The 85,668-nt window shown below is 67.4% G+C and carries 76 protein-coding genes, 2 tRNA genes and 1 riboswitch (1 of these 79 running past the window's edge); of the genes, 23 read left to right on the top strand and 55 right to left on the bottom strand.

Features of this window, described 5'->3' with window-relative positions; translation table 11 throughout:
* The 6 genes from J2T23_RS05290 to J2T23_RS05265 form a co-directional block, all read left to right on the top strand.
* Window positions 1-330 (top strand): transketolase-like TK C-terminal-containing protein (locus tag J2T23_RS05290; RefSeq protein WP_442439567.1); only part of this gene is annotated, 330 nt, incomplete at its 5' end.
* Between the two features lie 184 nt (window positions 331-514).
* Entirely contained in the window at window positions 515-1,759 is a 1,245-nt protein-coding gene (locus tag J2T23_RS05285; RefSeq protein ID WP_141160167.1) for a PucR family transcriptional regulator, read from the top strand.
* 88 nt (window positions 1,760-1,847) lie between these two features.
* The gene (locus tag J2T23_RS05280) at window positions 1,848-2,777 is read left to right on the top strand and encodes an ACP S-malonyltransferase (protein ID WP_307357749.1); all 930 of its coding nucleotides are present in this window, start codon (window positions 1,848-1,850) and stop codon (window positions 2,775-2,777) included.
* The gene (locus J2T23_RS05275; protein ID WP_141181754.1) at window positions 2,774-3,835 is read left to right on the top strand and encodes a beta-ketoacyl-ACP synthase III; all 1,062 of its coding nucleotides are present in this window, start codon (window positions 2,774-2,776) and stop codon (window positions 3,833-3,835) included. The genes J2T23_RS05280 and J2T23_RS05275 overlap by 4 nt, the downstream gene beginning before the upstream one ends.
* A gap of 77 nt (window positions 3,836-3,912) precedes the next feature.
* Window positions 3,913-4,158, top strand: a complete 246-nt coding sequence (locus tag J2T23_RS05270) for an acyl carrier protein (RefSeq protein ID WP_009359314.1) — start codon at window positions 3,913-3,915, stop codon at window positions 4,156-4,158.
* 175 nt (window positions 4,159-4,333) lie between these two features.
* Window positions 4,334-5,569: a beta-ketoacyl-[acyl-carrier-protein] synthase family protein gene (locus J2T23_RS05265; RefSeq protein ID WP_141181755.1), complete on the top strand. Its 1,236-nt coding sequence runs from the start codon at window positions 4,334-4,336 to the stop codon at window positions 5,567-5,569.
* A 120-nt stretch (window positions 5,570-5,689) separates the two neighbouring features.
* Here the strand turns inward: J2T23_RS05265 and J2T23_RS05260 are convergent, their stop codons facing one another.
* The 17 genes from J2T23_RS05260 to J2T23_RS05180 all read right to left on the bottom strand — a co-directional run bounded on the left by J2T23_RS05260 (window position 5,690) and on the right by J2T23_RS05180 (window position 19,045).
* Window positions 5,690-6,193: a DUF3145 domain-containing protein gene (locus J2T23_RS05260; protein ID WP_141160163.1), complete on the bottom strand. Its 504-nt coding sequence runs from the start codon at window positions 6,191-6,193 to the stop codon at window positions 5,690-5,692.
* Between the two features lie 240 nt (window positions 6,194-6,433).
* Complete coding sequence (locus J2T23_RS05255; RefSeq protein ID WP_370871396.1) at window positions 6,434-7,321, bottom strand: tyrosine recombinase XerC; 888 nt, start codon at window positions 7,319-7,321, stop codon at window positions 6,434-6,436.
* An 85-nt stretch (window positions 7,322-7,406) separates the two neighbouring features.
* Window positions 7,407-8,585: a DNA-processing protein DprA gene (dprA, locus tag J2T23_RS05250; protein WP_307357774.1), complete on the bottom strand. Its 1,179-nt coding sequence runs from the start codon at window positions 8,583-8,585 to the stop codon at window positions 7,407-7,409.
* Window positions 8,586-8,658: 73 nt separating this feature from the next.
* Window positions 8,659-10,203: a YifB family Mg chelatase-like AAA ATPase gene (locus J2T23_RS05245; RefSeq protein ID WP_307357744.1), complete on the bottom strand. Its 1,545-nt coding sequence runs from the start codon at window positions 10,201-10,203 to the stop codon at window positions 8,659-8,661.
* Complete coding sequence (locus J2T23_RS05240; RefSeq protein WP_141181757.1) at window positions 10,203-10,559, bottom strand: YraN family protein; 357 nt, start codon at window positions 10,557-10,559, stop codon at window positions 10,203-10,205. Before J2T23_RS05240 ends, J2T23_RS05245 begins: the two co-directional genes overlap by 1 nt.
* Before the next feature lie 108 nt (window positions 10,560-10,667).
* On the bottom strand, window positions 10,668-10,994 hold the full coding sequence (locus J2T23_RS05235; protein WP_056335405.1) for a DUF2469 domain-containing protein: 327 nt from the start codon (window positions 10,992-10,994) through the stop codon (window positions 10,668-10,670).
* Between the two features lie 48 nt (window positions 10,995-11,042).
* Window positions 11,043-11,828: a ribonuclease HII gene (gene rnhB / locus J2T23_RS05230; protein WP_307357741.1), complete on the bottom strand. Its 786-nt coding sequence runs from the start codon at window positions 11,826-11,828 to the stop codon at window positions 11,043-11,045.
* A 2-nt stretch (window positions 11,829-11,830) separates the two neighbouring features.
* On the bottom strand, window positions 11,831-12,661 hold the full coding sequence (lepB, locus tag J2T23_RS05225) for a signal peptidase I (RefSeq protein WP_141160159.1): 831 nt from the start codon (window positions 12,659-12,661) through the stop codon (window positions 11,831-11,833).
* Complete coding sequence (gene lepB / locus J2T23_RS05220) at window positions 12,662-13,339, bottom strand: signal peptidase I (protein ID WP_307357738.1); 678 nt, start codon at window positions 13,337-13,339, stop codon at window positions 12,662-12,664.
* Window positions 13,340-13,420: 81 nt separating this feature from the next.
* Complete coding sequence (gene rplS, locus J2T23_RS05215) at window positions 13,421-13,780, bottom strand: 50S ribosomal protein L19 (protein WP_141160157.1); 360 nt, start codon at window positions 13,778-13,780, stop codon at window positions 13,421-13,423.
* A gap of 257 nt (window positions 13,781-14,037) precedes the next feature.
* Window positions 14,038-14,850 carry a tRNA (guanosine(37)-N1)-methyltransferase TrmD gene (trmD, locus tag J2T23_RS05210; RefSeq protein WP_141160156.1) on the bottom strand — a complete coding sequence of 271 codons (813 nt, stop codon included), beginning with the start codon at window positions 14,848-14,850 and terminating at the stop codon, window positions 14,038-14,040.
* Window positions 14,851-15,396: a ribosome maturation factor RimM gene (rimM, locus tag J2T23_RS05205; RefSeq protein WP_307357736.1), complete on the bottom strand. Its 546-nt coding sequence runs from the start codon at window positions 15,394-15,396 to the stop codon at window positions 14,851-14,853.
* 114 nt (window positions 15,397-15,510) lie between these two features.
* Complete coding sequence (locus J2T23_RS05200) at window positions 15,511-15,753, bottom strand: RNA-binding protein (protein ID WP_013601399.1); 243 nt, start codon at window positions 15,751-15,753, stop codon at window positions 15,511-15,513.
* Between the two features lies 1 nt (window position 15,754).
* Window positions 15,755-16,177, bottom strand: coding sequence for a 30S ribosomal protein S16 (gene rpsP, locus J2T23_RS05195; RefSeq protein ID WP_018768286.1), 423 nt, complete (start codon window positions 16,175-16,177; stop codon window positions 15,755-15,757).
* A gap of 218 nt (window positions 16,178-16,395) precedes the next feature.
* Window positions 16,396-16,842 (bottom strand): hypothetical protein, encoded by a 447-nt coding sequence (locus J2T23_RS05190; protein ID WP_141181760.1) that lies wholly within the window; start codon window positions 16,840-16,842, stop codon window positions 16,396-16,398.
* Between the two features lie 142 nt (window positions 16,843-16,984).
* The gene (locus J2T23_RS05185) at window positions 16,985-17,860 is read right to left on the bottom strand and encodes a VOC family protein (RefSeq protein WP_307357734.1); all 876 of its coding nucleotides are present in this window, start codon (window positions 17,858-17,860) and stop codon (window positions 16,985-16,987) included.
* Window positions 17,861-17,962: 102 nt separating this feature from the next.
* The gene (locus J2T23_RS05180; RefSeq protein ID WP_307357731.1) at window positions 17,963-19,045 is read right to left on the bottom strand and encodes an amidohydrolase family protein; all 1,083 of its coding nucleotides are present in this window, start codon (window positions 19,043-19,045) and stop codon (window positions 17,963-17,965) included.
* Window positions 19,046-19,122: 77 nt separating this feature from the next.
* A riboswitch (TPP riboswitch) is annotated at window positions 19,123-19,230 on the top strand.
* Between J2T23_RS05180 and thiC the strand changes: the two genes are divergently transcribed.
* On the top strand, window positions 19,226-21,052 hold the full coding sequence (gene thiC, locus J2T23_RS05175; protein ID WP_370871393.1) for a phosphomethylpyrimidine synthase ThiC: 1,827 nt from the start codon (window positions 19,226-19,228) through the stop codon (window positions 21,050-21,052). It overlaps the preceding riboswitch by 5 nt.
* On the opposite strand, the gene J2T23_RS05170 is transcribed toward thiC, so the two are convergent.
* Together J2T23_RS05170 and ffh are read right to left on the bottom strand one after the other, a co-directional pair.
* On the bottom strand, window positions 21,049-21,783 hold the full coding sequence (locus J2T23_RS05170) for an alpha/beta fold hydrolase (protein ID WP_307357729.1): 735 nt from the start codon (window positions 21,781-21,783) through the stop codon (window positions 21,049-21,051). The two genes, thiC and J2T23_RS05170, sit on opposite strands and share 4 nt — an antisense overlap.
* A 103-nt stretch (window positions 21,784-21,886) precedes the next feature.
* Window positions 21,887-23,470, bottom strand: a complete 1,584-nt coding sequence (ffh, locus tag J2T23_RS05165; RefSeq protein WP_141160150.1) for a signal recognition particle protein — start codon at window positions 23,468-23,470, stop codon at window positions 21,887-21,889.
* A gap of 84 nt (window positions 23,471-23,554) precedes the next feature.
* On the opposite strand from ffh, the gene J2T23_RS05160 reads away from it, so the two are divergent.
* Window positions 23,555-24,955 (top strand): glucose-6-phosphate dehydrogenase, encoded by a 1,401-nt coding sequence (locus J2T23_RS05160; RefSeq protein ID WP_307357727.1) that lies wholly within the window; start codon window positions 23,555-23,557, stop codon window positions 24,953-24,955.
* A 94-nt stretch (window positions 24,956-25,049) separates the two neighbouring features.
* Here the strand turns inward: J2T23_RS05160 and J2T23_RS05155 are convergent, their stop codons facing one another.
* On the bottom strand, window positions 25,050-25,388 hold the full coding sequence (locus tag J2T23_RS05155) for a P-II family nitrogen regulator (RefSeq protein ID WP_141160148.1): 339 nt from the start codon (window positions 25,386-25,388) through the stop codon (window positions 25,050-25,052).
* On the bottom strand, window positions 25,385-26,746 hold the full coding sequence (locus J2T23_RS05150) for an ammonium transporter (protein ID WP_141160147.1): 1,362 nt from the start codon (window positions 26,744-26,746) through the stop codon (window positions 25,385-25,387). Before J2T23_RS05150 ends, J2T23_RS05155 begins: the two co-directional genes overlap by 4 nt.
* 226 nt (window positions 26,747-26,972) lie before the next feature.
* Here J2T23_RS05150 and J2T23_RS05145 point away from each other — a divergent pair, with 226 nt between their 5' ends.
* Window positions 26,973-28,214, top strand: a complete 1,242-nt coding sequence (locus J2T23_RS05145; protein ID WP_307357723.1) for an MFS transporter — start codon at window positions 26,973-26,975, stop codon at window positions 28,212-28,214.
* A 9-nt stretch (window positions 28,215-28,223) separates the two neighbouring features.
* Here the strand turns inward: J2T23_RS05145 and ftsY are convergent, their stop codons facing one another.
* Together ftsY and smc are read right to left on the bottom strand one after the other, a co-directional pair.
* On the bottom strand, window positions 28,224-29,429 hold the full coding sequence (ftsY, locus tag J2T23_RS05140) for a signal recognition particle-docking protein FtsY (protein WP_141181767.1): 1,206 nt from the start codon (window positions 29,427-29,429) through the stop codon (window positions 28,224-28,226).
* A 115-nt stretch (window positions 29,430-29,544) separates the two neighbouring features.
* On the bottom strand, window positions 29,545-33,132 hold the full coding sequence (gene smc / locus J2T23_RS05135) for a chromosome segregation protein SMC (RefSeq protein ID WP_307357721.1): 3,588 nt from the start codon (window positions 33,130-33,132) through the stop codon (window positions 29,545-29,547).
* 229 nt (window positions 33,133-33,361) lie between these two features.
* Here smc and J2T23_RS05130 point away from each other — a divergent pair, with 229 nt between their 5' ends.
* From J2T23_RS05130 to J2T23_RS05120, 3 genes are read left to right on the top strand one after another with little or no spacing between them, the layout of a single operon-like run.
* The gene (locus J2T23_RS05130) at window positions 33,362-34,384 is read left to right on the top strand and encodes a 3-oxoacyl-ACP synthase III (RefSeq protein ID WP_246839664.1); all 1,023 of its coding nucleotides are present in this window, start codon (window positions 33,362-33,364) and stop codon (window positions 34,382-34,384) included.
* A complete protein-coding gene (locus tag J2T23_RS05125) occupies window positions 34,378-37,038 on the top strand; it encodes an alpha/beta fold hydrolase (RefSeq protein ID WP_307357717.1) in 2,661 nt (886 codons plus the stop codon). The genes J2T23_RS05130 and J2T23_RS05125 overlap by 7 nt, the downstream gene beginning before the upstream one ends.
* The gene (locus J2T23_RS05120; RefSeq protein ID WP_141181769.1) at window positions 37,035-38,006 is read left to right on the top strand and encodes an NAD-dependent epimerase/dehydratase family protein; all 972 of its coding nucleotides are present in this window, start codon (window positions 37,035-37,037) and stop codon (window positions 38,004-38,006) included. The genes J2T23_RS05125 and J2T23_RS05120 overlap by 4 nt, the downstream gene beginning before the upstream one ends.
* A gap of 24 nt (window positions 38,007-38,030) precedes the next feature.
* Here J2T23_RS05120 and mutM read toward each other — a convergent pair whose 3' ends face one another.
* The 5 genes from mutM to coaD all read right to left on the bottom strand — a co-directional run bounded on the left by mutM (window position 38,031) and on the right by coaD (window position 41,140).
* Window positions 38,031-38,996, bottom strand: a complete 966-nt coding sequence (gene mutM / locus J2T23_RS05115) for a bifunctional DNA-formamidopyrimidine glycosylase/DNA-(apurinic or apyrimidinic site) lyase (protein ID WP_141181770.1) — start codon at window positions 38,994-38,996, stop codon at window positions 38,031-38,033.
* Window positions 38,997-39,002: 6 nt separating this feature from the next.
* Window positions 39,003-39,731, bottom strand: coding sequence for a ribonuclease III (rnc, locus tag J2T23_RS05110; RefSeq protein ID WP_307357713.1), 729 nt, complete (start codon window positions 39,729-39,731; stop codon window positions 39,003-39,005).
* Between the two features lie 21 nt (window positions 39,732-39,752).
* A complete protein-coding gene (gene rpmF / locus J2T23_RS05105) occupies window positions 39,753-39,956 on the bottom strand; it encodes a 50S ribosomal protein L32 (RefSeq protein ID WP_009356569.1) in 204 nt (67 codons plus the stop codon).
* Window positions 39,957-39,992: 36 nt separating this feature from the next.
* The gene (locus tag J2T23_RS05100; RefSeq protein ID WP_141161550.1) at window positions 39,993-40,517 is read right to left on the bottom strand and encodes a YceD family protein; all 525 of its coding nucleotides are present in this window, start codon (window positions 40,515-40,517) and stop codon (window positions 39,993-39,995) included.
* Between the two features lie 122 nt (window positions 40,518-40,639).
* Window positions 40,640-41,140: a pantetheine-phosphate adenylyltransferase gene (coaD, locus tag J2T23_RS05095; protein WP_141181772.1), complete on the bottom strand. Its 501-nt coding sequence runs from the start codon at window positions 41,138-41,140 to the stop codon at window positions 40,640-40,642.
* A 43-nt stretch (window positions 41,141-41,183) separates the two neighbouring features.
* Between coaD and J2T23_RS05090 the strand changes: the two genes are divergently transcribed.
* Window positions 41,184-42,413 (top strand): aminotransferase class I/II-fold pyridoxal phosphate-dependent enzyme, encoded by a 1,230-nt coding sequence (locus J2T23_RS05090; RefSeq protein ID WP_307357711.1) that lies wholly within the window; start codon window positions 41,184-41,186, stop codon window positions 42,411-42,413.
* Window positions 42,413-43,195: a spermidine synthase gene (locus J2T23_RS05085; protein ID WP_168223149.1), complete on the top strand. Its 783-nt coding sequence runs from the start codon at window positions 42,413-42,415 to the stop codon at window positions 43,193-43,195. Before J2T23_RS05090 ends, J2T23_RS05085 begins: the two co-directional genes overlap by 1 nt.
* 10 nt (window positions 43,196-43,205) lie before the next feature.
* Here the strand turns inward: J2T23_RS05085 and rsmD are convergent, their stop codons facing one another.
* The 4 genes from rsmD to thiL are packed head-to-tail and all read right to left on the bottom strand — an operon-like array spanning window position 43,206 to window position 48,175.
* Window positions 43,206-43,820: a 16S rRNA (guanine(966)-N(2))-methyltransferase RsmD gene (rsmD, locus tag J2T23_RS05080; protein ID WP_141160137.1), complete on the bottom strand. Its 615-nt coding sequence runs from the start codon at window positions 43,818-43,820 to the stop codon at window positions 43,206-43,208.
* A 39-nt stretch (window positions 43,821-43,859) separates the two neighbouring features.
* Window positions 43,860-46,130 carry an ATP-dependent DNA helicase RecG gene (locus J2T23_RS05075; RefSeq protein WP_307357706.1) on the bottom strand — a complete coding sequence of 757 codons (2,271 nt, stop codon included), beginning with the start codon at window positions 46,128-46,130 and terminating at the stop codon, window positions 43,860-43,862.
* A complete protein-coding gene (locus tag J2T23_RS05070) occupies window positions 46,120-47,106 on the bottom strand; it encodes a DAK2 domain-containing protein (RefSeq protein WP_141183379.1) in 987 nt (328 codons plus the stop codon). Before J2T23_RS05070 ends, J2T23_RS05075 begins: the two co-directional genes overlap by 11 nt.
* 22 nt (window positions 47,107-47,128) lie before the next feature.
* Window positions 47,129-48,175, bottom strand: coding sequence for a thiamine-phosphate kinase (gene thiL, locus J2T23_RS05065; protein ID WP_307357705.1), 1,047 nt, complete (start codon window positions 48,173-48,175; stop codon window positions 47,129-47,131).
* Window positions 48,176-48,244: 69 nt separating this feature from the next.
* Between thiL and J2T23_RS05060 the strand changes: the two genes are divergently transcribed.
* Complete coding sequence (locus tag J2T23_RS05060) at window positions 48,245-48,748, top strand: DUF3515 domain-containing protein (RefSeq protein ID WP_307357703.1); 504 nt, start codon at window positions 48,245-48,247, stop codon at window positions 48,746-48,748.
* A gap of 102 nt (window positions 48,749-48,850) precedes the next feature.
* Here the strand turns inward: J2T23_RS05060 and J2T23_RS05055 are convergent, their stop codons facing one another.
* The 6 genes from J2T23_RS05055 to leuC form a co-directional block, all read right to left on the bottom strand.
* A complete protein-coding gene (locus tag J2T23_RS05055; RefSeq protein ID WP_141160133.1) occupies window positions 48,851-49,996 on the bottom strand; it encodes a D-alanine--D-alanine ligase family protein in 1,146 nt (381 codons plus the stop codon).
* A gap of 2 nt (window positions 49,997-49,998) precedes the next feature.
* Window positions 49,999-51,048: an NAD(P)H-dependent glycerol-3-phosphate dehydrogenase gene (locus J2T23_RS05050; RefSeq protein WP_307357701.1), complete on the bottom strand. Its 1,050-nt coding sequence runs from the start codon at window positions 51,046-51,048 to the stop codon at window positions 49,999-50,001.
* Window positions 51,045-51,815: a lysophospholipid acyltransferase family protein gene (locus J2T23_RS05045; RefSeq protein WP_141160131.1), complete on the bottom strand. Its 771-nt coding sequence runs from the start codon at window positions 51,813-51,815 to the stop codon at window positions 51,045-51,047. The genes J2T23_RS05050 and J2T23_RS05045 overlap by 4 nt, the downstream gene beginning before the upstream one ends.
* Window positions 51,816-51,824: 9 nt before the next feature.
* Entirely contained in the window at window positions 51,825-53,150 is a 1,326-nt protein-coding gene (gene murA / locus J2T23_RS05040) for a UDP-N-acetylglucosamine 1-carboxyvinyltransferase (RefSeq protein WP_141160130.1), read from the bottom strand.
* Window positions 53,151-53,308: 158 nt separating this feature from the next.
* Entirely contained in the window at window positions 53,309-53,911 is a 603-nt protein-coding gene (gene leuD, locus J2T23_RS05035; RefSeq protein ID WP_141160129.1) for a 3-isopropylmalate dehydratase small subunit, read from the bottom strand.
* Window positions 53,912-53,920: 9 nt separating this feature from the next.
* Window positions 53,921-55,375: a 3-isopropylmalate dehydratase large subunit gene (leuC, locus tag J2T23_RS05030; protein WP_141181782.1), complete on the bottom strand. Its 1,455-nt coding sequence runs from the start codon at window positions 55,373-55,375 to the stop codon at window positions 53,921-53,923.
* Window positions 55,376-55,488: 113 nt separating this feature from the next.
* Between leuC and J2T23_RS05025 the strand changes: the two genes are divergently transcribed.
* Window positions 55,489-56,208 (top strand): IclR family transcriptional regulator, encoded by a 720-nt coding sequence (locus tag J2T23_RS05025; RefSeq protein ID WP_009356552.1) that lies wholly within the window; start codon window positions 55,489-55,491, stop codon window positions 56,206-56,208.
* Between the two features lie 43 nt (window positions 56,209-56,251).
* A complete protein-coding gene (locus J2T23_RS05020; RefSeq protein ID WP_307357697.1) occupies window positions 56,252-56,797 on the top strand; it encodes a DUF1697 domain-containing protein in 546 nt (181 codons plus the stop codon).
* Window positions 56,798-56,818: 21 nt separating this feature from the next.
* Here the strand turns inward: J2T23_RS05020 and J2T23_RS05015 are convergent, their stop codons facing one another.
* The 4 genes from J2T23_RS05015 to J2T23_RS05000 all read right to left on the bottom strand — a co-directional run bounded on the left by J2T23_RS05015 (window position 56,819) and on the right by J2T23_RS05000 (window position 60,612).
* On the bottom strand, window positions 56,819-58,435 hold the full coding sequence (locus J2T23_RS05015; protein ID WP_307357695.1) for a GTPase: 1,617 nt from the start codon (window positions 58,433-58,435) through the stop codon (window positions 56,819-56,821).
* The gene (locus J2T23_RS05010; protein WP_307357693.1) at window positions 58,432-60,201 is read right to left on the bottom strand and encodes a dynamin family protein; all 1,770 of its coding nucleotides are present in this window, start codon (window positions 60,199-60,201) and stop codon (window positions 58,432-58,434) included. The genes J2T23_RS05015 and J2T23_RS05010 overlap by 4 nt, the downstream gene beginning before the upstream one ends.
* Before the next feature lie 135 nt (window positions 60,202-60,336).
* Window positions 60,337-60,412: transfer RNA gene (locus tag J2T23_RS05005), tRNA-Glu, on the bottom strand.
* A 128-nt stretch (window positions 60,413-60,540) separates the two neighbouring features.
* Window positions 60,541-60,612, bottom strand: a tRNA-Gln gene (locus J2T23_RS05000).
* A gap of 311 nt (window positions 60,613-60,923) precedes the next feature.
* On the opposite strand from J2T23_RS05000, the gene J2T23_RS04995 reads away from it, so the two are divergent.
* Entirely contained in the window at window positions 60,924-62,480 is a 1,557-nt protein-coding gene (locus J2T23_RS04995; protein WP_307357691.1) for a hypothetical protein, read from the top strand.
* Between the two features lie 79 nt (window positions 62,481-62,559).
* Here J2T23_RS04995 and J2T23_RS04990 read toward each other — a convergent pair whose 3' ends face one another.
* The 4 genes from J2T23_RS04990 to J2T23_RS04975 are packed head-to-tail and all read right to left on the bottom strand — an operon-like array spanning window position 62,560 to window position 66,477.
* Entirely contained in the window at window positions 62,560-63,297 is a 738-nt protein-coding gene (locus J2T23_RS04990) for an HAD family hydrolase (RefSeq protein ID WP_141181786.1), read from the bottom strand.
* A complete protein-coding gene (gene gltX / locus J2T23_RS04985) occupies window positions 63,297-64,811 on the bottom strand; it encodes a glutamate--tRNA ligase (protein WP_307357686.1) in 1,515 nt (504 codons plus the stop codon). The genes J2T23_RS04990 and gltX overlap by 1 nt, the downstream gene beginning before the upstream one ends.
* 57 nt (window positions 64,812-64,868) lie before the next feature.
* Window positions 64,869-65,645: a fumarylacetoacetate hydrolase family protein gene (locus J2T23_RS04980; protein ID WP_056335278.1), complete on the bottom strand. Its 777-nt coding sequence runs from the start codon at window positions 65,643-65,645 to the stop codon at window positions 64,869-64,871.
* A 10-nt stretch (window positions 65,646-65,655) separates the two neighbouring features.
* Window positions 65,656-66,477, bottom strand: a complete 822-nt coding sequence (locus J2T23_RS04975) for an MBL fold metallo-hydrolase (RefSeq protein WP_307357684.1) — start codon at window positions 66,475-66,477, stop codon at window positions 65,656-65,658.
* Window positions 66,478-66,609: 132 nt separating this feature from the next.
* On the opposite strand from J2T23_RS04975, the gene J2T23_RS04970 reads away from it, so the two are divergent.
* Entirely contained in the window at window positions 66,610-67,203 is a 594-nt protein-coding gene (locus J2T23_RS04970; protein ID WP_307357682.1) for a hypothetical protein, read from the top strand.
* An 81-nt stretch (window positions 67,204-67,284) separates the two neighbouring features.
* Here J2T23_RS04970 and J2T23_RS04965 read toward each other — a convergent pair whose 3' ends face one another.
* Window positions 67,285-68,397 carry a branched-chain amino acid aminotransferase gene (locus tag J2T23_RS04965; RefSeq protein WP_141181789.1) on the bottom strand — a complete coding sequence of 371 codons (1,113 nt, stop codon included), beginning with the start codon at window positions 68,395-68,397 and terminating at the stop codon, window positions 67,285-67,287.
* A 104-nt stretch (window positions 68,398-68,501) separates the two neighbouring features.
* Window positions 68,502-69,554: a 3-isopropylmalate dehydrogenase gene (locus J2T23_RS04960; RefSeq protein ID WP_307357679.1), complete on the bottom strand. Its 1,053-nt coding sequence runs from the start codon at window positions 69,552-69,554 to the stop codon at window positions 68,502-68,504.
* Window positions 69,555-69,704: 150 nt separating this feature from the next.
* Between J2T23_RS04960 and J2T23_RS04955 the strand changes: the two genes are divergently transcribed.
* The 4 genes from J2T23_RS04955 (at window position 69,705) to J2T23_RS04940 (ending at window position 75,038) form a co-directional block, all read left to right on the top strand.
* Window positions 69,705-70,895, top strand: coding sequence for a sensor histidine kinase (locus J2T23_RS04955; RefSeq protein WP_307357677.1), 1,191 nt, complete (start codon window positions 69,705-69,707; stop codon window positions 70,893-70,895).
* Between the two features lie 2 nt (window positions 70,896-70,897).
* Complete coding sequence (locus tag J2T23_RS04950) at window positions 70,898-71,626, top strand: response regulator (RefSeq protein WP_307357675.1); 729 nt, start codon at window positions 70,898-70,900, stop codon at window positions 71,624-71,626.
* Between the two features lie 101 nt (window positions 71,627-71,727).
* Complete coding sequence (locus tag J2T23_RS04945; RefSeq protein ID WP_307357673.1) at window positions 71,728-72,504, top strand: ABC transporter ATP-binding protein; 777 nt, start codon at window positions 71,728-71,730, stop codon at window positions 72,502-72,504.
* Window positions 72,505-72,506: 2 nt separating this feature from the next.
* Window positions 72,507-75,038 carry an FtsX-like permease family protein gene (locus tag J2T23_RS04940; protein WP_307357671.1) on the top strand — a complete coding sequence of 844 codons (2,532 nt, stop codon included), beginning with the start codon at window positions 72,507-72,509 and terminating at the stop codon, window positions 75,036-75,038.
* Between the two features lie 88 nt (window positions 75,039-75,126).
* Here the strand turns inward: J2T23_RS04940 and metG are convergent, their stop codons facing one another.
* The 7 genes from metG to J2T23_RS04905 all read right to left on the bottom strand — a co-directional run.
* Window positions 75,127-76,686 (bottom strand): methionine--tRNA ligase, encoded by a 1,560-nt coding sequence (gene metG, locus J2T23_RS04935; protein ID WP_307357669.1) that lies wholly within the window; start codon window positions 76,684-76,686, stop codon window positions 75,127-75,129.
* 36 nt (window positions 76,687-76,722) lie between these two features.
* Window positions 76,723-77,478, bottom strand: coding sequence for an ABC transporter ATP-binding protein (locus J2T23_RS04930; protein WP_141160114.1), 756 nt, complete (start codon window positions 77,476-77,478; stop codon window positions 76,723-76,725).
* Entirely contained in the window at window positions 77,475-80,273 is a 2,799-nt protein-coding gene (locus J2T23_RS04925) for an ABC transporter permease (protein WP_307357667.1), read from the bottom strand. The genes J2T23_RS04930 and J2T23_RS04925 overlap by 4 nt, the downstream gene beginning before the upstream one ends.
* Before the next feature lie 216 nt (window positions 80,274-80,489).
* Window positions 80,490-82,079 carry a phosphoglycerate dehydrogenase gene (serA, locus tag J2T23_RS04920; protein ID WP_141160112.1) on the bottom strand — a complete coding sequence of 530 codons (1,590 nt, stop codon included), beginning with the start codon at window positions 82,077-82,079 and terminating at the stop codon, window positions 80,490-80,492.
* Window positions 82,080-82,203: 124 nt separating this feature from the next.
* Entirely contained in the window at window positions 82,204-83,229 is a 1,026-nt protein-coding gene (ilvC, locus tag J2T23_RS04915) for a ketol-acid reductoisomerase (protein WP_141160111.1), read from the bottom strand.
* A gap of 84 nt (window positions 83,230-83,313) precedes the next feature.
* Window positions 83,314-83,826, bottom strand: coding sequence for an acetolactate synthase small subunit (gene ilvN / locus J2T23_RS04910; RefSeq protein WP_141160110.1), 513 nt, complete (start codon window positions 83,824-83,826; stop codon window positions 83,314-83,316).
* Between the two features lie 2 nt (window positions 83,827-83,828).
* A protein-coding gene (locus J2T23_RS04905) for an acetolactate synthase large subunit (RefSeq protein WP_141160109.1) crosses the window boundary here: on the bottom strand, window positions 83,829-85,668 show its 3' portion. Its footprint extends 68 nt past the window's final position; only the last 1,840 of its 1,908 coding nucleotides appear in the window; the start codon falls outside the window, past its right edge — the gene reads right to left on this strand; the stop codon is at window positions 83,829-83,831.

Here is an 85,668-nt window from a genome sequence, read left to right as displayed (position 1 = left end):
CGCGTCCCCTTCGTCACCCAGCAACTCGAAGGCGCCACCGGCCCCATCGTCGCCGTCTCGGACTACATGAAAGCCGTCCCCGACCAGATCCGGCAGTTCGTCCCCAACGAATTCGCCACCCTCGGCGCCGACGGCTTCGGCTTCTCCGACACCCGCGCAGCAGCCCGCCGCTACTTCAAGAACGACACCCACTCCATCGTGGTCCGTGCCCTTGAAATGCTGGCACGCCGCGGCGAGGTGGATGTTGACGCCCCGGTCAAGGCAATCGAGAAGTACAAGCTGCTCAACGTCAATGCCGGCACCACCGGCAACGCCGGAGGCGAAGCCTAGCCTTCCGGCTGGACGGATCCAGCAGTGAACCACGACGGCGGCCCTCACCCCACAAGGTGAGGGCCGCCGTCGTTCTGTCCCGGGCGGACCAGCCGTGGGGCGGCGGGCGCTGTGACGCAGGGCAAGGCGCGTTGTAGCCTTCGCACAAATGGAGCTTGCGCGGCGGTGGCCGTATGCTCAGAGAATGCCAGCACCAGCCAGCCAGTCCTCGAAGCGGAAACCCTCGCCGCCGAAGGTCACGCCGGAGAAGTCCGAAACCCTTAAGCAGCTCCGCGCCAACGTGGGCCAACTGTCCACCACCACCATGCGCAAGCTTGAGCAGTCGCTGCCCTGGTACAGCCGGCTCAGCGCCGACGAGAGATCGGCGCTGGGCATGGTGGCCCAGAACGGGATCGCGGCATTCGTCACCTGGTATGAGCGTCCAAGCTCTCCGTCGTGGATCCTGACGGATGTGTTTGGGACGGCGCCCACTGAACTGACCCGCTCCATCAGCCTGCAGAAGGCCTTGCAGCTGATCAGGATCGTGGTGGAGGTGGTCGAAGACCAGGTGCCCGTCATTGCACCCGAGGCCGACCAGCCGTCCCTGCGGGAGGCCGTGCTGCGCTATTCGCGGGAAGTCGCTTTCGCTGCCGCGGACGTCTACGCGCGGGCCGCAGAGTCCCGCGGCTCGTGGGACACCCGGCTGGAAGCTTTGATTGTGGATGCCATTCTGCGCGGCGAGAACACCGATGCCCTGCGCTCCCGCATTGCGGCGCTGGGCTGGAAGGCACAGGAGCGCTTCACGGTGATGGTGGGCAATTCGCCGTCGGAACCAAGCGCCAGCTATGTCAGCGAGCTACGGCGGATGGCGGGCCGTTACGCCGAGGACGCGCTGGTGGGAATCCAGGGCGACCGGCTGATCCTTATCCTTGGCGGGGTGCAGGACCGCGAGACCGCTTACGTGAAGCTGAGCGACATGTTCGCCCCGGGGCCGGTGGTCTACGGACCCGAGGCCAGTTCACTGCTGGAGGCCAGCGGCTCTGCCCAGTCCGCGTTTGCCGGCCTGACGGCGGCGCGGGCGTGGCCGTCAGCGCCGCGTCCGGTGGCCGCGGACGACCTGCTGCCCGAGCGGGTGATTTCCGGGGATGACGCCGCCCGGCGTTCCCTGGTGAAGAACATCTACCGGCCGCTCCTGGCTGCCTCCAACGGCCTGGTCGAAACGCTGGGAACCTACCTGGAGCTGGGCCATTCACTGGAGGCCACCGCCCGGGAACTCTTCGTCCACGCCAACACAGTGCGCTACCGGTTGAAGCGGGTCTGCGACGTCACCGGGTGGGACCCGTTGCTCCCAAGAGAGGCCTTCGTGCTGCAGGCGGCACTGGTGGTGGGCCGTCTTTCAGCGCCGCCGAAGGCCGCCACGGAACGCCAGCCGTCCAGGAACCAGGCCTGAGGCATTGTAGACTTCCTACAATCTGACCCCGTGAGCTTGGTGCGGAGAAACACCGCTGGATCACACAGTAATTTGGAAAGCTGGTTACGTGCTTGCAATAGTCTGCCCTGGACAGGGCTCACAGACCCCGGGTTTTCTTGCCCCCTGGCTGGAACTTCCCTCGGTGGCAGGCCAGCTGGCCTCCCTGAGTGACATCGCAGGCATCGACCTGATAGCCCATGGCACCACCTCCGACGAGGAAACCATCAAGGACACTGCCGTGGCGCAGCCCCTGATCGTTGCTGCCGGGCTTGTCGCCGCGGCCTCCCTCTTCGATGTGGAGCTCAATTCCCTTCCTGTCATCCTTGCCGGCCACTCGGTAGGCGAGATCACCGCAGCAGCCCTGGCCGGCGTGCTGACCGAAGCGGAAGCCATGACGTTCGTGCGGGAGCGTGCCAACAGCATGGCGGCAGCGGCAGCCGTCACCCCCACCGGCATGAGCGCTCTGGTGGGCGGTGACCCCGCCGAGGTCCTGGCCGCCATCGAGGCATCCGGGGCTTCCCCTGCCAACGTCAACGGCGCCGGCCAGACGGTGGCGGCGGGCACCTTCGACCAGTTGAAGGCCCTTGCCGAGAACCCACCCGCCAAGGCCCGGGTTATTCCGCTCAAGGTGGCCGGAGCATTCCACACCAGCCACATGTCGCCCGCTGTTGATGCGCTCAAGGCGCTGGCGCCGACGTTGAACCCGGTGGCCCCCAAGGTGCCCCTGCTGTCGAATTACGACGGCGGCGAAGTCACCGACGGTGGCGCCGCCGTCGAAAGCCTGATCGCCCAGGTGTCCCGCCCCGTCCGCTGGGACCTGTGCATGGAAACCATGGTGAAGCGGGGCGTCACCGGCCTGATCGAACTGGCGCCCGCCGGTACCCTGGCAGGCCTTGCCAAGCGCGGCATGCCCGGCGTCAAGACCGTTGCTGTCAAAACCCCCGATGACCTGTCCGCCGCACTGGCGCTCTTCGCAGAACTGGAGGGCAACGCATGAGCGTTCCCACGCTGAAACAGGCTCCCATCCAGGAGCACACCCGCATCCTCGGCCTCGGCGCTTACCGGCCGGACGTCATCGTCACCAACGAGGACGTGTGCCAGTGGATCGATTCCTCGGACGAGTGGATCCGCCAGCGCACCGGGATCGTCACCCGCCACCGCGCTCCTGCCGACGTCAGTGTGATCGATATGGCCGAAGGCGCTGCCCGCGAAGCCATGGCCAAGGCAGGCATTGAAGCCTCGGAACTCGGCGCTGTCATTGTCTCCACGGTCACCCACCCGTACGCCACTCCCTCAGCCGCGGCCAGCCTGGCTGACCGCATCGGTGCCACGCCCGCGCCCGCCTTCGATATCTCCGCGGCCTGCGCCGGTTACTGCTACGGCATTGCCCAGGCCGATGCCCTGGTCCGGTCCGGCACCGCTAAGTATGTGCTGGTGGTGGGCGCCGAGAAGCTGTCCGACGTCATCGACAACCGGGAGCGCACCATCTCCTTCCTCCTCGGTGACGGCGCCGGCGCCGTCGTCGTGGGTCCTTCCGACACCCCCGGCATCGCTCCGTCCGTGTGGGGCTCGGACGGCAGCAGGTGGGATGCCATCGGCATGACCCGCTCACTGCTGGACGTCCGCGACCTGGGCCTGGCAGCCCGGCAGTCCGACTCCACGGGCGACCTCGCGCTGCTGGAGGAAGCCCAGGAGCTGTACCCCACCCTCCGCCAGGACGGACAGACGGTGTTCCGATGGGCAGTGTGGGAAATGGCCAAGGTTGCCCAGCAGGCACTCGATGCCGCCGGCATCCAGGCTGAAGACCTGGTTGCCTTTATCCCGCACCAGGCCAACATGCGCATCATCGACGAGATGGTGAAGAAGCTGAAGCTGCCCGAGACCGTTACAGTGGCACGGGACATTGCCGAGGCCGGCAACACGTCGGCTGCCTCCATCCCGCTGGCAACCCACCGGCTCCTTCAGGAGAACCCCGGACTGAGCGGCGGGCTGGCCCTGCAGATCGGTTTCGGAGCCGGACTGGTCTTCGGCGCACAGGTAATTGTCCTTCCCTAGATACGCCCAAGGGTCGCATCCGCGGCCCGGACCGTTTCCGGCAGCCCCTGCCGGCAATACAAGAAAAGGAGCCACCAATGGCTAGCAACGAAGAGATCCTGGCCGGCTTGGCTGAAATCGTCAATGAAGAAACCGGCCTGGCCCCGGAGGCCGTCGAGCTGGACAAGTCCTTCACCGAGGACCTGGACATCGACTCCATCTCCATGATGACCATCGTGGTCAACGCCGAGGAAAAGTTCGGCGTGCGCATCCCGGACGAAGAGGTCAAGAACCTCAAGACCGTCGGCGACGCCGTCAGCTTCATCGCCGGAGCCCAGGCCTAACACCAGGCTTTTCGCCGTCTCACGGCTTGGCAGGGCTGCCGGTCCGGAATGACCGGACCGGCAGCCCGCCGTTTTTATCCGGCGCAGAACCCCGACCGGGACTGGCCGATCATCAATATGTGCGGGACCCTGCGACAGGTGCAGGCGGATTCCCCACCGACGAAAGAGTGATCCCATGACGCGCAAAGTAGTCATTACCGGTCTGGGTGCCACCACGCCCATCGGCGGCGATGTACCCACGATGTGGAACAACGCCCTCAAAGGGGTCTCCGGTGCCCGCACCCTTGAGGACGACTGGGTCGCCAAGTACGAGCTCCCCGTCCACTTCGCCGCACGCTGCAGCACCCCTGCGCTGGACGTTCTCAGCCGTGTCGAAGCAAAGCGGATGGACCCGTCCACCCAGTTCGGCGTCATCGCCGCTCGCGAAGCCTGGGCCGATTCGGGCATCACCGAATTCGACCAGGACCGGCTGGCTGTCGCGTTTGCCACCGGCATCGGTGGCGTCTGGACGCTTCTTGATGCCTGGGACACGCTGAAGGAAAAGGGCCCGCGCCGGGTCCTGCCCATGACAGTGCCCATGCTGATGCCCAACGGTGTTGCCGCGGCCGTCAGCCTGGACCTCGGTGCCCGCGCCGGCGCGCACACACCCGTCTCCGCCTGCGCTTCCGGTACGGAAGCCATGCACCTGGGCCTGGAACTCATCCGCTCCGGCAAGGCGGACGTGGTGATGTGCGGTGGGGCAGAAGCAGCCATCCACCCCATGCCGCTGGCGGCCTTCGCGTCCATGCAGGCGCTCTCCCGCCGGAACGATGATCCCCAGGGCGCTTCCCGCCCCTACGACACCGCACGTGACGGCTTCGTCATGGGTGAAGGGGCCGGCGCCCTGGTCCTGGAGGCCGAAGAGCACGCCCTGGCCCGCGGCGCACGCATCTACGCTGAACTGGCCGGCACGTCCGTGACCGCCGACGCCTACCACATCACCGCCCCGGACCCCGAAGGTCTCGGTGCCACCCGTGCACTCAAGGCTGCCATGTTTGACGGCCGCATCCAGGCTGAAGACGTGGTGCACGTCAATGCGCATGCCACCTCCACCCCCGTTGGCGACAAGCCCGAGTACACGGCCCTGCGTGCTGCGCTGGGCACCCACGTGGACAACGTGGCCGTCTCGGCCACCAAGTCGCAGATGGGCCACCTCCTGGGTGCTTCCGGCGCGGTCGAGGCGGTCCTGACCGTGCTGGCCGTCCACGAGCGCAAGGCACCGGTGACCATCAACCTTGAGAACCAGGATCCTGAGATCCCGCTCGACGTTGTCACCTCCGCCCGTGACCTGCCTGCCGGCAGCATCGTGGCGCTGAGCAACTCGTTTGGTTTCGGCGGACACAACGCCGTGGTGGCCATCCGCAGCGTCTAGCCATGTCCGGGCAGTCAGCCCGGAAACCCAAGGGAGGCCCCGCCAACAGGCGGGGCCTCCCTTTTTGTTGCTATGGAAGTGTTGCGGGGGACAGGCCACCGCGGGGACGGACGACGGCGGTCAGCCCACCTGGTGGAGCCAGCGCACCGGGGCGCCCTCGGCAGCGTGGCGGAACGGTTCGAGTTCCTCGTCCCAGGCCTCCCCGAGGGCGAGGGAGAGTTCGTGGTAGACGGCGGCCGGGTCTCCGGCGCCGGACTCGTACGCGTAGCGGATCCGGTCCTCGGACACCATGATGTTGCCGTGGACGTCCGTGACGGCATGGAAAATCCCCAGCTCCGGCGTGTGCGACCATCGGCCGCCGTCCACGCCCTGGCTTGGCTCCTCCGTGACCTCATAGCGAAGGTGCGCCCAGCCTCGGAGGCAGGACGCCAGTTTGGCTCCCGTGCCGGGGTTTCCGGTCCAGGACAACTCGGCCCGGAACATGCCGGGGGCGGCAGGCTGCGGGGTCCACTCAAGGTCCGTCCGCTTGTCCACGACGGCGCCAACCGCCCACTCAACGTGGGGGCACAGCGCCGTAGGGGCCGAGTGAACGAACAGCACACCGCGGGTCATTGCAACAGACATTCCATCCTCCATAGCTATAGGTACGTCTTCCCCAACGACCTCTGCCTGGATGGAACTGCCGTGCACTGCTCTGCGGTGGTGGTTCCTTGTGCATATTTAGATGTATCGAATAAAGCCGCGTCCGGACTTGCCGTGCAGCGCGAAGCTCAGGGAGCTTCAAGCCGCACTTGAAAGTTGCCGGACGTGACTCTTATTGTGCCGCACCCCGCAAAATTACGCCAGTGCGATTAGCCACACCGCTCAGGCCCTGGGATGCGCCTGCTGATAGCTCTTTCGAAGGCGGTCCACCGAGACATGGGTATAGATCTGGGTGGTGGCCAGGCTGCTGTGGCCCAGGATCTCCTGCACCGCCCGAAGATCCGCGCCCCCGTCCAGCAGATGCGTGGCGGCGGAGTGGCGCAGCGCGTGGGGCCCGGAAGCGGCAGTGTCCCCCAGCGCCTCGAAGAGGGTGTTGACCAAGGCACGGACCCGGCGCTGGTCAACACGTCCACCGCGCGCCCCGAGGAAAAGGGCGGGTCCGCTGCCGTCCTTTACAAGGATCGGGCGCCCCCGGCGGAGCCAGTCGTCAACGGCCACGGCGGCCGGAACCCCGAAAGGGACGGTGCGTTCCTTGTTGCCTTTGCCGACCACCCGGAGCGTCCGGCGGTCCGGGTCAAGGTCGTCGACGTCGAGGCCGGCAAGTTCCCCCACCCGGATACCCGTGGCGTAGAGGAGTTCCACCATGGCCCGGTTCCTCACGGCAAGCGGTCCGCCGTCCGCGGCCTGCGCCTCAAGTCCCTCCAGGATGCGGGTGAGCTGCGAGGCCTGCAGCACGCCCGGAAGGGATCCTTCCCGTTTAGGTGCCTTCAGGCGAAGGGCGGGGTCGACGTCGATGACTTCTTCCCTGAGCGCCCAGGCCGTGAACACCCGGGCCGTGGCGGAACGGCGCGCCAGGGTGGCCCGGGACGCGCCGGCTGAGCTCTGGGTCCCAAGCCAGCGGCGGAAAGTGCCCAGTTCAAGGTCCTTCAGTCCTGCCACGCCTTCCGATGCCGCGTGGGCGAGGAGGCTATGCAGGTCGCCCAGGTAAGCCCGCTTGGTGTGCTCCGAGACTGCGCGCTCCCCCGACAGATAGCCGGCGAACGCGTCCATTGCCTTCCCGAGTTCCACGGGCAGTTGTTCATGTTCCACTCCTCTACTTTCCCAGCTGCATGTGCTGCCCGGCGTGCTGACACGGTTACCCTTTGCCGCGTTTCCAGCCACCCCGCTCCGCCACGGCCAATCCCAGCAACCCCAGCCTGCCAAGTCCTGCCCGGACGGAATCCTGCCCCAGTCCGGCCACGACCGAAAGCTTTTCCACCGACGTGGTGGAGCGAAGCGGCAGCGCATCCAGCAGGATCAGGTCCTCCAGGGTCAGCCCGTCCTGGACTGCCGCTTCTGAAGCCCGTTGCTCAGGCAGTCCTGTTCCGCTCGGCGAGGCGAGCTCGGCCACTTCCGCCGCATCGGTGACGCAGACTGCCCCTCCGTCCCGGAGAAGCCGGTGGCACCCGGCGGAGTTGGCGCTGTGGACAGACCCGGGGACAGCGCCGACGGCGCGGCCCAGCGTCTCAGCGTGGTGTGCCGTGTTGAGGGCGCCCGACCGCCAGCGCGCTTCCACCACTACTGTCACCGCGGACAGGGCAGCTATCAGCCGGTTCCGCTGCAGGAAGCGGTAGCGGGTCGGGGCGGATCCCGGTGGTACCTCTGCCAGGACTGCGCCCTGGTTGGCGACAGCCCGCAGCAGGTCTTCGTTTCCGGAAGGATAGAACCTGTCCACTCCCCCGGCCATGACAGCGATGGTAGGCACGGCTGCGGATCCGCCGGCAAGGGCAGCCCGGTGCGCATGGGCGTCAATTCCGTAAGCGCCGCCGGAAACAATCGTATAGCCGCGCTGCGCCAGGGAGTAGGCGAGGTCTCCGGTGACCGCTGCCCCATAGCTGGTGCTGTCCCGGGACCCCACGAGGGCGATGGACTTCTCCAGTGCAGGCAGCGGCTGTTCCTGCCCGCGCCACCACAGGCAGATAGGTTCTTGGATTCCAAGGTCCGCAAGCTGGGCAGGCCACAGCTCATCGCCGGGAATGATGACGCGTCCGCCCAGCCTGGCCATGGTGGCCAGGTCGCGTTCGGGGGCGAGGTCGGGGATCCGCGGCTGCCAACGCCTTAGAGCTGCTGCCAGTCCGGCCCAGCTGCCGGCCGATCCGCTGTCTGCCAGGAGTGCCGTGATGTCGCGCTCCAGGTCAGGGCCGGCCGCCACCCGACCTGTGGCGATCCGCAGTGCCTCCGTCGCCCCAGCAAGCTGCACCAGGGCCAGGCCCGCCGCATCCTGCGGTTCCATCAGCCGTGAGAGGGCGGCCCGCGCCAGCCGTTCCGTTTCCATGTCCCGCGTCTTTTCCACGGCCCGTTCCTTTTCCACCCGCAGTTCCATTAGTCCGTTCCGTTCTGGCCAGCTGTCATGCCGCGGCCGCCGTGGCCTGCCGGAGGCCCAGCGCCTGCCCGATGTCGTTGGTGTCGGGCGCGTCGCGGCGCCCCAGGTCCGCAAGGGTCCAGGCGAGCCGAAGGACGCGGTCGTACCCGCGGGCAGTCAGGACTCCGCGCTCAAGCGACTGGTCCAGGATGCGCGTTGCTGCGGAAGCGAGGCGCAGGTCCCCGCGCAGGATCCGTCCGGGCACCTGTGAGTTCGTCTCGAGGCCAAAGCGCTGAAGGCGTTCAGCCTGCCGGGAACGGGCCTCCCGTACCCGGCCCGCCACGGACGCGGTGTCCTCTTCGGCGCCGGATTGACCGAAATCTGTCAACGAAACCCGCTCCACCTGGAGTTGGATGTCCACCCGGTCCAGCAGGGGCCCGGACATCCTGGCGAGGTAACGTCGGCGCATCACGGGAGTGCAGGTACAGTCCAGCCCTTTGCCCGAGGCCTTGCCGCACGGGCACGGGTTGGCCGCAAGCACGAGCTGGAAGCGGGCCGGGTACGCCGCGGTCCCGGCAGAGCGGTGTATCACCAGTTCCCCGCTTTCCAGGGGCTGGCGCAGGGCATCCAGGACCCGCCGTTCGTATTCCGGTGCCTCGTCAAGGAAGAGCACGCCCCGGTGCGCACGGGAAGCCGCGCCCGGCCGGGGCAGCCCCGACCCGCCGCCGATGATGGCTGCAGCGGTTGCAGAGTGGTGCGGGTTCTCGAAGGGCGGCCGCCTCAGGAGCCGCACCGTGGAGGAGGGCAGGCCGCAAAGCGAATGGATGGCGGTGACCTCCATCGACTCATGGTCGCCGAGGTCGGGCAACAGGCCCGGAAGCCGTTCCGCCAGCATCGTCTTTCCGGCCCCCGGCGGCCCGGTGAGCAGCAGATGGTGGGCACCCGCGGCCGCGACCTCCAGGGCCCGCCGGGCGTCGCCCTGGCCGGAGACGTCCGCCATGTCCGGACACGGGCCGGGAAGGGCCCCGCCGTCACCGGATTCCCCGGAATCGTCAGGCTCGAAGTCCAGGGCAAGTTCCTGCGGATCGGCGCCAAAGTCGAGGGCGAGCCTGGCCAGCGTGCGGTAGCCCCGTACCGTCGCGCCCGGGACAAGGGAGGCCTCGGCCAGGTTGGCGTGGGCCACGACGACCTCGGGGTAGCCGGCCCGCACGGCTGCCATGACCGCCGGCAGGATTCCCCTTACCGGCCGGAGCCTGCCGTCGAGCCCCAGCTCGGCGATGAAGACGGTGTTCCCGGTGGGCTTGATGTCGTTCGCGGCCCGCAGGACGGCCATAGTAACGGCGAGGTCGAACCCGGATCCGCGCTTGGGCAGCGAGGCCGGAATGAGGTTGGCGGTGATCTTCCGGCGGCTGAGCGGAATCCCGGAGTTCTTCGCCGCAGACCGGATCCGCTCCTTGGCCTCGTTCAGCGACGCATCCGGCAATCCCAGGATGACAAATGCCGGGAGGGTCTGGCCGATGTCCGCCTCAACCTCAACCATGTAGCCGTTCAGGCCCACGAGGGCCACTGAGTAGGTCCGTCCCAAGGCCATCACCCCACCCCCTTGAGGTGCTCCACCAGGGGTTCCCCGCCGCCGTCGTCCAGGACCGCGACGACGTCCACGCGCCGCAGCGGCATCCGCAGCTCGCGGTCACGGCACCATGCGGCACCCAGCCGGTGCAGCCGCGCAAGCTTTTCCGGGCCCACCGCCTCGAACGGGTGGCCGTAGTCCAGGGAGCGGCGCGTTTTGACTTCGGCGATGACCAGCGCATCACCGTCCAGGGCAACGATGTCGATCTCACCCCCGGGGCACCGCCAGTTCCGCTCCAGCACCAGCATGCCCAGCGCTTCGAGATAACCCACGGCGAGGTCTTCGCCGCGCCGGCCCAACAGGTCTTTGGATTTCATGTCCACCTCCGCAACCAGCCTGGCGGCGGACGCAGGCCGAAAACAGACGGCCCCTGTCCTATGTGGACAGGGGCCGGTGTGGAGGGAAGGTTGGGCTGCAGCCGGTGCCTAGTTTCCCAGGTCCACATCCTTGGGCAGCGCGAGCTCCTCGTTGCGGGGCAGCTCCTCGACGTTGACGTCCTTGAAGGTCAGCACCCTGACGCTCTTCACGAAGCGGGCGGAACGGTAGACGTCCCAGACCCAGGCGTCCTGGAGGGTCAGGTCGAAGTAGACCTCGCCGTCGGCGCTGCGGGCCTGGAGGTCCACGTGGTTGGCCAGGTAGAAGCGCCGCTCGGTCTCGACAACGTAGCTGAACAAACCGACGACGTCGCGGTACTCACGGTAGAGCTGAAGCTCCATGTCGGTTTCATAGTTCTCAAGATCTTCGGCACTCATGCTTCCATCTTGCACCATCTCCGGCGCCCCCGGCGCCGGAGGCCGCTGTCAGTCCCGGTCCGGTGCGTCCACGTTGGAACCCGCTGCGTCCTGGAGTTCGCCGCCCAGGAGGCGCCAGCTCACCCGGTGGTAGGGCGTCGGCCCGGCTGCGCGGAGGACGGACCGGTGGGCTGCCGTGGCGTAGCCCTTGTTGATGTCCCAGCCGTAATCCGGGTATTCGGTGTGCAGGTGGCGCATCATCCGGTCCCGCTCCACCTTCGCGATGACGCTCGCGGCGGCCACGCTGAGGCACTGCATGTCGGCTTTGACCTTGGTATGCACCGGGGCCTCGCAGGCGGCCTCCACGACGGGCTGGTCGAAAAGGGACAGCTGGTCTGCGGGTGAGAGCCAGTTGTGACTTCCATCCAGCAGCACAGCTTCCGGGACAACGCCCGCGGCGATGATGCTGCCCCAGGCACGGGTTCCGGCAAGCCGTAGGGCGGCGATGATGCCGAGTGAATCGATCTCCCCGGCGGTGGCGTGCCCCACCGCGGAGGCCACGCTCCAGCGCCGCACCAGAGGATCGAGCCGTTCCCGCTCGGCCGGGCTCAGCAGCTTGCTGTCGCGCACCCCGGCGAGCGGCTTTTGGCGCTCAAGATCCACGACGGCGATTCCCACGCTCACGGGTCCTGCAAGCGCTCCCCGGCCCACCTCGTCAACGCCGGCCAGGAACCGGATTCCCTGGGCTTTGAAGGTGCGCTCATGCCGCAGCGTTGGCGCCTTGGTTCCCCTGGCGGCAGCCTTGCGGGCCGGACGCGCTGGGGTGGCTGGGGAAGCCTGTACCGCGGAGGACATGGTCAGCGGGCCGCCGGAACGCTCTTGAAGACGTCCGGGTAGTTGTCCAGCGTCTTGATCCTGTTCAGCGGCCATGCAATCACGGCAGCCTTGCCCTCGAGGTCCTTGAGGTCGACGAATCCGCCGTCGGTCTCCATGTGCGCGCGGGAGTCTGCGGAGTGGTTCCGGTTATCACCCATCACCCACACCTTGCCCTCCGGGACGGTGACATCGAAGTTGCGGACCTGCGGGACTTCGGCGGGGTTGATGTACGTCTCGTCGATGGCAGTGCCGTTGATGGTCAGTTTACCGCCGGTGTCGCAGCAGACCACGTGGTCGCCCGGCAGTCCGATGACCCGCTTGACGAGGTGCTGCTCAGAGTTGTCCGGCAGGAGCCCCACGAACGTCAGTCCGTCCTGGACCCAGGTGAAGGGGCCCTGTGCCTTGGCCGGGGCCGGCGGCAACCATCCCTTGGTGTCACGGAAGACGACGACGTCGCCGCGGCTCAGGGCAAAAGGCTCGGGAACCAGGAGGTTGACGAAGATCCTGTCGTCGACGTCCAGGGTGTTCACCATTGATTCGGACGGGATGAAGAAGGCGCGGAAGAGGAAGGTCTTGATAAGGAAAGACAGCACCACCGCGATGACAACCACGGTGGCAATTTCCTTCAGCCAGCCCAGGAAGGGATTCCCGGCGGACTTGCCGGCGGCTTTGGACCCCAACCTACTCCGCCTGCTGGCGGGAGCTTCCGGCCCAGTGCCTTCGCCCGGCTCGGAAGAAGAAGCTGGAACGGCCGGTTCCTCGGAAGCGCCGTCATGGCGCGGTTCAGGGTTCCGCGCTTGGTTCTCGGGCATTTACCGTCCGTTCTCTGTTGTGGGCCCCGGTGCAGGCGGCCGTGCTACTGGGGCAAATCTATCAAGCGGCCAGAGGATCTGGACCGGCCTGCCGATCACCCGGTCAAGTGGAACGAGTCCGCCTCCCGGAGCACCGAGCAGGCTGCGTGAATCGGCGGAAACAGAACGGTGGTCCCCCATCAACCACAGCCTGCCCTCGGGGACCACCGTATTGAACTTCTGCGTGCTCGGCGCATCCCCGGGGAAGACATAGGGCTCATCCAGTGCTGTCCCGTTGACCGCGACTTTCCCTCCGGCATCACAGCAGACCACGGTGTCACCGGGAAGGCCGATCACGCGTTTGACGTAGGTAGTGTCGCTGCCGGCCAGCCCGCCCCATTGCATCGCGGATGCAATGGCATCCACCAAAGGGCCTTTGCCGCTGTTCAGGGGCGCAAAACTCCCGCGCCCGTCGAAGACGACAACGTCGCCATGCCGGATAGGTTCGGTTTGGAAATCGGTGCGGGAGACAAGGATCCGGTCGCCGCCTTCCAGGAGCGGTTCCATGGACTCCGAGGGAATGAAATAGACATCGAGCCACAAGGACCTGACCAAACCGCTGATGGCGATGGCAAGGATCAGCGCCGGAAAGACGAAACGCCAGCCCATTCTGCGGGGCTGGCGTTTTGTCTGGTGCATGGTCCGTATCCTGGCGCTGGTGCATTGCTCCGGCGCTTGCCGGGTACGGCCGCGCTCCAGCTGGCAGTAAGTCCGGAAGACTTACTTTGCGGTGCTGAAGTCGCGCTTTTCCTTGATCTTGGCAGCCTTGCCGCGCAGCGCACGCATGTAGTACAGCTTGGCGCGGCGGACGTCACCCTTGGTGACAACCTCGATCTTTTCGATGATCGGGGAGTGCACCGGGAAGGTACGCTCCACACCGACACCGAAGGAAACCTTGCGGACCGTGAAGGTTTCGCGAACGCCGTCACCCTGGCGGCCCAGGACGAAGCCCTGGAAGACCTGGACACGGGTGTTCTTGCCTTCGATGATGTTCACGTGCACCTTGAGGGTGTCGCCCGCGCGGAACTGCGGAACATCGTTGCGCAGCGAGGCTGCGTCGAGGGAATCGAGAATATGCATGATTGCACTCCTGGTGAACGCCACAGGTCATTCACTTTGGGTCACGGCGGGCAAGTCCGGCTGCTGGAAAGCAGGCCGGGGGCTCACCGCCGAAGTAAAGTCCCGGCTGCTTCAAGGGTTGAGGGAGCCGGTTGTCGGGCTGTTGGCCGCGCTACCCCCTGTGGCAGGTGCGGACCCAGCAGACACAAGGGTTAATTTTGCCACAGCGGCAGGGTTACGCCAATTCGGGCGGAGTTAGTCCCGGCGTTCCGCCGCCGCTAGCCCGACTGTGCAGCTGCCGTGCCGGGGCGGCGGACAAGCCTGCCGTCCACGACGTCGTAGCCCAGGTTGTGCAGTTCGGTGCGGTCCGCGCGCGGGAGGCTGCCGGCGTCGAACCCTTCGAGCAGGTCCGGACGGCGCTCCGCCGTCCGGCGGTACTGTTCGTGGCGGCGCCACTGTGCGATCCGGCCGTGGTTGCCGCTGAGGAGCACCGGGGGCACTTCGCGCTCCCGCCAGACGGAGGGCTTGGTGTAGACCGGGTATTCCAGCAGCCCGTCGGAGTGTGATTCCTCCACCAGCGACTCGGGATTTCCCACCACCCCCGGCAGCAGGCGGCCAATGGCCTCCACCATGGCCAGGACCGCCACTTCCCCACCGTTCAGGACGTAGTCGCCGAGGCTAACGGGCCGGACCGTGAAGTGCTCCTGCGCCCATTCGATGACCCGCTCATCGATGCCCTCATACCGCCCGCACGCAAACGCCAGGTGCTGCTCCTCGGCCAACTCGTAAGCGAGGGCCTGGGTGAACCGCTCCCCCGCCGGCGAAGGAACAATCAACACGGGCTTGCGGTCCCCATCCGGGTGCCCCTCGGCTACGGCTGAAAGTGCCTGCGCCCAGGGCTCGGGCTTCATGACCATCCCGGCGCCGCCGCCGTATGGGGTGTCATCGACGGAACGGTGCTTGTCCGTGGTGAAGCTGCGCAGGTCATGGACATGCAGGTCCAGGATGCCGTCCTGGCGGGCCTTGCCGATCAGCGAGAGTTCAAGCGGGGCGAGGTATTCGGGGAAGATGCTGACGACGTCGATCCGCATCTAGGCGTTGCCTTCCGCTTCCGGGGCGGCGGCTTCGTCCGAGTTGATGCCGAAGAGGCCGTCCGGCGGGGTGAGGAGAATGAAGCCTTCATCGATGTTCACCTCAGGGACGATCTGTTCCACGAACGGAATGAGGATCTCGTCGCCACCCGGGGTGGTCACCACCAGCAGGTCCTGGACCGGCATGGTGTTGAGGGCTGTCACCTTGCCCACCACCCGGGACTCGACCCGTGCTTCCAGGCCGACCAGTTCGTGCTCATACCAGCCTTCGTCGTCGTCCTCGTCCAGCTCTTCGGTTTCGATGAAGAGCTTGGCGCCGCGGAGCGTCTCGGCTTGGTTACGGTCCGCCACTTCTTCAAAACCGAGCAGCAGGATGTCCTTGTTCCAGCGCGCGCTGCTCACAGTCAGCGGGCCGGACGCTGAAGGCTCCACCACGAACTCCGTTCCGGGGACAAACCTGTCTTCCGGGGCGTCCGTAAGCACCTGGACGGTGACCTCCCCGCGAATGCCGTGCGGCTTGCCAATCCGTGCCACCTGAAGCTGCATCTGTTCCTCTGTTCCGGGTTGTGGTGGTGCTGGTGAAGCTTTGTGCTGGGAAAGAACTCCGGCCCCTCCACCTGGTGGTGAAGGGGCCGGAGCAAACTGGATATTGCCGAGCGCTCAGCGGCGGCGGTCGGTGTCGACGACGTCGACCCTTACCGGTTCGCCGCCGGCCAGTGCTGCCACCACGGTGCGCAGTGCGCGTGCCGTGCGGCCCTGGCGGCCGATCACCCGTCCGAGGTCGTCCTGGTGAACGCGCACCTCGAGGGTGTCCCCGCGGCGGTTGCTCTTTGAACTGACCTTGACGTCGTCCGGGGAATCAACGATCCCGCGGACCAGGTGCTCCAGCGCTTCTGCCAGCAATCTACTCAGCCTCGGTGGTCTCAGCTTCGGCGTCGGCCGGGGCCTCGGCAGCGTCAGACTTGGAGGCCTTCTTGGTGATGGCTTCCGGGATGATGACCGAGCCCTTCTCCGGAGCAACGAAAGCTTCCTTCGCGACCTTGGTCTTGAGGGTGCCTTCCTGGCCCGGCAGGCCCTTGAACTTCTGCCAGTCACCGGTGATCTTCAGGATCGCGGCAACCTGCTCGGACGGCTGGGCGCCGACGGACAGCCAGTACTGGGCACGCTCGGAGTTAACCTCGATGAACGAGGGCTCTTCGGTGGGGTGGTACTTGCCGATCTCCTCGATGGCGCGGCCATCACGCTTGGTGCGTGAGTCCGCAACGACGATGCGGTAGTACGGGGCGCGCATCTTGCCGAAGCGCTTAAGGCGAATCTTTACGGCCACTTTTGTGGTCACTCCTGTTTCAGAAAAAGGGGTGAACCCGGCTTTCTGCACCCGTGGGGCGGGCCGTACTTGCGGGCTCGAAGGACAGGATCCGGACGCGGAGAGAGGGGCCACGCAGATCGAGTACCTGTTTATTGTGCCAGATGAACGCCGTTATTTCGACTTGGCGCAGCCGCCGGTGACTTAGCGGGAGGGTTTCCCGGGCGCGGCCGGGAGGGTCAGGCGGACCAGACGTAGAGTCCAGTCCGCTCCGAATCATTGATTCCGGCGGCGAGCGCCGCGAGCTGCTGCACATACGTCCGCGCCTGGGCGGCCCCGAACGGCATGTCCTCCTGGGCGGCCCACTGTTCGGCGACGTCGTCCAGGACGTTGCCCTCGCCTTCGGTTTCGTAAGTGAGAAGGTCCGCCAGGGCGCGGACCATGGCCGGCGGAACGGCGAGGAGGGAGTCGCTGGCGACGTCCACCATCGTCAGCTCGTAGTCGGCTCCGCCGGCATGGACGGCCGTCCCGGCAAGATCGCCAAGCTGCTCCAGTTCAAAATCGCTGATTCCCTCAATCCGGACCGCAGCAGTGTCCCCCGCGGAGGCGCTGCGGCCTTCATCAAGGAGGCCGGCATGTTTCAGCGCGGCGTCATGGGTGGCGACAAAGATCTCGGTGAAGCCCATGGCTCGTGTCCTTCTTCCGTTGGCGGAACTGCGCGCCGGACACTTCCTGCCGCCCGGCCGTACGGAATCAGCCTAGTAGCTGCGGGGCCGCCCTCGCACGCCGGACCAGCCTCCCGCGGAGTGGCGCAGGAGGCCGCAGCGGTCAGCGGACGGCGACGCGGATACGGTTGCGCCACGGATCCTCGAACCGAAGCTCCCAGCCGGTGTGGTGGGCCGGCACCCCGGCAACCTTGAGGCGGTCGGTCAGCGCTCCGACGTCGTCCCCGGACGGAACCTCGATGAGCACCTCGCCAAGCCCAAGGGTGTCCTTGCGCGGACCGGCGCCGCGGCTGTTCCAGACGTTCATGGCCATGTGGTGGTGGTAGCGGCCTGCGGAAACGAACAGTGCCTGCCCGTGCCAGCCTGCGGTCTTTTCGAACCCCAGGGTGCCCACGTAGAAATCCCGGGCGGTCTGCACATCGCCAACCTGGAGGTGGACGTGTCCCACGCCGGCGGCCGTTTGCCGCTGTCCCTCCAGGGACTCTTCGGTGAGGTACTGCTCGAGGTAGCGCTGCGGCGGGAGCGCCAGGCTGTCCATGACTACGTCCGTCCCGTTCCAGGACCAGTTGCTGCGGGGACGGTCCCAGTACAGTTCGATGCCGTTGCCCTCGGGGTCGGTGAAGTAGAAGGCTTCGCTGACCAGGTGGTCGGCACTGCCGGTGAAGGCCCGCGGCTCGTACTGCGCGGCAGTGGCGACGGTGGCGGCGAGGGAAGCCTGGTCCTCGAAGAGGAGCGCGGTGTGGAACAGGCCCGCCTCTCCCCTGCCGGGAAGGTGCAGTCCGGGAGCCGGCGCAAGGTGGACCAACGGCCGGCCCAGGCGGCCAAGGTAGAGCCCGCCGTCCTGTTCGGCGACCACCTCAAGGCCCAGTGCGCACTGGTAGTAGTCGGTCATGACCTTCATGTCGCCCACCTTGAGCATCACGGTGCCCATGGCGAGGTCGGCAGGAAGAAGATCCTGGCTGCTGGCTGATGCGGTCATTGAAGGCTCCTAGCATTGGCGGCCGTCCCATTGGCGGCCTCTCACACGTTAAAATTACTTGAAGCTTCAATTTATTCCAAGTCCTCCGTGAGCCGTATTTTGTCAGCGAATAATCCGCCCGCCCAGCACCACGTGCTCCAGGGCCGTAATGGTCTCCGGTGCCGCCCGCGGGTCTTCCCGGCATACAACGACGTCGGCGCGGGCACCCTCCTCCATCCCGTCCGCTCCCAGCCACGCACGGGCTGCCCAGCAGGCGGCGTCCAGGGCCGCCTCCATGGGCAGGCCGGCGCCGTGCAGGGCGAGGATTTCGTCCGTGATCCTGCCGTGCCGTATCACGCTGCCGGCATCGGTACCGGCAAAGATGCGTACACCCGCGGCATGGGCTTGCGCCACCCGCTCCATCCTGCCTTCCCAGAGGGCGCGCATGTGGGCGGCATAACGCGGGAACTTGGGCTCCGCCTGCGCAGCAATGTCGGGGAAGGTGGCGATATTGATGAGCGTGGGCACGATCGGTACGCCCTGCTCCACGAACCGGGGCACGTGGCGGGGAAGGAGCCCGGTAGCGTGCTCGACGCAGTCGATGCCCGCGTCCAGCACCTGGTCCAGGGTATCTTCGGCGAAGCAGTGCGCTGTTACCCGGGCACCTTCGTCGTGTGCCGCCTGGACGGCATCGCGTACGACGGCGGCAGGAAAGGACGGCGACAGGTCGCCGGCGCTCCGGTCAATCCAGTCCCCCACGAGCTTGACCCAGCCGTCGCCGTCGCGCGCCTGCTTCCGGACGGCCTCCACGAGGCCCTCGGGTTCCACTTCCTCGGCGAAGCCCCGCAGGTAGCGGCGCGTCCGGGCAATATGGCGCCCGGCCCGGATCAGCACCGGGAAGTCCACTCCGCCCTGCATCCAGCGGGTATCTGCCGGCGAGCCCGCGTCCCGGACCAGCAGGGTTCCCGCGCTAAGGTCCGCCTCCGCCTGGTCCCTGGCCGCCGCGGGCTCGACCGGACCAGTGGCCCCAAGCCCAATGTGGCAGTGGGCGTCCACGAAGCCCGGCAGCACCCAGCCATCCAAAACCCGGTCCGGAGCAGCCGCCGGCCGGCTGAACGTAAGCCTGCCGTCCACGGACCAGAGCCCGTGCCGCACCGTGTCCGGTGCAGTCAGGACGGGGCCGCGGAAGTGGATGATGCCTGCCATGGGGCTCCTTTCGATGCCCGGCCAGGCTAGCACCGCAATTATGACAAGGCCGCTCCAGGCGCCTGTGGTAGCTTCGTTCCTGACCACACGGGTGCCCTTGCAGGGGCTGAGATCGGGCTGACGCAGCCTGCGACCGTTGAACCTGTCCGGGTAATGCCGGCGAAGGAAGTGAGTATTCCCTTGAGTACGCAAAACACCCAATTGAACCCTGCCCTCCAGCCGTCTGACAGGGTGCCCGGTGGCGCGTCAATGCCGCCGGAAACCCAGTCGTTGAAGTCGCATTCCCTCGCCTACCTCGCGGATGAGGCGTCCGGGATCCGGGTACCGGTGACGGAAATTGCCCTTGAGCCGTCCCCCAACGGCCAGCCGAACGCACCGTTCCGGACGTACCGGACGGCGGGGCCGGGAAGCGACCCCGTCCGCGGCCTGGAGCCTTTCCGCGCGGAGTGGATCGTGGCGCGCGGAGACACCGAGGCCTACAGCGGCAGGGAACGCAACCTGCTGGACGACGGCCGCTCGGCCGTCCGCCGCGGAGCCGCCTCCGCGGAGTGGAAGGGCGCGCAGCCCGTGCCCCGCCGCGCCGTCGACGGCCGGACGGTGACGCAGATGCACTATGCCCGGCAGGGCGTCATCACGCAGGAAATGCGGTTCGTGGCGCTGCGCGAGAACTGCGATGTGGAACTGGTGCGCAGCGAAGTGGCTGCCGGCCGCGCCATCATTCCCAACAACATCAACCATCCGGAATCCGAGCCCATGATCATCGGCAAGGCCTTCCTGGTGAAGATCAACGCGAACATCGGCAACTCGGCCGTGACGAGTTCGATCGCCGAGGAAGTGGACAAGCTGCAGTGGGCAACCCAGTGGGGCGCGGACACCGTCATGGACTTGTCCACCGGCGATGACATCCACACCACGCGGGAGTGGATCATCCGCAACTCCCCGGTGCCCATTGGAACCGTCCCCATCTACCAGGCCTTGGAAAAGGTCAACGGCGAGGCCAACGCCCTGACCTGGGAAATCTTCCGGGACACCGTGATCGAACAGTGCGAACAGGGTGTGGACTACATGACCATCCACGCGGGCGTGCTGCTCCGCTATGTCCCGCTCACCGCCAACCGCGTCACCGGTATTGTCTCGCGGGGCGGCTCCATCATGGCGGGCTGGTGCCTGGCCCACCACCAGGAGAACTTCCTGTACACGCACTTCGACGAGCTGTGCGGAATCTTCGCCAAATACGACGTCGCCTTCTCGCTGGGCGACGGCCTCCGCCCCGGTTCGACGGCGGACGCCAACGACGCCGCGCAGTTCGCTGAGCTGGACACCCTCGCCGAACTGACGCAGCGGGCCTGGGAGTACGACGTGCAGGTGATGGTGGAGGGGCCGGGCCATGTTCCCTTCCACCTGGTCCGCGAGAACGTGGAGCGGCAGCAGGAGCTGTGCAAGGGTGCGCCCTTCTATACCCTGGGGCCCCTGGTGACGGATGTGGCGCCCGGGTATGACCACATCACCTCGGCCATTGGCGCCACCGAGATCGCCCGGTACGGCACAGCCATGCTCTGCTACGTCACGCCGAAGGAACACCTGGGCCTGCCCAACAAGGACGACGTGAAAACGGGCGTGATCACGTACAAGATCGCAGCGCACGCCGCGGACCTGGCCAAGGGCCACCCCGGGGCGCATGAGCGCGATGACGCGCTGTCCAAGGCGAGATTCGAATTCCGCTGGCGGGACCAGTTCGCGCTGTCCCTGGACCCCGTGACCGCGGAGTCGTTCCACGATGAGACGCTACCGGCCGAACCGGCCAAGACGGCGCACTTTTGCTCCATGTGCGGTCCGAAGTTCTGCTCCATGCGGATCAGCCAGGACATCCGGGACGAATATGGCTCAGCGGACGCGCAGGCGGCGCTGGCGTACCTGGCCTCCGGCATGCGGGGGAAGAGCGAGGAGTTCCTGGCAGCCGGCGGCAAGGTCTACCTGCCGGAGCTGCGGGTCCCCGCTGACGGCTAGGACGCCCGGGCTGGCTGGCTCCTGCCGACCCCGCTGATGAACTGGCGGATGGCCCGGTCCCCGTCCCGGGAGTCCTGGGGCCGGTGCCCGCCCGCGGCAACGCGGTGCAGGGCGCCGGTCTCCCGGAGGTAGCCGGCAATTTCCTCGTAGAGCGGCTCCCAGCCACCAGTCAGGACCAAGGTGGGGACGCCGGGAACAATATGCAACGGCGCTTCCCAGGAAGGCTCCTGGAGCCGCAGCCGCCGCGCGGACCGCTTCTCCTCGGTGGTGGCAGGCTGCTGCAGGTCGGTGGCGTAGATCCGGCGGACAAACTCGCGCTGGAAGTCGTCATCGCTGAGCTGGCGGCGGACGTCGAACAGTGGCTGCATCAGGCGGATGTGGGCGGCCGTGGCCGGCAGTTCCGCCGTCAGGGACAGGCAGGCGGGCTCCACCAGGGTCAGGGAAAAGACGAGGTCCGGGCGTTCGACGGCGGCCATCATGGCGGCGATTGCCCCCTGGGCGTGCGCAACGACGTGTCCGCCGGCAGCGCCACGGCCGTCGTCGCCCAGGGACCGCAGGATGATCGCGGTATCTTCCGTGAACGACGATTCCACCGGCTCCGCGGCGGCATCGTAGCCGTGCCGGCGGAGGAACAGGGCGTCATAGGACAGCGCCATGCCGTGCTGGCGCGGCCATGCGGCGGCACCGAAACTTCCGGCGCCGTGCACGAAAACTACCCTCTGCTTGAACATGTCCCAACCCTATTCCACGCTGCCGACATCCCCACGAAAAAGCGCCAGGTGTCGTCTTGAGCGGTCAAAACGGCACCTGGCGCTTCCTGATGCTGGGAAACTCCTACTTGCCCAGGAACTTGTCGAAGCCCTTGGGGAGGTTCAGCGAGGACGGGTCGAAGTCGCCGCCCTGCTGGCCGAACGCGGCGCCGGTGGGGAGCGCCTTGGCGGCGTTGGCACGGCGGGCTTCCGCGTCCTTGCGCTCCTGTGCGGCCTTGGCGGGGTTGCCGGATTTTGCCTTCTTCTTGGGTGCGTTCTTTGCGTTCTTCCGCGCGCCGCCCCCGGCTCCGGGAAGGCCGGGCATCCCTGGCATCCCCGGCATGCCGCCCTGGGCCATCTTCTTCATCATCTTTTGGGCCTGGGCGAAGCGCTCCAGCAGGCCGTTGACCTCCGACACATGTACGCCGGAACCACGGGCAATACGGGCCCTACGCGAGCCGTTGATGATCTTGGGCGCAAGCCGCTCGTGCGGGGTCATGGACCGGACGATCGCTTCGACGCGGTCGATTTCCCGCTCGTCGAACTGCTCCAGCTGCTGCCGGATGTTCTGGGCGCCCGGCATCATCATGAGCATCTTCTTCATGGAGCCCATGTTGCGGATCTGCTGCATCTGGGCCAGGAAGTCCTCGAGGGTGAAGTCTTCCTGGTCGGCGAACTTCTTCGCCATCCGGGCAGCTTCGTCCTTGTCCCACGCTTTTTCGGCCTGTTCGATGAGCGTGAGGATGTCGCCCATGTCCAGGATGCGCGAGGCCATCCGGTCCGGGTGGAAGAGCTCGAAGTCGTCCAGGCCTTCACCGGTGGAGGCGAACATGACCGGCTTGCCGGTGACCGACGCAACGGACAGCGCGGCACCACCCCGGGCATCGCCGTCGAGCTTGGACAGCACGATGCCCGTGAAGTTCACGCCTTCATCGAACGCGAGCGCCGTGTTGACGGCGTCCTGGCCAATCATCGAGTCGATCACGAACAACACTTCGTTCGGGACAATGGCGCGGCGGATCTGGCGGGCCTGCTCCATCATCCCGGCGTCCACGCCAAGGCGGCCGGCGGTGTCAACGATCACGACGTCGTGCAGCTTCTGGCGTGCTTCCTCCACGCCGGCGCGGGCGACGGCGACCGGATCACCGGCGGGCTGGTCCAGTTCCGTGGAGGTGGCTCCGGGGTGCGGGGCGAAGACCGGCACGTTGGCGCGCTGGCCTACCACCTGGAGCTGGGTGACGGCGTTAGGGCGCTGGAGGTCGCAGGCCACCAGCATGGGGCTGTGGCCCTGGGCCTTCAGCCATTTGGACAGCTTGCCGGCCAGGGTGGTCTTGCCCGCGCCCTGGAGGCCGGCGAGCATGATGACGGTGGGGCCGTTCTTTGCCAGCCGAATCCGCCGGGTTTCACCGCCGAGGATCTCCACGAGTTCCTCGTTGACGATCTTGACGATCTGCTGGCTGGGGTTCAGCGCGCCTGAGACTTCGGCGCCCAGTGCGCGTTCGCGGACGCGCCCGGTGAACTCGCGGACCACCGGAACGGCGACGTCAGCGTCCAGAAGGGCACGGCGGATCTCCCGGACGGTGGCATCAACATCGGCCTCCGTAAGGCGGCCCTTGCCGCGGAGATTCTTGAAGGTTGCTGTCAACCGGTCAGAGAGTGAATTGAACACGCGCCGTGAACTTCTTTCAGGAGATGATCGGGACTCGACTACCTAGGGTATCAAGTCAGGCACGGTAGATGGCATGCTGGCCAAATGACGAGCCAAACGACTGTGAAGACCTTGCTCATCCTCGGCGCCTCGGGCGACCTCACCGGCAGGCTCCTCCTGCCGGGCCTGGCCCGCCTTGTTGCGGCCGGCCGTGCGGAAGGCTTGGCCCTGGTGGGCGCCGGCTCGGATCCGTGGACGCCGGAACAGTGGCGCGGGCGGGTGGAGTCATCCTTCGCCGCTGCTGCCGGCGCGGCAGGTGATGCCGGCAAGGAAGCCCTGGAGTCGATGCGGAAGGAAACGGCCTACCACCAGGTGGACGTGACGGAGAAGGGCGCCCTCGCAGCCCTGCTCGCCGGGCTGCAAGGGCCGGTGGCGGTCTACTTTGCCCTTCCGCCGCGTATCAGCCAGCTGGCCTGCGAGACACTCCAGCCGGAAGAGGTTCCGGAAGGCACCCGGCTGGTCATGGAGAAGCCGTTCGGTTCCAGTGAGGAGTCGGCCCGCTCGCTGAACCGGACCCTTGGCCGCCTGGTACCGGAGGACCACATCCACCGGGTGGACCATTTCCTGGGCAAGGCCACGGTCCTGAACATCCTGGGCCTGCGGTTCGCCAACAACTTCCTGGAACCCGTGTGGAACCGGCAGCATGTGGAAAAGGTGGAGATCTTCTTTGACGAAGACCTGGCGCTGGAAGGCCGTGCGCGCTACTACGACGGTGCCGGCGCCCTCCGCGACATGATCCAGAGCCACCTCCTGCAGGTCATGGCCATCATGGCGATCGAGCCTCCGGCCACCATCGGCGAGCGCGATCTTCGCGATGCGGTCTCCGCCGTCCTCCGCGCCGGCAGCGTCAAGGATCCCGTCACTGATTCCCGGCGGGCCCGCTACACGGCGGGTTCGGTGGCGGGAAAGCAGGTGCCCGACTACACCGCGGAGGACGGGGTGGATGCCGGCCGGGGAACTGAGACACTGGCCGAGATCGAGGTGGGAATCGACAACTGGCGCTGGCGGGGCGTTCCCTTCATCCTGCGCTCCGGCAAGGCCCTCGGGGACAAGCGCAAGGAAGCGGTGGTCACGTTCCTCCCGGTGCCCCACCTCCCGAAGGGGTTTACCGGCGTGGACTCCCCCAACCAGCTGCGGATCGGCTTTGGTCCGGACACGCTGGAGTTCGACGTCGACGTCAACGGACCCGGGAACATCTTCAGCCTGGGCCGGGTCACCCTGGAAGCGGAACTGAGCGCCTCGGACCTCCTGCCCTACGGTGAAGTGCTGGAGGGTGTCCTGGCCGGCGACCCGCTGCTGTCCGTCCGGAGCGACACGGCAGAGGACTGCTGGCGGATTGTTGAGCCGGTGCTTAGGGCGTGGGAACAGAACAGCGTCCCGTTGGAGGAGTACGACGCCGGCTCGGCCGGGCCGGCGTCGTGGCCCACCAACCGGCAGAAGGACTGAGCCCCGACGACAGGCAGGACGGGCGGGAACTTTTCGGTTCCCGCCCGTCCTGCATCAGTCTTCAGTTGTCCCCGGAGGGGCCGTGGTGTGCGCCTTAGATGGCAGCCACTCCGCGTTCCCCGGTCCGGACCCGCACCGCTTCATGCACGTCCATGGTCCAGACCTTGCCGTCCCCGGCCCGGCCGGTGTTCGAACTGGCAATGATCACGTCCAGGATGTCATCGGCCTGCTCGTCCGTGGCCAGGACTTCCACCCGGATCTTGGGCAGGAGGTCCACGTTGTATTCCGCTCCGCGGTAGACCTCGGTGTAGCCGCGCTGCCGGCCGTAGCCGCTGGCTGCGCTGACGGTCAGGCCCTGGACCCCATAGGCTTCCAGCCCTTCCCGGATTGCATCGAGCTTTTCCGGCCTGACGATTGCAGTGATCAGTTTCATGCCCCCACGCTTTCCTTACCTGTTGCCGGCTGTGCCTTTTGCGCACCGGATGATGACGGGACCGCCTCGGGGGACTCGCCCTGGCCCTTGCCGGTGATCATGTCGTGCAGCGGCTGGAAGCTTCCGCCGTGGCCGCTGAGGCCGAACTCGTAGGCGGTTTCGGCGTGCAGGCTGAGGTCCACACCCACCGTTTCCTGTTCCTGCGAGACCCGGAAGCCCATGGTCTTGTGGATGGCCAGCGCAATGATGGCCGTCAGGACCGCTGAGTAGGCGATGGCGATGCCGGCTGCCGCGAGCTGCGCCCACAGCTGGGTGAGTCCGCCGCCGTAGAAGAGGCCGCCGCCGGCACCGTCGGTGGGCAGTGCGATGAAGCCCAGGGACACGGTGCCGATGATGCCCGAGACCAGGTGAACGCCGACGACGTCCAGGGAGTCGTCGAAGCCCCAGCGGAACTTCAGGCCGACGGCAAGGGCGGAGGCCACACCGGCGACCACGCCGAGGCCGAGGGCACCGACGGGGCTGACATTGGCGCAGGCCGGGGTGATGGCCACAAGGCCTGCCACGACGCCGGAAGCGGCACCGAGGGAGGTGGGGTGTCCGTCGCGGATGCGCTCGGTCACCAACCAGCCGAGCATGGCTGCTGCCGGGGCTGCGAGGGTGTTGATCCAGATCAGGCCGCCCTGCTCGGCAGTGGTTGCCGCACCGCCGTTGAAGCCGAACCAGCCGAACCACAGGATGGCCGCGCCGAGCATGACGAACGGAATGTTGTGCGGGCGGTGGTTGGGGTCCTTGCCGAAGCCCTTGCGGTTGCCGATGATCAGGACCAGGATCAGTGCCGCCACACCTGCGTTGATGTGGACCACGGTGCCGCCGGCGAAGTCGATGGCGGGGCCCAGGGCCTTGCCGATCGCGCCTTCGGGACCGAACAGGCCGCCGCCCCACACCATGTAGGCAAGCGGGCAGTACACCAGCGTGACCCACACGGGAACGAAGACCGACCACGCGCCGAACTTGGCGCGGTCGGCGATGGCGCCGCTGATCAGTGCCACGGTGATGATGGCGAAGGTGGCCGCGTAGCCGACCTTGATCAGGCCGTCAGGGGTGGTGATTCCCTCCAGGCCGAACGTGGCGAACGGGTTGCCCACGATCTCCATGAACCCTTCCCCGGAGCTCATGGAGGCGCCCCACAGCACCCAGACGACGCCCACCATGCCGATGGAGATGAAGCTCATCATCATCATGTTCAGGGCTGCCTTGGCGCGGGTCATGCCGCCGTAGAAAAATGCCAGACCGGGCGTCATGAACAGCACCAGGGCTGCCGCTACCATGACCCAAACGTGACCTGCGGTAAGTTCCATGGTGCACGTCCTCTCTCATCGAATCTTGCGGAGTACTCCGCCTGCCAACGCCTTTTTGCGTCCTGTAATGAGTTTGTCGGCGGCGTGTTTCGCCCGCGGAGGATTTAGATTGCCGGCCTGTTACATCAACCTCTAGGAAGTAAATGGTGCATATCCGCCTTGTTACGGTTATGTTTCCGCACCCGCGCAGCCATCCGGCTCCCGTTCCAGCAAGGACTCCCGCACCATGACGGCACCACCCCGCCCCAGCCGCGCCACTTCGAGGTTTTTGGCCCGGCTGAGGCCGCAGCGGGAGAAACTCCCCCGCGACATCAAGGTGATGCTGGCCGCGGCGTTCCTTATCGCCCTCGGCTTCGGGCTTGTTGCGCCCGTATTGCCGCAGTTCGCAACAACCTTCGGAGTGGGGAACACGGAAGCCGCGGTGATTGTGGCCATTTTCGCCTTCATGCGGCTGGCCTTTGCTCCTGCCGGCGGTGCCCTGATCGGCAAGCGCGGCGAACGGCCCATCTATGTTGCCGGGCTGCTGATCGTGGCGTTGTCCACCGCGGCGTGCGCCTTTGCGCAGGACTACTGGCAGTTGCTGCTGTTCCGCGGGCTCGGCGGGGCCGGATCCGTGATGTTCACGGTGGCATCAATGGCGCTGGTGGTCCGGCTGGCGCCGCCCCAGAGCCGGGGCAGGGTGTCGGGAGCCTACGCCTCGGCCTTCCTGATCGGCAATGTGTGCGGCCCTATTGTGGGTGGCCTGCTGGCGGGGCTGGGCCTGCGGGTCCCGTTCCTTGCCTACGCCGCCGCTCTGCTGGTGGCCGCATTCGTGGTCCAGACGCAGCTGAGCCACCAGCGCCGGGGAGGCGGGGAGATACAACACCGTGCCCCTGACATGCGGTTTGGCGAGGCCCTGGCTGCCGGAACCTACCGGTCCGCCCTCATGTCCAGCTTCGCGAACGGCTGGGCAACGTTCGGTGTGCGGATGGCAACGGTGCCGTTGTTCGCCGCGGCCGCCTTCGGGGCGGGTCCGCAGGCCGCCGGCCTGGCGTTGGCGGTGTTCGCTGCCGGCAACGCCGCTGCCCTGGTGTTCTCGGGGCGGCTGGCGGACTCGGTGGGACGCAAGCCGATGATGATCTCCGGCCTTTTGGTGGCGGCCCTGTCCACTGCAGCCATTGGCATCACCGCTGACCTGCCCTGGTTCCTGGCGGCTTCGACGCTCGCCGGCGTCGGATCCGGGCTTTTCGGTCCCGCCCAGCAGGCCGCCGTCGCGGACGTCATTGGCAACGCGCGCTCCGGCGGCAAGGTGCTGGCCGTGTACCAGATGACGTCCGACGTCGGGGCGATTGTTGGTCCGCTGGTGGCGGGCATGCTCGCGGACGGGCTGGGATTCGGTTGGGCTTTCGGCGTGACCGGGGGGATCATGCTCCTGGCAGCCGCCGGCTGGGTGCCCACGCGTGAGACCCTGCGAAGGACAGGCTCCTAGCCAAGCAGCTCAGTTCAGCAGGGCGTCAACGAAGCCTTCGGTATCGAAGGGGGCAAGGTCGTCGGCACCTTCGCCCAGTCCAATGAGCTTGACGGGCACGCCGAGGGTTTTCTGGATGGCCACGACGATGCCGCCCTTGGCGGTTCCGTCCAGCTTGGTCAGGACGATGCCGGTGATGTTGACCACCTCAGAGAAAACCCGCGCCTGGTTCAGGCCGTTCTGGCCGGTGGTGGCATCGAGCACCAGCAGGACCTCGTCCACCTCGGCCAGCTTTTCCACGACGCGCTTGACCTTGCCCAGTTCGTCCATCAGGCCCACCTTGTTCTGCAGGCGGCCGGCGGTATCGATCATGACCACATCGACTTCCTGCTCGATGCCGGCCTTGACCGCCTCGTAGGCAACCGAGGCGGGGTCGGCGCCGTCGATGTCGGACTTCACGGTGGGGACGCCAACGCGCTGGCCCCAGGTGGCCAGCTGCTCGGCGGCGGCGGCCCGGAACGTGTCGGCGGCGCCGAGCAAGACGTCCTTGTCCTCGGCGACCAGCACGCGGGCCAGCTTGCCCACGGTGGTGGTCTTGCCCACGCCGTTCACGCCCACCACCATCATCACGGCCGGCTTGTCCGCGTGCCGCTGGACGTTGAGGCTGCGGTCCATCGTGGGGTCCACAAGCTTGATGAGTTCTTCCCGGAGCATGGTCTTGACGTGTTCCGGAGTTCGGGTGCCCAGGACCTTGACGCGCTCCCGCAGGGCATCAACCAGCTGCATGGTGGGTTCGGTTCCCAGGTCCGCGAGCAGGAGGGTCTCCTCGACTTCATCCCAGACGCTCTCGTCGATCCGGTCGCTGGACAGCAGCGCCAGCAGGCCCTTGCCCATGACGTTGTTGGAGCGGGCCAGCCGTTCCCGCAGGCGCGCGAGGCGGCCGGCGACGGGCAGCGGGGTTTCGACGGGAATGGTTTCCAGCCCGGCCGCATTGTCCGGAACGGTGGTGGTGTCCAGCCCTTCAAGGTCCGCGCCCTCCGGCGCCCGGGCCCCGATTGTTCCTTCGCGGTCCGCCACCGCCGTGCTTCCGCCGGAGCGGATTTCGGGGTCGTTGGCATCCCTGGTGCCCGGGTAGCGGGTGATGTTCCTGCGTGTCTTGAGCAGGACCGGAATCAGGCCGCCGATGACCACCAGCGCAGCAAGGATGGACAGGACAATGGGAAGGATGTCATTCACTCCCCTAGCTTCTCACAAACGCCCTGCCCGGTTCCGGCGGCCGGCACGCAACTGACCTGCCCCTTTGCCCAGGCCACCGGCTGCTGGATGGCACCGACAACAGCAGGTGCAGGGGCTATACCTCGGCCCCGAGCCGCTGGCTGATGACGGTGGAGACGCCGTCGCCCCTCATGGTGACGCCGTACAGCGCGTCCGCCACTTCCATGGTCCGCTTCTGGTGCGTGATGACGATGAGCTGGCTGGATTCCCGGAGTTCTTCGAAGATGGTGATGAGCCGGCCCAGGTTGGTGTCATCCAGTGCCGCCTCCACCTCGTCCATGACGTAGAACGGCGAAGGACGGGCCTTGAAGATGGCCACCAGCAGCGCCACCGCGGTCAGGGAACGTTCGCCTCCGGAGAGCAGGGACAGTCGCTTGATCTTCTTGCCCGCAGGCCGCGCTTCCACCTCGATGCCCGTGGTGAGCATGTCCGTGGGGTCGGTCAGCACCAGGCGGCCTTCGCCGCCCGGGAAAAGCCGCTCGAATACCCGGATGAACTGGGCCTGGGTGTCCTCGAACGCTTCGGTGAAGACCCGCTGGACCCTGTCGTCCACTTCCTTGATGATGTCCAGCAGGTCGCGCCGGCTGGCCTTCAGGTCCTCGAGCTGGGTGCTCAGGAACTGGTGACGCTCCTCCAGGGCCGCGAACTCCTCGAGTGCCAAAGGGTTGACCTTGCCCAGGCTTGCCAGGTCCCGTTCGGCTTTCCGCAGCCGCTTCTCCTGCTCCTGCCGGACAAACGGCTTGCCTTCCCTGATTTCCTCCCCGTCCGCATCAACGGGGGCGCGGAGGGCAGCCCACTTGTCTTCGGATTCCTCCGCCGGAACAGGCACCGGCACCTGCGGCCCGAACTCACTGACGAGCGCTTCGGGGGTGATGCCGAGCTCGTCCACGGAGCGGGTTTCCACTGCCTCGATCCGGGCGCGCTGCTGGGTCCGGGCCAGTTCGTCGCGGTGCACGGTGTCGGTGAGCTGGGCCAGTTCCCGGGACAGGGCCTCGTTCGCTTCCCGGATGTCCCGCAGGCCGCGGTCGCGCAGCTCCCGGTTCTCCTCGGCGAGGTCCCGTTCGTGCCGGGACAGGTCGACCGAGACGTCCACGTAGCCGAGTGCCAGTTCCACTCCGGCGGATACGGCCGCTGCGCGCCGGGCCTGGACGCGGCGGCGCCGGGCCCGCTCCGCCGCCTCCTCGCGGGCCCGGCGTTCGGTGGCGGCTGCACGTTCCAGGGATGCCACCCTGTTGCGGGTGGCCGCCAGTTGCTCTTCGGCGCTGCGCAGGGACAACCGCGCCTCCACTTCGGCTGCGCGGGCGGCAGTGGCGGCGCGGGCCAGGGCGTCGCGCTGCCCGGTGGAGGGTTCCTCTTCCACCGGTGCTTCGTGCGCCGCGGCCAACCGGGCGGCGACGGCGCCGAGCGCCTCTTCCTCCGCCGCGACATTGGCTTCGGCCCTGGACAGGGATGCCGCCAGCCGTTCGCTCTCGCCCACGGCGCTGCGCAGGACAGAGTTCAGGTGGCCCAGCCGTTCGGCCACGGCGGCGAGGCGGGCATCGGATTCGTGCAGCTTGTCCAGGGCAGCGTCCGCTTCCTCCTGCGCCCCCTTGCGCCGGGCCTCTGCGGCGGCCAGGGCGAACCTGTGCCGTTCAAGGTCCGCGGTGACCGCCGACAGTCCGCGGTCGGCGTCGTCCACTGCCGCCTGGACCTCAAGGAGGGACGGCGCCTTGGCAGAGCCGCCGGTGGCGGAGACGGCGGTGAACACGTCCCCTTCCCGGGTGACAGCCGTCAGGGCCGGAGAAGATGCGACCAGGGCGGCCGCAGCGTCGATGCCGGTGACGACGGCGGTCCGGGACAGCAGGTGCCGGACCAGGGCAACGTGCTCCGCAGGTCCGTCCACGAGATCAGCCGCCCATTGCGCCCCGTCGGGCAGTGCCAGGTCCTCCGCGCCTTCCCCCTGGAGTGCCGCAGCCGTGGCAAGGAGCAGCGACGCCCGCCCGGCGTCGTGGTCCTTGAGCCGCTTCAGCACGGCTCCTGCCGCGTCCCTGTCCCGGACGAGCACGGCTTCGGACGCCTCCCCCAGGGCAGCGGCGATGGCCGGCTCGAACCCGGCCTGGATCGTGATCCCGGCGGCGAGGCTTTCCTGGACTCCGGGCAGCCCGGACTCCAGCACGTGCCTGGCGCCGTCCTTGCGGTCAAGGCCAAGCTTCAGGGCGTCGAGGCGCGCGGCGAGGGCGTCGCGCTTGCGCATGCCTTCGTTGACGGCGGCTTTGAGGTCTGCGATCTCCTGGAGGACGGCGTCCAGGACATCGCTGGCGGCTTCGTAATCGGCGTCGAGGGATTCCTCCCCCTCCTCCACACCGGCCACCTGGTTCTCCAGCGCCGTGAACTCCGCCTGGGCGCGGGCCCGTCGTTCCGTTCCGGCCGCGAGGGATTCGCGCAGCCGTCCCAGTTCCGCCTGCGCGGACTCCACCCGGGACCTGGCCGCCGCAACCTGGCCGGCCAGCCGCGCCAGGCCCTCCCGCCGGTCGGCAGCGGCGCGGAGCTGCGCGGTCAGCCGCTGGTCCTCGGCATGGGCGGCCCGCTCCGCTTCCACCTTCGCGGCACTGGCCATGTCAAGGGCGCCCCGCCTGCCCTGGATGTCCTGTTCGAGTTCGGACAGCTCCTGCCGGACCCTTGCCGCCTGGCGCTCCAGCTGTTCCGGGTCCCGGCCGGACGTCGGCGCAGCCTCGTCGGAGCCCAGCAGGCGGCTCCGTTCGCCGGCCAACGAGCCCAGCGACCGCAGCCGTTCACGCGCGGTGGAGAGCCGGTACCAGGTGTCCCGGGCGGCATTGAGCCGTGGCGTGGCCTCGGCTGCCAGCTGCTCCAGCGCCGCCTGCTGCCTGCGCCCCGCGTCGAGTTCCTGCTCGACGGCGGTCCGGCGCGCCTTGAGTTCGGCCTCGTCCGCCACATCCTGCGCCAGGGCCTGCTGCAGCTGGACCAGGTCATCGGCCAGCAGGCGGGCGCGGGCATCCCGGACGTCGAACTGGACCCGCTGGGCGCGGCGGGCAACCTCCGCCTGCTTCCCCAGGGGGGTGAGCTGCCGGCGGATCTCCCCGGTGAGGTCGGTCAGGCGCTGCAGGTTGGCCTGCATGGCCTCCAGCTTCCGGACGGTGCGTTCCTTGCGCCGCCGGTGCTTGAGGATTCCCGCCGCCTCCTCGATGAAGCCGCGGCGGTCCTCGGGAGTGGCGTGCAGGACGCGGTCCAGCTGGCCCTGGCCCACGATGACGTGCATTTCCCGGCCCAGCCCCGAGTCCGAAAGCAGTTCCTGGATGTCCAGCAGCCGGCAACCGGCGCCGTTGATGGCATATTCGGAGCCGCCCGTCCGGAACAGTGTCCGGGAAATGGTCACTTCGCTGTACTCGATGGGGAGTGCGCCGTCAGTGTTGTCGATGGTCAGCGAGACGTGGGCGCGGCCCAGCGGCGGCCGCCCGGACGTCCCGGCGAAGATGACGTCCTCCATCTTGCCGCCGCGCAGCGTCTTGGCCCCCTGTTCGCCCATGACCCAGGCCAGGGCGTCCACCACGTTGGACTTGCCGGATCCATTGGGACCCACGACGGCGGTGACGCCGGGTTCGAAGTCGAAGGTGGTGGCAGACGCAAACGACTTGAACCCCCGGACGGTGAGGCTTTTGAGGTGCAAGGCTTTTCTGGTCTCCTGGAGCGGGTAGGGCACTTTGCTGGAACCGGCTCACTACAATCTACTGCGCAGGACCGGCAATTCCCCGCAGCAGCACCCGGGAACCGGCGGGGGCACGAGGAGTGGATATGCATGATCCGGCGGTACAAAGGCATAGTTAAGCTCTTGAGCCTGCATAGATGTGGGTACAGTCACCGCAGGAATGCGGGACGAAAACGAAGAGGGGCTTGAATTGGCAGGTAATGCAACCTTCCGCCACAGCAACACCGCGCTGCTTTCGGTCAGCAGCGTCGAAGCGCCCAGGATCGTGAGCTCCACGGACTTTGACCGCCGGCTGGCATCGACCCTGCAGCGCCTGAAGTTTCCGCCGCGGCTCCTGGAGCGGGTGGCGGGAATCACGCACCGGCGCTGGTGGGCTGCCGGAACATCGTTCGACGATGCTGCCGTGGAAGCCGGCGCCAAAGCCCTGGCCGAGGCCGGCATCGAAGCGTCCGACGTAGGCCTGCTGATCAACACGTCGGTGACACGGCGCAACCTGGAGCCCTCCGTGGCGGTCAAGATCCACCACAGCCTCAGCCTGCCGTCGTCGGCCATGAACTTTGACCTTGCCAACGCCTGCCTGGGATTCGTCAACGCCCTGACCCTGGCTGCCAACATGATCGACTCCGGCCAGATCAGGTACGCCGTCATTGTCAACGGCGAGGACGCCCAGCTGACGCAGGAAGCAACCCTGGCCCGCCTGCAGCGGCCCGAAACAACGCGGGATGACTTCAACCGGGAGTTCGCGACGCTGACCCTGGGATCGGGCGCTGCCGCGGCAGTCCTGGGCCCTGCGGACGAGCACCCGGGCGCGCACCGCGTGGTGGGCGGGGTGATGCGCGCCGGCACCGAGCACCACGAGTTGTGCGTGGGCGGCATCGACGGCATGAACACCGATACGAAAGGGCTGCTCGACGGCGGCCTGCAGCTGGTAGTCGATGCATGGCAGGAAGCCCAGCCGGAGTGGGACTGGGCAGCCATGGACCGCTATGTCACCCACCAGGTCAGCAACGCCTACACCCACGCGATCATCGATGCCATCGACCTGGACCCGGACAAGGTGCCCATCACGTTCCCGCACTGGGGCAACGTTGGGCCGGCCTCGCTTCCCATGACGCTTGCCGCCGAGGCGCAGTCACTGGGAAGCGGCGACCGGGTCTTGTGCATGGGCGTCGGTTCCGGACTGAACACCGCAATGCTGGAAATCGTTTGGTGATCGCGGCCTGGCCGGGCGTCAACGCCGAGTGGTCCCGCGAGATCGATGTCCCCTCCACGTCAAGCGTTGACGCACCCGGGACGGTGCGGCGCTGGCACCTCCTGGACAACGGGGCCGAACTGTCCCGCCGCGGCCTGGCTCCGCTGGGAACGCTGCTGTGCGTGCACGGCAACCCCACATGGTCCTATCTGTGGCGGAGCCTGCTGGCCGCCGGGACCGACCCTGCGCATCCGTGGCGCGTGGTGGCCGTGGACCAGTTGGACATGGGGTTTTCCGAACGGACGGGTACCTTCCGGCGCCTGGCAGACCGGATCAACGACCTGGGCGACCTGACCGAGGCCCTGTCCCTGGCCGGCCCGGTGGTCACCGTGGGCCACGACTGGGGCGGGGTGGCCAGCCTCGGCTGGGCGCTTGCCCATAGCGACCAACTGGCCGGCGTGGTCCTGACCAACACCGCCGTGCACCAGCCTGCCGGCTCCCCCCTTCCGCCGGCACTGCGCCTTGCCCTGCACCCGGCCGTGCACCGGTGGGGAACCACCACCTCCGACGCTTTCCTGCGGGTGACGCATTCGCTGGCACGCCCACCACTGCCCGCTGACGTGCGGAGTGCCTTCATGGCCCCGTACCGCGGCGCCGCACGCCGCGCAGGGGTGGGCAACTTCGTCGCTGACATACCCGTCGACGGCTCGCACCCGAGCTTCGCTGCCCTCAACGGCGTGGCGGAAGGCCTGCGCGCCCTTAATGTGCCGGCCCTGATGCTCTGGGGCCCGCGCGATCCGATCTTCTCCGACCGCTACCTGAAGGACCTGCTCACCCGCCTTCCGCATGCCGACGTGCACCGCTACGAGGGCGCGGGACACCTGGTGGCAGAGGACCGGGACATTGCCACCCCCGTCTTCGACTGGCTGGCCGGCCGCGTCACGCAGGGCGGGGACAGTCCTGCTGATAATGGCTCCATGGGAGCCGGCGATGGCTTCACGCCCCTGTGGGGGCTCCTGGGGGAGCTCGCCGCCGGACCATCCGCTGGGGCGGGGGCCGTCGTCGAAATGGCCCCGGACGGCACGGAGGCACGTTCGCTCACCTGGAGGCAGCTGGAGGAAAACGTGGGGCGCGTTGCCGCGGGCCTGCAGGGGGAGGGTGTCGGGCCCGGCACCCGGGTAAGCCTGATGGTTCCCCCCGGCGTGGACCTGACCGTCGCCCTGTACGCCTGCCTTCGGCTGGGCGCCGTGGTGGTCGTGGCCGACGCCGGCCTGGGCACCAGGGGGCTGAGCCGGGCGGTCAAGGGAGCGACGCCCGATGTCCTGATCGGGATCGACAAGGCCCTTGCCGCTGCCCGGGCACTGGGCTGGGCGGCCCGGCGTATCAGCGTAAGGGACCTCCCGGCCGTGCAGCGCCGGGTCCTCGGCGTAAAGACCTCGCTCGCCGACATGGCCAGGACCAGCCCGGGCCAAGGCGGTGCCGCTCCCGCCTTCAGCCCGACGGCGGACTCCCCCGCCGCCGTGCTTTTCACGTCCGGCTCCACCGGGCCCGCCAAGGGCGTCCAGTACACCCACGGGCAGCTTGCCGCCATGCGGGACACGGTTGCCGGAACCTTCGGGATCGAGCCCGGCGACAGGCTGGTGGCCGGCTTCGCACCCTTCGCGCTGCTGGGACCTGCGCTGGGAACCGTGTCCGTGACGCCGGCCATGGATGTCACCGCGCCCCGCACCCTGACCGCGCACGCCCTCGCTGCTGCTGCAGCGGCCATTGACGCCACGGTGGTCTTCGCCTCCCCCGCGGCCCTGCGCAACGTCGTTGCGACCCAGGCCGGGCTCACCCCGGAGGGCGCTGCGGCGCTCAAGCGGGTCGACCTTCTGCTCTCCGCCGGCGCTCCCGTTCCCGAACCGCTCCTTGACGAGGTGCAGCGCCTGCTGCCGGCCGCCTCGCTGCATACCCCCTACGGCATGACCGAGGCCCTCCCCGTCACCGATATCAGCCTTGAACAGATCAAGGCCGCCGCGGCCGACGCGGGTTCCGGGACGATGACGGGGGCCGGGAACGGCGTCTGCGTTGGCCGTCCGGTCCAGGGCGCCCGCATAGCCCTGATCCCGCTGGCGGCGGACGGTACCGCCCCGGGGACAGAACCGGTGACGGAAGCGGGTGTCACCGGGGAAATCCTGGTCAGCGCGCCGCACGTCAAGGGCGGCTATGACCGGCTTTGGCTGACTGACCAATTGAGCGCGGGCCCGGCCGGCTGGCACCGCACCGGCGATGTGGGCCATTTCGACGCCGACGGCCGCCTCTGGGTGGAGGGGCGCCTGGCACACATCATCACGGCGCCCGGCGCAGTGGTCACGCCGGTAGGGGCCGAACAGGCCATCGAAAGCCTGGACTGCGTCAGCATGGCAGCGGTTGTCGGGGTGGGGCCGGCCGGCACCCAGGCCATCGCCGCCGTCGTCGAAACCATGCCGCCGGCGCGTAAGGCGGGGCCGGCCGCCGCTGGACTCGCAGCACAGGTACGCCGTGCCGCACGTGCCGCAGGCGTCTCCGTGGCTGCAGTCCTGGTTGTCCCTGCGCAGCCCACCGACATCCGCCACAACGCGAAGATCGACAGGTCGCGGTTGGCGCGCTGGGCATCATCCGTCCTGGCCGGCGGCCGCCCGGGGAAGCCATGAGGGTACTGGTTACGGGTGCGAGCGGCCTGCTGGGGCGGGAGGTGGCGGGCCAGCTGGTACGCAAGGGCCACGAGGTCACTACCTTCCAGCGGCGTCCCTCGGGGGTCGACGGCGCGGCGGACCGGTGCGGTTCCCTCACCGATGATGCAGCCGTCGCGGAGGCAGTCCGGGGCGCGGACGCAGTCATCCACCTTGCCGCAAAAGTCTCCTTCACTGGCCGTGCCGAAGAGTTTGACCAAGTAAACGTAGAGGGAACGCGGCGCCTGCTCCTGGCGGCACGCGAAGCCGGGGTCCGGGACGTGGTCTTCGTTTCTTCGCCTTCAGTGGCCAACTCGGGCGCCGCCATTGCAGGTCTTGGCGCGGAGCCGGCCGACCCGGTGCATGCCCACGGCGACTATTCGCGCACCAAGGCGCAGGCTGAACTGCTGGCCCTGGCCGCCGACGCCCCGGACTTCCGGGTCGCCGCCGTGCGGCCGCACGTCGTCTGGGGGCCGGGCGACACCCAACTGGTGGAACGGGTCCTGGCCCGGGCCGCCAGGAAGCGGCTGCCGCTGCTGGATGCAGGCGCCGCGCTGATCGACACCACCTACGTGGACAACGCGGCGGCAGCGATCGTTGCTGCCCTGGACCGCGTCAGCCACATCCACGGCAGGGCCCTGGTGGTCACCAACGGCGAGCCCCGCCCCGTGGGCGAACTCATCGCCGGCATCTGCGCTGCCGGCGGCGTCGCTGCGCCGTCATGGTCAGTGCCGGGGAAGCTTGCCCGGATCGCGGGATCGGCAGTGGAAAGGGCTTGGCTCCGGCTCGGTAAACAGGACGAACCCCCGATGACCAGGTTCCTTGCCGAACAGCTGTCCACCGCCCATTGGTTCGACCAGCGGGAGACCCAGGAGCTTCTTGCCTGGACGCCGGCTGTCTCGATTGACGAGGGCCTGGTACGTCTCGCTCAGTACTACGGGTCCCGCTGACACCCAGCCAGGTGGATGGTGGGACTACCAGCGGCCGTTGCGGGGCCGCGGCTGGCACACCGGGCAGGTATGGGAGGAACGGTTCATGAACTGGTCCCGGCGGATGGTGGAACTGATCCCCGCCGCGGCGCACCGCCTGCACGGCTCACCTTGGCGGCCGTAGGCGTTCAGGGACCGGTCAAAGTAGCCTGAAGCGCCATTGACGTTGACGTACAGGGAGTCGAAGCTGGTCCCGCCGGCGGCCAGGGCATCGAGCATGACCTCGCGGGCACTGTCCAGGACGCGTTGGGCCTCGTTCCTGCGAAGGGTGTCGGTGGGCCTGGCAAAATGCAGGCGGGCACGCCAGAGGGCTTCGTCAGCGTAGATGTTGCCAATGCCGGACACCAGCCCCTGGTCCAGCAACGCCCGTTTCAGGCCCGTCTTGCGCTTGCGCAGGCGCTGGTAGAAGAGGTCGAACGAAAAGGCAGGGTCCAGGGGGTCCCGCGCAATATGGGCGGCTTCCGCGGCGATGAGCGGAAGGGGGGACTCGGCGAGGCCGCCGGGGCCGCCGTCGTCGGTGGGTACCAGGGCGGTGACGAAGAGGCCCCCGAAGATCCGCTGGTCAACGAACCGCAGCTGGGCCGGCATGCCGTCGCGGGGACTGAGGCGAAGCCTGACCTTGAGGTGCTTTTCGTCGGGGACGTCCTGATCCTGCATCAAGAGCTGGCCGCTCATCCCCAGGTGAGCCATCAGTGCAACATCCGGCAGCGCTGCGGTTTCAGGGTTTTCCGGTGCAGCGGGGCCGTCCGTCAGCGGCATCCACAGGAATTTGCCGCGGCGCACGACGTCGCTGACGGTTGCGCCCTGGAGGTTGCCGATGAAATCCCCCGCGCCCAGGGCATGGCGGCGGATGGAGCGGGGATCAAGGACGTCAACAGCGCTGATGGTCCTGCCACGGACCCAGTTCACCAGGCCGCGGCGCACCACTTCGACCTCGGGCAGTTCAGGCACGGGACGCTACTTGGCGGTGACGGAACCAGCCGAAGTGCCGGCAGCATTCCGGGTTTCGGCGCCGGAAAGCACCCGCCAGGCGTCCGCGGCCGCTTCCTGCTCCGCTTCCTTCTTGGAATGCCCGGAACCCTTGCCGTAGGCGTTTCCGCCGATGTTCAGGACAGCGGTGAAGGTGCGGGCGTGATCCGGGCCGGTCCCGTCCACCGCGTAGTGGATGCTGCCAAGCTGCCGGCTGGCCGCGAGTTCCTGGATGCTGGTCTTCCAGTCGGTGCCGGCGCCCAGGACAGCGGCGTCCTTCAGCAACGGTCCGATCAGCCGCATGACGAGTTGGCGCGCGGTCTCGATGTCGTTGGAGACATAGGTGGCCCCGATCAGGGCCTCCATGGTGTCCGCGAGGATGGACGCCTTGTTTTTCCCGTGGGTGAGCTTCTCGCCCTGGCCCAGGTAGATGTACTCGCCGATGCCCAGGCTACGGCCGATGCCGGCGAGGGCCCGGGTGCTGACGACGGCGGACCGGCGCTTGGCGAGTTCGCCTTCGGGCAGGCCCGGGTTGTCCCGGTACAGGGCGTCGGTCACGGAGAACCCCAGGATGGAGTCGCCCAGGAATTCGAGCCGCTCGTTGGTGGGGATGCCGCCGTTCTCGTATGCGTACGAGCGGTGGGTAAGCGCAAGACGAAGCGTCCCGGCGTCAATAGTGACACCGAGACGCTTCAGAAGCTCTTCAGTTGAAGACATCAGTCAGCCTGTTGGGGCCGATTAGACGTCAGCGACCTTGCGGCCCTTGTACTCAAGGAACAGCGCAGTGCCAGCAGAGTCGGTAACGACCTTTGCCTGGTGCGGCAGGCTGTAGGTGACCTGGCCGTTCTCAACGGTCTTCACCAGGTGGGGGGCGGTCGCCTTCCACTGCGAGCGGCGGGCGCGGGTATTCGAGCGAGACATTTTCCGCTTGGGAACAGCCACGGCTAACTCATTTCTCTCTAGACAAACACGTACAAATCAATTTTGCCGGTCAGGCTTAGCCATATCAGCTAGGGCAGCCCAGCGAGGATCCAGGACCTCGTGGTGGTGCCCCGGCTCGTCTTCCAGGCGAACTCCGCATTCGGAGCAAAGGCCCTGGCAGTCTTCCCGGCACACCGGCTGGAACGGCAGATTGGTGACAACCGCGTCCCGCAACACCGGTTCAAGATCGATTACATCGTGCTCGACTCGACGTTGCTCTTCATCTTCTTCTCCGTCCGAGAGCTCAGTGCCCTCGTAGAAGAAAAGTTCTTGCACATTGACCTCAAGGTCATACGCAAGGGGATCCAGGCATCGGCCGCACTCGCCGGTTACTTCGGCGAGGACAGTTCCTGATACCAGAATTCCTTCGTGTACGGCCTCCAGCCTCAGGTCGAGCTCGACATCCGAGCCTTCCTGAACACCAATGAGCGCCACACCAAGATCACCCGGTGCGGGTACATGTTCCGTCAGTGTCCGCATGCTTCCCGGGCTGCGCCCGAGGTCCTTGACGTCGAACGCCAGGGGCGAACCAGCATCTCTGTTAATGAGAACTCCTGTTGAACATATGACCGACGTACCATCTTAGCCTGAAGAGCCATGGTGACTCAAACCGGCAGCGGGCAACGCCGAAGTACCGATCCAGCCTACCGCCTCGGCTGCTGATCCGGCGAAGGCTCGCCGGCAACGATGCGCCGGTGCACTGACCGGGGAACGTAGTCCGAGACGCTTCCGCCCAGGGACGCCACCTCCTTGATCAGGGTGGAGGACAAATGCAGGTAGCTGGCCTCGGCCGGGAGGAAGACCGTTTCCACGCCGCTCAACTGCCGGTTCATGGTGGCCATGGGGAGCTCGTAGTCAAAGTCCGACGACGACCGGAGCCCTTTGACGATGGCGGACACCCCCCGGTGGCGGCAGTATTCCGCGAGGAGTCCCGCGCCAACAGGCTCCACCACGATGCCCTTGAGCGAAGCCAACGTCTCGCGCGCCATGTCCAGCCGCTCCTCCAGGCTGAACATGTACTTCTTCGCATAGTTGGTGGAAATGGCCACAATGACCTCATCAAACAGGCCGGCAGCCCTGGCAATGACTTCGAGATGGCCGTTGTGGATGGGGTCGAAGGATCCGGGGCACACAGCGCGTCTCATGCTCCGAACCTACCGCATGGAAAGCCCGGGATACCATGACTGGATGCATCCAGCACGGGAACTTTCCACACCCCTGGCACCTGCTCCCTGGCAGCGCACCGCGCTCGGGGCAAACCTCCTGGCCGCGGACGGCGGACTGGGAGTGACCATCTTCGAAGAGATGACAACCCTGGCCGTCAGGACGGGCGCCATCAACCTGGGACAAGGCTTCCCCGACGAGGACGGGCCGGTTGAAATCAGGGAGGCGGCCCGGGCGGCCATAGCGTCCGGCGCCAACCAGTACGCGCCGGGCAAGGGCCTCCCCGAACTCCGCGAGGCGGTAGCCGCGCACCAGGAGCGCTTCTACGGCCTGGCTCCGGATCCGGCAACGGAAGTCATCATCACCACCGGGGCCACTGAAGGCATCGCCGCTGCCCTGCTGGCTTTTGCAGGACCGGGCGATGAGGTCCTGACGTTCGAGCCGTTCTACGACTCCTACGGTGCGGTCATCGGGCTTTCCGGGGCCACCCACACCACCGTTCCCCTGGCTGCCCCGGACTTCATGCCGGACGTGGCGGCATTGGAGGCGGCGTTCAGCGTGCGGACCAAGGTGGTGCTGCTGAACAACCCGCACAATCCCACCGGCGCTGTGTTTCCACCCGCGGTCCTGCAGCGGGTGGTGGACCTTGCCGGCCGGCACGGCAGCATCATCATCACCGATGAAGTGTATGAGCACCTCACCTTCGGCGTGGGCCACACCCCGGTGGCCACCCTTCCGGGCGCTGCCGGGCGGACCATCACCATCTCCTCTGCCGGCAAGACCTTTTCCCTCACCGGCTGGAAGATCGGCTGGCTGAGCGGGCCGGAGGAACTGGTGGCCGCCGTCCGCACGGTAAAGCAGTTCCTGACCTACAGTTCGGGTACGCCGTTCCAGGCAGCGATCGCCAAGGGTTTGGCCCTCCCCGATGATTTCTATACGGGCATCGCTTCTGCCTTGGAGCAGAAACGGGACATTCTCAGCGCCGGGCTCCGGGCCGCCGGCTTTGACGTCTTCACCCCGCAGGGCACCTACTTCGTCAACGTGGGCACCGCACCGCTGGGCATCACCGATGCCCTGGACCTCGCCCGGCGGCTGCCGGAACTGGTGGGGGTCGCAGCCATTCCCGTTCCGGTCTTCTGCCATCCGGAAGGCGCCGAGCGGACGCGCAGCCTGCTCCGCTTTGCCTTCTGCAAGAAGACCAATGTCCTGGAGGAGGCCGCCGCGCGGTTGGCAACCCTGCGCGGCAGGCTCTGATGCCCACCCGCGGGGCCGCCAGCCGTTTCCTGCGCACCACCGGCCAGCACGCCACCATCGAGCCTGATGCCTTTACCGACGGCGGCTACGTGCTCAGCATCGGCGGAGCCGAACAGTCGCACGTCAACCTTGACCGGCCGGAAGACATCTTCTACGAATACCTGCGCCGGATCGGACACCTCGTGGATCTTGCTGCGCCGCCCGGACGACCAATCACGGCGCTCCACCTGGGAGCGGGCGCGTTGACCCTGGCGCGGTACATCCAGGCGACCCGTCCGGGCTCAGTGCAGTATGCAGTTGAGCTGGAGCGCGAACTGCTGGACTTCGTCCTGCGGCACCTTCCCATGCCCGAAGGAACCAACCTGACCACCATCATCGGCGACGCCCGCGAAGCGCTCGGTGCGCTGGACCCCGGCCTGGCGTTCGACGTCGTGATCCTGGACATCTTCTCCGGACCGGAGGCGCCGGTCCACATCGCCACGGACGGTTTCTACCGTGAAGCCAGGGACCGATTAAGCCCGGGCGGGCTCCTGATCGTCAATGTCGGGGACGAACCGGCGCTCACGCTTGTCAGGAGCCAGGTGGCCGCCATGCGCGCTGCCATGGCCGATGTTGCGGCGTTCGGGGAAGCCGGAATGTTCGACGGACGGTATCCGGGAAACGTCATCCTGGCAGGAACGCAGGACCCCTGGCCGGACTCGTGGACAACAGACCTGGCCGCCCGCGGCCCCCACCCTGCCCGGGTCCTGTCCGGAGTGGACCTCGACCCCTTCTCGGCTTAGGCCCAAGGCCCTATCCCTCTGCCACGTCCGGCAGGTCGTCAGCGGAAATGGCATCGGGCACCGACGGCTCCGCGAACCACAGCCTGGTTTCCCCGTATTTCTTTTCGGCGAAACGCGTCATCCCTTCCGGCCACCCTGGTTCCGGGGAGCGTGACGAACGTTCCACCACCACCACGGCTCCGGACCCCAAATGGCCGGCGAGCTTCTGCAGCACGGCGGCGAGCGTGCCGTCCTCCAGCGGATACGGCGGGTCCAGGAACACGACGTCCCAGGCGGCCGCCGCCGCAGCGCGGTCAAGGAACGGCTCCACCTTGGACCGGTGAACCGTCACGGTCTTAGTGCCCAGCACCCCGTTGATGAGGTCCGCGTTGCGCTGGCACACGGCACTGGCTTTGGCGTCCGACTCGACGAGGTCCACCGACCGTGCACCCCGGCTGCCGCTTTCCACCCCCAGGGCACCGGAACCGGCGTAGAGATCCAGTACCCGGGCGCCGGCAAGCACGTCAAAGGCATCCAGGCGGGAAAACAGCGCTTCCTTGACGCGGTCCGTCGTGGGCCGGGTCAACGATCCCGGGACCGCGGCCAGCGGCGTGCCGCCGGCCGCGCCGGCGATGATCCGCGTCACCGCACCCACCGCAGTTCGGCCGCGCCGGCCACGTCGTTGCTAACCGCGTTCAAGGAACGCCTCCTTCTCGGGGTTGAGGTACTTCTCGATGGCCCCGGCGAGCTCGGGGTGGCCGGACAGCAGCGGGTCCCCGCCAACGATTGCCTGTGCGTCGTCCCTGGCCCGGGCTATCACGTCTTCATGTTCAAGGACCCGGAGCAGCTTCAGTGTGGACCGGCCGCCGGACTGGGAAGCACCAAGGATATCGCCCTCGCGCCGCAGCTTGAGGTCCTCCTGCGAGAGGACGAACCCGTCCGTCGTGGCAGCGACCGCGTCCAGCCGCCGCCTGCTGGGGTGGCCGGGTTCGAGGGCGGTTACCAACAGGCAGGTTCCTGGCAGGCCGCCGCGGCCCACGCGGCCGCGAAGCTGGTGGAGCTGGGAGATTCCGAACCTGTCAGCGTCCAGGATGACCATCAGCGTGGCGTTGTGCACGTCGACCCCCACTTCGATCACGGTGGTGGAGACGAGCAGCTTGATGCGGTTGGCGGTGAACCCGGCCATGGTCTCCGTCTTCAAGTCGGGGTCCTGGCGTCCGTGCAGGGGAGCCAGCGGCACCCCTGCCAGCGAGGGCTCGCCCTGGAGATGGTCCACGACGGCGGTGACGGACGCGAGCTCCCGCGTCTCCTCTGTGTCCATGCCGGAAGGTGCGGCCTCGCCGGGGCTGAAGTCGCCGTCGTCGTCCGTTCCGATCTTGGGACAGACCACGTACACCTGGTGGCCGGCGTCGATCTCTTCCCGGGCACGTGCCCAGATCCGTGCCACCCAGCCGGGATTTTCCGCAAGGCCCACGAGGTGGGTGGTGATCGGTGCCCGGCCCTTGGGCAGTTCGTCGAGGGTGGAGGTCTCAAGGTCGCCAAACACGGTCATCGCTACCGTGCGGGGAATGGGCGTGGCGGTCATGACGAGCAGGTGCGGCGGTTTGCGGGCTTTGGCCCGCAGGGCATCGCGCTGTTCCACGCCAAAGCGGTGCTGTTCGTCCACCACGATCAAGCCGAGGTCATAGAAGGAGACGTTGTCGCTGAGCAGTGCGTGGGTGCCGATGATGATTCCTGCGGTCCCGGAGGCGGCGTCGAGCATTGCCTGCTTCCGTGCCGCCGTAGGCATGGACCCGGTGAGCAGCGTGACCTGGACGGAAGGCCCGTCGCCGGCGGCCAGGCCGCCCAGGAGTCCGTCGCTGGAAAGCGGACCCAGGGTTCGCCGGATGGAGTCGAAGTGCTGGGCGGCGAGTACTTCGGTGGGGGCAAGGAGCGCGGCCTGGCCGCCGGCGTCCACCACCTGGAGCATGGCACGCAACGCCACGACGGTTTTCCCGGAACCCACTTCACCCTGCAACAGCCGGTTCATGGGCGTGTCCTGCGCCAGTTCCGCGGCCAGGGTCTTGCCGACGGAGGCCTGGCCGGCCGTGAGCGTGAACGGCAGCGCGTGGTCGAATGCGGCCAGGATTCCGTCATTGACAGGACGCCGGGCGGTGGCTTCCTCCGCGGCAAGCTGGGCCCGGCGCCGGGCCAGCGCTGACTGCAGCACCAGTGCTTCCTGGTAACGGAAACGGTCGCGGGCACGCTTCCAGTCGCCGGCGGTTTCGGGAACGTGGATGAGGCGGTAGGCGTCTGCGACGGGCAGGAAGCCTTCCCTCGCGGCGACCTCCGGGGGAACCGGGTCCGGCAGCGAACCAAGGTCGGAAGTTTCGAGCAGCGTGGCGATCACCTTCTGGATCTTCCAGCTGGGCAGTTTGGCCGTGGCCGGATAGACCGGTATTGGCATGGCGGCAAGTTTCCCAGGGTCTTTTCCGGAGTCGCTGAACGGATCTTCGTCCAGGAGCTGGAAGTCGGGGTTGGTAAGGCCCAGCTTTCCCTTGAAACTGGTTACCCGGCCCGAAAACAAGGCACGGCGGCCCTGCAGGAGCTCGTTCTTCGCCTTGAACCCGTTGAAGAAGCTGATTTTCAGGGTGCCCGGAACCTTGCCGGTGTAATCCCGCCCGCCAACCAGCCGCAGGCCCTGCTTCCCGTCGTCGTCTGAGACGATGACGTCGGTGATGGTCCCGCGCCGCGCCTGCATCTGCCGGGTGCTGCTGGAGAGGACCCTGGCTATCAGGGTCACGTCCTCATCGAGCGGAAGCTCTGCGATGGGGGTCAACTCCCCGCGGCTCATGTAGCGGCGGGGGTAGTAGTTCAGGAGGCCCTCTACGGTGGTGATGCCGAGGTGTTTCTCAATGACCGCCGCTGAGCGCTTCCCGATCCGCCGCTCCAGGGCGAGTTCCAGTTCAGCGCTCATGCCCGCCGGTGTTCACCGCGTCCGCACCCGGGTCCCGCGGCAGGGCCAGTTCGCTGATGCTGATCTGGGAAGGTTCGCCCAGGGACCGGATAATCCCCACCGCCGGGGCGGCGTCCGGCACGTGCACGTGCACCCGCCACCGGTAGTTGCCATCGGCGTCCGGCCCGTTGCCCACCTGGCTCATGATCACTGACTCGCCGATTTCGTCGAGACGCTGCCGCAGGGTGGCGGCATTCAATGGCGACAGGCTGATGGTGCACATGACTTCCACGCCGTCGTCGGCAGGCATGGACGTGTGGATGTGGGGATCAGAAACATCGTAGCCGTGGAGGCCATCGAGAAGCTCCCCCTGCAGCTCCTCCCCCATGACGGCGGAGCGGAGGCAGTCAAGGATCAGCAGCATTCCCACGCCGCCGGCATCCACCACGTGGGCAGACTGGAGCGCATCGAGCTGTTCTTCGGTGTGGATCACGGCGGCCAATGCCCCCTCCACCGCCGCGTCCAGGGCAAGGCCCAGGGCATGGTTGCTGTCGTCGCCGTCCTGGCCGGCGTCCACGGCGGCGGCCGCACGTGCCGCCGCTTCCATGACGGAAAGCATGGTCCCGGGAACGGGATCGCTGAGGGCAGACCACGCCCGGATCTGCGCACGGTTCAGGGCCGCCGAGAGGAGGGTGGACGTCAACCGGGTATGTCCGGCCAGCGGTTCAGCTGCCGCACAGAGGAACACCGAGAACAAGGTCCCGGAATTTCCCCGCGCCTCCTCCATGGCAGCCTGGCCGGCCATCGAGAGGACTTCCCCGACGTCCACCGGGGCAGGCTGGTCAGGGTCCAGCACCAGCGAACGCGCCGCAGCGCGGACCGTGAGGTAGAGGTTTGTGCCGGTATCACCGTCAGCCACCGGAAAGATATTGATGGCGTTGAGCCGGTCGCTGTGGTTTCCCAGCGCAGTTTCAGCCTTGCCCAGCCACCTCTTCATGGCCAGCGCGTTGGCGGCAACCTTAGTGTGCAAAGTGATCCCATCCCCCGGTGTCCGCGGCCCGGCCAGCTATCAGGACACCCGGGCCTTCGTCGGTGCCGAGTGCATGTATCGAGCCTATCGCAGTGAATCCGGGTGGCAGCTGAACATCCGCAGGGAATGTGGCCAGCAGCCCGTGGTCCTCACCCCCGCCGAGCACCCATGGCGCCGCATCCGCTCCCAGCCGCGCCGCAGCGGGTCCCAGGAGTTCCGCCAACCGGGCCAGGCATTCCGGGTCGAGGGTAACGGCGACACCGCTCGCGGCCGCGAGCCGCTTTCCGTCGCGCAGGAGTCCGTCCGACACATCCAGCATGGCTGTGGCCCCTGCCTCCCGGGCTCCAGGCCCTGCTTCCAACGGCGGCCGCGGGCGGCACTGCAGGTCGACGAAGGCATGCTCCGCGGGCGTCAGGGTATCCACCCCGATTCCCGACTCGAGGAGGGCAAGGCCTGCTGCCGCATGGCCCACCGTTCCCGCGAGCGCCAGGATGTCCCCCGGCCGGGCACCGGAACGGAGCACCGGCCGGGCGCCGTCGAGGGTTCCAAGGACAGCGGCGGTCACGGAAATTTCCCGGCCCCGGCCGAGGTCGCCGCCCGCCACGGAACAGTGGACTGCCCCGAGTCCCCGGATTCCGGCTGCCAGCCCGTCCGCCAGGTCCTCTACCCAGGCGACCGGGGTGTCTACGGGCAGCGTGAGGCTGACCACCATCGAGGTGGCCCGGGCGCCCATGGCATTGATGTCGCTGAGGTTTTGCGCCGCTGCCTTCCAGCCGACGTCGAACCCGGTGGTGCGGTAGCCGCTGGGCCACAGGAGCCGGAAATCCTGGTCCTGGACCTGGGTGTCGATGCTGATGACGGTTCGCCCGTCCGGTGCCGCGACAATGGCGGCGTCGTCCCCCGGCCCAAGCAGCGTGCTTGCAGTGTATCCGGCCTCCGTCCGGAGGCGCGGAAAGATCCGGGCCAGCAGGTCGGCTTCGGAAAGCCCGGCCACGGTGGGCTGGTGGTCTATGCGGTTACGAAGGTCTTCAGGCACGCCACTACGCTACCGCGCCCGGCCGACATTCTGTCCGGACTTGGACGGCGGCGGCGATAGGCTGGAACCATGCACCATCCCCAGCTGCCCCTGTCCGCCCGCGCCGCCAGGATGGCGGTGGTTGGTGCAATTGCCGCCCTTTCCCTGGCATCCTGCTCCGCCGCAGTGGATGTCACCGCCGCAAAGGACGCCGCCAACCCGGCGTGCGCGCCCATGATGGTGGCCCTGCCCGATGCCATTGGCGATTCGAAGCTGCGGAAGACCAACAGCCAGGCCACTGCGGCCTGGGGCGATCCTTCGCTGGTCATCCTCCGCTGCGGCGTCAACGTGCCGGGGCCGACCACCGACCGGTGCGTCACCGTCAACGGGGTTGACTGGGTGATCAAGGAAGGCGAACCGGCGTGGACGCTGACCACCTATGGCAGGGAACCGGCTACGGAAATCGTGATGGATCCGGACAAGATCAGCTCCGCGACAGTGCTCGCGGACCTGGCGGCCGCTGCCGGCAAAATTCCGTCAACGCGGAACTGCGTGGGCCAGGAGGATCTGCAGAACCTGCCCAAGAGCCAGTAGGGTTCCCTGGCCGAAGCGAAGCGAGGTTAGGGTTCCGGTGGTGGGCCCACGCCGGCAGGGTTCCCTGGCCGAAGCGAAGCGAGGTCAGGGTGCCGGTGGGGATCAGCGGAGGCCGGTGTTGCGGTGCAGTGCCAGGTAGATCAGTTCGTCAATGAGGTCGGCGTAACCAAGGCCTGAAGCTGCCCACATCTGGGGGTACATGCTTTTGGGTGTGAAGCCGGGCATGGTGTTGATCTCGTTGATGATCAACTCGCCGTCCGGGGTGTAGAAGAAATCCACTCGGCTGAGGCCTTCAGCGCCCACGGCATCAAACGCGGCTGCGGCCAGCTCCCGCACCCGGGCGATGGCCTCCGCGGGCATGTCGGCCGGGCAGCTGAGGGATGCTGCATCGTCCTCGACGTACTTGGCATTGAAGTCATAGAACTCGTGCGTACCTCCGGCCACGGAGATTTCGCCGGGCATCGATGTCCGCGGCGCGTCAGTGCCCCGGCCTTCCAGGACCGCGCACTCGATTTCGCGTCCCACGATGCCGGCTTCGATCACCAGCTTCAGGTCGTGCCGCCGGGCTTCCTCGATGGCCGCATCCAGCTCCTCGAGGGAGTCGACTTTGGAGATTCCCATGGAGGAACCAGCGCGGGCCGGTTTGACGAAGACGGGGAAGCCCAGCCGGTCCACCTGTTTCCGGACAGCTTCGGGGTCCTTGCGCCACTGCCTGTCCGTCACGGCCACGTACGGCCCGACGTGCAGCCCGGCTGCTTCGAAGACCACCTTCATGTAGTGCTTGTCCATGCCGACGGCGGACGCCAGCACTCCGGCACCGACGTACCGGGTGTCGGACAGTTCAAGGAGTCCCTGGATGGTGCCGTCCTCGCCAAAAGGGCCATGCAGCAGCGGGAAGACCACATCCACGGCCCCCAGTTCCTGCGGGACCTGGTTGGGTGAGGCCACGATCAGCTGGTGTTCCCCGCCGATCTCGGCCAACGTAACCGTTTCCGGGGACGGAACAACTTCAGGAAGCGACGAGGCCGCGAGGGACCATTCGGCGGTTTCGGCGGGGGCGAGGACCCATTGGCCGGTCTTGGCGATTCCGATGGGAATGACCTCGTACTTGTCCTTGTTGATGGCACCCAGCACGCCTGCCGCGGTGACGCAGCTGACGGCGTGCTCGCTGGACCGGCCGCCGAAGAGCACGGCAACGCGCGGTTTCCTCGTGGCTGTTTGACCCGTGGTGGGTGTGTCTTGGGACATGGTCAGTAATCGCCTTCAGGTTTCAGTTCCCGGGACAGCAGAACCGGCCCAAGTTGGTCAACGGACAGCTTGCCTGCCAGTACCGCCACGACGGCGGCAGTGATAGGCATTTCGACGCCGAGCTTGCCGGCAAGTTCATGGACGGCCTGGCCGGATTTGATGCCTTCGGCGGTCTGGGTCATCTTTCGGCCCACCTCCTCGAGCGTCAGGCCCTCGCCCAACAGCCGCCCTGCGGTGTGGTTGCGGGACAGCGCGGAGGAGCACGTTGCCACGAGGTCGCCGAGGCCGGCAAGACCGGCCATGGTCTTGGCTTCGCCGCCCAGTGCCAGGGCCAGGCGGGATGTTTCGGCCAGGCCACGGGTAATGACGGAGGCTTTGGTGTTGTCCCCCATCTGCTTTCCCTCGCAGATACCCACGGCCAGGGCAATCACGTTCTTGACGATGCCGCCGATTTCAACGCCGACGACGTCCGCCGTGGTGTAAGGCCGGAAGTATGGGGCCGTGCAGGTCCTCGCCAGCCAGCCGGCCGTCGCGGAATCAGTGCACGCCACCACTGACGCCGTGGGCTCCTGGCGGGCAATTTCCATGGCCAGGTTGGGTCCGGAGACCACCGCGATGCGTTCCTCCGGCAGGCCCAGTTCCTGGCTGATGACTTCGCTCATCCGGGCGTCAGTTCCCAGCTCCAGGCCTTTCATGAGGGAGACGACGACGGCTCCGGGGGCGATCATGTCCTTCCATTCCCGAAGCTGCGGACGGAGGGACTGGGCCGGAACGGCGACCACCACAAGCTCAGCCCCGGCCAGCACCTCACGGACCTCGGTGGAGGCGGTGATGCTTTCCGGCAGGACAATGTCCTTGAGGTAGTCGCTGTTGCGGTGGCTGGTGTTGATCTCGTCCACTACTTCGGCGCGCCTGCCCCACAGCTTGATCGCACGCGGGGTGCCCGTGGCAATGGCGGCGTCGGCAAGGACCTTCGCGAACGTAGTCCCCCATGATCCCGCACCGAGGACGGCCACTGTGCGGGCCGCTCCCGGCTTTCCGTCAGCGGTCACTGGGCTTCCGTTCCGGCGCCCGGCTGCTGCCCGCGGTCCACGAACCGCCCGTGCTTGGACTGCTGCTGCTTGGAAGGGTCCCAGCGCTCGGCCGGCGGTTGTTCTCCGCGCAGGCCGGCGAGGAGGTCCGTGATGGCGTCCATGATGAGTTCGGTGGCCTCGCCGAGTGTGGCCTTGTCCAGGGGACGGCCCTTGAAGGCGCTCAGGTCCACGGGATCGCCCACGACCACCCGGGAACGCTTCCGCGGGAACAGGTGGAACCGCTTGCCGTACCTGGGGAAGACCTCGTGCGCACCCCAGTGGGCGATGGGAACCACCGGGATGCCACCCTCGAGGGCCAGCCGTGCCGCGCCGGTATGTCCCTTCATCGGCCACAGCCCGGGGTCGCGGGTCAGCGTGCCCTCCGGGTAAATGATGATTGCGCCGCCCTCAGCCACAATTTCCTGGGCCACCTGCAGCGACCGGTTCGCTCCCGCCGTCGAACGCTCCACCGGCACCTGCTTGGTGGCGCGCAGGAGCGGGCCCAGGCCGGGAACCTTGAACAGTGTGGCCTTGGCCAGGAAGTGGGGGGCCCGTTTCTGGTTGTAGAGCATGTGCCCCACCACCAGGGGATCGATTTCGGTGCAGTGGTTGGGCGCGGCAATGAAGCCGCCTGCGGGAAGTTTTTCCGTGCCTTCCCACGTTTTGGACATCATGAGGTTCATCAGGGGCCGGACGACGCCGGCGATGAACACAAATGTGGCCCTGCTCTTGGCAGATTCCTTCACGGTCCCGCTCTACTTCGTGGTGGTGATGTCGAAATCGGCACCGAGGCCGGCAAGCTTCTCGGTGAAGCGCTCGTAGCCGCGGTTGATGATGTCGATGCCGGTGACACGCGAAGTCCCCGATGCGGCCAGTGCTGCGATCAGGTGGCTGAAGCCGCCGCGGAGGTCCGGGACGTCGATGTCAGTTCCCTTGAGCTGGGTGGGGCCGGAAATGACGGCCGAGTGGAGGAAGTTCCGCTGGCCGAACCGGCAGGGAACGCTGCCCAGGCATTCCCGGTGCACCTGGATGCTGGCGCCCATGCGGATGAGCGCATCCGTGAAGCCGAAGCGGTTCTCGTACACGGTCTCGTGGACGATCGATACGCCTTCGGCCTGGGTCAGGGCCACCACCAGCGGCTGCTGCCAGTCGGTCATGAAGCCCGGGTGGACGTCCGTTTCGAGGACCAGCGGGTTCAGCTTTCCGCCCTTGTGGTAGAAGCGGATGCCGTCCTCGCCGATGTCCATTCCGCCGCCCACCTTGCGGTAGGTGTTCAGGAAGGTCATCATGTCGCGCTGGGAGGCGCCCTCGACGAAGATGTCGCCGCGGGTCACCAGCGCAGCGGAGGCCCAGGATGCGGACTCGTTGCGGTCCGAGAGGGCCCGGTGGTTGTACCCGCCAAGGTCGCGGACGCCCTCGATGCGGATGGTGCGGTCGGTCTGGACGCTGATGATGGCGCCCATCTTCTGGAGCACGGCGATGAGATCGATGATTTCCGGTTCGGTGGCAGCACCGGAGAGTTCGGTGATGCCCTCGGCGCGGGTGGCGCTCAGCAGGACCTGTTCCGTGGCACCCACAGACGGGTACGGGAGGGAGATCTTGGCTCCATGGAGCCCTTTGGGGGCCGAAATGTGGATGCCGCCGGGGCGCTTCTCCACGACGGCGCCGAACTGCCGCAGGACATCGAGGTGGTAGTCGATGGGCCGGTCGCCGATCTTGCAGCCGCCCAGGTCCGGGATGAAGGCCTCGCCGATCGCATGGATCAGGGGCCCGCAGAGCAGGATGGGAATGCGGGAGTCGCCGGCGTGGGCGTCGATCGCGGTGCTCGGCGCGGTCTTGGCAGCCTTGGGGTCAAGGGTCAGGTCGCCGTTGACGGGGTCTTTCTCCACCGTCACGCCATGCAGCTGCAGGAGCGAGGTGACAACCTCCACGTCCTTGATTTCCGGCACGTTCCGCAACACCGAGGGTTCGTTGCCCAGCAGCGCCGCCACCATTGCCTTGGGGACAAGGTTCTTTGCCCCACGGACGCTGACGCGGCCTGTAAGCGGGACACCGCCGCGGATTGTCAGAACACTACTCATATACCGGTTTCCTCACGATCACTAGCCCCCAAAACCTTGCAAAGGCTCCAACCAAGCATAGGAGGTCGCGTTACCGAACCGAAATAAGGGGGCACCGGCGGCGGGGCGTGGCGCGGCCATCCCCGCTGCGCCCCGCCGCCGGGATGGTGGCCCAGGGGCTAGGAAAGCTTCGCCGGCAGGGTCTTGGGCTTGAACGCCTGGCGGGTCGCCTCGTACGCGGTGATGTCGGCCTCGTGCTGGAGCGTCAGCCCGATGTCGTCCAGGCCTTCCAGGAGCCGCCAGCGGGTGTAGTCGTCAATGTCGAACGGTGCCACGATGTTGCCGCACACCACAGTTTTGGACTCGAGATCCACCGTGACCTGTGTGCCCGGCGCGTTCTCGAGTTCCTTCCAGATGAGCTCGATGTCATCCTGGGCCACCTGGGCGGCGAGCAGCCCCTGCTTGCCCGAGTTGCCGCGGAAAATGTCCGCAAAGCGGGACGACAGCACGGCCTTGAAGCCGTAGTCCTTCAACGCCCAGACGGCGTGCTCGCGGGAGGACCCGGTTCCGAAGTCCGGGCCGGCCACCAGGACCGAGCCCGCGCTGTACGGCTCCTGGTTCAGGATGAAGGAGGAGTCCTTCCGCCATGCCGAGAACAGGGCGTCCTCGAAGCCGGTCCGGGTGATGCGCTTGAGGTACACCGCGGGGATGATCTGGTCGGTGTCAACGTTGCTCTGGCGCAGCGGGACGCCAATGCCGGTGTGCTTGGTGAACTTTTCCATGGTGATGTCCTAGGCTGCGTCGATGCGGATGGCTGCGGGTTCGGGAGCCGGTTCAAGATCCGACGGCGAGCTGAGCGTGCCGCGCACAGCCGTGGCGGCGGCTACCACCGGCGAGACCAGGTGCGTGCGTCCGCCCTTGCCCTGGCGTCCCTCGAAGTTGCGGTTGGAGGTGGAGGCGCACCGCTCCCCCGGCTCCAGCTGGTCCGGGTTCATGCCCAGGCACATGGAGCAGCCGGCGAAGCGCCATTCGGCGCCGAAGTCTTTGAAGACCTTGTCCAGGCCCTCGGCCTCGGCTTCGAGCCGGACGCGGGCAGAGCCGGGCACCACCAGCATGCGGACCTGCGGGTCCTTTTCGCGGCCGCGGATGATGTCCGCTGCGGCGCGCAGGTCCTCGATCCGGGAGTTGGTGCAGGAACCGAGGAACACGGTATCTACCCGGATGTCCTTCATCGGCGTGCCGGCCTGGAGCCCCATGTACTGCAGGGCGCGCTCGGCGGCGGCCTTGGCGTTTTCGTCACCGAAGTCCCCGGGCGACGGCACGGACCCGGACAGGGATACACCCTGGCCGGGGTTGGTGCCCCAGGTGACGAACGGCTCCAGCGTGTTGGCGTCCAGGTCCACCTGCACGTCGAAGGTGGCGTCGTCGTCGGTACGCAGCGTGTTCCAGTACTCGACGGCGGCGTCCCAGTCCGCGCCTTCAGGCGCGTGGGGGCGGCCCTTCATGTACTCGTAGGTGGTCTGGTCGGGTGCCACCATGCCGGCCCGGGCGCCGGCCTCGATGGACATGTTGCAGATGGTCATCCGCGCTTCCATGGACAGCGCCCGGATGGCGGAGCCACGGTATTCCAGGACGTAGCCCTGGCCGCCGCCGGTGCCGATCTTGGCGATCACGGCGAGGATAATGTCCTTGGCGGTCACGCCCGGGCGCAGCGTGCCCTCGACGTTGATGGCCATGGTCTTGAACGGCTTGAGCGAGAGCGTCTGGGTGGCCATGACATGCTCCACTTCGGAGGTGCCGATGCCCATGGCCAGCGCGCCGAAGGCGCCGTGGGTGGAGGTGTGCGAGTCGCCGCAGACAACGGTCATCCCGGGCTGGGTGAGGCCCAGCTGGGGACCCACCACGTGGACGATGCCCTGCTCGGCATCGCCCAGGCTGTGCAGCCGGACGCCGAACTCCGCGCAGTTGTTGCGCAGCGTCTGGATCTGGGTGCGGCTGGTGAGATCGGCGATGGGCTTGTCGATATCCAGCGTGGGGGTGTTGTGGTCTTCGGTGGCGATGGTCAGGTCAGGCCGGCGCAGCGTGCGCCCGGCCAGGCGCAGGCCTTCAAAAGCCTGCGGGGACGTGACCTCGTGGACCAGATGGAGGTCGATGTACAGAAGGTCTGGCTGGGCGTTGGCTCCATCGCCGTCACCTTTGCGCACCACGTGTGCGTCCCAGACTTTCTCGGCCAATGTCTTTGCCATGGCCATCTCCCTTCACTGCTGTTTGGCTGAATGATCCAACTGAATCAGGACGGCTCCGCGCTGCGCCAGCCGAAAGATTTGCATCTCAGATATTGAGACGGCAATATCATTACATGGACAATTCTAGTGGAGTCGGTGTCATTGATAAAGCGGCCCAGGTGCTCGATGCCCTTGAGGCCGGCCCCACCACGCTGGCGCAGCTGGTAGCCGCCACCGGCCTGGCCCGGCCCACTGTCCACCGCCTCGCTTTGGCGCTGGTGCACCACCGGCTGGTCAGCCGCGACATCCAGGGCCGCTTCGTGCTCGGCAGCAGGCTGGTGGAGCTCGCCTCCGCCGCCGGGGAGGACCGCCTGATCGCCTCGGCCGGGCCCGTACTCATGCAGCTGCGCGATGCCACCGGCGAAAGCGCCCAGATCTTCCGCAGGCAGGGTGACTGGCGCGTATGCGTCGCCTCCGCCGAGCGCCCCATCGGCCTGCGCGACACCATCCCGGTGGGCACCCAGCTGTCCATGAAGGCCGGCTCGGCCGCCCAGGTCCTCCTTGCCTGGGAGGACCACGACCGGCTGCTTGAGGGCCTGCAGTCGGCCCGTTTCACGCCCACCGTCCTGGCAGGAGTACGACGCCGGGGCTGGGGACAGAGCCTGGGCGAGCGTGAGCCCGGGGTTGCCTCCGTTTCGGCACCGGTGCGGGGTCCGTCCGGCCGGGTGATCGCCGCCGTCTCCATTTCCGGCCCCATTGAGCGGCTGACCCGCCAGCCCGGGCGCCTCCACGCCGAAGTAGTTTGCAATGCAGGACGCATCCTCACCGAAGCGCTCCGCAAGAACAACGACTAGGACGTTCCGCTGCCCCGGCCGCCCACGCCGCTAGGCTGGGCCCATGGGCAGCTATGCAGTGTTCCTCCGCGGCATCAATGTGGGCGGGATCAATATCAAGATGGCGGACCTGCGGGACGCACTCAAGACCTGCGGTTTCACGGACGCAAAGACACTGCTCGCCAGTGGAAACGTGGTGCTCAGCAGCACCCTGGACGCGGCCGCCGTCAAACAGGAGTGCGAAAAATGTCTCCGGGCCGCTTTCGGCTATGAAGCGTGGGTTGTGGTCCTGGACGCCGCGCGGGTGGCCCAACTGGTGGATGCCTGTCCCTATCCGGAAGACGATAGGTCCACCCACACCTACATCACCCTGTCCTCGGACACCGCCGTCCTCGACGACCTGGAGGCGGCCGGGTCAGCCCTTGAAAGCCAGGTCCAGCAGCGGCTGGGGCCTGAGGCGCTTGCCTGGCTTGCACCGGTGGGCGGGACCCTGGACAGCCCCTTCAGCAAGGTCAGCGCGAAAACGAAGTTCAAGGCCGCAACCACCACCCGCAACCTGCGCACCCTGATCAAGGTCCGGGACGCCGCGGCCGCCCTCACGGCCGGCTAGCTCCTGCAGGCCGGCAACGGCCTACGGCCGCGCGGCTTTCTTCAGCGCTTTGGTAAATGCCGCAAGCCTGGCAACCTCCGCCTCCACCGCCTCCACCACCAGCTCCTGGGCCGCCGCTGCAACGGCACTGTTGAGCCGTCGTCGTGCCCTGGCAGCCCTGGCCCGGGCAGCTCCGGCCGCAATGAAACGTCCGGTGACCGCCAGGAAGATTCCCAGCACCACGCCGAAGGCAATCATCAGGGTGGGCACCGGCCATCCCTCCACCCGCGGCACCTCCGGCACCGGCAGCTGAAGGTATCCCAGCCCGGCCAGGACGCCCAGCCAGCCCAGGCCAGCCAACAGGATCAGCAGCGCCAGCCACTGCACCACGTTGAACACACCCCACCACCACGCCTTGCGGTTGGCACCCAGGTCCGTTCCGGCAATGGCCAGGTCCAGCGCATCGGGCAGGCGCTCCCGCCCGGTCCTCGCAGCCCCCCGGATGGCTGCCCGCCACGGGCCGGGTGCCCCGGCGCTGGCCGAGTCCGCGAACTCCCTGACCGCTGCGTCGGTGCGTGCCCGCTCCGGCGCACCCGCCGGCGGCAGTGATGTCCGGTTCAGGCCGGCAGGAGCGCTGCTGCGCAGGTTGAGCCGCCGCAGCGGGTCAACCCGGAACCGGGAAAGCCAGCGGGTTACCGGCCAGCCGGTACGGCGCACAGATTCAAGGCGGTACGACTGCCCCACGGCCCGCACCACGGCAGGCACGTTGGCCGCGATGGCCAGTTCGTCTGCAAGCCGCGCCTTGGCCGTGGACCGGGTCCCTGCAGCCTCACCGTCACCGGAAGCCAGCCCCAGGTCCCCCGCAGCTTTGCTGATGTCCGCTTCCAGCCGCCGGGACTGTGCCTGCCGCTGGACGGCCACCTTCCGGATCGCAGCGCGCACCTCTCCGATTCCTGCCCCGGTCAGGGCGGATGCAGGAAGCACCCGGACCTGTCCCAGCCCTTCGCCGGCAAGGATCGCGTGCAGCGAGTCAAGCACCGGCTGCACATCATGCGCCGGCAGCCGGTCCACCTGGTTCAGGACCACAAGTGTGACGGCCCCATGGGAGGCAAGGGGTGCCAGGAACCCGTTATGGACGGCCGCGTCGGCATACTTCTGCGGATCGAGCACCCAGACCAGGACGTCAACCATGCCCACCATGCGCTGCACGATCTTGCGGTTGGCGGCGCGGGTGGAGTCGAAGTCGGGGAGGTCAAGCAGGATCAGGCCGGTCCCTTCGTCGGCGAAGCCGTCCACGGGCGCGGCGTGGTGGCGGTGCCCCACCTCGAGCCAGTCGAGGAGGGCTTCGCTGCCTGTTGCTCCCCAGACCCCTGCCAACGGTTCCGACGTGGTGGGACGGCGGGCGGCCGCCGTCGCGATCTCGGCGCCGCTCACGGCGTTGAAGAGGGACGACTTGCCGCTTCCCGTGGCCCCAAAGAAACCAACCACCGTGTGGTCGCCGGAGAGGGAGCGGCGGGAACTTGCCCGTTCCAGGACATCGAACGCCTCCTGCAGCACCTGGTCCGGCAGCACGCCCTCCCCGAGTTCGCAGGCATCCTGGAGGCCCTGGAGCCGGCCGTCCAGCCGTGAGGACCCGCGGGCCGCGCCGTGCCGGCTCACGCGCGCTCCGCCAACCGCGCCAGCTCTCCGGCCTGCGCAGCCAGTGCCTGCGCCAGGGCCGGGTTGACGGCCGGCAGCCGCTGCAGGAACTTCTGCTGCTCATCCTTCAACAGCCCCTCGCAGCGCGTGGCCAGGTCCTTCCGGGCCTGGTCCGCCATCCGCCGCACGGCGTCCTCGCCGAAAACGGCTTCCAGGAGGCGCTGGCCTACGACGGCGGTGCCACCGGCCACGCCGATCTCGAGGCCGGTCAGTCCCGCGGTCATCGAAAACATGACGATCATCAGTGCGGCGCCAAGGCCGTTGATGCCGAACGACAACCAGCGGGCCTGGGTCCGCTTGCCCTGGCCTTCGGTGCGGATCAGCTCCATCAACGCTTCCTGCCAGGCCCGGATCTCCGCGGCGGCACGGTCGGCGAACCCGGGCTCCGTGCCGGACAGGTCGTCCGGCCCCAGCAACTGCCGGCCTGCCGGGTCCGAGCGCCACCTACCGTCGGTGTCCTCGGCAGCGTTGGCTGCCTCGTCGACGATGACCGCCTGCAGGCCGGTCTCGATGGCCGCTTCCACCCGCACCGCCGGAGCGGGTTCGCCACGGAAGAACGCTCCCAGGCGGTCCCTGAACCGGCCCACATTTTGCTCAAGGGTGCGGAAAAACTCGCCGGTGCCCACGAAGTCCTGCCAGCGGGCCAGGACCTCGCCCCGCAGCAATGCTCCGTCCCGGGTTGCGTCCAGGATGCGGGCGGCTGCATCCCCGTAGGCCGCCACGGCATCGGCTTCGAGCCGGGCGGCTGCGCGTTCCTGTTCACGCACGGACCCGGCGAGGTCCGTGATCCGCTGGGCCAGTGCCCGGACCGCCCCGTTCAGGGTCCGGCGGGCCACATCGGCGCGGCCAGCCGCATCAGAGGCCAGCGAGGCCAGCCACTCCCGCAACTCATCGACGGCACCGGCGGGCAGCATGCCGTGGGCAGCCAGGACAGTTTCGGCGATGATGAACAGGCGGCTTCCGGCCAGGCCTTCGCGGTCCAGCAGGCGCCGGAGGTCCTGGCTCACCTCGGCTTCGGCGCCCTGCGGCACCCGGTCCAGCACCACGGCCACCGTGATGTCCCGGGAAGCGGCGTCCAGGAGGAGCGTCCAGGGGACGGCGTCGGCGTAGCGGTTGGCGGTGGTGACGAAGATCCAGAGGTCGGCGGCCGCCAACAACTGTCCCGCGAGCAGGCGGTTGCGGTCCGAGATGGAGTCGACGTCGGGCGCATCGAGGAGGGCGATGCCGGCAGGCACCGCGGGATCCGCCACCAGCAACAGCGAGTCCGCGGCTCCGGACTGTTCCCCGGGCGGGCCTGCTGGTGGCGGACCGGCCGCCAGCATTCCCCTGATGCGGGCCAGTCCCGGCAATACGCGCTGGCCTTCAAACCAGGCTGCTTCGGCGGGGTTGTGCAGCAGGATGGGCTGGCGGGTGGTGGGGCGGATGGCGCCTGCGCGGGTAACGGGATGTCCCACGAGTCCGTTCACCAAGGTGGATTTGCCCGCCCCCGTGGAGCCGCCGACGACGGCAAGCAGGGGCGCGTCCAGGCTGCGGTACCGCGGAAGGATGTAGTCGTCCAGCTGGGCCCTTGCGGCTGACGCGTCGCGGCGGGCCTGGTCGGCGTCCGGGAGGGCCAGCGGAAGCGTGACACCGTCCAGCCCGGCGCGGATTTCCTCCAGGAGCATCACCGCGGCCAGGGCGTGCGGGGGTGGTTGGGAGGGGCGGCCGTGCTCGTCATGGGAGGTCACAGCAACATCATGCCAGTTGAGGCGATGGGGAGGTCGGCCCCGGCGCGTCGGCGGAACGTGATGGGAGTCTGCGCGACAGGCTCATTTGCTGGGATGCCAAAATGGCCCCGGGCTGTTGCCCGGGACCATTTCCGATGGTGACCCCAGCGGGATTCGAACCCGCGTTACCGCCGTGAGAGGGCGGCGTACTAGGCCGCTATACGATGGGGCCGTGTACTTCCGACAGCGTTTCCGCTGCTCAAGCTCAGTGGGTATTTCACACACCTTGCCGTGGTTTCAAATCGGAAAACCGAGTGGAAACCGCCTGTTTTGCAGCTGAAATCAGCTACTAAACAAGAGCTGGGATACCAGGACTCGAACCTAGAATGACGGTACCAGAAACCGTAGTGTTGCCAATTACACCATATCCCAATGGCACTTTCGGGCCGGTTTTCAGGGCTTTTTCCCTGCTCCGTGCGCCTCAGCACGAGAAATTACTTTACCCGAGACTTTCGGCTCGCACAAATCGGGCGCCACGGCGCGTCCGGACCATTGCGTGGACCGATTGGAATAAACCCTTGCCCACCCTCCGGTCCTATGGTTACCCTCGAGTAAGTTACCCATCGGTAACAATCTCCCTGTCCCGCATGTTGGGTCACCCACGAGGAAAACGGGAACGCCCTACCAGCCACGGTTTCGCCCCCGGGCAGCGTCGTCCGGCGGAAAGTTAGGAAGTGTCAGCGTTGACAACCCGCACAGCAACCATTGCCGCAGCAAAACCCAGACCCCGGTCACAGTCCATCGCCATCACCGCGTTGTCCCTGTTGCTTGTCCTTTTCCTTGCGTTCTACACCTACCTCACCGGCCAGATCTCCAACGGCGCGGCCCAGCTCATGGACGGCGCCGAGCAGGCCGCAGCGGGAGCGTCGCAGCTCAAGGACGGTTCCGGCCAGCTGGCCGCAGGGGCCGGCGCCGCGAATAAAGGCGCCGGCCAGGTGAAGGACGGATCGGTCAAAGTCAAGGACGGCAGCACGGCATTGAACACCGGGGCCGCAACCCTGCAGGCGGGCGCGGGGAAGATCTTTTCCGGGGTCCGCGACCAGCTCGCACCTGGGGTGGATAAGCTGCATGCCGGGACCACGAAGCTGCAAAACGACGTCCTGAACAAACTTGTTCCGGGTGTCTACCAGGTGGATGACGGCGCCCGGAAGCTCCAGGCAGGCGCCGTAGCCCTCTCAGCGGCACTGACTCCCACAGCTTCCGGAAACGCACCGAACAACCTTGCAGACGGCGCGGGGCAGCTGGCAGCGGGAGCGGGCCAGCTCGCGGGCGGCGCCGGACAGCTCGACGCCGGTGCCACCAGCTTGACCGCGGGGACCGCCGCGCTGAAGAACGGCACAGCCCAGTTGAAGGGCTACCCCGGCGCGGGCAACGACCCCACAAAGGGCGACGGACTCGCCGCGCTCAGCCAGGGCCTGGACCAGCTTGAAGCGGCCGCGAACGGTCCCCAGGGCCTGGTGCCCCTGGCGGTGATCAAGGACCAGATCGCCAAGCTGGCCGACGGCGGGCGCCGTGCCTATGCGGGAGCGGGCCAGCTTGACGCGGGGGCAGCAAAACTTAACGACGGCGCCGGGCAGCTTAAGGCCGGAACCGGCAGCCTGGCCGCCGGGGCCGGCCAGTTAAACGACGGCGCGGGCCGGTTGAAGGCGGGCTTCGCTACCCTGGCGGAAAAGCTCAATGCAACGGACCCGCAGAACCCGGGCGTCGTACTGGGCACGTCCATGCTGGCGGAAGGCACGGCGAAGATCAGGGTGGGAATGGATGGTGTCCCCGGCAACCCGGACAGCCCGGGCCTGATTTACGCGGCGAACAACCTGCAGGACGGCACCACCAAACTCAGCGCGGGGATCAACGGCGGCGGCGACCCGGAGAACCCGGGACTGCTGGCCGGAACCGAGGCGCTCTCGGACGGCACCGTTGCGCTAAGCCGCGGAACAGGTCAGCTGCAGGCGGGATCAGCCCAGCTCGCTGACGGAACCGGGCAGCTGGCCGACGGCAACGGCAAGCTTGATGACGGCTCGGGCAAACTGGCCGACGGCGCGGGGAAACTGGCCGACGGCAATTCAAGGATCGCCGCCGGCACGCAGGAGCTGCACTCCAAAGTGGCTGCTGTCTCTCCGTCGTCGTGGCTGGACAACCCTGTGGTCGCGCTGCTGCTGGTGGCACTTCTGGTGGCCTCCGCCGTGGGGGCCTACCTGCTCCTCCGCAGGCGTTCCCTGCGGCCCGCCGCAGCAACCTGACGCAGCGGCCTGACGGAGGACGCGCCGACGGGCAACGACCGCGGTCCTGGGACAGGACCGCGGTCGTTGTGTACGAAGGCTACTGCAGCAGCTGGGCCAGGGAGGCGACGATGCCGCCGTCGAAATCCTCGACGACTTCGCCCCCTCGGTTGAGCCACACGCCCACCAGGCCGGCCGCCGTCGAGCCCTCGGCATCCAGCAGCCGGTTATCGCCCACGTACAGTGTCTCCGAAGCGGGCGTGCCCAGCAGCCTGACCCCCTCCAGGTACATTGCCGGGTGTGGCTTGGCCACGCCAAGCGTGTCGGTACCCACCAGGTGGACGATCCGTTCCAGTCCGGCGCCGTCCAGTTTTGCCCGCTGGTAATCGTGGACGTTGTTGCTCACTGCCCCGTAGGGGACGCCCGCGCTGTCGAGGACATCCAGCAGGGGCAAAACGTCGGGAAACGCCTTGACGTACGCGGGTTGCTTCTCCACGTAGGCGCTGAGCCACCGGTGGGATTCCTCACCGTCGGCCAGTTCCACGCCGAAGTGCCCCAGGGCCGCCCTGCCCCGCAGCAGGCGCTGTTCGTTGAACGTCAGCTCACCTGCAAGGTACCGGTCGTAGTAATGCGTGGTTTCGTGGGTGAAGATCCGGCCGAACCGCTCCCACCCGGCCTGGTCCAGGCCGGGGAGGAGGTGTTCACTGACCTCGCGCAGGGCGGTGGTCATCGAATATTCGAGGTCCACCAGGGTGTCATCAATGTCGAACAGGACGCCGCGGACAGCGCCGAAGGGCGTCTGCAGCACGCCGGTGCGTGCTTGGCTGGGAGCGGCCATCAGCCGCGGAAGGCGCGGAGCCGGCGCAGGGAGGACTCCTTGCCCAGGATCACCATGGACTCAAACAGCGGCGGCGACACGCGGCGGCCGGAAACGGCCGTGCGGACCGGGCCGAACGCGAGGCGCGGCTTGATGCCCATGTTTTCCACGAGGGCCTCCTTGAGTGCGGCCTGGATGTTCTCCGCCGTCCAGTCCGCCACCGGTTCCAGCGCGGCAAGTGCGGCATCCAGCACCTCGGAGAGGTTCGCGGGGAGGCCCTTGCGCGCGTCGTCGGCAACGTCGACGGCGTCGTCCGCCTTGAACAGGAAGGCCAGCATCTCCGGCGCTTCCCCCAGCAGCGTGATGCGCTCCTGGACCAGGGGTGCCGCTTCGGTGAGGATCTCCTCCTCGCGGTCGGTGAGGATCTCCCCCACCAGGCCGGCTTCGCGCAGGTAGTGTGCCACGCGGTCGCGGAAGTCCTTGGGTTCAAGCATCCGGACGTGGGTGCCGTTGATGGCTTCGGCCTTCTTCAGGTCAAAGCGGGCAGGATTGCCCAAGACGTCATGGATGTCGAAATGTTCAACGAGCTGCTCCACCGTGAAGATGTCCTCGTCTGCACTGAGGGACCAGCCCAGTAGGGACAGGTAGTTCAGCAGCCCCTCCGGAATGAAGCCCCGCTCGCGGTGCAGGAACAGGCTGGACTCGGGGTCGCGCTTGGAAAGCTTCTTGTTGCCCTGGCCCATGACGTACGGCAGGTGGCCGAATTCCGGCATGTACTCGGCAACGCCGATGGCGTAGAGGGCCCGGTAGAGGGCGACCTGGCGCGGCGTGGAGCTGAGCAGGTCCTCGCCGCGGAGCACGTGCGTGATGCCCATCAGTGCGTCATCCACCGGGTTCACCAGCGTGTACAGCGGTGCGCCGTTGGCCCGCACGACGGCGAAGTCGGGGACGGATCCTGCCTTGAAGGTGATGTCGCCGCGGACCAGGTCGGTGAACGTGATGTCCTCGTCCGGCATGCGCAGGCGAAGCACAGCCTGCCGGCCCTCGGCCCGGTACTGTGCCAGCTGCTCCTCGGTCAGGTGCCGGTCGAATCCGTCATAGCCCAGCTTCGGGTCCCTGCCTGCGGCACGGTGGCGTGCCTCGATCTCCTCCGGGGTGGAGAAGGACTCGTAGATGAATCCGCCCTCGTGCAGCCTCTTGATGACGTCCTGGTAGATGTCGCCGCGCTGGGACTGCCGGTACGGCTCATGCGGGCCGCCCACCTCCACGCCCTCGTCCCAGTCGATGCCCAGCCACTTCAGCGCGTCGAGCAGCTGGTGGTAGCTTTCCTCGCTGTCGCGTGCCGCGTCCGTGTCCTCGATCCGGAAGACCAGCGTGCCCTTGGTGTGGCGCGCGTAGGCCCAGTTGAACAGCGCCGTCCGGATCAGTCCCACGTGCGGGGTGCCCGTCGGCGACGGGCAGAAACGGACCCGGACGGGAGTTTCGGCGGTGACGGGCGGGATGGAGGCGGCAGGTGACGAAGAAGCGATACTCATAGTGGCTTCAACTTTACCCGCCCCGCCGGGCCCCGCTTTCCGACCTCGGGTAGGGTGCTAGCGGCGGACGATCGGGTTGGACAGCCGGCCGATGCCCTCGATTTCCACCTCGAAGCGGTCGCCCTCCTTGACCAGCCCCACGCCGGCCGGCGTGCCGGTCATGATCACGTCGCCGGGCAGCAGGGTGAAGGCCTGCGACACTACGGAGACCAGTTCCCGCACGCCACGGATCATCTGGCTGGTGCTGCCGTCCTGGCGCACCTCGCCGTTGAGCCGGCCCTGGATCTGCAGGTCCTCCGTGTCCAGGTCGGTCTCGATCCAGGGACCCAGCGGGGCGGAGGTGTCGAAGCCCTTGGCGCGGGTCCACTGCAGGTCGGTTTTCTGCACGTCACGGGCAGTGAGGTCGTTGCCGCAGGTGTAGCCGAAGATGACGTCGTCCACGCGGTCTTCCGGCACATCCTTGCAGATGCGGCCGATCACCACGCACAGCTCAGCTTCGAAGGAGACTTCCTCGGAGAACTCCGGCAGCACTACGGGATCATTGGGACCAACGACTGCGGTGTTCGGCTTCAGGAACAGCAACGGCTGGGCAGGTACCTCATTGCCGAGCTCATGGGCGTGCTCCACGAAGTTCCGGCCCACGCCGATCACCTTGCTGCGCGGAATGATGGGTGCAAGCAGCCGGACGTCCTCCAGCTTGTGGCGCACGGACGTGCGCTCCACACCGTTGAAGAAGGGGTCGCCGTGGATGACAGTGATTTCCTCACTGCCTGGCTCACCTTCCACAACGCCGTACAGGGGATCGGAATCGACGACAAACCTGGCAATACGCATGGCTCCTACCCTACCGTCCCCGCAGGGCGGGCCGCCCTTCGCTTCCGCCGCCGCGCAGGTAGGAAAGCTGCGCTGCCACGGACAGTTCGGCCGCACGCCGGACGGAAGGGCCGACGTCGGCATAGACGGCGTCAGCCACCTCCCCTATGGACGCGTCCCGGCCCAGCCGGTCAAGCACGGCACGGATCTGCGCCAGCCGCTCCTCCCGGTGCGCCCGATAGCCGCGGGCCGCAGACTCCAGGGACGCCAGCACCGGGCCGTGCGCAGGAAGTACCGTGGCAGGCCCCAGGGACTCCAGCAGGTCCAGGGAGGCGAGGTAATCGCCCAGCGTCCCGTCCGGATAGTCCAGCACGGTGGTCCCCCGGCCAAGGATGGTGTCTCCCGTGAGCACAGACCCGTGCTGCCCGTCCGCCGGCAGGTGGAAACAGGCGGAGTCGGAGGTGTGGCCCGGCGTGGCTGCCACCAATATCTCCAGCCCTGCCGCCCGGATAACTTCCCCGGACGCCAGGGGTTCTCCCCCGCCATGGCAGTGGTTGGCATCCATTGCGCGGACTGGTGCGCCGGTGAGCCCGTGCAGGCGCGCGGACCCCGCGGTGTGGTCCGCATGCCGGTGGGTCACCAGGATCAGTTCGACGACGCCGGCACCGGCCAGTGCCTGCAGGTGCGGTTCATCGTCGGGTCCTGGGTCAACCACCACGACGGCGGACTGGCCGGGGGCGCGCAGGAGGTAGGAGTTGGTGCCGTCCAAACTCATGGGGCCCGGATTGGGGGCAAGGAAGAATTGCGTAAGCGCGCTGCTCCGCTGCAGGACCGGGCCGGGATGGAAAGTCACTGACCCATCCTTGCATCAACGGCTGGTCCTCCCCAGCCCCTCACATCCCCGGCAGCGGAATAGAACGGCACGAGCTTCGGGTTGGCACCAAGGACAGCACCACGATCTCCAGCAGGAAGCCGGACACCACCCATGAGCACAGCATCACTGACAGACCTTCTCGCCCAGGCGGACGCCGACGGCCACGACCATTCGGCCACCGAAAAGGCCACGGGGCTGCTGCACATCCACAACCACGCCACGGGCAGCATCATCTGGTTCCCCACGTGGAAGAAGTTCCGGGAAACCCGGGACTGGACCGATGCCGTCGGCAGCGTCGCCGCGGAACTGGCCGATGCCTCCGCTCCCGCGGACCAGGCCGGCTCGGCGCTGCTGGCGGCGGATCTGGAGACGCTGCTGGAAGAGGCTTCCCGGTCCAGCGATGCCAGTGTGTTCGTGCAGGAGAACCTCACCAGCCACCTGACCCGGACCTGGGCCATTGGCGACGCCGTCGCCAAGGCCAACGGCAAGGACCTGTTCAGCAGCGGCACCACCCCCTCCGTGTACGCCGGCTACCCCTACGACGTCTACGCCCAGGACGGCGGCGTCTTCGCCACCACGCTCTGGAACGACCTCATCGACGCCCGGCGCAACAGGGCCTTGGCGGAAGAGGCGGCCCGGAAGGCACTCAAGCCCGTGTCCCGCAAAGCCATGAAGAACGCTGCGCGGAAAGCCGCGCGCCGCTGACATCCTGCCGCCGGAAGGAACACAAAACGGCGCCTGCCGGACCAAAGTCCGGCAGGCGCCGTCGTGCGTTGAAGCTTGAAACTAGGCCAGCCGGGTGAGCCAGCCGTGGGTATCCGGCTCTGCGCCGGTCTGGATGCCCAGGAGCTTCCCGCGGATGGCCATGGTGACCTGGCCGGCCCTGGCGTCCTCGGAACCGATGAACTCGGTGGCGTCCTTCAGGACCCCGATGGGGGTGATCACCGCGGCCGTGCCGCAGGCGAAGACCTCGGTGATGTCCCCGGAGGCCACGCCGTCGCGCCATTCGTCCAGGGTGATCTTCCGCTCCGCCACCTCGCGGCCCATGTCCTTGGCCACCTGGATCACTGACATCCGGGTAACGCCTTCGAGGATGGTGCCGGTGAGGGCGGGCGTGGCCAGGGAGCCGTCCTTCATGACGAAGAACACATTCATGCCGCCCAGCTCTTCCACGGCGTTGTCGTTGGCCTGGTCCAGGAACAGCACCTGCTTGCAGCCGTTGGCCTCCGCCTCCTGCTGGGCGATCAGCGAGGCCGCGTAGTTGCCGCCGCACTTGGCGTCGCCGGTGCCGCCGCGGCCTGCACGGGCGTAATGGCGCGAGATCCAGATGGAGACGGGCTTGAGCTCCCCGCCGAAGTAGTTGCCGGCCGGCGAGGCGATCACCCGGAAGGACACTTCACGGGCGGCCCGGACACCCAGGAAGGCCTCGGTGGCGATCATGAAGGGCCGCAGGTACAGGGCTTCGCCGTCACCGGAGGGCACCCATTCCTTGTCCACGGCAACCAGTTCACGGATGGCGCCAAGGAAGTATTCGGCCGGCAGTTCGGGCAGGGCAAGGCGGCGGGCAGACTTGTTCAGCCGCGCCGCGTTGGCCTCGGGGCGGAAGGTCCAGACGGAGCCGTCGGCGTGCCGGTAGGCCTTGAGTCCTTCGAAGATCTCCTGGCCGTAGTGGAATACGGCAGCGGAAGGGTCGAGGACGATCGGGCCGTACGGTTCGATCCGGGCATCGTGCCAGCCGCCGTTGCCGTCCGCGTCCACGCTGTAGTCGACGATGGCGGTGTGGTCGGTGAAGTAGTTGCCGAATCCCGGGTTTGCCAGGATGGCTGCACGCTCTTCGGCGGACTTCGGGTTCTCCGAGGGCTGCCGGGTGAATTCGACGCCATGGGCGGTCTGAGTCATGGTTCCTCCACGATCGGCCGCCCCGGGGTTCAGCGCTGAACGGCGAGGCGGCATTTGGTGATTCGAGTCAAGCTTACGCCCGAAGCCGGGGCCCCCGGCGTGGGCTAGAGTCCCGCGGCGATGGCGTCGCCGACGGCGCTGGTGCTGCGGGCCTTGCCATCGCGCTTTTCGACGTCCGCAACCACAGCGGCTTCGATCCGGCGTGCGGCTTCTGCGTACCCCAGGTGGTCCAGCAGGAGTGCCGCGGAGAGGATGGCGGCGGTGGGGTCGGCCTTGCCCTGGCCGGCGATGTCCGGCGCCGAACCGTGGACCGGCTCGAACATGGACGGCGCGGTCCGGTCCATGTTGATGTTGCCGGAGGCCGCCAGGCCGATGCCGCCGGTGATGGCGGCAGCGAGGTCCGTGATGATGTCGCCGAACAGGTTGTCGGTGACGATGACGTCGAAGCGGGACGGGTCCGTGACCATGAAGATGGTGGCGGCATCCACGTGGAGGTAGTCGTGGGTGACCTCAGGGAATTCCTGGGCCACGGCTTCGACGGTGCGCTTCCACAGGTGCCCTGCGAAGACCAGGACGTTGTGCTTGTGCACCAGGGTGACGTGCTTGCGTTCCCGCAGGCTGGCACGGCGGAACGCGTCGCGGACCACGCGCTCTACGCCGTGGGCGGTGTTCAAGGAAACTTCCGTGGCTACTTCATGCGGGGTGCCCGCCCGGAGCGTGCCGCCGTTGCCCACGTATGGCCCTTCGGTTCCTTCGCGGACCACGATGAAGTCGATGGTGCCGGGGTTGGCCAGGGGGCTGCCGACGGTTCCGTAGAGCCGGGAAGGCCGCAGGTTGACGTAGTGGTCCAGGCTGAACCGGAGCTTGAGGAGCAGTTCGCGCTCGATGATGCCGGACGGAATGCGGGTATCGCCGGGGGCGGCACCCACCGCGCCGAAGAGGATGGCATCGCGTGTCTTAAGGTCTGCGAGGACCTCGTCCGGCAGGGTCTCGCCCGTGGCAAGCCAGTGCTCGGCGCCGAGTTCGTAGTGGGTCGGCTGGAGCTCCACGCCCTCCGCCGCCACAGCCTTTTCCAGGACTTTGAGGGCCTCGGCGATGACTTCGGGGCCGATGCCGTCGCCCGGAATAACTGCAAGATCGATGGAGGATTTGCTCATATTTTCAGGGTAGCCAAGTCATCCATATGGTGGGCAAACCGTCCCACATTTCGGACACCTGGTCCTGAGTCGCCGGTGGAAGGCAACAAGCGGAGCGAGATCAGCCCCAGGTATGAGGCACCCGCCACCGCAACAGCATAGAGTTCCGGGGTGGAGTTACGGCACAAGGTTTATCACTGGCTCCGGGTTAACACTTTTCGGGTGGACCTGGTCTTCATGCTGGCGCTCCTGCTTTTCTGCGGCCCGGTATACCTCATGGCAGACCGCCCCTGGCACTTCGTGCTGTCCAGCGCCCTGGTGGTGCCGCTGGCATGGCGGCGCACCAGGCCGGTGCCTGCAGCCGGCGCCACTTTACTGGCATCCCTGGCGTTGTGGGCAACCGGGCTGGAGCCCCTGGCGGGATTGGTGGCTGTTCCGCTGATCATCTATGCCGTTGCCGCCTATGGTCCTGCCTGGGCCAGCCGGTCGGTCCTGGTCCTGGGCTTGCTGGGCGGGGTCCTGCTGACCAGCCGAAACCTCAGCAGCACAGCCCAGACCGGCGTGCTGGGCCTCACCATCAGCGCCGTGTACACCGTCCTGATCTGGATGCTGGTCCTGTTCAGCTGGACCCTGGGGGACCTGACACGCGTGCGCCGCCAGCAACTTCAGACCCTCGCGGACCGTGCCCGCCGGCTCGAAATCGAACAACAGCAGGAACGCTCGCTGGCCGCCGCCGATGAACGCGCCCACATTGCCCGTGAAATGCACGACATCGTGGCGCATTCCCTGTCCGTAATCATCACCCAGTCCGACGGAGCACGGTACGCCGCGGCGGCCAACCCGGCCGTGGCCACGGAAACGCTGGCCACCGTCGCTGCCACGGCACGGACATCGCTGGCGGAAATGCGCCGTTTGCTGGGCGTGTTGCGGCACGGCGATGAATCCACCACCCGCCCGTTGCCCGGGCTTGCGGACCTTGATGACCTGTTCCAGGGGTTCCGCGCGGCCGGACTGCCGCTGGACATCGAACAGCTGGGATCGCCGCGGCGCACCCTGCCGGCGGGCGCCGAACTCACGGCGTACCGGGTCCTCCAGGAATCCCTGACCAACGTCCTCAAACATGCAGGCCCGCTGGCCCGGGCCCGGGTTTCGGTCCGGTGGCAGCAGCGGGGGCTCCAGATCGACGTGCACGACGACGGCCGGGGCGCATCTGCCGATCCCGCGGCAAGTGGCGGGGACGGAGGTAACGGGCTGCGGGGCATGCGGGAGCGCATCAACCTTTACGATGGTTCCTTGGTGGCCCGCCCGGCCGCTGGCGGGGGCTTTCAGGTTTCGGCCTTCCTCCCCTACACAGAGGCTTGAGCATGACATTGACAGTAGAACGCGACGCTGCGTCCCCGATCCGGGTGGCGCTGGTCGATGACCAGCAACTCGTGCGCTCGGGATTGGGCATGCTGATCAATTCCCAGCCGGACCTTGACGTCGTGGCCGAGGCGGGCAACGGCCTCGAAGCACTCCAGGCCCTCGGCGCGGCAGCCGCCGACGTTGTCCTGATGGATGTACGCATGCCCGGGATGGATGGCATTGAAGCCACCCGCCAGCTCATGGAACGCGCCGCTGCCGCTCCTGCCGGGTCCGCCAGGGCTGACCTTCGCGTTGTCGTCCTGACAACGTTCGACCTGGACGAGTATGCGCTGGCTGCCATCCAGGCCGGAGCCAGCGGCTTCCTGCTCAAGGACGCTCCGCCGGAGGAACTGCTGGACGCCATCCGGACGGTGCACCGCGGCGACGCCGTCATCGCACCCTCCACCACCCGCCGGCTCCTGGACCACGTCGCGCCGCTGCTGCGCGCCCAGGGCAACGAACGCCCCGAAGAATACGCGGCCGTCGCACGGCTCACGGCCCGTGAGCGCGAAGTGTTCACGCTCATGGCACATGGGCGTTCCAATCCTGAGATCGCGGCAGGCCTGTTCGTCTCCGAAGCGACCGTCAAAACCCACGTGGGGCATATCCTGGCCAAACTGGGGGCGCGGGACCGGGTCCAGGCTGTCGTGATCGCCTACGAGACCGGCGTGGTCACCCCCGGAGGGTAGTTCCCGCAGCACCAAGGTCAGACCTGGGTATGAGCCCGCCGCCGGCAGGACCAGACCACCGGGCGATCCCCCGGCACGGTGGCCCGCCATAGCGTGGAACCATGACAACTTCCATGCATGCCCACCCTGCTTTGAACAGGGAAAACGCCGCTTCCTCCCCCGCCGTCCAGGCGCTGTCCCTCACCAGGAACTACGGCCGCGGCGCTACCAGGGTCAGCGCCCTGCGCGAGGTCAGCGTCAACTTCGCCGCAGGCCGCTTCACCGCCATCATGGGACCCTCCGGCTCAGGCAAGTCGACCCTGATGCACTGCCTCGCCGGCCTGGACACCGCCGACTCCGGCCAGATCCTGGTGGGTGGGACGGACATCACGGCCTTAAACGACAAGCAGCTCACCACGCTTCGCCGCGACCGGATCGGTTTCGTCTTCCAGGCCTTCAACCTCGTGCCCACCCTGACCGCTGAACAAAACATCACCCTGCCGCTGGCACTGGCAAACAAGGCCACCGATACCGCCTGGTTCGACACGGTGGTTGCCACGCTTGGCCTTAGGGACAGGCTCCGGCACCGGCCGCACGAGCTTTCCGGCGGCCAGCAGCAGCGGGTGGCCGTGGCCCGGGCCCTGCTGACCCGGCCCGACGTCGTGTTTGGGGATGAACCCACCGGCAACCTTGATTCAACGGCTGGTGGCGAGGTCCTGGCACTGCTGCGCCGCAGCAGCCGGGAAATGGGCCAGACGATCATCATGGTCACCCACGATCCGGTGGCGGCCAGCTACGCCGACCGGGTGGTCCTGATGAGTGACGGCGGCCTGGTAGGCGAGATCGCCGAGCCCACAGCCGGGTCCGTCCTCGCTGCGCTCGGCAAGCTGGGAGGCTGAGCATGCTGCGCGTTGCCCTCTCGCAATTCCAGTCCCACAGCCGCCGGTTCATTGCCGTCGGCCTGGCAGTGATGCTGTCAGTGGCTTTCCTGTCCACCACCCTGATGGTTGGGGCCAGCACCCGGGCGTCGCTGGGCGCCAGCCTCGGCGAGGCCTACAGCAAGGCAGGACTCGTCGCGCTCCCGGACACGGGGACCTTCGATGATGCCGCGCTGGCAGCGGTCCGTGCCGTGCCTGGCGTGACGGAGGCCTACGGCCGGCTGCAGGCCTATGCGGAGTTCACCGCCGCCGGCCAGGAGGTGTCCGCCCAGGCCCGGAACCTTGCGCCTGCAGCCCTGGAAACCGCCGCCGTGACCGACGGCGTTCTTCCGGAACGTGCTGACGGCGTCGCCGTGGACGGGGCCACGGCCGCCCGCTACGGGCTGCAGGTCGGCGACCCACTGCTCCTCAGGGGGCCGGACGGCGCGGTAACGGTGGCGATGACCGTGACCGGGATCCTGCGCGGCAGCAACGACCCCTTCGCCTCTGCCCTCCCCCAGGTCCTCGCGGGGACACCGGCCGTCAGCGCCCTGGCAGCGGGCACACCGGGCCCGGGAGCCGGGACGGGCGATGCCGCCGGATACGGGAGCATCCAGCTCGCCCTGGCCCCGGGTGCGGACGCCGCCGAAGCCGGCCGGAACGTACTGGCAGCCCTTGCGGTCGCCGGCACCGGCGCCCAGGTCAAAACCGCGGACGAGCAGGTTACCGCCCAGGTGGCGATGATGACCGGAGGCCAGGACGAACTGACAATCATCCTGCTGGCTTTCGCGGGCGTGGCCTTGCTGGTCTCCGGCCTGGTGGTGTCCAACACCTTCGCGGTGCTGGTGGCGCAGCGCACCAGGGAACTGGCGCTGCTCAGGTGCCTGGGCGCGGGCCGGAGCCAGGTTCGCAGCTCGGTCCTGGCCGAAGCCCTGGTGGTGGGCCTGGTGTCGTCCGCGGCGGGCGTGCTCGCCGCGGTTGGCCTGATGGCAGCCCTGATCGGCTGGGCCGGAATGCAGCCGGACATGGCCTTTGCCACCATGGCCGTCCCGCCGTCATCCGTCATCGCGGGGCTGGCAGTGGGTACTTTGCTGACCGTGGGCGCCGCCTTGGTTCCGGCGAAGGCGGCCACGGCCGTGGCTCCGCTTGCTGCACTCCGGCCGGCTGACGATGCCGGAATCGGGAACCGGCGCGGCCGCGTGCGGCTGGTCCTGGGCCTTGGCGCCCTGGCCCTCGGCGTCCCGCTGCTGGCGTTCGGCGCCGCGGCCGTGATGCTGGTGGTGGCTTTTGCCGGCGGCGTGCTGTCGTTCGTCGGAGTCCTGCTCTGCGCCACCCTGTTCGTGCCGCGGCTGGTGGGCCTCGCGGGAGGGCTGGCTGCCCCTGCAGGCGTACCCGGGAAGCTGGCAGCGCTCAATGCCGTCCGCAACCCGGCCCGGACCTCCGTCACTGCTGCCGCCCTGCTGATCGGCGTCACGCTCGTATCCCTGATGATGACCGGAGCCGCCACGGCCCGCCAGGCATTTGACGACGCCCTCGCCGGGACTTACCCCGTGGATATGGCCCTTACCGGGGATGCACTGACAGACGCTGGGCGTGACGCAGCAGCACGGGTGGACGGCGTCGCAGCTGCAGCCCTGCTGCCGGCAGCAGGCACCATGCGCGCCGGGGACATGGAAGGTCCCGTCTACGCCCTTGACGCGGCGGAGGCCGGCCAGTTGCTCCGTGACACGACGATCACCCTGGAGCCAGGCAGGATCTACCTGCCGGAAGGCTCCCCGGCCGGCTCCGTTGAGGTCAACGGCACTGCCGGAACGGTCACTTTGGAAGCCGTGGTGCTGCGGACCCGCAACATCCCGGCCCTGGTGTCCACCGACACCGCCCGCCGGTTTGGCCCGCTGCGGGGAGTTTCCTCAGCAGACACCGCAGGAACCGATGTCACCGGACCGGCGGCAAGCGCCATCTGGCTGCGCCTTGCGGACGCTCCGGCCAACGGGCCGCTGTCCGCGGACCGGATCAGGGACATCCAGTCCGCTGTTGCCGGGGCAGCAGGCGTGTCCGTCGGAGCCGTCAGTGGTGCCGCCATAGAACGCGTCACCTTCAATGAAGTCATCGACGTACTGCTCCTGGTGGTGACCGGCCTGCTGGGGGTGGCAGTGCTGATCGCACTGATCGGGGTGGCAAACACCCTGTCGCTGTCCGTGCTCGAACGGACCAGGGAGAACTCCCTGCTCCGGGCGCTGGGCCTCACCAAAGGCCAGTTGCGGGGGATGCTTGCCCTTGAAGCGGCCCTGGTGGCCGGCGTCGCGGCGCTGCTCGGGGCTGCGCTGGGAACCCTGTACGGGTGGCTGGGCGCCAGGTCTGCCCTCGGCAGCCTGGCCGAGGTCACGCCTTCCGTCCCCTGGCTGCAACTGCTGGGCGTGCTGGCGGTGGCCGTCGTCGCCGGCCTGCTCGCGTCGGTCATTCCTGCCCGGCGGGCGGCACGGCTGTCACCCGTCCAGGGGCTCGCCGCCGCCTAGCGGCCTCGGCTCCCAAGGCTCCCGGAACGGAAAAGGGGCAGGTGCCGCGGAAACCCGCGGCACCTGCCCCTCTGCGCGCGCCGAAACCTCAGGCTTCGGCAGGTTCCTCGAACTTCGGGAAGACGGGGGCGGGGGCGGGCAGTGCGGTGCCGGGCACGATGGGGGTGGCGATTGCCGTGAACTGCCTGGCCCCGCCGTCGGCCTGGCCCAGCGCGTCCAGCAGCTTGGCGGATGCGCCGGGCATGACCGGCTGCGCCAGGATGGCCACGATCCGCAGGACCTCCAGCGTCACGTAGAGCACGGTGTCCATGCGCTCGACGTCGGTCTTCCGCAGCACCCAGGGCGCCTGCTCGGCGAAGTAGGCGTTGGTGTGGTGCAGGACGCCCCAAATTGCCTCCAGGGCCCGGCTGAACTCCTGCTTGTCGAAGGCGGCGCGGGCGGCGTCCAGCAGGCCGTTGGCCTGATCAAGGATGGCCTGGTCTGCAGCCGCGAACTCCCCGGGGGTGGGTACCGCGGCGTCACAGTTCTTCGCCACCATGGACAGGGACCGCTGGGCCAGGTTGCCGAAGTTGTTCGCGAGGTCCGCGTTCATCCGGCCCACGATGGCCTCGTGGTTGTAGCTGCCGTCGGCGCCGAACGGGACCTCGCGCAGGAAGAAGAACCGCACCTGGTCCAGGCCGTAGCGGGCCACGAAGTCCGCCGGCGCCACCACGTTGCCCAGGGACTTGGACATCTTGACCCCGTTATTGTGCAGGAAGCCGTGGATCATCACGCGCTTGGGCAGTTCCAGCCCGGCACTCATCAGGAAGGCGGGCCAGTAGATGGCGTGGAACCGGGAGATGTCCTTGCCGATGATGTGGACGTCGGCGGGCCAGTACTTCCGGAACTTCTCCGAGTCCACATCCGGGTAGCCGACGCCCGTGAGGTAGTTGGTCAGCGCATCCACCCAGACATACATGACGTGCTTGTCGTTGCCGGGCACGGGAACGCCCCAGTCGAACGTGGTCCGGCTGATGGACAGGTCCTCCAGGCCGCGCTTGACGAAGCTGATGACCTCGTTGAACCGGTACTGGGGTGCGCCGAACTCCGGGTGGGATTCATACAGTGCCAGCAGCTTGTCCTGGTAGGCGGAGAGCCGGAAGAAGTAGCTCTCCTCCGCCGTCCACGTCACCTCGGTGTCCGTCTCTTTCGAGTAGCGCACGCCGTCGTCCTTCACCACCGTCTCATCCTCGGCGTAGAAGGCCTCGTCCCGCACGGAGTACCAGCCCTCGTATTTGTCGAGGTAGATGTCGCCGTTGGCTTCCATCTTCTTCCAGATGGCCTGCGAGGCCGCGTAGTGGTCTTCGTCGGTGGTGCGGATGAAGCGGTCGTAGCTGATGCCCAGGTCGGAGTGCGCAGCCTTGTAGACCTCTGCGTTCCGGTCCACCAGTTCCTTGGGCGTGATGCCTTCCTTCTCCGCGGTCTGGGCAATTTTCATGCCGTGCTCGTCGGTGCCGGTCAGGAACATCACGTCATAGCCGTCCAGCCGCTTGAAGCGCGCCATGGCGTCGGTGGCAATGTACTCGTAGGCGTGCCCGATGTGCGGTACGCCGTTGGGGTAGGTGATGGCCGTGGTGATGTAGAACGGCGTTTTCTCTGGAGCAGTCACGGTGCGGACGGTTACCTTCGGTGCGGGGTGGGCGGACTAGATCAGTTCTGTCAGGGTATCGCTCAGGCGGACCAGCTCGTGGTCGTGGGAGGCCACCAGGACGGCGATGCCGTCGGAGGTGGTGTCCTTCAGGATGCTGATGATGCGGTTGGCGGAGGCACGGTCCAGGGAGGCGGTGGGCTCATCCACCACCAGGACCCGGGTGCCGAGGATCAGGGCCCGGGCAATGGCCACGCGCTGCCGCTCACCGCCGGAGAGCTGGGCGGGACGGTGCCGCATGCGGCGGCCCAGGCCCACCAGGTCCAGCAGGTCCTTGGCCATGTCGCGGCGCTGGTCCACCTCGCCGTCGGGAACGGCAGGCAGGAGGACGTTCTCCAGGGCGCTCATGCCGTCGATCAGGGCACCGCCCTGATCCACGTAACCGATCAGGGCACGACGGCGGTCGGCGATTTCGTCGTCGCCCATGCTTTCGAGGGAATCGCCTTCCCAGAAGACGCGTCCCGACGTCGGCAAGGTAAGGCCCGCGCCGACGGTCAGGATGCTGGTCTTGCCGGAACCGCTTCGGCCGGCGACGCAGTGCATCTCGCCGGCGTGCAGGGTCAGGTCGAAGCCTTCCACCACGCTCACGGCTTCGGCGCCGCCCTTGCCGCCGCCGTAGCGGATGGTGATGTCGCGCATCTCCAGCGGGGTGGCGTGGTCAGCCGACTTGACGATGGTGTTGGCCCGGGTCTGCAGGGGGACCTCGTTGGAGCCGCTCCTGCGGCTGCGCTGGACGTTCGTCGGGTTTGTCATTGGACCACTTTCGTTGCAATCGGTATCCAGCAAATTACAGCCACCAGCCCGGCTATTGCAGCCCAGATGGCTGCGTAGGGGGCCAGCAGCAGGCCGATGCCCAGGGCGCCCAGCACGCCCAGCGGCAGGGCCACGGTTCCCACCAGCGCGTTCTCGAACAACCGCACCTGGCGGAGCATGTCCGGGTTCCAGCCCATGGCCTGGAGGATGCCCAGGTACTGGCGTTTGGCGTTGAGCTCGAACCGGCCCGTCACCAGGGTCAGGACCAGCCCCACTGCCACGCCGGACAGTGCCAGCAGGATGCTTGGGAGCGTCACGCTGGCGGCGGCCAGGCCGCTCAATGCGCTGGCACCGGCGGCGCGGGGAATGTCGATCAGGAGGGCAATCAGGCCGCCCACTGCCGCGCCGAAGACACCGACCGCGACGGCGAGCGACAAGGTGTTGAACTTGTTGGTGCTCAGCTGCCGGTTGGCGAAGGTGAGCGGCGAATCGACGGGGATGAGGCGTTCGTCGTGCTGCGGTTCCTGGTCGATCACGTCGCGGTGGCGCAGCTGCCGGGCGGCGAACAGCGCTGCAGCACAGTAGAGCACCAGGACGGCGGCGCACACCAGTGCGGTGGCCAGGCTCCAGCTCAGCAGGCTCAGCACGATGCCCGCGGCGGCAAGCAGCACGGCCCCGACGCCGAATTCCTCGAGTACCCAGCTTCGGATCCGGCGCTGGGTCCAGCCCATGGCCCGCAGGGTTCCGGCCTCACTGCGGCGTTTACGGATGTAGCTCACAGTCGAGGCGCCGGTGAGGAGTGCCGCCCCGCACAGCGTCAGGAACAGGAGGGTGATGTTGGTTCCCGAAAGTGCCCCCGCCACGGCCTCCGCGGAGTTCTGGCGGACCCAGGACTGCTGGACCGTGCCGAGAGCCGATTCCTTTCCGGCGCCGTCCTTGGAGTAGCCGGGAACGAAGATGCTGGTGTCCTCACGGGCGGAACCCGCCACCACGGTGGCGTCAAGGCCCATGTCCCGGATCTGCGCGGCGAGCTTCTCCACCTCAGGCTGGGCGTCCTTCCAGCTGCCCGGCGCCTTGGCGCGGACGCGGACGGCATCGATGACGGCGGCGTTCTGCTTGTAGCCGCGCGCGGCGGCGAGTCCGTAGAAGTCCGTGATGGCACCGGCGGACTGGCTGGCCAGTCCGGTGGCGCTGAGCGACGGCTTCAGCTCCGCGGCTGGAACGTCCTTGCCGGAGGCGTCCTTTGTCAGGGTAAACGGGGTGGGATCGTAGCCGCCCAGCGGCAGCTTGTTGACGTCGCCGGAGGCGGCCTCCACCGCGGCGGGGTCGAACGTACCGTAGACCATGGGCAGCGGCTGCGCAGACTGCTGCTGGCCGGTGGGCAGGTTGTCGCGGTAGGACCGCTCGTCAACCGGATTGCGCTGGGTCTGGTCGACCGGCGCGCCGTTGGACGCCTTGTCGGGAAGTCGGTTGACGGTGACCCAATCCCCGGGAACTGCCGTCTTGTCCACGGCACCGTTGGACGCGGTGTCTCCGTCTGTGTACTTGGGGGCGCCGGCGAAATTGGTGCTCCACTTGGCCGGAGTGTACAGGCCCGGGTTGAAGTTGCCGGTGGCGCCCAGCAGCGAGGAGTGGTCGGTCGAACCCGGCCAGGACAACACGAAGGGGTCCTTGGAAACAAACGGCAGGTAATCCTTGCCCAGGGATTTCGAGACGGTGCCGACGTCCTTGACGACCTTGCCGGCGTCGTCAATTTCCTCGATCTTGACGTTGTACTTGAGGTCCAGCGAGGTGCCGGAGCGCACGATCAGCGGTACCGCCTGCGAACCGGTGGTCAGCTGGCCGTTGCGCTTGGCCTGCTGGTACTGGGTCATCAGGGGCGCCCAGTACTTGAGCTTAACGCCCAGGAAGTCGGGGCCTTCCTTGAGCTGGTCCATGCTGATGCCGCTCGTGAAGAGGCCTTCCAGGTAGCGGCCCACGGCGCCGGCGTCGCGGGCATCAGCCGGCGGCGCCTTCTCCAGCGGAGCCAGGAAGTCGCCGGCGGAACCGAGGAGCGCCCGCTCGGCGGCAGGGTCCACGGCCACGACGGATTCGGTGACCTCGGGGGCCATCGGGAGTGCCACGGAGAGGTTGAAGAGGTTGTGCTCGGACCCGCCGGCGGGCGCAGGGAACTTGATGCCCGTCTCCCCTGCCGGCGCGGCGATGCGGATGCTGCTGCCGCCGGCGGCCTTCTCCTCGACGAGCTTCGCCTTGCCCAGCGTGCCCTCGGCCGTGGTCTTGAACAGGGTTTGCTCGGAGTTCCCGTCGGAGCTCACGGCGCTGGCGGTGAGGCGGTACTTCTTGGCGGCATCGGTCAGGACGGACTCCGCTGCCGGCCACTTGTCCGGGGCGGTGGCGCCGGCGGCCTGGTCCGCCGTGGCGGTGCCGGCCAGTCCGGCGTTGTAGCCCAGGTAATCCATGGCGTCGAGGCGGGGCGTCTCCAGGTTCTGGGTGACGCGCGAGACCAGGCTGATGGGGGCAGCCACGGACGTGCCGGACAGCTTCCGGATGGAGTCCAGCTGGTCGAAGCCGATGCCGCCCGCGCCGTTGGCGATTTCGGGCTGCAGAAGCGCCCCGGAGGGCGCCTTGGCCTGGACCAGGATGTCGTAGAGCCCCCTCGAGTTTTCATCGACCGTCCGGTTGAGCGCAGCCTGTGACTGGCTTTGGACGACGACCGACAAGCACATGGCTGCGATCAAGATGGCCGCGGTCAACAGCAGCACCCTGCTTCTGATGAACCTCTGGACGGCGTTCATGGAACTCCCTGAAACCTGGATTGCGTGCGCGCACTTCCGTCCCCCGGGCAGGCGTGGGCAATGACGGACGGATGTGCAAAAGGTATTGGCCGGCCTGCCGGCTACGGTCCTGAATAAGGACCCAGCCATTGTAAGCAGACCGGCCAATCATACGTGGATCCGCCGGGTCATACCCCCGCGGAGGAGCGGCTACGGCGTTTCGGCCGGTGTGTCGCGCTAGTCTTCCAGGTCCACTTCCCGGACCATCTCGGCGCCGATACCTGCCTTGATGGCGTCCAGCACCTGCTGCGGAACGGAGCTGTCGATGGTCAGCAGGGCGAGGACCTTGCCGCCCTCATCGGAGCGCGCAACCTGCATGCCGGCGATGTTGATGTTGTTCATGCCCAGGATGTGGCCGATGGTTCCGATCACGCCCGGCCGGTCGGTGTAGGCAACCACCACGAGGTGCTCGCTGATGGGGATTTCCACCTCGAACCCGTTGATGCCCACCAGCTTCTCGATCTGCTTGGGGCCGGTCAGGGTGCCCGCCACGGAGATCTGGCTGCCGTCGCTGAGGGCGCCGCGCAGGGTCAGGACGTTGCGGTACGACTCAGTGTCGGGGGTGGTGATGAGGCGGACATTGATGCCGCGCTGCTCGGCGATGACGGGTGCGTTGACGTAGGAGACCTGCTCGGTCACCACATCGGCGAAGATGCCCTTCAGCGCGGCGAGTTCAAGCACCTTGACGTCGAGCGAGGAGATTTCGCCGGCAACTTCGACGTCGAACTGGGTCAGGGAGGCGTGGGTCAGGGCAGTGAAGATGCGGCCCAGCTTCTCGATCAGCGGGATGCCCGGGCGGACGTCGGGGGCGATGACGCCGCCGGCGACGTTGACGGCGTCCGGCACGAGCTCGCCCGCGAGGGCCAGGCGGACGGACTTGGCCACGGAGACGCCGGCCTTTTCCTGTGCTTCGTCCGTGGAGGCGCCCAGGTGGGGGGTGACCACGACGTTGTCGAGCTTGAAGAACGGCAGGTCGGTGCTGGGTTCCTTGGCGAAGACGTCCACGCCGGCACCGGCGATTTCGCCGTCCTGCAGGGCCGTGAAGAGTGCTTCTTCATCGACGAGGCCGCCACGGGCGACGTTGACCACGTAGGCGGTCGACTTCATCTTCTTGAACGCGTCCGCGCCCAGCATGCCCACGGTCTCGGGGGTCTTGGGCATGTGGATGGTGATGAAGTCGGACTGTGCCAGGAGTTCGTCCAGGGTGACCAGCTGCACGCCGAGCTGCGCGGCACGGGCGGACGTGATGTAGGGATCGTAGGCAAGGATCTTGGTGTCGAAGCCCTTGAGGCGGGCTGCCACCAGGGCGCCGATGCGGCCCAGGCCGATGATGCCGATCTTCTTTTCGAACAGTTCGATGCCGGTGTACTTGGAGCGCTTCCATTCGCCGTCCTTGAGGGCGGCGCTGGCCTGCGGGATGTGGCGGGCCAGGCTGAGGATGTGGCCCACGGTGAGTTCGGCGGCGGACACGATGTTGGACGTGGGGGCGTTGACCACCATCACGCCTGCCTGGGTTGCGGCCTTGATGTCCACATTGTCCAGGCCCACCCCGGCGCGCGCGATGACCTTCAGGTTCTTGGCCGCGGCGATCGCTTCGGCGTCCACCTGGGTGGCGGAGCGGACCAGGATGGCGTCTACGTCGCTGATCGCCGAGAGCAGCTGGGAACGGTCTGCGCCGTCGGTCTGTCGGATTTCAAAGTCCGGGCCAAGGGCCTCGACGGTGGCGGGGGAAAGTTCTTCGGCGAGCAGTACTACGGGTTTTGACACGGCTGATCCTCTGCGTTGCAGTCCTGGGGATGGAAACAAGTCTAGGCGGACGGAAAGGCCGGGCTCACATTGTTAAGTGTGAACCCGGCCTCACCATTTGGGTAAAAGCGGTGGCGCGGCAGCCTTAGCGGGCCGCGGAGCCTTCCACGTAGTCCACGTCCTGCTGCTGCCAGGAGAACAGGGAGCGCAGCTCGCGGCCAACGGCCTCGATGGGGTGCTGCTCGGCCTTGGCGCGCAGTTCCTTGAACTCGACGGCGCCGTTGTCCTGGTCCTCGATGAAGCGCTTGGCAAACGCGCCGGACTGGATGTCGGCCAGGACGGCCTTCATGTTTTCCTTCACCTCGGGGGTGATGACGCGCGGGCCGGAGACGTAGTCGCCGTATTCTGCCGTGTCGGAGACGCTCCAGCGCTGCTTGGCGATGCCGCCTTCCCACATGAGGTCGACGATGAGCTTGAGCTCGTGCAGTACCTCGAAGTAGGCGATCTGCGGCTGGTAGCCGGCTTCGGTGAGGGTCTCAAAACCGTACTGGACCAGCTGGGAAACACCGCCGCACAGTACGGCCTGCTCACCGAAGAGGTCCGTTTCGGTCTCTTCGGTGAAGGTGGTCTTGATGACGCCGGCGCGGGTGCCGCCGATGGCCTTGGCGTACGACTTGGCCAGCTCCCAGGCGTTGCCGGATGCGTCCTGCTCCACGGCGATGATGTCCGGGATGCCGCGGCCGGCTTCGAACTCGCGGCGCACGGTGTGGCCCGGAGCCTTCGGGGCGATCAGGATGACGTCGACGCCCTCCGGAGCCTGGATGTAGCCGAAGCGGATGTTGAAGCCGTGGGCGAAGGCCAGTGCCTTGCCGGGGGTCAGCTTGTCCTTGATGGAGTCGTTGTAGATGGCGCGCTGGTGCTGGTCCGGTGCCAGGATCATGATGACGTCGGCCCATTCGGCGGCGTCGGCGACGTTCTTGACCGTGAAGCCGGCGTCCTCGGCCTTGGCGGTCGACTTGGAGCCGTCCTTCAGCGCGATGACGACCTCGACGCCGGAATCGCGCAGGTTGAGCGCGTGGGCGTGGCCCTGGGAACCGTAGCCAACGATGGCAACCTTGCGGCCCTGGATGATCGACAGGTCGGCGTCATCGTCGTAAAACATTTCAGTCACTTGCGTAACTCCTCTTGAGTGGTTGTAGATAGTGGTCTTGCGGTGCTGCGGTTACGGGCGCGTGGTCCCGCCTGGAGGCAACGCCTAGGCGGAGCGGAGCGCCCGGTCACTCATGGAGCGGGATCCCCGTCCAACGGCCAGGGTGCCGGACTGCACAATTTCGCGGATGCCGAAGGGCTCCAGCACTGAAAGCAGGGCTGTGAGCTTTTCGGGATGGCCGGTGGCCTCGATGACGACGGAGTCGGTGGATACGTCGACCACTGAGGCGCGGAACAGGTCTGCGGCCTGGGTTACCTGCAGGCGTGTTGCGGCATCCGCACGTACCTTGACCAGGATGTGGTCGCGCTGTACGGAAGATTCGGGGGTGAGCTCAACGATCTTGATGACGTTCACCAGCTTGTTGAGCTGCTTGGTGACCTGTTCGATCAGGTCGCCGTCGGCGTCGACCACCACCGTCATGCGGGACACGCCCGGCACTTCGGTGGGGCCAACGGCCAGGGAGTTGATGTTGAAGGCGCGGCGGGCAAAGAGGCTGGCCACGCGGGTCAGGACGCCGGGCTTGTCCTCAACCAGGACGGAAAGTGTGTGGCGGGTCATGCTCAGTCTTCCTCTTCCCATTCCGGGGTCATGTTGCGGGCAACCTGGATCTGGTCGTTGCTCACGCCGGCGGGCACCATTGGCCACACCATGGAGTTGGGGCTCACCACGAAGTCGATGACCACGGGGCGGTCGTTGATTTCGAGGGCCTTCTGGATGGTGGCATCGATGTCTTCCTCGCGTTCAACCCGGAACGACGCGCAGCCATAGGCCTCCCCCAGCTTGACGAAATCCGGGATGCGGACCGTGTCATGGCCGGTATTGAGGTCGGTGTTGGAGTAGCGGCCCTCGTAGAAGAGGGTCTGCCACTGCCGCACCATGCCCAGCGAGGAGTTGTTGATAACAGCCACCTTGATGGGGATTTTGTTGATGGCGCAGGTGGCCAGCTCCTGGTTGGTCATCTGGAAGCAGCCGTCACCGTCGATGGCCCAGACCACGCGGTCCGGGTTGCCCACCTTCGCGCCCATGGCCGCCGGGACGGCGTATCCCATGGTGCCGGCGCCGCCCGAGTTCAGCCAGGCGTGCGGGCGTTCGTACTTGATGAACTGGGCGGCCCACATCTGGTGCTGGCCGACGCCTGCCACGTACACTCCGTCGGGGCCGGTCAGCTCACCGATCCGCTTGATGACCTTCTGCGGTGCGATCAATCCGTCGTCCGGTTCCGTCCAGCCCAGCGGGTAGGTTTCCTTGAGGTTGTTCAGGAAAGCCCACCAGGTGGTGAGGTCCGGGGTTCCGGAAGCCTCGAACTGGCTGCGCACGGCCTCGGTCAGTTCCGGGATGATCTCCTTGACGGACCCAACGATGGGAACGTCAGCGGTGCGGTTCTTGGAAATTTCCGCAGGATCGATGTCGGCGTGGATGACCTTGGCGTTGGGCGCGAAGGTCTTCAGCACGCCGGTAACGCGGTCATCGAAGCGCGCGCCGAGCGTGATGAGCAGGTCGGACTGCTGCAGGGCCGTAACGGCGGAAACGCTGCCGTGCATGCCGGGCATGCCGACGTGCTGCGGGTGGGAGTCCGGGAACGCGCCCTTGGCCATCAGGGTGGTCACCACCGGCGCGCCGGTGGCTTCGGCGAGGGCGAGCAACTCGGCCGAGGCGTGCGCCTTGACCACGCCGCCGCCCACGTACAGGACAGGCTTGGTGGAGGCGGCAATGAGTTTGGCCGCTTCGCGGACCTGCTTGTTGTGGCCGCGGGTCACCGGCCGGTAGCCCGGCAGGTCGATTTTCGGGGGCCAGGAGAAAGTCATCTGGCCCACCTGGGCATCCTTGGCAACGTCCACCAGCACGGGACCGGGGCGGCCGGTGGAGGCCAGGTGGAAGGCCTCTGCCATGACGTGCGGGATGTCGTTGGGGTCCGTTACCAGGAAGGAGTGCTTGGTAATGGGCATCGTGATACCCACGATGTCGGCTTCCTGGAAGGCGTCGGTGCCGATCACGCCGCTGGAAACCTGGCCGGTGATGGCCACCAGGGGCACGGAGTCCATGTGGGCATCCATGATGGCGGTAACGAGGTTGGTGGCCCCGGGGCCCGAGGTGGCGATGCAGACGCCAACCCGCCCGGTGACCATGGCGTAGCCTTGCGCGGCGTGGCCGGCTCCCTGTTCGTGACGGACCAGCACGTGGTTCATGGTGGAGGCCATCAGGGGGTCGTAGGTGGGCAGGATCGCGCCACCAGGCAAACCGAAAATGTCGTCGACGCCGAGTTCTTCGAGCGAGCGGACGATTGCTTGCGAGCCGGTCATCACCGTCGGGGGTACGACGTTGTTCGGCCCAAGGACAGGAGAGGCGGCAGCAAGGTCGGCGACGACGGCGGCGTGGTCAGCCGTCCGGTCGGCGCGTTCC

Source organism: Pseudarthrobacter niigatensis, assembly GCF_030812615.1.
Classification (GTDB): domain Bacteria; phylum Actinomycetota; class Actinomycetes; order Actinomycetales; family Micrococcaceae; genus Arthrobacter; species Arthrobacter niigatensis.
This window is presented reverse-complemented; position numbering and strand designations above follow the sequence as displayed.

Coding starts and splice junctions, on each gene's coding strand:
- J2T23_RS05055 (WP_141160133.1), bottom strand. CDS start 49,996: ATGTCCCAAGACACACCCACCACGGGTCAAACAGCCACGAGGAAACCG.
- J2T23_RS05190 (WP_141181760.1), bottom strand. CDS start 16,842: ATGGGCTTCACCGAGATCTTTGTCGCCACCCATGACGCCGCGCTGAAA.
- leuC (WP_141181782.1), bottom strand. CDS start 55,375: ATGGCAAAGACATTGGCCGAGAAAGTCTGGGACGCACACGTGGTGCGC.
- J2T23_RS04950 (WP_307357675.1), top strand. CDS start 70,898: ATGACATTGACAGTAGAACGCGACGCTGCGTCCCCGATCCGGGTGGCG.
- J2T23_RS05180 (WP_307357731.1), bottom strand. CDS start 19,045: ATGGCAGGCATCATCCACTTCCGCGGCCCCGTCCTGACTGCACCGGAC.
- lepB (WP_307357738.1), bottom strand. CDS start 13,339: ATGCACCAGACAAAACGCCAGCCCCGCAGAATGGGCTGGCGTTTCGTC.
- J2T23_RS05185 (WP_307357734.1), bottom strand. CDS start 17,860: ATGACCGCATCAGCCAGCAGCCAGGATCTTCTTCCTGCCGACCTCGCC.
- J2T23_RS05075 (WP_307357706.1), bottom strand. CDS start 46,130: ATGAGCGCTGAACTGGAACTCGCCCTGGAGCGGCGGATCGGGAAGCGC.
- J2T23_RS05145 (WP_307357723.1), top strand. CDS start 26,973: ATGACGGCACCACCCCGCCCCAGCCGCGCCACTTCGAGGTTTTTGGCC.
- J2T23_RS05285 (WP_141160167.1), top strand. CDS start 515: ATGCCAGCACCAGCCAGCCAGTCCTCGAAGCGGAAACCCTCGCCGCCG.
- dprA (WP_307357774.1), bottom strand. CDS start 8,585: ATGGAAACGGAACGGCTGGCGCGGGCCGCCCTCTCACGGCTGATGGAA.
- murA (WP_141160130.1), bottom strand. CDS start 53,150: ATGAGTAGTGTTCTGACAATCCGCGGCGGTGTCCCGCTTACAGGCCGC.
- J2T23_RS05240 (WP_141181757.1), bottom strand. CDS start 10,559: ATGAAATCCAAAGACCTGTTGGGCCGGCGCGGCGAAGACCTCGCCGTG.
- trmD (WP_141160156.1), bottom strand. CDS start 14,850: ATGCGGATCGACGTCGTCAGCATCTTCCCCGAATACCTCGCCCCGCTT.
- J2T23_RS04980 (WP_056335278.1), bottom strand. CDS start 65,645: ATGCGTATTGCCAGGTTTGTCGTCGATTCCGATCCCCTGTACGGCGTT.
- J2T23_RS05245 (WP_307357744.1), bottom strand. CDS start 10,203: ATGGCCTTGGGACGGACCTACTCAGTGGCCCTCGTGGGCCTGAACGGC.
- J2T23_RS05260 (WP_141160163.1), bottom strand. CDS start 6,193: ATGTCTGTTGCAATGACCCGCGGTGTGCTGTTCGTTCACTCGGCCCCT.
- J2T23_RS05235 (WP_056335405.1), bottom strand. CDS start 10,994: ATGAGTGCCGAAGATCTTGAGAACTATGAAACCGACATGGAGCTTCAG.
- J2T23_RS05070 (WP_141183379.1), bottom strand. CDS start 47,106: ATGAAGAGGTGGCTGGGCAAGGCTGAAACTGCGCTGGGAAACCACAGC.
- leuD (WP_141160129.1), bottom strand. CDS start 53,911: ATGGAAAAGTTCACCAAGCACACCGGCATTGGCGTCCCGCTGCGCCAG.
- J2T23_RS05090 (WP_307357711.1), top strand. CDS start 41,184: ATGCATCCAGCACGGGAACTTTCCACACCCCTGGCACCTGCTCCCTGG.
- J2T23_RS05270 (WP_009359314.1), top strand. CDS start 3,913: ATGGCTAGCAACGAAGAGATCCTGGCCGGCTTGGCTGAAATCGTCAAT.
- gltX (WP_307357686.1), bottom strand. CDS start 64,811: ATGAGTATCGCTTCTTCGTCACCTGCCGCCTCCATCCCGCCCGTCACC.
- J2T23_RS05255 (WP_370871396.1), bottom strand. CDS start 7,321: ATGGACGCGTTCGCCGGCTATCTGTCGGGGGAGCGCGCAGTCTCGGAG.
- rnc (WP_307357713.1), bottom strand. CDS start 39,731: ATGTCTTCAACTGAAGAGCTTCTGAAGCGTCTCGGTGTCACTATTGAC.
- J2T23_RS05150 (WP_141160147.1), bottom strand. CDS start 26,746: ATGGAACTTACCGCAGGTCACGTTTGGGTCATGGTAGCGGCAGCCCTG.
- J2T23_RS04990 (WP_141181786.1), bottom strand. CDS start 63,297: ATGGCCGCTCCCAGCCAAGCACGCACCGGCGTGCTGCAGACGCCCTTC.
- rimM (WP_307357736.1), bottom strand. CDS start 15,396: ATGCAGCTTCAGGTGGCACGGATTGGCAAGCCGCACGGCATTCGCGGG.
- J2T23_RS04945 (WP_307357673.1), top strand. CDS start 71,728: ATGACAACTTCCATGCATGCCCACCCTGCTTTGAACAGGGAAAACGCC.
- J2T23_RS05020 (WP_307357697.1), top strand. CDS start 56,252: ATGGGCAGCTATGCAGTGTTCCTCCGCGGCATCAATGTGGGCGGGATC.
- rplS (WP_141160157.1), bottom strand. CDS start 13,780: ATGCATATTCTCGATTCCCTCGACGCAGCCTCGCTGCGCAACGATGTT.
- J2T23_RS04965 (WP_141181789.1), bottom strand. CDS start 68,397: ATGACTCAGACCGCCCATGGCGTCGAATTCACCCGGCAGCCCTCGGAG.
- J2T23_RS05120 (WP_141181769.1), top strand. CDS start 37,035: ATGAGGGTACTGGTTACGGGTGCGAGCGGCCTGCTGGGGCGGGAGGTG.
- J2T23_RS05170 (WP_307357729.1), bottom strand. CDS start 21,783: ATGTTCAAGCAGAGGGTAGTTTTCGTGCACGGCGCCGGAAGTTTCGGT.
- J2T23_RS05060 (WP_307357703.1), top strand. CDS start 48,245: ATGCACCATCCCCAGCTGCCCCTGTCCGCCCGCGCCGCCAGGATGGCG.
- lepB (WP_141160159.1), bottom strand. CDS start 12,661: ATGCCCGAGAACCAAGCGCGGAACCCTGAACCGCGCCATGACGGCGCT.
- J2T23_RS05025 (WP_009356552.1), top strand. CDS start 55,489: ATGGACAATTCTAGTGGAGTCGGTGTCATTGATAAAGCGGCCCAGGTG.
- J2T23_RS05085 (WP_168223149.1), top strand. CDS start 42,413: ATGCCCACCCGCGGGGCCGCCAGCCGTTTCCTGCGCACCACCGGCCAG.
- J2T23_RS05160 (WP_307357727.1), top strand. CDS start 23,555: ATGACGAGCCAAACGACTGTGAAGACCTTGCTCATCCTCGGCGCCTCG.
- J2T23_RS04925 (WP_307357667.1), bottom strand. CDS start 80,273: ATGAACGCCGTCCAGAGGTTCATCAGAAGCAGGGTGCTGCTGTTGACC.
- J2T23_RS04930 (WP_141160114.1), bottom strand. CDS start 77,478: ATGACAAACCCGACGAACGTCCAGCGCAGCCGCAGGAGCGGCTCCAAC.
- J2T23_RS04970 (WP_307357682.1), top strand. CDS start 66,610: ATGAGCACAGCATCACTGACAGACCTTCTCGCCCAGGCGGACGCCGAC.
- J2T23_RS04940 (WP_307357671.1), top strand. CDS start 72,507: ATGCTGCGCGTTGCCCTCTCGCAATTCCAGTCCCACAGCCGCCGGTTC.
- J2T23_RS05265 (WP_141181755.1), top strand. CDS start 4,334: ATGACGCGCAAAGTAGTCATTACCGGTCTGGGTGCCACCACGCCCATC.
- coaD (WP_141181772.1), bottom strand. CDS start 41,140: ATGAGACGCGCTGTGTGCCCCGGATCCTTCGACCCCATCCACAACGGC.
- J2T23_RS04960 (WP_307357679.1), bottom strand. CDS start 69,554: ATGAGCAAATCCTCCATCGATCTTGCAGTTATTCCGGGCGACGGCATC.
- J2T23_RS05155 (WP_141160148.1), bottom strand. CDS start 25,388: ATGAAACTGATCACTGCAATCGTCAGGCCGGAAAAGCTCGATGCAATC.
- rnhB (WP_307357741.1), bottom strand. CDS start 11,828: ATGTCCTCCGCGGTACAGGCTTCCCCAGCCACCCCAGCGCGTCCGGCC.
- ilvN (WP_141160110.1), bottom strand. CDS start 83,826: ATGACCCGCCACACACTTTCCGTCCTGGTTGAGGACAAGCCCGGCGTC.
- J2T23_RS05275 (WP_141181754.1), top strand. CDS start 2,774: ATGAGCGTTCCCACGCTGAAACAGGCTCCCATCCAGGAGCACACCCGC.